This window comes from Streptomyces canus (genome assembly GCF_030815415.1).
GTDB lineage: Bacteria > Actinomycetota > Actinomycetes > Streptomycetales > Streptomycetaceae > Streptomyces > Streptomyces canus_F.
On the sequence record NZ_JAUSWW010000001.1, the window covers coordinates 2790258 to 2905600 of the forward strand.

Consider the following 115343-nt stretch of genomic DNA (forward strand, 5'->3'; position numbering starts at 1 on the left):
TTACTGATGAACTTGCGCGCGGCCCGTGCCTCTTGGCAACGGGCGCGCTCACCGTGTTTCCGTCCGGCGCCCGTCCCACAGCGGGGTGTGAAGGCGGGGCGGGCGCCGGAGGGGCTTGTACCTGCCGGGAGGGCGTGCCGGAGCAGAGGCACGCCCTCGGGGCGGTGGTTACTGCAGACCGGCCGTCTTGCACTTGGCGGCGTACTCGGCGGTGCAGATCTGCTGCACGGTGTACAGCTTGTCCTTGATCACCGTGTCCTTGATGTTGTCGACGGTGACGGAGACCGGGGTCAGCAGCTGCGACGGAACCTTGTCGCCGGAGCCGTTGGTCATGGTCTGCGTGGCGAGGGAGTCGATGCTCTTGCCCTCGAGCAGGTTGACCGCGAGCTGGGCGGCCGCGTCGGCCTCCGGCTTGAAGGCCTTGTAGACCGTGCTGGACTGCGTACCGGCGACGATGCGCTGGATACCGGCGAGCTCGGCGTCCTGGCCCGTCAGCGGGATACCGGAGATGCCGGCGCCCTTGAGGGTGGTGGCGATGCCACCGGCCATGCCGTCGTTGGCGGCGTAGACGCCGGCGATGTTCTTCTTGCCGAGCTGGGTGATCGCCGCCTTCATCTTCTGCGCGGCGACCGAGTCCTTCCACAGGCCGGACTGCTCGTAGGCGATCTTGACCTTGCCGTCGAGGACGCTGTGGGCGCCCTTCTTGAACAGCGCGGCGTTCGGGTCGGCGTCGTCACCGTTGATCATGACGACGTTGGCCTTCGGGGTCGCCTTGTCGCCGAGGGAGTCGAGGAGGGCCTGGCCCTGGAGCTGGCCGACCTTCTCGTTGTCGAAGGAGACGTACGCGGAGACCGGGCCCTGGGCCAGACGGTCGTACGCGATGACCTTGACGCCCTTCTTGACCGCGGCGTCGATCGAGGACTTGATGGCGGCCGAGTCCTGGGCGGAGACCACGATGACCTTCACGCCCTTGGTCACCATGGTGCTGACCTGCTGGGCCTGCTTCGCGGCGTCGGCGCCGGCGTTGTTGTAGGAGACCGTGCAGTCGTCGCACAGCTCCTTGACCTTGGCCTCGAAGAACGGCCGGTCGAACTGCTCGTAACGCGTGGTGACACTGTCGGGCAGGAGCAGGCCGATCGACTTTTTGTCGGAGCCGCTGCCGCCGCTGTCGTTGTCGTCGTCTCCGGCCTTGCCGCAAGCGGCGGCGGAGAGAGCAAGAGCCGAGACCAGAACGGGTACGGCCGCACGACGCATAAGCGTGTTCACTTTTGAAACCTCCCTGACGAGGCCGCGTCGTTGCGGCCGAGGTGGCTGGAAGTCAACTCGGCCGTACGTGCGACGTCAAGAAGTAAATACTTAACGGGTTGGCAACGGCGGGTTTCGTTCTCTAAGTGAAGGCAGGGGCTGCTGCATGCAGCGTGCCGTCCAAAAGGGTCGAATCGCCCATCTCGCTGAGTGCGAGAGCGAGCGCTCCGAGCACCTCCGCACGGCCCCCAAGTGCCCCCGGGAGAACGGAGAGTTGACGTGCTGCGCTAGGGATGGCGTACCGGCTCACGGACTCCCTGATGGGGCCGAGCACCAGCTCACCGGCCTCGGCGAGATCACCGCCCAGGACCACCCTGCTCGGGTTCAGGAGATTGCAGAGATTGGCTACTCCACTGCCGATGTGTCGGCCGACGTCGGCGATCACCCGACGGCAGCCCGGGTCTCCGTCCCTGGCCAGCCGCACGACGCCTTCCATCGTCAGGTCGGTGCCGTGACTGGACTGAAGGAGCGGCAGCACATAGCGCGCGGCCGCGAAGGTCTCCAGGCAGCCGCGGTTTCCACAGCGGCAGACCGGGCCGGACTCATCAAGAGTAATATGCCCGATTTCTCCCGCTGTGCCACCCGGGCCCCGGTAGATCTTGCCGCTGATGACCAGGCCGGCACCCACACCACTGGCGACCTTGATGTACGCCAGGTCCCTGGCGCCTCTGCCGGCCCCCCAGACCATCTCGCCGAGGGCGCCCAGGTTGGCGTCGTTGTCGACGTGCACGGGGACGCCCAGACGGCCTCCCAGCTCCTCGGCGGGCTTGGTGCCGATCCACCCCGGCAGGATCGCGGAGGAGCCGAGGGAACCGGACTCCAGGTCGATCGGGCCGGGGACACCGAGACCCACCCCGGCGATCTTGGAGCGGTCGACGCCGGTGGCCGCGATCAGGCGGTTGACCAGCTCTTCCGCCCGGTCGAAGCCCTGCGTCGAGGAGGCGTCCACGTCCAGCGGCTCGGACTCCTCGGCGAGCACCTGGTGGGCGAGGTTGCCGACCGCGACCCGCAGGTGCGTATGGCCGAAATCGACGCCGATCACAATGCCGGCGTCCCCGCTGAGCGAGACGCTGCGGGCCCGCCGGCCGCCCGCCGACGTGGGCGTGACCTCGACGGTTCCGCCGTCCTTGAGCTCACGGACGATATTGGAGACGGTCGCGGCGGACAGCCCGGTGGTCCGGGCGATCTCCGCCTGGGTGAGCGACCCGGCCAGCCGGACGGCCCGGACCACCCGTTCCAGGTTGGCTCGGTGCAGTGACGACTGCGACCCCGGAGTCTCCACGACGACCTCCTGCGCGCGGGACCGCTTCTATGAGGCCCCGTGAATGTCCAACTAGTGAACTCTAAGCTGAGCCGTTCGGGTCGCCTTCCGTCAAGAGGTTGAACAGTATCCGCGGCTCCGGGCACGCGTGCGTACGCCGCTCCCAGGGCGGGGAACGGCGTGCGCACGGTCGGTTCCGGAGCGCTACGCGCGCTTCACTTCAAGGTCGCGGATGTCAGGCCCGCCTGCACCTGACGCTGGAAGGACAGGTACACGACCAGCATCGGGATCATGGCGATGGTCACCCCCGCGAAGAGCACCGGAAGATCCGAGGCGTACCCCTGTTGCTGCTGGAGCTGGATGAGCCCCTGGGTGAGGACATAGCGCTCCGGATCGTCGCCGCTCTGCGGCTGCATGAGGACCGTCGGCAGGATGAACTGGTTCCACTGGCCGAGGGTGTTGAAGATGCCGACACTGAGCAGACCCGCCTTCGCCATCGGCAGCATCACCTGGAAGAACGTCCGGGTGTGCGAGGCCCCGTCCAGGATCGCCGCCTCGAAGACCGCTGTCGGCAGGGTCCGGAAGAAGGCGTGCATGAAGAAGACCGTGAACGGCATCGAGTAGGCGATGTAGACCAGGATCAGACCCTGGTAGGTGTTCAGCATGTCCAGCCGTTTGACCATGAAGAACAGCGGGACGAGGGCGAGGAACACCGGGAACATCGCGCCGGCCACGAAGAAGTAGTACAGGAATCGGTTGCCCCAGAACTCGTAGCGGGCCAGCACGTACGCCGCCATCGAGCCGAACAGCATCGTCAGCGGCACCGAGAAGACCAGCACGATGACGGTGTTGACGAAGTAGTCGCCGATGCCCTTGTCCCAGGCGCGGGAGAAGACGTCCAGCGACCAGTTCTGCGGCCAGCCGAAGGCCGACCCGCCGATCTGGGCATCGGTCCTGAAGGAGCTCAGCACCAGCCACAGCAGCGGCAGCACGATCAGCAGCGCCCACAGGGCGAGGAAGCCGTGCGAGAAGACGTTCAGTGCGAGGCCTTCACCGCGCGGGTCGCCGGGACGTGCCGGGGTCTTGCCGACCGAGGGCTGGGCGGGGACCGAACCGCCCGAGGCGGCGGTCTCCTTGAGGGGTGCGCTCATGAGGTGTCTTCTCTCCCCGCTCAGAACTCGACGCGGTCGCGGCGGGTGGCGCGCAACGTGAACACGGACACGATCAGGGTGAGAACGAGCATGACCACGCCCATGGCGCAGGCGTACCCGCTCTTGCCGTACAGCAGGAAGTTGCGCATCATCACGGTCGCCATGACCTCGCTGTGGTGGTCGGGACCGCCTCCGTAGTCGCCGGAGGTCATCGTGGAGACCAGGATGAACATGTCCATCGCCGCGATGCCGAGATAGACCCAGGCGGTCTGCACGGACTCCCAGAGCAGGGGCAGCGTGATGCGGAAGAAGGACTGCGAGCGTCCGGCGCCGTCGATGAGCGCGGCCTCGTAGATGTCCTTCGGGATGGACTGCATGGCGGCGGAGAACAGCACGAGGTAGAACCCGACGCCGTGCCACACGACCACCACGAGCAGCGCCCACAGCACGAGGTCGGGCTCGTTGAGCCACTCGATGGGACTCTGGGCGTCGACCAGGCCCAGCTTGATGAGGAGCCCGTTGAGCATGCCGCCGCCGTCACTGCGGTAGACGGCCCCGAACAGCACCGCCATGATCGCCAGCGACAGCACCTGCGGGAAGAAGTAGATGATCTTGTAGTACTTGGATCCGGCGACCCCCGCGACCCCGCCGGCCCGGCTGCGCCCGCCCACGTTGAGCATGAAGGCGAAGAACAGCGCGAGCAGAATCGTGACCAGGGGGATGAAGATCAGGAACAGGATGTTGTGCCAGATCGCCCCCATGAAGATGTCGTCCTGGAACAGCGCCTTGTAGTTGTCCAGGCCGACGAACTTGAAGGTCTGGGACTGCCCCTTCCAGTCGGTCAGCGAATATCCGAACGTCTGGATGTACGGCCAGATCACGAAGGTCACATAGAGCGCCACGGGAGCGAAAAGAAATCCCGCGACGAACCGGTACTGCCCTTTGCGCATTGGCGTTTCCTGCCCCTGGTCTCCCGGCGGTACGCCCGCGCCCCCTTGCCGGGGGCGCGGGGCACTGTGCGATCTAGTCCCGGTGGTTCTTCTTCGACTCCGGGTCCTTGGCCTGCTTGTCGACGGCGGCCTGGGCCCGCTTGAGCCACTCCGCCGGCTGGATGCGCTTGGCCATCAGCTCGTTGGACGCGTTCTCGATCGCCGTACCCATCTCGCTGTACCACTCGGTGTACAGGAAACGGAAGGTGTCGTCACCGGCCGCCTTGGACGCCTCGACCGTCGACTGGGTGCCCGGTCGCAGCTGGACCCCGGTGTCGACGCCGTCCTTGACGATGGTCAGCGAGTTCGCCTCCTTGGCGAAGGTCGTCGACCACTCCTTCGACAGCATCATCCGCACGAACTCCTTGGCCGCGGGCAGGTTCTTGGCCTTGGCCGGGATGATGAAGGGCTCGCCGGAACCGGCCCGGATCGCCTCGAAGGGCAGCTTGCTGCCGGGCAGCAGCGGCATCGGCAGGAACTTCATGTCGAAGTCGGACGGGGTCGTCTTGAGCTGCTCGTTCTCCAGCCAGGAGCCGCTGGTGATGAACACGGCCTTGTACTGGTTCCAGCGGGTCTGGGACTCGGTGTGGGTCAGGCCGTTCGTGCCGGGCATCAAATAGCCCTTCTCGACGACCTCGTAGACCGCCTCGACGGCGGCCTTCGCGGCGTCGGAGCCCACGAACGCGTTGGGCTCGAGGTTGTCGATCGCCTTCATGGCCTCCAGGCCGCCGGTCTTGGCGATCAGGTCCATGATGGCGACGTTGATGTAGTACGGGTACTTGCCCTGATGGGCGAGGCCGCCGATGCCCTGGGACTTGGCGTCCTTGCAGATGGCGAGGAACTCGTCCCAGGTCTTGGGCTCCGTCCAGCCCTTCTCCTTGAAGAGCTTGCCGGAGTACCACAGGCCCCACACCGTGTAGATGTAGTTCAGGGCGACGACCTTGCCGCCCTGCATGCCCGCGTCGAGGGTGCCGGGGATCAGCGTGTCGCGGACCTTCTTGGACGGGTCGTCGATCGACGGGGCGTCCAGGACCACGGCGAGGTCGAGCAGCTGGCCGTTCTTGTACAGCACGTCGATCGGGATCTGCTGGGCACCGGAGTCGTCCACGATGTCCGGCGGGTTGCCCGCGTTGAAGCGGGGCTGGAGCTTGCCGGTGATCTCCTGGGTGCCGGTGTGGACGGAGGTCACGCCCCACTTCTTCTTGAAGCTCGCCTCCCAGGCCTTGGCGTAGTCGTCGCCATAGCCGCCCTTGAAGATGACGACGTCGAGCTTGCTGCCGTCCTTCACGCCGAACGGGTTCGACTTGGAGGTCTTGCCCCCGGTGTCGTTGTCGGAAGTGTCGTCCCCGCCGCCGCTGGCGCAGGCGGACAGGACGCTCATGGTGGGTACGGAGATCAGACCGAGCGCGGCGGACCGCTTGATCAGATCGCGGCGGCCGACGGAGGCTTTGTTGCTGTTCTCGGCGGAAGTGGATCCCATGCTCAAGTCCTCGCCTTCTCCAGGACTCAGGCGGTGAACCGGATCCTCCCGGGCACCGCGTTCGGGTCACGCTGGGTCGTGCAGGAAATGCGGTGAATCGCCGACAGGTATAGTCCACTTCCCGCCAGCGGAGCAAGATCGAATGCAAGGTTGACCATGGGTCTTTTCCGAGTTGAGACCTCCCGGAAATATGTACGGCCTGTGTGCTCCCTGACGGAAAAATGCCCGTCATTATGCCCGAATGCCACACCCAACACCCTTGACATCGCTGACCACTTGGGTCACAACTGATCCTTGCGCATCGAAGTTGACAACGTTGTCCGCGATGGCAGGAGGGTGCTGGCACATGCGGCACAGAGCTCGGTACAGACGAGGCCCGGCGGTCGTTCTCACCACCGCCTTTGCTTTGGCCATGGGTTCCCAGGGGGCCGCGACCGCCCTGCCGGAGGCGCCCGGCGCCGACCGGGAGTTCGCGTCCTCCTTCGAGGCGGACGATCCGGTGCCGGACTGGACCGACACGGTGGAGCGCGCCTCGGGCGTCGACGGCGGCTACAGCAGCGGCATCCCGGGCAATGTGACCGACCGCGTCACGGACGTCCGCGCGAGCGCCGAGAACACCTCCGGCGGCGAGGTGAAGGAGAACCTCGTCGACGGCGAGCCGGGCACCAAATGGCTGGCGTTCCAGCCCACCGGCTGGGTGGAGTTCGACCTGGACAAACCGCGAAAGATCCTGACGTACGCCCTGGTCTCGGCCAACGACCACGCCGAGCGCGACCCCAGGGACTGGACGCTTCAGGGCTCGGCGGACGGCAAGGACTGGAAGACCCTCGACACCCGCTCCGGCCAGTCCTTCGCCGAACGCTTCCAGACGAAGTCGTACGACCTCGCGGAGCCGGCCGAGTACCAGCACTTCCGCCTCGACGTCACCGCCGACAACGGCGCCCCGGACATCCTTCAGCTCGCCGACGTGCAGTTCTCCACGGGCGGCGGCAACGGGCCCGTCCCGCCCGACATGCTCTCGCTGGTCGACCGCGGCCCGAACGGCTCCCCCACCGCGAAGGCGCGGGCCGGCTTCACCGGGAAGCGGGCGCTGCGGTACGCCGGGCGGCACACCGCGGACGGGCGGGCGTACTCGTACAACAAGGTCTACGACGTGAACGTGGCCGTCGGTCCCGACACCCGGCTGGCGTACCGCGTCTTCCCGTCGATGGCGGACGGCGACCGGGACTACGCGGCGACGAACGTGGCGGTCGACCTGGCCTTCACGGACGGCACGTATCTGAGCGGCCTCGGGGCCCGGGACCAGCACGGATTCGAGCTGTCGCCGCAGGGGCAGGGCGCCGCGAAGGCGCTGTACGTCAACCAGTGGAACGACGTGTCCTCGCGGATCGGTTCGGTCGCGGCCGGGAAGACGGTCGACCGGATCCTGGTGGCCTACGACTCCCCCGGCGGCCCGGCGAGGTTCCGCGGCTGGCTGGACGACGTACGGCTCGGGCCGGTGGCGCCCGAGAAGCCGAAGGCCCACCTCTCGGACCACGCGCTGACCACCCGCGGCACCAACTCCAGCGGGGCCTTCTCCCGCGGCAACAACTTCCCCGCGACCGCCGTGCCCCACGGCTTCAACTTCTGGACGCCGGTCACCAACGCCGGCTCGCTGAGCTGGCTGTACGACTATGCGCGGGCCAACAACGACGACAACCTGCCGACGATCCAGGCGTTCAGCGCGAGCCATGAGCCGAGCCCCTGGATGGGCGACCGGCAGACCTTCCAGGTGATGCCGTCCGTCGCCGCAGGCGTCCCGGAGACCGGCCGTGAGGCGCGGGAGCTGGCCTTCAGGCACGAGAACGAGACCGCGCGGCCGTACTACTACGGCGTGCGGTTCGAGAACGGGCTGAAGGCGGAGATGGCACCGACCGACCACGCGGCGGCGCTGCGCTTCACCTACCCCGGCGACCAGGCGAGCGTCCTCTTCGACAACGTGACGGACCAGGCGGGGCTGACGCTCGACAAGGCGGCCGGGGTGGTCACCGGGTACTCGGACGTGAAGTCCGGGCTGTCGACCGGGGCGACGCGGCTCTTCGTGTACGGGGTCTTCGACAAGCCGGTGGTCGAGGGCGACTCCAGCGGGGTCAAGGGCTATCTGCGGTTCAAGGACCGGACCGTCACCCTGCGGCTGGCGACCTCGCTCATCAGCGTCGACCAGGCCAGGGACAACCTGCGCCAGGAGATCCCGGACGGCACGTCCTTCGAGACGGTGAAGTCGCGTGCCCAGCGGCAGTGGGACCGGCTGCTCGGCAAGGTGGAGGTCGAGGGTGCCACCGAGGACCAGCTGACCACGCTGTACTCCAGTCTGTACCGGCTGTACCTGTACCCCAACTCCGGCTTCGAGAAGGTCGGTTCGACGGACAAGTACGCGTCGCCGTTCTCGCCGATGCCGGGTCCCGACACCCCGACGCACACCGGGGCGAAGATCGTCGACGGGAAGGTGTACGTCAACAACGGCTTCTGGGACACGTATCGGACGACCTGGCCGGCGTACTCGCTCCTGACGCCCTCTCAGGCCGGTGAGATGGTCGACGGGTTCGTGCAGCAGTACAAGGACGGCGGGTGGACCTCGCGCTGGTCCTCCCCCGGTTACGCGGACCTGATGACCGGCACGTCCTCGGACGTCGCCTTCGCGGACGCGTACGTCAAGGGCGTCGACTTCGACGCCAGGTCGGCGTACGAGGCGGCGCTGAAGAACGCGACGGTCGTGCCGCCCACGTCGGGCGTGGGCCGCAAGGGGATGGAGACCTCCCCGTTCCTCGGCTACACCGGCACCGAGACGCACGAGGGCCTGTCCTGGGCGCTGGAGGGCTATCTCAACGACTACGGCATCGCGCGGATGGGACAGGCGCTGTACGACGAGACGGGTGAGAAGCGGTACGCGGAGGAGTCGGAGTACTTCCTCAACCGGGCCAGGGAGTACGTCAACCTCTTCGATGCGCGGGCCGGCTTCTTCCAGGGGCGGGATCTCGCCGGTGACTGGCGGGTGGAGTCGTCGAAGTACGACCCTCGCGTCTGGGGCCACGACTACACGGAGACCAACGGCTGGGGGTATGCCTTCACCGCCCCGCAGGACAGCCGCGGGCTGGCCAACCTGTACGGCGGCCGCCGCGGGCTCGCCGAGAAGCTCGACGAGTACTTCGCCACGCCGGAGACGGCCTCGCCGGACTTCGTCGGCTCCTACGGCGGGGTCATCCACGAGATGACGGAGGCCCGGGACGTCCGCATGGGCATGTACGGGCACTCCAACCAGGTCGCCCACCATGTGAACTACATGTACGACGCGGCCGGACAGCCCTGGAAGACCCAGCGCAACGTCCGTGAGGTGCTGTCCCGGCTCTACACCGGCAGTGCGATCGGGCAGGGATACCACGGTGACGAGGACAACGGCGAGCAGTCGGCGTGGTTCCTCTTCTCCGCGCTGGGCTTCTATCCGCTGGTGATGGGCAGCGGCGAGTACGCCGTCGGGTCACCGTTGTTCACCAAGGCGACCGTGCATCTGGAGAACGGACGGGACCTCGTCGTCAAGGCGCCGAAGAACAGCACCCGCAATGTGTATGTGCGGGGTCTGAAGGTCAACGGGAAGACCTGGACGTCGACTTCGCTTCCGCACTCGCTGATCTCGAAGGGCGGCACGCTGACCTTCGACATGGGGCCGCGGCCCTCGTCCTGGGGCACGGGCAAGAACGCGGCGCCGGTGTCGATCACCAAGGACGACAAGGTGCCGACACCCCGGGCGGATGTGCTGAAGGGCGCGGGCGGGCTCTTCGACAACACGTCGGCGAGCGAAGTGGCGGTGACGGGGGCCGAGTTGCCGGTCGCCGAGGAGGTCGAGGCGGTGCAGTACACGCTCACCTCGCCCTCGGACCGCACGAAGGCGCCCAAGGGCTGGGTGCTCCAGGGGTCGGCCGACGGGACCTCGTGGGAGACGCTGGACGAGCGGTCCGGGGAATCCTTCGCCTGGGACAGACAGACACGCGCGTTCACGGTGAAGTCGCCGGGTACGTACGAGAGGTACCGCCTCGTGCTGGACGGCGAGGCGACCGTGTCCGAGGTCGAACTGCTGGCCTGAGTCACTGAGTTGGGAGTCTCGTGCCGCACCTTCCGGAAAGTGTCGACCCTGCCTGGCTGACACCCGGCGCCTTCCGGGCGATCGGCAGCCGACGGACCCTCGTCCGGGGTGGTGAGGGTCCGGTCGTGGACTCGGTGCACGAGGAAGTGGCGGAGGCCTGCGCCCGGTTCGGGGGACACGTCGAGCGCGACGCGTCCCCCGGGCCGTACGACCTGCTGCTGGACCTGACCGGCGACGACGGGTCCGAGGCGTTCACGTTCACACGGGACGACGGCCGGACGACGGTCACCGCGTCCGGCCGGCCGGGCCTGCTGTACGGCCTCTTCCACGTCGTACGGCTCGGCGAGGACGCCTTCCGGGGCGAGGCCCGCCGGGAGACGCATCGCCCGGCCCTGGGCCTGCGCATGCTCGACCACTGGGACAACGTGGCCGTGCACCCGGTGATGGGCCAGGTGGAGCGCGGGTACGCGGGCGGCTCGCTGTTCTGGGAGGACGGGCGGGCGCGCGGCAACCTGGAGCGGGTCAGGGCGTACGGCAGGCTGCTCGCCTCGTGCGGCATCAATGCCGTGGCCGTGAACAACGTCAACGTGCACCGGGCCGAGGCGCGGCTGCTGACCGACCGGATCGGCGAAGTCGCCGCGATCGCGTGCGCGTTGAGGGCGTACGGGATCCGGACCCATCTGTCCGTGAGCTTCGCCGCGCCGGTGGTGCTCGGCGGGCTCGCGACGGCCGACCCGCTCGAAGGCGGCGTGCGGGCGTGGTGGGCCGAGGCGACCGCGCGGGTGTACGAGGCGATACCGGACTTCGGCGGGTACGTGGTGAAGGCCGACTCGGAGGGGCAGCCGGGGCCGTTCGCCTACGGCCGCTCGCACGCCGAGGGGGCGAACATGCTGGCCGGCGCGCTGGAGCCGTACGGCGGGACCGTGCACTGGCGGGCGTTCGTCTACGACCACCGGCAGGACTGGCGGGACCGGACGACGGACCGGGCGCGTGCGGCATACGACCATTTCGTGCCGCTGGACGGGGAGTTCGCGTCGAACGCCGTGCTCCAGGTCAAGCACGGGCCGATGGACTTCCAGGTGCGGGAGCCGGTCTCACCGCTGATCGGCGCGATGCCCGCCACCCGGCTCGCGGTGGAGTTGCAGGCGACGCAGGAGTACACCGGGCAGCAACGGCATGTGTGCTGGCTGGGGCCGATGTGGAGCGAGGTGCTGCGGTTCCGGCCCGACGGTACGCCGGTGGCGGAGCTGGCGGATGCCCTGGTCGCCGTCTCCAACGTCGGCGACGACCGGTTCTGGACCGGGCATCCGCTGGCCCAGGCGAACCTCTACACCTTCGGCCGACTGGCCTGGCGGCCGGACGCGGACCCGCTGGAGATCCTCGACGAGTGGATCGGGCTCACCTTCGGGACGGAGCCCGCGGCGGGGGTGCGCACGGTGATGGAGGGGTCGTGGCGCACGTACGAGAAGTACACCGCGCCGCTCGGGGTCGGTTTCATGGTGCAGCCCGGTCACCACTACGGGCCGAGTGTGGACGGATACGAGTACAGCCCCTGGGGCACCTACCACTTCGCCGACCGGGACGGGATCGGCGTGGACCGCAGCGCGGCGACCGGCACGGGGTACGCGGCGCAGTACGCCAAGCCCTGGGCCGAGGTGTACGAGTCGCCCGAGACCTGCCCGGACGAGCTGCTGCTGTTCTTCCACCATGTGCCGTACGGGCATGTGCTGCACAGCGGCAGGACGGTGATCCAGCACATCTACGACACCCATTTCGAGGGCGTGGAAGAGGTGGAGGCCGCCCGGCGGGTGTGGGCCTCGCTGGTAGGTCTGGTGGACGCCGAACGCCACGCGCGGGTCACGGAACGGTTCGAGGAGCAGCTCCGCTGTGCCCGCGAGTGGCGCGACCAGATCAACAGCTACTTCTTCCGGAAGTCCGGTGTGCCCGACGCACACGGGCGCCGGATCCACTAGCCGCGTTACCCGATGCGCAGGATCGCCGTGCCCAGCGGGTCGAGGGTCAGGGGCTCGCCCTTCTCGGTCCGCGTGCCGGTGAGCAGGTCGGTGGCGGTGGTGTGGGCGGTGAGACGGGCCGGTTCGGGGGTGTGGTTGAGGAGGAAGAGGAGGCGGGTGCCGTCCGGCGCGATCCGGGTCGCGGTCTCGACGGTCGGGTGGTCGGCGTAGGGGCCGAGCAGGTCGTGGCGGGCGAGGACGCGGCGGACCACCTCGTCGACGCCGGGCTGGTCGAGGGCGGTGGCGACGTACCAGGCCTCGCCCTGGCCGAACGCGTTGCGGGTGACGGCCGGGGTGCCCGCGTAGAAGTCGGTGCCGTAGGTGGCGACCGGCTCGGCGCCGCGCGGCTGGACGATCTCGAAGACGAGGCGGGCTTCCGAACCCAGCTCGGGTATGGGCTGGGTGAACTCCGGTGGCCGGGCGTCCCATTCGTCGATCCGTATGCCCATCAGAGGCGCGAGCGGTCCTGGTACGTCGGTGAGGAACGCCCGGTCGTGCTCGTCACCGCGGCCCGAGAGGAAGGTTGTCAGGACCGTGCCGCCGCGTGCGGCGACCGCTTCCAGGCGCTCGGCGAGGTCGCCCTTGACCAGGTGCAGGACGGGGGCGAGGACCACGTCGTACGAGGTCAGGTCGGCGCTCTGCGGGACCACGTCCACATCGGCACCTGCCTCGCGGGCGGCGCGGTAGTAGGCGTGGACCACTTCCTGGTACTTGACGAGCCGGGAGGGGCCGTCGGAGATCTCCAGGGCCCACCAGCTGTCCCAGTCGAAGACCAGCGCGGTGCGAGCGGGGGTGCGGGCACCGAGCGTGGAGTCGCCCAGCGCCTCCAGTTCTCTGCCGAGCTCGGCCACTTCGCCGAAGACCCGGGTGTCGTCGCGGCCCGCGTGGCCGATGACCGCGCCATGGTACTTCTCGCAGGCGCCACGGGATGCGCGCAGCTGGAAGTAGAGGGCCGCGTCGGCGCCATGGGCGACGGCCTGGAAGGTGGCCAGCCTCAGCTCACCTGGCCGACGCAGGGGGTTGACGTCCCGGCACGCGGTCGTGGACGGCGTCTGCTCCATCAGCCAGAACGGGGCGCCGCCCTTCAGGCCGCGCATCAGGTCATGGGCCAGGGCGGGCCAGGTCGGCGGGGCGTCGAGGGGCGGGTAGCTGTCCCAGGAGGCGAAGTCGAGGTGCGGTGCCCAGCGGTGGTAGTCGAGGGGACGAAACATGCCCATGAAGTTGGTGGTGACGGGGGTCTGGCGGTCATGGGCGCGGATCACCTCCTTCTCGGCGAGGAAGCAGCCGAGGAGGGCGTCGGTGGTGAAGCGGAAGTAGGCGAGGGTGATGCCCTGGAAGGCGGTGTGGTCGGGGCCGCGCCAGTGCTCGGTGAGGGCGCTGGGGGGTTCGATCTCGTCCCAATCGGTGTAGCGGTGCGACCAGAAGGTGGTCCACCAGGCGTCGTTGAGGGCGTCGAGGGTGACGTACTCGGTCCGGAGCCACTCGCGGAACGCCTCGGCGCAGTGCTCGCAGTAACAGACGCCGCCGTACTCGTTGTTGATGTGCCAGGCGAGCAGCGCCGGGTGCTCGGCGTACCGTTCGGCCAACCGGGCGGCCATGGCCGTGGAGAGGCGGCGGTACGCCGGTGAGCTGGGGCAGAAGTTGTGGCGCTGGCCGTAGCGGTGGCGGCGGCCCTCGAAGTCGGTGCGGTTGACCTCGGGGTACTTCTTGGCGAGCCAGGGCGGGAGGGCGGCGGTGCCGGTGGCGAGGCAGACCTGGCGGCCCTCGGCGGCGGCGCGGTCCAGGATCCGGTCCAGGACGGCGAAGTCGTAGGTGTCCTCGGCGGGTTGGGTCAGGGACCAGGAGAAGACGCCGACGGTGAGGGTGTCGATGCCGGCCCGGGTGAAGAGCCGGTGGTCCTCGTCCCAGGTGGACTGCGGCCATTGCTCGGGGTTGTAGTCGCCGCCGTACCGGATCTTGCGACTCATACGGTGAAGTCCTCCTGGGTCTCGGCGATCACCGGGCGGTCGCCGTGCAGCAGGGACAGCAGCAGCGGGGCGGCCAGCAGGGCGGGCAGGGCCTCGGTGAGCAGGGAGGTTCCCGCGGCGGTCAGGACGAGCAGTGAGGCGGTGGCGAGGGTGGCGCGGCCGTGCCGGAAGAGGAAGTAGCCGGCGAGGCGCGCGGTGTCGCGGGCGCGGAAGCTGAAGAGGGAGGTCAGGACGAGCGCGTGGGCTCCCCAGAGGAGGGAGCCGAGACCGATCGCCGCGAGCAGCACCGCCCACCAGCCGGGCAGGCCGGTCGCGGAGAAGTGGGTGAGCGTGAAGGCGGTGACCGTGAGCCAGGTGAGCAGGGGCGTCCACAGTTTCAGGGCGGGGAGCGCGTTGAGCCGCCAGCCGCGCCAGTAGGTGCGGGCCGGGTGGAGGTCGGTGAGGTCGCGGTCGCGGTGGTGCAGGGCGTAGAGGGCGGCGGCGCAGGCCGGCCCGAGCGGGAGGAGGCACAGGGCGGCGAGGGGGATGTTGGAGGGGGCGGGGCCGAGCAGGAAGAGGCCGGCCAGGCCGGGGGCGGCCGCGACCAGGAGGAGGGCCTCGACGGTGACGAGGGTGTGGATGAGGGCGGCGGCCCGGGAGAGGGGGCCGATCCCGAAGGCGGTGGACGGGGTGCTCATCGCGTCTCCCTTCCGAGCAGTCTCCGCTCGTCGGTCCAGGACGGTGCCTCGTCCACGACCGCGCTGACCTCGACGAGCGTCACCTCGTGGCGGCTCAGCGTCAGATCCAGGCCCACCCGGCCGTCCTCCACCGGCAGCCGCAGATGCCGCCGGGCGGGTTCGGCCGCCTCATGGAGGACGTCGAGCTGGTCCGGCCGGGGTGAGCGGGGGCTGCCCATCCGCTGCCAGGCCGTACGCGCGTTGCCGTGCTCCTCGTCCACGGCGGACCGGCGCACGAACGCCTCCCCGGCCCCCTCCACCGGTACGGACAGGCGCAGCCGGTGCTGTGACGGCCCCGGGGTCTCGCCGCTCGCGTCGACCGGCGCCCACGCGAGGACCGTGACCCGGCCGTCCGGGTGCCGGGTGACCAGGTGATCGCTGCCGCGTCGCAGGAGCTCGTCGCCCATCCGGGCCATGAACGCGTACAGGTGGTAGGCCGGCTTCTTCACCTGTCGGTGGGTGAGCAGGCCGAAGCCTCCGTGGAAGAGCGCGGTCGGCGGGCCGGCCTCCTCGAACATGTCACTGAACGTCCAGTACGAGAAGGAGTCCACGTGGTCGCCGCCCGCCGCCAGCACGGGAGCCAGGTACGCGGCATGGAAGGCGGTGTCGTGGGCCGGGTTGTCGGGACGGTAGGAGGAGTTGAACTCCGTGATGTGGACGGGCAGTTCGGCCAGCCGGGTGCCCTTCAGCCGCTCGCGGGGCGTGGCGAACTGGTCGAGCAGGCCCTGCGCGGGACCCAGCGTCTGGTGCGTGCCGAACGGCACGTGCCGGGCAGGCCCGGAGGTGTAGGCGTGCTTCGACACGAAGTCGACGGGGACGTCGTGCCGCTCGGCGAACTCGGCGAAGCGGTCCAGCCAGTCGTCGGCACCGGGTGAGAGGGCCGGTCCCCCGACCTGGAGGGAGGCGTCCACCTCCTTCACCGCCCGGGCGGTCACCTCGTACAGCCGGTGGTACGCCTTCTCGTCGGCGCCCTCCCAGAAGTCGGGGAGGTTGGGCTCGTTCCACACCTCTATCGGCCAGGTGCGGACCTCGTGGAGGCCGTAGCGGTCGACGAGGTGGGTGAGGGTCGCTTTCACGAGCGCCGCCCACTCCTGGTGCGAGCGGGGCGGGGTGACATTGCCCCGCCACCAGAACACCGTCCGCTCCCCCGACGCCAGCCCCGCGGGCATGAAGCCGAGTTCGAGGAAGGGGCGGATGCCGAGCGCCAGGTAGGCGTCGACGACCTGGTCGACGTAGGTGAACGAGTGGTGGACGCGCCGGGCGCCCTCCCACTCGTAGGGCCGATGGACGCCCATGCCGTCGCTCAGCAGCCCGTGCCCCCGGATGTACCGGAAGCCGATCTCGTCCTGGAGGAGCTTCAGCGAGTCCTGGTAGTCCCGGCGCAGGGCGAGTTCGACGCGGCCGGTGCCGACGCAGTGGCGCCAGGCGTCGGGGAACCGGCCGGTGCCCTCGATCGGGACGCGGATCACCCGTTCTCCTTCTTGAACCGTTCGTACGCCTTGTTGTGGAGGTCGACGAGCTGCTGCATGTTCTTCGACTTCAACTCGCTGACATAGTCGTCCCATTCGGACATCGGGCGCTTGCCGAGGACGAACTGGAGGGTGTTCTGGATGACGGTGTCCTTGAGCGGGGTGTCCCACAGCGTCGCCTGTTCCTGCTCCACGGACTGCAGGGGGTGGGCGGGGTCGATGGGGAGCTCGGTGCGCTCGGACATGGCGTCCTGGAACTTCTTCTCGTCCGGGCTGAAGTTGGAGGAGACCAGGGCCCAGCTGCCGCCGTAGGTGAAGACGCCGTTGAAGAAGCCGAAGTCCTTCTGAAGGTCCTTCGGGGCGTCCGGGTCGGAGCCCATGAGGGTGATGCCGGGCTCCAGCTTGTACTGGCCGCCGGACTCCGTGTAAGTGGTGCCCTCCACGCCCCACTTGCAGAACTTCTGGCCCTCGTCGGAGTACCAGAGCCAGTCCACGAACTGCATCATCGCGACGAAGCTGTCACTCTTGAGGGCCTTGCTGGAGACCATGACGCCGTTCTCCAGGCGGGCCCCGCCGAGCACCACCGGGCCCGCCGGGCCGAGCGGCACCGGGATCATCTCGATCTTCGCGCCCTTGACCTGCTTCTCCAGGTTGTAGCGGTAGTCCTGCACCAGCACCTGCGGGTTGGTGCTGATCGCATAGGACTTCTCACCGAGCAGCTTCTGCAGGGCCTGGTCGTCCTGCTGGGTGAAGCTCTCCGGGTCGAGGAGCTTGTCGGCGACGATCTTTCTCAGGTACTCGACCATCTGACGGTAGGCGTCCCTCGCCCCGGTGAAGACGAACTTCTTCGCCTGGCTGTCGAAGGAGATGTTGTCGTAGTTCCAGCCCGCCTTGACCCCGTACGCCTGGCCGAGATAGCCGAACAACGCACCGCAGGGGAAGGGGGTGTTAGTGCTCCAACGGTCGGTCCAGGGGTACTTGTCGGGGTACTCCGCCTTGAGCGCCTTCAGGACGTCGTACACCTCGTCCCAGCTGGTGGGCAGGGTCAGGCCGTGCTGGTCGAGGATGTCGGTGCGGAAGGACAGCGAGTAGCCGGACCTGACCTTCTCGTGCAGGCCGGGCAGCAGGTAGTACTTGCCGTCGGACTGGCGTATGGAGTCCAGTTCGGGCTCCAGCCGCCATCTCTTCACCTTGTCCTGGTAGTTGGGCATCAGGTGCACGTACTCGCTGACCGGGAGGATCGCGCCGGAGGACACGAAGGCGACCTCGCCCGGGTGGTACGTCTTCGGGATCAGGAAGGGCGCGTCGCCCGCGCCGATGAGGACGCTGCGCTTCTTCTCGTAGTCCGCCAGCGGGACGTCGAGGGGCTTGATGGTGATCCCGGTGCGCCTGGTGACCTCCTTCCAGAACAGCCAGCCGCTCTTCGTCGGGTAGACCGGGTTGTTGTTGTGCAGCATCGAGAAGGACAGCGGCTTCGCGGCCTTGAACTGCTGGCCGGCGCGGTACTCCTTCATGGCGCCGTTCTGCTTCTTGGAGAGGTCCTTGCTGTCCCCGCCGTCGTCGCCGCTGCCGCAGCCGGTGAGGCCGGCGAGTCCGATGAAGCCCGCGGCCGCCAGGATCTGACGCCGCGACAGCTGCCCTTCGTTCCTCACGGATACTCCCTTGTTCCGTAGGTGAATTGAGTGAGCGTCAGCCCTTGACCGCGCCGAGCATCACGCCCGAGACGAAGTAGCGCTGGACGAACGGGTACACGCAGAGGATCGGCAGCGCGGTGAGCACGATGGTGACCGCCTGGATGTTCGCCCCGACCTGGCTGAGCTGTTCCGTGCCGGCTCCGGCGTTGGAGCCTCCGGTGGCGCCCTGGATGAGGTTGCGCAGATAGACGGTGACCGGCATCAGATCGGAGCTGTCCATGTAGAGGAACGCGCTGAACCAGGAGTTCCAGAAGGACACCGAGTAGAAGAGCACCATCGTCGCGACGACCGCCTTGGACAGCGGCAGCACGATCCTGAACAGGATGCCGTAGGTGCTCAGGCCGTCGATCTGCGCGGCCTCCTCCAGTTCGGCCGGCAGGCTCTCGAAGAAGGCCTTCATCACCAGGAGGTTGAAGACACTGATCGCGTTGGGCAGCGCGATCGCCCACACGCTGTTCTTCAGGCCGAGGCCGGTGATCAGGACGTACTGCGGGATCAGGCCGCCGGTGAAGAACATGGTGAACACCGCGACACCGACGAGCGCGGTACGCCCCTTGAGCTGCTTCTTCGACAGGACGTACGCGTAACAGGTCGTCAGGACCATGGCCACGGCGGTCGCCACGACCGTGTAGAACACGGTGTTGCCGTAGTTGCGCCAGAACATCGAGTCCTGGAACACGATCTTGTACGTGGTGAGGTTGAACCCCCTGGGCCACAGGGTGACTTCACCGGCCCGGATCTGGCGCTCCCCGCTGAAGGAGCGGGCGACGATGTTGACGAAGGGATACAGGGTCACCAGCACCACGAGGCTGAGGACCACCCCGTTGACGCCCTGGAAGACCCGGTAGGAACGGCTCGGCCTCACCACAGGCTGGTCCCCACCGTGCGGCGCGACAGCTGGTTCGCGGAGACGATCAGCACCAGGCCGGTGATCGCCTCGAACAGGCCGATGGCGGCGGCGTAGCTGAAGCTGCTGGACTCCACACCGGTCCGGTAGACGTAGGTGGAGATCACATCGGCGGTCGGATAGGTCAGCGCGTTGTAGAGCAGCAGGACCTTCTCGAAGCCGACCGCGAGGAACGTGCCGATGTTGAGGATCAGCAGCGTGATCATGGTGGGGCGGATACCGGGCAGGGTGACGTGCCAGATCTGCCGCCAGCGGTTGGCGCCGTCGATGCGCGCGGCCTCGTACAGGTCCTCGTCGATGGTGGTGAGCGCGGCCAGGTAGAGGATCGTGCCCCAGCCGGCGGTCTGCCAGATCTCGGAGCCGACGTAGATCGTGCGGAACCACCCGGGCTCCTGGATGAACCGGATCGGATCGTGGCCGAACCAGCCCAGGACGTGGTTGACCGCGCCGTCCGTGGCGAGCATCTGCATGGTGATGCCGGCGACGATCACCATCGACAGGAAGTGCGGGAGATACGACACCGACTGCACGAACCGCTTCAGGGAACGGCGGCGCACCTCGTTCAGCAGCAGGGCCAGCACGATCGGGATCGGGAAGCAGAAGACGAGGGTGAGCCCGCCGATCCACAGGGTGTTGCGGAACACCTGCCAGAAGGTGGGGTCGCTGAGGAACATCTCGACATAGCGCAGGCCCACCCACTGCTCGCCGAAGATCGAGCCGCCGGGCTGGAAGCGGCGGAACGCGATCACGTTGCCGAGCATCGGCAGATAGCGGAAGACCAGGAAGAACAGCAGCGGCAGCAGCGCCAGCGAGTACAGCTGCCAGTCGCGGCGCAGTGCCCGTCTCCAGGGGACGCGGGCGGAGGGCACAGGCGGCGGGTCGGGCTTCGGTGGGCCCTGGATGCCGGGCGGAGAGGCCGACTTGGTGGAGGTGCTCATGCTCGGTCCTCACAGGAGGGGGGAGTTGAACCGAAACTTTCGAGCTCTTACCGGTAACTTCGCGGCAACCTAAAGGCACTCGGAAAGCGCTGTCAATGGGTGCAGCAGCGGGCTTTTGAGGCAGGCGTGCGGAGTTGAAGTCTCTTCCGTGCGGGGTAGAACACGGAAAACCGGCACATTGATCTCCGCAAGTTTCCCTCTGTCGTCCGACTCCTGCGAGGTGTCCGTGCCCGCGTTCGACCTGCCGCTGACGGAACTGGTGCACCACCGCCCGCTGCCCGCAGAGCCCGCCGACTTCGACGAGTTCTGGCACGAGACCCTCAAGGAGGCGGCGCAGCCCGAGGTGTTGGTGTCGGCCCGGCCGGTGGAGACCGGTCTGCGTCTGACGCAGACCTGGGACGTGACTTTCCGGGGCTTCGCGGGCGACCCGGTGCGCGCGTGGTTCAGCAGACCGGCGGGCGCGTCCGAACCCCTGCCCGCAGTGGTCGAGTTCGCCGGTTACGGCCGCGGCCGCGGTCTCCCCCACGAGCGCCTGACCTGGGTGACCGCCGGATACGCCCATCTACTGATGGACAACCGCGGCCAGGGCGACCAGTACGGCAACGGCGGCCACACCCCCGACCCGCACGCGAAGACGCCCGGCGGCCCGGGCCCGGCGGTACGCGGTCTGCTCGCCCCGCACGACTACCACTACCGGCGCCTCATCACCGACGCGGTACGCGCGGTCACGGCGGTCCGTGAGCTGCCCGGGGTGGACGCCGGACGCGTCGCGGCCGCCGGCAACAGCCAGGGCGGCGGCCTCGCGCTGGCCGTCGCGGGGCTCGTCCCGGACCTGGCGGCCGCGCTGGTGACCGCGCCCTTCCTGTGCGGCATCCACCGCGCCCTGGATCTCACCGACGCGAGTCCCTACGGCGAGATCACCGCGTACCTCTCCGTCCACCGCGGCTCCGAGCAGGCCGCCCACCGCACGCTCGCCTACATGGAGGGCATCTCCTTCGCCCGCCGCGCCCACGCCCCGGCCCACTTCGGGGTGGGCCTGCGCGACACGGTCTGCCCGCCGAGCGGGGCGTACGCCGCCTTCAACCGCTACGCCGAGTTGTCCGGCGCCGAGCCGCGCACCGAGATCCACGCCTATCCGTACAACGGACACGAGGGCGGGGACGCGGTGCAGGTGCGCCGGCAACTGGACTGGCTGCACCGGACGTGGGAGGGCTGACGGAGGGCTGACGCCCTACGACGCGCGGGTGGAGAAGACAGTGACCGAAGGCCCCGAGCACCGGGCGGGCGACATTCTGCGCGTGACCTGCCCGTGGACCCCCGCGAAGGTGGCCAGGGTCGCGGGGCGGCACGCCTTCGTCGTCTGGCCGTGGGCCGAGATCGACCCGGACTCCCGGTACCGGCGGGACGGCCAGGTCGCCATGCCCACCGACCCGGACTCCCTCGAGTGGTGGCAGGGCGTCTTCCACACGGACCCGAAGCCCTGGGAACTGTCGGCCGGGGACACCTGCCTCGTCGGCGTGCCCGAGACCCTGCTCCGGGTCCTCGACATCCAGCGCCACGACCCGCCTGCGGACCGGGGACGGCTCAGCGTCTCGGCCGCCCCGCCCCAGGCGTGGGAGACGGAGGGCATGTAGTGATGCTTCAGGTACTTGTCCAGGGCCGCCCGGTCGGGGCAACTCCAACTCGCTTGACTTGGCCTTCCGTTGACACGGTAGAGTGAGGTTTAGACCACTAGACAACGTTGTCTGACACCGCACGGACGCGGCATCGCGGCTCCACGGCGCCGCCACAGACCAACCGACGCCCGGGCAGGGGACTCCCCCCGTTCGCCTGCCCGGCCCGCGGACCCGGTGGGGATGCCCACCGGGTCCGCACAGGCCACCTGGCGCCTGTGAATCGGGCACCGGAAGCAGGCCTCCGCGCCTAACCTGTCCGCGTGACTCGCACCGATCTCCTCCTCCGCGCCCTCCAGGACCCTGGCGACCCGCCGCTGCGCCCGCTGCCGGACCGGGCGGCGGAACTGCTGCGGGAACTCGTCGCGCCGCCTCGCCTGGCCGCCCATCTGCGGGCGGTGCACGACGTGGCGTACGAACTCGTCGAGTGGGTGTCGCGACGGCACCCGGGGCTGCCGCTCGACCGCGACGCCGTGCTGTTCGGCGCGGCCACGCACGACATCGGCAAGACGGCCCACACCGCCGAACTCTCCGGCCCGGGCTCGGCCCACGAGGACGCGGGCCGCGAGCTGCTCCTCTCCCACGGCACCGCCCCCCACCTGGCCCGCTTCGCCGCCACCCACGCCACCTGGACCCTGCCGGACCTTGGCATCGAGGATCTGCTGGTGAGCCTCGCCGACAAGATCTGGAAGAACAAGCGGGTGCCGGAGCTGGAGGACCTGGTCGTCAGGGAGCTGGCCGCGGCGAGCGGGCGGACCGTGTGGGAGGAGTTCCTGGACCTCGACGACCTGCTGGCGTCCGTGGGTGAGGGGGCGGACGCGCGGTTGGGGTTCCAGGGGACGTATCCGGTGTGAGCCGGGGCCGCCGGTCGGCCACCGGCAGGCGGTAGCCCACGTCGAAGGGGTCGCGCGTCGGCAGTTCGGCATGGCGGGTGCGCCGACGGCCGGTGGCCAGGTCGTCCGCGAGGCGGGCCAGGCCGGGCGCGATGGCGTCCTCGCCGGGCTGGGACAGCAGGGAGACGCCCGCGCGCACCCGGGCGTCGAGGCAGGCGTGGGGGCGGCGCCGGTTGACCACATCCGTGACGTACGAGGGCGGCGTGGATCTGCGTGGCGATCCGCGGATCGGGCCGCCGGGTACGGGCGTACGTCGCGCCGAGCGTGTCGCAGGTCGCCATGCCGGCCGTCACTCCCGGGATTCCCCGCGCCCCGCGATGCCCCGCGATTCCCGGCGAGGAATGGCCCGCGACCCGCTCGCCCCGTTACAACAGGCCGGTGGACTTCCCCAGTGCGCTTCGTGAACGCCGTACCCGCCGTCATCTGAGCCAGCTCGACCTGGCGCTGCGGGCGGGCACCATCTCCTTGCCGGCAGTCGCGCAGGTCGCGCGGGTCGCTTCGACCAGATCCTGCGGTGTGCCGCGGAGACCGACAATTCCCCCCAGGGAATGGGCCGGTGCGCGGGCCCGGCGGGCAGCGGCTCACGCCCGCCGGGTCCGCTTCGGCTCAACCCACCCGACAGGGGAGGGTCGTTGCCGTGTCGGCGCCGCCGCCTTCGACGACGTAGCCGAACGTGGTGCTCGCGCCTGGAGCGAGAGATCCGTTCCAGTTGGCGTTGTGAACCATCACGGCCTGGCCGGTGTACGTCGCGTTGCCGTTCCAGAGGCTGTTCACCTTCTGGCCGCCCGGCAGCGTCCAGTCGACCATCCAGCCCAGCATCGGGACGTCTCCGGAGTTGGTGACGGTCACCTCGGACTGGTAGCCGCCGCTCCAACTGCCGGTGGTCTTACGGGTCGCGGTGCAGGTGCCCGGCACCGGCTCGCTCGGGTTGCCCGGCTCGTGGATGCCGGTGACCTCGCCGTTGCCGCCGTCGAAGACGACGTCGGAGCAGGAGTAGAAGGTCTCCGCGCTGTCCGAGCGCTGCCAGACCATGTAGATGATGTGGCGGCCCGACTTGTTCGCCGGAAGCTGCCCGGACCATGAGTAGTTGGCCTCGACCGTGCCCGGGCTGCCGTTGAGCGGCGGGTGGTCGACGGAGAGGAAGGGCCGGTCCTCCATGTCGTCCCAGGTGAGGGTCTGGGTCGCGTCGAAGCCGTCCTTGGTGACGTAGACGTAGAACCAACCCGGGTGCGCGGCCCAGGCGTTGTAGGAGAAGTCGACGGTCGCGCCCGAGGTGAGATGGGTCAACGGCCAATCGCTGCGGGCGGCGTTGAAGCCGGTGAAGTTGGTGTTGCCGCCGCTGCACAGTTCACCGTCCGGCACGAAGCCGCGGGTGCGTCCGGCACCGTCCGAGCGCAGTACGGAGAACCAGTTGTAGAACGGCGTGGTGCCGCTGACCGCCTGTGCGTTCTTGCAGGCCGGGTTGACCGGTTTGATCTCGCCGGTGTCGGTCAGTCCGTCCTGCCAGCACAGGAAGGTGCGGCTGGCGGGCTTCATCGGGGTGCCGTGGGCCTCCGCCGAACCGCCGGTCGACATCACCAGCGTGATGGCCGGGATCGTGGCGAGCAGGGAGACCAGGACGAGGAAGAGGGCTCTGGCGCGGGTGGGGAGGGTTAATCGGCGACCTGGGGACGCCGCTGATCTTGTCATGATCATGACAGTCCAGTCCGTTCCTTGAGGTACGGGCCGTGCGGATGCGTGTGTGCGGATGAGCGGGGTGGGGGGCTTCCCTGGGGCAGGTTCCGGTCCGCCATGTGGGAGCGCTCCCACCCCGCCTGCTGCGGAAGTTAGCGCGAACGGGGGCGGCTGTAAACGGGTGCCGCAGAAGCGACGGTCGTCGAGGGCCTGGTGTGGAGCCGCCGCTCGACTCCGGAAGCGGAATCGGAGGCGGACCCGAAGGGCAGGGACCGGAGCGCAACCGCGTGACGGCTTCGACCACCTCACCCGGAGCAGGCGCGCGGTCTCTTGAACAGCAGTCGCTCCACGTGTCGACGACCTCACCGGTAGCGCCTGGATTTCCCGACTTCACGTCGTACACCTCGAGCGCCGTTATCGTGCGCCGAGCGCTCCTCGGCGCACCTGAAGGGGATTTCGTGCGCCCTTCGAGCTCCCTTGCTTCGATACCTCGGAACCGGAGTACGCCTCTTCGGAGCACAAACACCCGTTCCGGCGTTCCCTCCTACGTACGACCCGATCGAACGGTCGCAGCTCAAGGGACCTCATGGAGCTGACGCCGCCCCATCGACACCGCCGCGAACACGCTCGTGGCTTTTAGCTCTATCCTCTTTGCTAGAGGCATAATGAGGGGAGCTAAAAGCTAGGAACTTTCTGTGCATGGCCGATCAGGTTCAGGGTACGTGCACGGGCGAAGGAGCGGCGATGACCCCCGTGGACCCCAGTCTGAACCGGCGCAAACTACGTCTCGCCCTGCGACAGGCGCGCGAGCGCGTCGGTCTGACTCAGCGCGAGGCAGCCGAACAGGTGGAGTGGTCCCAGTCGAAACTGATCCGGGTGGAGACAGGTACGGTCAGCGTGTCCGTCAGCGATCTGCGCGCGCTGGTGACGCTCTATCGCATCACCGACCCTGCCGAGGTACACGAACTCGAGCAGGCGGCCCGGGGTAGCAAAGGGGCGAGTTGGTGGTCGAAGTACCACGACGTGGTCACTCCTCAGTTCGCCCAGTATCTGGGCTACGAGAGTGCCGCCACGTCCCTGAACACGTATCACCCCATCGTCATCCCTGGCCATCTGCAGACCCGTGCGTACGCGGAGGCACTGCTGGCCCCCCGCGGCCTCGCGCCCGAGCGGGCCGAGCGGGTCGTGGACCTCAGGATGGAACGTCAGGAGCGGATGTTCGACAGCTCCGGTAGGCCGGTCACCACGTTCGTGCTGGACGAGGCCGCGGTGCGACGCCAGATCGGCGGAAGGGAAGTTCTGGATGGGCAGTTGGATCAGTTGCTCGACTTCGGCACACGCGACGGCATTACGCTCCGCATCCTGCCGTTCGACGCCGGGGCGCACTACAGCACTCTGGGTAGCTTCGTCCTGTTGAGCTTCCCCGACGACGACGATCTGCTGTACCTGGAGCATGCCGCCGGCAGCATGACCGGCGGTGAGGACCTGGAACTGCTGGCCCGTTACCAGGAGTGCTTCCACACGATCACGGAACTGGCGCTCGGCGACACCGAGTCTCGCGACCTGATCGATCGCATCAAGCAAGACCTCGGGGCCCGCTAGATCTGCGGCGCCCATGGCTGGCGGTGAAGCCAGGGGAGGACCGACGTGGTCGTCAGGTCGATATCTCAGGGCCTACAGCAGTGGGTCACCACCCTGCTCGGCGGAGCAGCAGGACTGAACGACGAGGAGCTCAAAGCACAGGCCATCAAGAACCAGTCCGAGACGGACCGTCTGGTCCAGATCGAGAACGCCCGCGGCGCCGTGAAGCTGAAGCTTGTGACGATAGTCGGCGCGCTCGCACTGATCGCCCTCGCGATAGTGGTCGGAGCGATAGTCGTGGTCGTGCAAGCGGCCGGAGAGCTGAAACTGCCGTGGTCCCGAATAGGCACAGTCGTGGGCACTTTCCTCTGCGCCTCCGGACTCACCGGCCTGGTGGCGCGTTGGGTGACACGGTGGTTCAAGCGCCGCCGGGCGATCGGCACTCCTACCGCGGCGTCCGCGTCCCAGAACCCTCCGGGAGGCGACCCGAACCAGATGACGTCTCCATGACGTGACTGGCCTTCCACACACCCGCCCCGACGGATACACCGACTGCCACGGTCACCCACAGGATCCGCTTGGCGAGCAGGCTGTCGACGAGCAGGGAGGCGAGGGCAGCCGCCAGCGTAGCCAGCGCGCCGGCAGCGAGCGCAAAAGCCAGGGCGCCACCGATGACCGCCTCCCGTTTCCCCCTCTTCTTCCCCGAATGACGCACCGCAGATGCCTCGGCACCCATACAGGCCCCCTACCTACTGCCGATGGCTGTTCACAAACATCACGAACCCTCTAACGCCCCCTGCGTCACCGCGCGAAGGAACCGTGTCCAGACGGGAGCGGTGAACTGAACGGACGAGCGAAGGGGTTCCTTGGAGTCACGGGCGAGCACTCGGTCCTCACACACAGCGACCTCCACGCACTCGGACTCATTGCCACACCTACTGCTCCTGCGCCACAAGGGTTTCCCCCTATGCACCACCTCAGCCCCTCCTGCTCCCCCGATGCGCCTAGGCAGTGCCCGTCCATGCTAGTGGGCGGCTACGCACTGCCGCAGGCAAGTACCCCCGAACGCCAGGGCAAAGAACCACGCGCGGCACTCGCAAGACTACGCACAGCTACTACATGCCCAGCGTAAATGCTCCCGGCCCACCACAGCCATACCCGAACCTGTCGATATGCCCATACGTCATTGCGACCGCCATGTCTCACCTCAAGTGGCCGCTTCGTCGGCGTTCCCAACTGCCTTCCTCACAAACCATCTTGAGCATCTGTTGGCTCAAGTACTCACATTTCTTGGCTAGTTGACATGGCTCAGAACGCCCACGGACTCGCCTGCGAGCGGCAGCTCGATACGGAACTCCGTCCGCCCCGGTTCGCTCCGCGCATCGAGCCCTCCCCCGTGCGCCGCTGTTATCGCCGCCACGATCGCAAGGCCCAGCCCGGACCCGCCCGCCGACCCTCCACTGCGCGTCCGGGACACGTCCGCGCGCGTGAAGCGTTCGAACACGGTCGGCAGGAGAGCGGGCGCGATGCCCGGCCCGTCGTCGCGGACGCGGACGACGCAGATGTCGTCCCTCGCCTCCACGACGGCCGTCACCCGCGTCCCCGCCGGCGTGTGCACCCGCGCGTTGCCCAGCAGATTGGCGACCACCTGATGGAGCCGTGCCCCGTCGCCGACGACCAGCGCCGGTGCGTCGAGGCGCAGTTCCAGCTGCCAGTCGTGGTCGTCGCCCGCGGCGCGCGCGTCCCAGACCGCTTCGGCGACCAAGGCGGCCATGTCGACCTCGTCCGACTGCAGGGGGCGGCCCTCGTCCAGTCGGGCCAGCAGGAGCAGGTCCTCGACGAGGCCCGTCATCCGGGCCGACTCGGCGGAGACCCGGCGCCAGGCCAGTACCGGTTCGATCCGGTCCGTGCCGCGGTTCATCAGTTCCGCGTAGCCCGCGATGGAGGCGAGCGGCGTACGCAACTCATGGCTCGCGTCGGAAAGGAAGCGGCGCATGCGTTCCTCGGTGCGCCGGCGTTCCGACAGCGAGGACTCCACGTGGTCGATCATCCGGTTCAGCGCGGCGCCCACCTGGCCCGCCTCGCTGCCCGGGTCGGCGTCCCCGGCCGGGACCCGGGTGAGGGCGGTGACCTCGCCGCGGTCCAGGGGTGCGCGGGAGACCTCGACCGCGGTGGCGGCGACCCGGCCCAGGGGGCGCAGCTGGCGGCGGATGACCACGGCGCAGACGCAGCCCGCCACGGCGAGGCCCGCCGCCGCCACGGCCGCTTCGACGGCGACCAGGCCATTGATCATCTGCCGGACGTCGTCCATGGGGAGGCCGACGAGGACCCGCACCCCGTCGCTGCCGGCCGCGGTGATCCGGTAGGTCCCGAGGCCCGGCACCGTCGCGGTGTGCGTCGAGCCGTCCGTCGCGATGCCGTCGAGGGCGGTGCGCTGGGTGTCGGTCAGGGCCGTCGGCACGGCGTCCTGGCCGACCACCTCGGCGGTGAGGAGGCCGCCTTCGTCGTCGAGGCGGGCGGCGAGCATGCCGGCCGGGTGGCCGCTCTCCATGAGGAACGCGAGGCTGTTCTCCTGGTCGGGGCGGAGCCGGGCGCCGCCGAGGCTGCGCTGGGCGGCGTTGTCGACGCGGTCGTCCAAGTTGCCCAGCAGATAGGTGCGTTGGACGAGGACCGTGGTCAGCGCCATCGCCGCGCAGACGACGGCCAGGGTGACGCCGATGAAGACGAGCAGGCGGGTGCGCAGGGAGCGCAGGCGTCGGCGGGCGGTCATCTGCCGTCCTCCTCCGGGCGGATGGCGTAGCCGAGGCCGCGCACGGTGTGGATCATCGGCGCCCGGCCCTTGTCGATCTTCCGGCGGAGGTTGGAGATGTAGACCTCGACGAGGTTGCCGCCGCCGTCGAAGGAGGTGCTCCAGACGTGGTCGAGGATCTGCGCCTTGCTGAGCATCTGGCTCGGGTGGTCCAGCATCAGGCTGAGCAGGTCGAACTCCTTGGCGGTGAGCCGGAGCGGGGTCCCGGCGCGGTGCACCTCGCGGGTCTCCTCGGTCAGCACGAGGTCGCCGAGGACGCGTACGGACTCGTCGGCGCGGGCGTGTTCGGCTCCGGCCCGGCGCAGCAGTCCGCGCAGTCGCAGCACGACCTCCTCCAGGGAGAAGGGCTTGGTGACGTAGTCGTCGGCGCCCGCCTCCAGGCCGTCGAGCCGGTGTTCCAGGGCGTCGCGGGCGGTGAGCATGAGGACGGGCAGCTTCGGGGTCTCGTAGCGCAGCCGGCGCAGCACCTGGAGGCCGTCCAGGTCGGGCAGCATCCCGTCGAGGACGACGGCGTGCGGGGCGCAGCCGCGCGCGGTCCGCAGCGCGCTCTGTCCGTCCAGCGCCGGGTAGGCGCGCCAGCCCGCCTCCTCGACGGCCACGGAGAGCACGTCGGTGAGCGCGGGCTCGTCGTCGACGATGAGCACGCGGACGCGGCCGTTTCGGTACCCAGCGCTGCCAGTCATGTCCCGATTCTGTCCCTGTGGGCTGGGGGAATCCTGTATTCAGCCTGTGGGTCGGTGATGACCTGGAGCTCCGTGCGCGGGGACGGCGAAGGGCCGCACCCCCGGTGACGGGGGTGCGGCCCTCGACGGCCTTCGGCCGGCCTGCCGGTCCGCTTACTGGCGGATCAGCGAGCGCAGCACGTACTGCATGATGCCGCCGTTGCGGTAGTAGTCGGCCTCACCGGGGGTGTCGATGCGGACGACCGCGTCGAACTCGACGCCCGTGTCGGTGGTGACCTTCACCGTGCGCGGCGTGGTGCCGTTGTTGAGCTCCTCGACGCCGGTGAACGAGAAGGTCTCCTCGCCGGTCAGGCCGAGGGTCTCGGCGTTCTGGCCCTCCGGGTACTGGAGCGGCAGGACGCCCATCCCGATGAGGTTCGAGCGGTGGATGCGCTCGTACGACTCGGTGATGACGGCCTTGACGCCGAGGAGCGCGGTGCCCTTGGCGGCCCAGTCGCGGGACGAGCCGGAGCCGTACTCCTTGCCGCCCAGGATGACCAGCGGGATGCCCTGCTCGATGTAGTTGCGCGAGGCGTCGTAGATGAACGACACCGGCGCGTCAGCCTGGGTGAAGTCGCGGGTGTAGCCGCCCTCGGTGCCCGGCGCGATCTGGTTGCGCAGGCGGATGTTGGCGAACGTGCCGCGGATCATGACCTCGTGGTTGCCTCGGCGGGCGCCGTAGGAGTTGAAGTCACGACGCTCCACACCGTGCTCGGTGAGGTACTTGCCGGCCGGGGTGTCGGCCTTGATGGCACCGGCGGGCGAGATGTGGTCGGTGGTGACCGAGTCGCCGAGCTTCGCCAGGACGCGGGCGCCCGAGATGTCGGAGACCGGGGTGGTCTCCATCGTCATGCCGTCGAAGTACGGGGGCTTGCGGACGTAGGTCGACTGCGGGTCCCACTCGAAGGTGTCGCCGGTCGGGATCGACAGCGCCTGCCACTGGGCGTCGCCCGCGAAGACGTCCTGGTAGGACTTGTTGAACATGTCCTCGCCGATGGCGTTCGCCACGACGTCGTTGACCTCGGCCTCGGTCGGCCAGATGTCGGTCAGGTAGACGGGCTTGCCGTCCTGGTCGACACCGAGGGCGTCCTTGGTGATGTCCACCTTCATGGAGCCCGCGAGGGCGTACGCGACGACCAGCGGCGGGGAGGCCAGGTAGTTCATCTTGACGTCGGGGTTGATACGGCCCTCGAAGTTCCGGTTGCCGGAGAGGACCGAGGTGACCGCGAGGTCGTGGTCGTTGACGGCCTTGGAGACCTCCTCCGGCAGCGGGCCGGAGTTGCCGATGCAGGTGGTGCAGCCGTAGCCGACGAGGTTGAAGCCGACCTTGTCGAGGTAGGGGGTGAGCCCCGCCTTGTCGAAGTAGTCGGTGACGACCTTCGAGCCCGGGGCGAGGGTGGTCTTGACCCACGGCTTGCGGGTCAGGCCCTTCTCCACGGCCTTCTTCGCGACGAGCGCGGCGGCGACCATGACGTACGGGTTCGAGGTGTTGGTGCAGGAGGTGATGGCCGCGACCGTCACCGCGCCGTGGTCGATCTCGTAGGTCGAGCCGTCGGGGGCGGTCACGGTGACCGGGTTGGACGGGGCTCCGTTCGGGGCCACGGCCGGGGCGTCGGAGGCCGGGAAGGACTCCTGGCCCGCCTCGTCCACGGAGTCGACGTAGTTGCGGACGTCGACCTTGAACTGCTCGGCGGCGTTCGCGAGGACGATGCGGTCCTGCGGGCGCTTCGGTCCGGCGATCGACGGGACGACCGTCGAGAGGTCGAGCTCCAGCTTCTCGGAGAAGTCCGGCTCGGCCTGCGGGTCCAGCCAGAGACCCTGCTCCTTGGCGTACGCCTCGACGAGCGCGAGCTGCTGGGCGTCACGGCCGGTCAGCTTCAGGTACTTGATGGTCTCGCCGTCGATCGGGAAGATCGCGGCGGTGGAGCCGAACTCCGGCGACATGTTGCCGATGGTGGCGCGGTTCGCGAGGGAGGTCGCGGCGACGCCCTCGCCGTAGAACTCGACGAACTTGCCGACGACACCGTGCTTGCGGAGCATCTCGGTGATGGTCAGCACGAGGTCGGTGGCGGTGGTGCCGGGGGTGAGCTCACCGGTCAGCTTGAAGCCGACGACGCGCGGGATGAGCATCGAGACCGGCTGGCCGAGCATCGCGGCCTCGGCCTCGATGCCGCCGACGCCCCAGCCCAGCACACCGAGGCCGTTGACCATGGTGGTGTGCGAGTCGGTGCCGACGAGGGTGTCGGGGTAGGCCTGGCCGCCCCGGACCATGACCGTGCGTGCCAGGTGCTCGATGTTGACCTGGTGGACGATACCGGTGCCCGGGGGGACGACCTTGAAGTCGTCGAAGGCGGTCTGGCCCCAGCGCAGGAACTGGTAGCGCTCCTTGTTGCGGCCGTACTCCAGGTCGACGTTCTGCTTGAAGGCGTCGTTGGTGCCGAACTTGTCGGCGATGACGGAGTGGTCGATGACCATCTCGGCCGGGGAGAGCGGGTTGACCTTCGCCGGGTCACCGCCGAGCGCCTTGACGGCCTCACGCATGGTGGCGAGGTCCACGACACAGGGCACGCCGGTGAAGTCCTGCATGATCACGCGGGCGGGCGTGAACTGGATCTCCTGCGACGGCTGGGCCTGGGAGTCCCAGTTGCCGAGGGCGCGGATGTGGTCGGCGGTGATGTTCGCGCCGTCCTCGGTACGGAGCAGGTTCTCGAGCAGAACCTTGAGGCTGTACGGAAGGCGAGCCGAGCCTTCCACCTGGTCCAGCCGGAAGATCTCGTACGACTCGTCGCCCACGCTCAGCGTGGCACGGGCGTCGAAGCTGTTCGCCGACACGACAGTCTCCTTCATTGATGTGCGCGTACTCACCACGATCCTGCCGCCACGGCATCTTGGCCGATCCGCTAAGGTCAGGCTAAGTTAGGTAACCCTTACCACTGGAGTGGCGATGCGGGCGGCTGCGGTGCGCCTGGGCAGATATCTCGATGTCGAGATAACTCTAGTACACGGGCGCGGGATGGTCATGCCCCGCCTCCGTTTGTGATGTCCCCCACGGCTAGGGTCACTGAGTGATTATCCGGCCGAACCCGGCCTTCGGCGCGGGCAGGACCCTCACGACCGCGGGCGCCGCGTGAACGGGCCCGACTTCTCGTGGGACGAGGACGCATTCGCCTGGACGGCACACATCGCCCTGCCGCCGGGCACCTGGGCTGCTACACCCGGGCCCGTCCCCCTGTATTACGCCCCCGAGGGCCGCGAGGACCACCCCCTGGACCACGTCGAGCTCGCGTCGGCGACCTGGGCGGCCGAGCATCTCCCCGCCCTGCTGACCGCCGCCCGGCGCACGGTCCACGCCCATGCCGTCCGCACGCTCGAGCCGCAGGACCTGGCGGCCGCCTCCGCACTCGACGACGTCGTGCGCGTCAGCGCCGTGTACGTCCATCAGGTCTCGCGCGACCGCATCCCCTACATCGGCGTCGAGTTCTCGTGCCCGTGGGACGCGGAGCACGACCTGGGGGTACTTCTGCACGGCACCCGCGTCGTCGACATCGGCGGCGCCGACACCGCGTTCCTCCTCTGGATGGCCGAACGAGACGCCGCGAATCCCCGCACCGGCCTCGACGAAGCCCTGCTCGGCCACTGGGACACCGCCCCCTTCGCGTACGGCGTGATGGAGACGTCCGAGTTCGAGCTGCGCGCCGACGGGACGGGGTGGAGCCTGCTCGCCCATCCCGCCGGGGAGTACGTCACCCGGCTCACCTGGCAGTGCCCGGGGGCGGGGGTGCTGGAGTTGCGGGACGAGGAAGGTCTCGTGTCACGTCACCGGTACGTCGTCACCACCGCACCGGTGACGTCGGTCACCTTCGAAGAGCCCGTCGAGTTCGGCCATCAGTACGCCAAGTCGGGGTAACCGACAGGTATTCCGCGACTCAGACGGGAGGCACAGATGCCCCTCACGTTCCGCAAGAGTTTCCGGATCCTTCCCGGCGTACGACTGAACATCAACCGGCGCTCCTGGTCCATCACCACCGGCGGCGGCAGCCACGGCCCGAAGCACACCCACAGCAGCACAGGACGTCGTACGACATCGGTTGATTTGCCCGGACCTTTCGGATGGCGCCGCACCCGCAAGGCCAGGCGGCATTGACGCACCATCAGATCCGTCACCCGGACGGACCCCATCGGAATGCGCCATCTCATATCTGAGATAGCCTCGCCCCATGGCAGACGATTACCTCGTACGCATCGGCAAGCTCATCCGTGACGCCCGGCAACACCGGGGCTGGACACAGTCGCAGCTGGCAGAAGCTCTCGGTACCAGTCAGAGCGCTGTGAACCGCATCGAGCGTGGCAACCAGAACATCAGCCTTGAGATGATCGCTCGAATCGGTGAGGCCCTGGAGAGCGAGATCGTCTCCCTGGGCTACGCGGGGCCGATGCATCTGCGGGTCGTCGGCGGCCGCCGGCTCTCCGGCGCCATCGACGTCAAGACGAGCAAGAACGCGTGCGTGGCACTGCTGTGCGCCTCGCTGCTCAACAAGGGGCGCACGGTGCTGCGTCGCGTCGCCCGCATCGAGGAGGTCTACCGCCTTCTGGAGGTGCTCAACTCCATCGGGGTGCGCACCCGCTGGATCAACGACGGCGTCGACCTGGAGATCGTGCCGCCGGCCGAGCTGGACATGGGCGCCATCGACGCGGACGCGGCCCGCCGCACCCGCTCGATCATCATGTTCCTCGGCCCGCTGCTGCACCGCATGGACAGCTTCAAGCTGCCGTACGCCGGTGGCTGCGACCTCGGTACGAGGACCATCGAGCCGCACATGATCGCGCTGCGCCGGTTCGGTCTCGACATCGCCGCGACCGAGGGCCTGTACCACGCGCAGGTGGACCACTCGATCTCCCCCGACCGCCCGATCGTGCTGACCGAGCGCGGCGACACCGTGACCGAGAACGCGCTGCTGGCCGCCGCCCGCCACGACGGCGTCACCGTCATCCGCAACGCGTCCTCCAACTACATGGTCCAGGACCTCTGCTTCTTCCTGGAGGCGCTCGGCGTCAAGGTCGAGGGCATCGGCACCACCACGCTCACCGTGCACGGCATGCCGACCATCGACGTCGACGTGGACTACTCCCCCTCCGAGGACCCGGTCGAGGCGATGAGCCTGCTGGCCGCGGCGGTCGTGACGGAGTCGGAGCTGACGGTGCGCCGGGTGCCGATCGAGTTCCTGGAGATCGAGCTGGCGGTCCTGGAGGAGATGGGCCTCGACCACGACCGTACGCCCGAGTACGTCGCGGACAACGGCCGTACGCGCCTGGTGGACCTCACCGTCCGCCCCTCCAAACTGGAGGCGCCGATCGACAAGATCCACCCGATGCCGTTCCCGGGTCTGAACATCGACAACGTCCCGTTCTTCGCGGCCATCGCGGCCTCCGCGCAGGGCAAGACGCTGATCCACGACTGGGTCTACGACAACCGCGCGATCTACCTCACGGACCTCAACCGCCTCGGCGGCCGGCTCCAACTCCTTGACCCGCACCGGGTGTTGGTCGAGGGCCCGACCCGCTGGCGGGCCGCCGAGATGATGTGCCCGCCGGCCCTGCGGCCCGCCGTGGTCGTGCTGCTGGCGATGATGGCCGCGGAGGGCACGTCCGTGCTGCGCAACGTGTACGTCATCAACCGCGGTTACGAGGACCTCGCCGAGCGGCTGAACTCGGTGGGGGCGCAGATCGAGATCTTCCGGGACATCTGAGCCCGGCACCGGAACACCGCCGGGCCCCGTCCGACGTGCGAGGACGGGGCCCGGCGGTGTTTCCGACGTACCATCAAATACCCAGCACCACACGGGCGGTGAGGAAGTAGATCACCAGCCCCGTGGCGTCCACCAGGGTCGTCACCATCGGGGCCGACACCACCGCCGGATCGATGTTGAGGCGCTTGGCCAGCAGGGGCATCGCGCCGCCGACCGTCGCCGCCCAGCCGCAGATGATGACCAGGGCGACGCCGACGACGACCGCGATGTGCACGCCCACGAACAGGGTGCCCAGGACCATGGCGAGCCCGGCCAGCATCGCGCCCAGGACGAGGCCCGAGCGGCACTCGCGCCAGACGACCGCCGGCAGGTCGAAGACGCGTACCTCGCCCACGGCCAGCGCCCGTACCGCGGCGGTGGCCGCCTGTGCACCCGCGTTGCCGCCGGTGCCGATCAACAGCGGGATGAACATGGCCAGTTGGGTGACCTTGTCGAGGGTGCTCTCGAAGGCCTCCGTCACGGTCACCGTGAGGGTCGCGGCCAGCAGCAGGAACAGCAGCCAGACGATCCGGTACCGGGCCAGCTGCCACACGGTCGCCGCCATGTAGTGCCCCGTCCACGGGGCCGACCCGGACTGGCGGGCGACGTCCTCGGTGTCCGCCTCCTCGATGACCTCGACCGCGTCGTCGATGGTGAGCAGCCCCACGAGCCGCTCCTCGCTGTCGACGACGGGCAGCGCGAGCACGTTGGTCTCCCGCATCAACCGCGCCGCGTCCTCGGCGGGTTCGGCGGCGTGTACGCGCAGAGCGTCGGTGACGACGTGGTCGGCCAGGGCGTCGTCCGGGGAGCTGAGCACCAGGTCCCGCAGGGCGACCACGCCGGTCAGACGGCGTCCGCGGTCCACGACCGGGAGCGTGTAGACGGTCTCCGCGTCGGCGCCCCTGAGCCGGACCCGGTCCAGGCTCTGACCCACCGTCACATCCACTTCGAGCGGGACGACTTCGGGCGTCATACAGCGCCCCACCGAGCCCTCCGGGTAACCGAGGAGCGCGGCGGTCATACGGCGCTCGTGTGCGCTGAGCCCCGCCAGGACCCTACGGACCACCTTGGCGGGCGCCTCGCGCAGCATACGGACCCGGTCATCGGGGTCCAGGTTCTCGACCAGGTCGCGGAAGGCGGTGTCCCGCAGCCCCATCAGCATGGCCTGCTGGTCCACGGGTGCCAATTCCTCGAAGACCTCGATGGCCTGGTCCTTGCCGAGCAGCCGGAAGGCGACGACCGCGTCCACGGCGTCCATCCGGGCCAGGTCGTCGGCGATCAGGTGCGGCGGGCGCCGGCCCAGCAGATGCTGGGCGTCGCGCAGGTCGTGGCGCTCCAGGGCGTCGAGGAGCTCGGTGGGCATCTCGTCGGGCAGCTGGGTGTACGTCATGGCAAGGTCACCTCGGCGGTACGGCGGGGGCGGGGACGTTTCCTGCTCCGGGGCGCGTACCGGTGCCGTCACCGGCCGGACGAGGTGCGGCCGTGAGCCGTCACGGCGGGTCCGGGAGCGGGGCGGGGGTACGCGCGGGCGGACTCGGAGGTTCGCTCTGCACGGCACACCACCTCCTCCCTGGTCATGTACGGAATGTGCGGGCCGATGGGCCGATCCTGCTCAGGTCGTCCGGGCCGATCCTGCTCGGGCCTCCCCGGCCGGGCGAGCCACGAGGCCGACCCGGCGGGGAGAGCGGGCCCACCGGGTCGGCCGCCGTCGGTCAGGCGTGCCGGACCACGCCGAACGTCACACCCACGGGGTCCCTGAGGACGGCGACACGTCCGACGCCGGGTGCCTCGGCGGGTGCGGAGACGACGGTGCCGCCGAGCGCGGTCGCCGCCGCCACCGTCGCGTCGACGTCCTCGACGCCGAAGTGCAGGGTCCAGCCGGCCTCGCCTCCGGGCGCGCTCGTGACGGCGCCGAACTCCACGACACCGCCCACGAAGGTCAGATGGGCGGCGGCGCCTCCGGCCGGCGGCACGGCGGCGGTCCAGCCGAAGACCTGGGCGTAGAACGCCTTGGCGCCGTCGGTGTCCGGGGTGCTCAGCCCGAACCAGGACAGCGCCCCGGGCTCACGCACCAGCCCGGAGCCGGGGTGCTTGTCCGGCTCCCAGGCGCCGAACACCGCGCCGTCGGGGGCCGCGTACACCGCGGCGCTGCCGGCGACCGACACCTTCGTGGGCGGGCTCAGGACACGGCCCCCGGCCGACTCCACCGCCTTCGTCGTCGCGTTGAGGTCGTCCGACATGAAGTAGGCGCTCCAGCCGGACGAGTGCTCCTGCCCCTCTCGGAGCTCGACCGCGCCCACGATCTTCTCGCCGCGCAGCGTGAAGTTCACGTATCCGCTGGGGAGTTGGAGGCCCTCCCAGCCGAAGAGGGAGCCGTAGAAGGTGCGGGCGGAGGCGACGTCGGGGGTGTCGAGGTCCGCCCAGCACGGTGCGCCGACAGGGTGACGGGTGATCTTCATCGGTTCTCCTCGGGTCGCAACGATCGATCGTCATCCAGCGTGGGCGCGGCGCCGGGGACGGCTCCAGCCGGAGCCGCCAACTCGCGGATTCCTTCCATGCGTTGTGCCGTCCGTGGCGATTTCGTCCAGCGCGTCCAGGGCGTCCATCGCGTCCAGGACAGCTCGGGCGACCTCTTCGGGGGGACGGCCGTCCGTGGCGACCACCGCCGTGGCGATCCCCTCGTACAGGTGCCGACGGGCCTCCATCAGCTCCTGCCACCGCTCACGCGGGTTCTCGGCGAGCAGCGGGCGCGGGCGGGCGGTGTCGAGGCCGGTGCGCCGGACCGCTTCCTCGACGTCCATCGAGAGGTGGACCGTGCGCAGGGCGACCAGTGCCGTCCTGGTGTCCGCATCGAGGATCGCCCCACCGCCCAGCGCGAGGACGCCGTCGTGCTCGGCCAGCGCCCGGTGAACCGCCCGTTTCTCGATCGCCCGGAAACCCGGCTCGCCCTCGTCCCCGAAGATCTCCGCGATCGTGCGGCCCTCGACGGCCTCGACGTCGTCGTCCGTGTCCCTGAATCCGACGCCCAGCAGTCCCGCCAGCAGCCGCCCGACGGTGGACTTGCCGACGCCCATCGGGCCGACCAGCACCGCCTGTGGACCGGTCATCGGACGGTCAGATTCTCAAGGTACGACCGCACGTTGCGGCGGCTCTCTGCCACGCTGTCGCCGCCGAACTTCTCCGCCACCGCGTCCGCAAGCACCAGGGCGACCATGGCCTCGGCGACGATGCCGGCCGCCGGGACCGCGCACACGTCCGAACGCTGGTGATGGGCCTGCGCGGAGCCGCCGGTGGCGACGTCGACGGTCCGCAGCGGGCGCGGCACGGTCGCGATCGGCTTCATCGCGGCGCGCAGCCTGAGCGGCTCACCCGTGCTCAGACCGCCCTCGGTTCCGCCGGAACGGCCGGTGACCCGTCGTATCCCCGCGTCGGTCCCGACGATCTCGTCGTGCGCCAGCGACCCCGGCACCCGCGCCAACCCGAAACCGTCGCCGACCTCAACGCCCTTGATCGCCTGCACGCCCATCAGTGCACCGGCCAGCCGGGCGTCCAGTCTGCGGTCCCAGTGCACATGCGAGCCGAGGCCGACCGGCACGCCGTACGCCAGCACCTCGACCACGCCCCCGAGGGTGTCGCCGTCCTTGTGGGCCTGGTCGATCTCCGCGACCATCGCCTTCGAGGCGTCCGCGTCCAGACAGCGCACCGGGTCGGCGTCCAGCCGCTCGGTGTCCGCCGGAGTCGGGCGGATCCCGTACGGCGCCTGCGCCGCGGCCAGTTCGACGACGTGGGAGACGATCTCGATGCCCGCCGTCTCCTTCAGGTAGGAGCGGGCCACCGCACCCAGCGCCACCCGGGCGGCGGTCTCACGGGCGGAAGCGCGCTCCAGGATCGGCCGGGCCTCGTCGAAGCCGTACTTCTGCATCCCCGCCAGGTCGGCGTGACCGGGGCGCGGGCGGGTCAGCGGGGCGTTACGAGCGAGGCCGGCCAGGGTCTCCGGGTCGATGGGATCGGCCGCCATGACCTGCTCCCACTTCGGCCACTCGGTGTTGCCCACCATCACCGCGACCGGCGAACCGAGCGTCAGACCGTGCCGGACGCCGCCGAGGAACGTCACCTCGTCGCGCTCGAACCTCATCCGCGCACCGCGGCCGTAGCCGAGCCGGCGCCGGGCCAGGTGGTCGGCCACCAGCTCCGTGGTGGCCGGCACGCCGGCCGGAAGGCCCTCCAGCGTCGCCACGAGTGCGGGGCCATGGGACTCCCCCGCCGTCAGCCAGCGCAACCTGCTCAACGGTGCACCTCCGGCGGGGCGGGCAGGCGCAGGCCGCGGTGGATGTCGAGGGCGGCGGAGGACTGGTTGAGGGTGATGTAGTGCAGGCCGGGGGCGCCCTCGTCGAGGAGCTGCTGGGCGAGTTCGGTGGCGTGGTCGACGCCGATGCGGTGGGACTCGCCGGGGTGGTACTGGGCGGTGCGCAGGCGCAGGGCGAGGTCGTCGGGGAACGTCGCGTTGCTGAGGCGGGCGAAGCGGGCGATCTGTTCGTAGCGGGTGGCGGGCATGATCGCGGGGACGACCGGGGTGTCGCAGCCGGCGGCGGCGAGCCGGTCGCGCAGCCGGAGGTAGTCCTCGGCGCGGAAGAACATCTGGGTGATGGCGTAGTCGGCGCCGGCCCGGCACTTGGCGACGAAGTGGCGGATGTCGGTGTTCCAGTCGGGTGAGCGCGGGTGGCGTTCGGGGAACGCGGCGACCCCGATGCTGAACGTGCCGCACTGGCGGATGAGTTCGACGAGTTCGGCGGCGTGCCGCAGGCCGTAGGGGTGCGGAAGCCAGGGGGCCTGCGGGTCGCCGGGCGGGTCGCCGCGCAGGGCGAGGACGTCGCGGATGCCGGCGTCGGCGTAGCGTCCGATGATGCCGCGCAGTTCGGCGGCGGAGTGTCCGACGGCGGTGAGGTGGGCGACCGCGCGCAGGGTGGTGTCCTCGGCGATGCGCCGGGTGAGCTCGGTGGTGCGATCGCGGGAGGTGCCGCCCGCGCCGTAAGTCACCGATACGAAAGACGGGTTGAGGGGTTCCACTCGGCGCAGGGCGCTCCACACGACCCGCTGTCCCTCGCCGGTCCTGGGCGGGAAGAACTCGAAGGAGTACGAGCGGTGGCCGGCCGCGATCAGGGCGGCCGGGCCGCACCGGCGCGGGCCGGTGGCCACGGGTGCGGGTACGGGTACGGACGTGGGTGCCGTCATGTCGGGTCGCCTCCTGTCGCGGTGTAGGTCTGGGTGCCGATGTGGGACAGGGCGAGGGTGGCCAGGGCCGAGCCCCACTGGGCGCGGCGGGTGGTGTCGTGGCCGGCGGCGAGGGCGGCGAGGTATCCGGCGCGGAAGGCGTCGCCCACTCCGGTCGGGTCGGCGGCCTCGGCGGCCGGGACCGCGGGGACGTCCAGCGGGGGGTCGCCGGCGCGTTCGACGCGGCTGCCCTTCTCGCCGAGGGTGGTGACCCAGGTGCCGACTCGGCTCAGGACGTCGGTGTGGGTCCAGTCCGTCTTGGCGAGCAGCAGCGCGTGTTCGTACTCGTTGGTGAACAAGTGGTCGGCGCCGTCCACGAGTTCGCGGATCTGTGCGCCGTCGAGCCGGGCCAGCTGCTGGGAGGGGTCGGCGGCGAAGGGGATGCGGTAGGTGTGGCACGCGCGCGTGTGACGGAGCATCGCGGCCGGGTCGTCGGCGCCGACGAGGACGAGGTCGGCGCCGCCGTGCCGGCGCAGGACTTCGATGAGGTCGATACCGGCGGCCTCGGTCATCGCTCCCGGGTGGAAGGAGGCGATCTGGTTGCCGTCCTGGTCGGTGGTGCACAGAAAGCGGGCGGTGTGGCGGGTGCGGGAGACGTGGACGCCGGAGATGTCCACGCCGAGCGCGGCGAGGCGTTCTCCGTACGGGGTGAAGTCCGCGCCCACCGCTCCCGACAGCAGCGGGTGGTGGCCGAGTTGGGCGAGGCCGTAGGCGATGTTGGCGGCCACTCCCCCGGCCCGTACCTCCAGGGTGTCGACCAGGAAGGACAGCGAGACGTGGTCGAGGCGGTCGGCGAGGAGCTGGTCGGTGATGCGGCCGGGGAAGCTCATCAGATGGTCGGTGGCGATGGAGCCGGTGACGGCGATCCGCATCTCAGGCCCCCGCCGCGAGCCGCAGGGCGTCCACGCGGTCCGTCTTCTCCCAGGTGAACTCGGGCAGTTCGCGGCCGAAGTGGCCGTAGGCGGCGGTCCGGGCGTAGATCGGGCGGAGCAGGTCGAGGTCGCGGATGATGACGGCGGGGCGGAGGTCGAAGACCTGCCGGACGGCATGCTCGATCGCCGGGTACGGCACGGTGGCGGTGCCGAAGGTCTCGACGAACAGTCCGACCGGCTCGGCCTTGCCGATGGCGTACGCGACCTGGACCTCGCAGCGGCGGGCGAGGCCCGCGGCGACGACGTTCTTGGCGACCCAGCGCATCGCGTACGCGGCCGAACGGTCCACCTTGGAGGGATCCTTGCCGGAGAACGCGCCGCCGCCGTGGCGGGCCATGCCCCCGTACGTGTCGATGATGATCTTGCGGCCGGTCAGGCCCGCGTCGCCCATCGGGCCGCCGATCTCGAAGCGGCCGGTGGGGTTGACGAGGAGTCGGTAGCCGTCGGTGTCGAGTTTGATGCCGTCGTCGGCGAGCCGGGCCAGTTCGTGCTCGACGACGTGGGTGCGGATGTCGGGGGTGAGGAGGGTGTCCAGGTCTACGTCCGCGGCGTGTTGCGCGGAGACGACGACCGTGTCCAGGCGGGCCGCCCGGCTGCCCAGGTACTCGACGGTGACCTGGGTCTTGCCGTCCGGGCGGAGGTAGGGGACGACGCCCTCCTTGCGGACCTCGGTGAGGCGGTGCGCGAGCCGGTGGGCCAACTGGATGGGCAGCGGCATCAGTTCGGGCGTCTCGTCGCAGGCGTACCCGAACATCAGGCCCTGGTCGCCCGCGCCGCCGGTGTCGACGCCCTGCGCGATGTCCGGGGACTGGGCGCCGAGGGACACCGACACCCCGCAGGAGCGGCCGTCGAAGCCCTTCTGGGAGGAGTCGTAGCCGATGTCGAGCACGGCGTCCCGGACCAGGCCGGGGATGTCCGCGTAGGCGGTGGTGGTGACCTCGCCGGCGAGGTGGACCTGACCGGTGGTGATCAGGGTCTCCACGGCGACCCGGGAGTGCGGGTCCTCGGCGATCAGCGCGTCGAGGACGGTGTCGCTGATCCGGTCGGCGATCTTGTCGGGGTGTCCCTCGGTCACGGACTCCGAGGTGAACAGGCGGCGGGACATGGCTCTCCCTGGGTCGCAGCGGCTGCTGGCTGGTGGGGCTCGGGGCGTCGGGGCGGAGAGCTCCTCAGGGGGAGTGGGAGCTCTCCGCCCCGACCGGGGGGGGAGGGGTGGTCAGAAGGTGGCGGCGGTGAGGGCTCTGGCGAGGCGCACCACGCGGTCGGCCTGGACGCGGGCCGCGTTGCGGGTGACGTCGCCGACCGGGAGGGTGCCGCCGGCGTCGTGGTGGGCGGTGCCGTAGGGGTTGCCGTCGACGAACTTGTCGGGGTGGGTGAAGCCGGGGGCGACGACGATGCCGCCGAAGTGGTGAAAGGAGTGCATGAGGGCGAGCAGGGTGGACTCGTTGCCGCCGTGCGGGCTGCCGGTGGAGGTGAAGCCGCTGTAGACCTTGTCGGCCAGTTCGCCCTTCTTCCAGGCGCCGCCGAGAGTGTCGAGGAACTGCTTGAGCTGGGCGGCGACGTTGCCGAACCGGGTCGGCGACCCCATGAGGACGGCGTCCGCCCAGACGACGTCCTCGACGGTGGCGAGCGGCAGGTCGGCGGTCGCGGCGGCGTGGGCGGCCCAGGCGGGCTGGGACTCCACGGTCTCCCGCGGGGCCAGTTCCGCGACCCGGCGCAGCCGGACCTCGGCGCCCGCCTTCTCCGCGGTGTCGGCGAGCTCGCGGGCGATGTCGGCGACATGGCCGGTGGCGGAGTAGTAGACGACGGTGACCTTCACGTCCGTGTCCATGGCGGCCCTCACCAGTCCGCCAGGTGGAGGGAGAGGAGCGGGTCGGGCAGGTCCAGTGCGGAAGCGGGGTGGGTGAAGGTGCGGTCGTAGTGGAGGAGCGGGGTGCGGTCGTCGTCCACATACGTCTCCACGACACGGCCCACGAGGATGCTGTGGTCTCCCCCGTCGAGTACGGCGTGCAGCGCGCAGGCGACGCGGGCGCAGGCGTCCGGCGAGCCGGGCAGGCCCCCTTCGCAGGGCTCCATGTCCCCCTCGGCGAACCGGTCGACGCCGGAGCGGGCGAAGGTGCGCGCGACCTGGTGCTGGCCGTGTGCGAGGAGGTTGACCAGGAAGCGGTCCGTGGTGGTGAACGCCCGGTGGGTGCTGGCGGCCTTGTTCAGGCAGACCAGGATCAGGGGCGGGTCCAGGGACAGGGACGTGAAGGAGGTCGCGGTAAATCCCCAGCGCCGTCCGTCGGTGTCCACGGTCGTGACGACCGTCACCGGTGCGGGCACCCGGGACATGGCGTGGGTCAGGGCACTGCCGGTCGTACCTTCCATGAGCTGCTCACTCTCCGGGTCGTGGCGGATCAGGGCTGGAGGCGGCTGGTGCGCCAGCCGCGGTCGTGGCGGTCGTAGCGCAGCCTGCGGTGCAGTCGGTCCGAGTCGGCGCACCAGAACTCCACGGTGACCGGGGCGAGCAGATAGCCGACGAAGCGGGCGGGGCGCGGCAGCGCGGTGCCGGGGGCGGCGAGGCGGTCCGCCTCGGCCCGCAGGGCGGCCGTGTCCCGCAGAAGTTCGCTCTGCCGGGAGGCGGCGGACATGGAGTGCATGGGGATCGGCCGGGCGGACCAGAGGCGGTCGGAGTCGGTGTCGCTCTGCTGGGCCACGGGGCCGGAGAGGATGAGCTGTTGGCCGGTCTCACGCCAGTACAGGAGCCCGGACGCCCAGCCGGTGGCGGCGATCTCGCGGCCCTTCTGGCTGGTGGTGTGGCTGGCGAAGACCAGTCCTCGCGTGGTGATGTCGGTGACGGCGACGATGCGGTTGGAGGCCCGTCCCCGGCTGTCGGAGGTGGCGAGTGCCAGGGCGCGCGGTTCGCGTACGCCGTGGGCGGCGGCCTCGGTGATCCATTGGCGGACGAGGCCCAGCGGTTCGGCCGGCGGGTCGTCGTACTCGGGGAAGTCCAGGTCGACTTCTCCGGTGAGGCTTTCGAATCGGCTGCTGTTCACGGGAGTTCCTCGCTAGACGTAGAGGGTGCCGCGGGCGGCGACGACGCCGTGGCCGCCGACCTCGACCGAGCGGACCGTCTCGCCGGTGCCCTCGGCGGTGGCGAGCATGAGGGACGGGCGGCCCATCTCGACGCCCTGGAGGATCTCCAACTGCTGTCCATAGGCGGCGAGTCGATGGCGGGCCAGATGGATGGCGAGGGGGCCGGCGGCGGAGCCGGTCGCCGCGTCCTCGACGACGCCGTAGGCGGGCGAGAACATCCTGGTCCGCCAGTGGGTGCCCGCGCCGGCGAAGCAGTTGGCGGCCATGTCGGGGAACTCTCCGAGGGCGCGGTGGTCGGGCCGCAGCGCGGACAGCGCCGCGACGCTCCCGAGGCCGACGAGGACGTGCCGGGGGCCGTTGCGGTAGATCTCCACGGGCGCGACGGTGTCCTCGACGCCGAGTGCCGCGAGGAGTTCCGCACGGTGCTCGTACGGCTCCCAGGTGGGGATCGGCTGCCGCATCCGTACGGTCGTCACGCCGTCGTCGTCGGCGAGTTCGAACGGGACGACGCCCATGGCGGTCTCCAGCAGGAGCCGGTCCTCCTTGAGGGTCTCGCCGAGGGCCACCGCGGTGCCCAGCAGCGGATGGCCGGCGAACGGCAGCTCGTTGACAGGCGTGAAGATGCGGATACGGGCGTCCCCGCCCTGCTCCGGCGGCAGGACGAAGGTGACCTCCGAGAGGTTCATCTCCCGGGCGATGCGCTGCATCAGCTCGGCGGTCAGGTCGGCGGCGTCGAAGAAGACCGCCACGGGATTGCCTTCGAGCGGGCTGCGGGCGAAGGCGTCGACGACTAGGTATTCGTGCACGGTTCGAGGTCCCCCGGATTCGATACGGCGGTTGCGGCGGAGGTCGTGAACACAGGTCCGGTTCCGTCGAGTTGGGGCAGCACAGGGGCGCCGCCCTCGACCGCGGCCTCGACGTCGAAGCGGGTGCGGTGGGTGGGCGGGCCGCCGATGAGCTGCGCGGCCCGGTTGGGCGGCAGGTCGGCGGGGCGGTCGGTCTCCCAGAGCATCACCGCGCCCCACCGGTTGTGCTCCGGGTCGGCCATCCAGAACTTCAGGCGCAGACCCGGTACGTCGCGCCAGGCGGCGGCCGTGCCGTCGCTCAGGTGCTCCCGGAGGGAGTCGATGGTCTGTGGTGTGCCGTCCAGGTCCCACCAGGCGATGTCAACCCGCACGGCCGAGCACCTCCTGGATGGTGCGGCCCAGGATGCGCGGCCCGTCGACGGTCAGCACGGACTCGGCGTGGAACTGCATCGAGGCGAAGCCCGGTCCGCGCAGGGCGTGTACCTCGCCGGTGGCCGGGTCCCGGCTGACCTCGACGGCGCCGATCCCCGCGATGTCCTGCTTGTCCTCGTCGCTGCGGGCGGTGAACGTGTTGTAGAAGCCCACACGTTCACGGCCGCCGAACAGGTCGATCTCCCGTTGCACGCCCTGGTTCGGGACGTCCCGGCGCACCAGGTCCAGGCCGAGGCCCAGACTGAGCACCTGGTGGCTCAGGCACACGGCGAGGAAGGGCCGTTGCTCCGCCAGCAGGCAGTCGATCGCCGAGCGCAGACTGCGGATCTTGGGGTCGTCCGCCGCCCGGGGGTCCCCAGGCCCTGGGCCCATCACGATGAGGTCGTGGCCACCGAAGGCGTACGGGTCGTCGAACTGACTGACCGACACCTTCAGTCCCAGAGACCGGAGTTGCAGCCCGATCATCGCGGTGAAGGTGTCCTCCGCGTCGATGATCAGGGCGCTCAGCCCCTCCAGTCCGGTCACCGCGGCCCGCCGCCCGGTGCCCCCGTCGAGCCAGAACCGGGCGATGTCGCTGTTGCGTCGGGTGAGGGCCGCGCAGACCTCGGGGTGGGTGCCGTACCGCCGGGTGCGGCCGCTCTCCAGGGCGCCGAGGAGACCGGCGGCCTTGGCCCGGGTCTCGGCGACCTCCGAGTACGGGTCGGAGTGGCGCACCAGCGTGGCGCCGACCCCGATGCTCACCCGGCCGCCGGGGTCGATGTCGGCGGTGCGGATGAGGATGGCCGAGTCGAGGGCGCGCTCGCCGTTGCCGTCCCGGCCGATGAGGGCGGCCACCCCGCTGTAGTAACCGCGGCCCTCGGGCTCGTACTTGCGGATGATCCGCACCGCGCTCTCCAGCGGGCTGCCGGTGACGGTGGGGGCGAACAGCGTCTCGTGGAGCACCGCACGGACGTCCTGGTCGGTGCGTCCCTCGATGAAGTACTCGGTGTGGGCCAGCCGGGCCATCTCCTTGAGGTACGGGCCGAGGACCCGGCCGCCGCCCTCGCAGATCCGGGCCATCATCTTCAGTTCCTCGTCGACGACCATGTACAGCTCGTCGGTCTCCTTGCGGTCGGCGAGGAACTCGGTGACGCCGGCCAGCGTGGGACCGGCCGACGGATAGCGGTAGGTGCCGCTGATCGGGTTCATGACGGCGGCCCCGCCGTTCACCGAGATGTGCCGTTCGGGAGTGGCCCCGACGAAGGTGCGCTCCCCGGTGTGGATGACGAAGGTCCAGTACGCGCCCTGCTCCCGCTCCAGCAGCCGGCGGAAGAACACCAGCGCGTCACGGACCGAGTAGTCGCCGATGTCGGCCAGGAAGGACCGTTTGACGACGAAGTTGGCGCCCTCGCCGGTGCCGATCTCGTCCGCTACGACCCGGCGCACGGTCTCGGCGTACTGCTCGTCGTCGATGTCGAAGCCGAGGGCCGTCACGGAGGTCGGCGTGTCCGGGAGCCGCTGGAGGAGTTCGTTCAGCGGGACGCGGTCCTGGTCGGTGACGGACAGGGCGAGGAGGGGCGCGTCGTCCTCGGGGGCCGTGAAGCCGCGTTCGGTGATCTGCCGGTAGGGCACCACGACCAGGACGTCGTGCTCGGTCCCGGCGTCGCCGGGCGCGGGCGGGTCGGGGAGGGCGATGCCGGCCAGGGTCTTTGGCAGTGTGATGTCACCGACGAGGACGTCCACGGTGTCCGGGACGCCGCTCTCCGGGCGGTGCAGCAGGGCGAAGGCGGGCGCCTGGAGGTCGAGTACGCGGTCGAGCAGGTCGCCGGGGGTTCGGGGGTCCCGGCCGTGCGGCGCGTTCATATGAACACCTCCCCGGACGGCAGGACGACCGCACAGCGCTCGGCGGCGTAGTCCAGGGCCAGTCGGTGATAGGCCTCGGAGAAGTCGCCGAGGGCGTCGGCGGCGAGGAAGGTCCGGATGTCGTGGGTGAACGCCTCCAACGCGGTGGCGAGGACGCCGACATGGGCGTACACCCCGCACAGCACGAGCTGGTCGCGGCCCGCTGCCCGCATCCGCTCCAGCAGGTCGGAGCGGAAGAAGGCGCTGTAGCGCCACTTGGTGAACACCCAGTCGTCCTCGGCGGGCGCGAGTTCCGGCACCACCTCGCGGTCGGCCGGGTCGGTGCGCATACCGGGGCCCCAGAAGTCCTTGAGCAGGCCGCGCTGTTCGTCGGTCATCCGGCCGGGCTGTGCCGTGTACGCCACCGGGACGCCGAGGGCGGCGGCACGCTTGCGCAACGCGGCGGCGTTGTCGACCAGTTGGCCGCGCAGGGGGTCGGGCAGCGCCTGGAGGAAGTAGCGCTGCATGTCGTGGACGAGCAGGACGGCACGGTCCGGGTCCGGGGCCCAGTCCGCGAGGTTCTCGGGCAGGTCCTCGGCGGTGGGCAGCGGGTACGACGCGATGGGGGGCAGTCCGGGCATGGGATCGTCTCCCTTCCTGTGGGGTGGCGGCGTCGGCGGGGCGCGGTTCAGAGGGTGTTGGCCCAGGCCGTCACCAGGGACACGGCCTGCCGGGAGTTGAGGCGCGGGTCGCAGAACGTCGTGTGGCGCTCGCCGATCCGGCCGAGGGCCGAGGCGTCCGCGGCGCACTCCGTCACGTCGTCCGGGGTGGTCTCCAGATGGAGCCCGCCGGCCGTCCCGCCGGCCGCCGCGACGGCGAGGCCGAACCTCTGGACCTCGCTCGCCATGGTGGTCAGCAGCCGGGTCTTGCGGCCGCCGGGGGCGGTGATGGTGTTGCCGTGCATCGGGTCGCACAGCCAGATCACCGGGTGGCCCGCGGAGCGGACCGCCGTCACCAGGGCCGGCAGGCGCTCACCGACGGCGTCGGCGCCCATGCGGGAGATCAGGGTGAGGCGGCCGGGCTCGCGCAGCGGGTCGAGGCGCTCGCACAGCGAGGTGAGCTCCTCGGGCGTCATGCTCGGGCCGACCTTGCAGGCCACCGGGTTGACCACATCGGACAGCAAGTCCATGTGGGCGCCGTCTAGTTGACGGGTGCGCTCGCCGATCCACGGCCAGTGCGTGGAGCCCAGCCAGCGGGTGGAGTCGCCGAGGTCGCGGACCATCGGGACCTCGTAGTCCAGCAGGAGCGCCTCGTGGCTGGTCCACACCAGGGGTTCGGCACCGGGCCAGGTGCGCAGGGCGGGGGCGCGCCAGCCCAGGTGTTCCATGATGTCGCCGGCCGCCATGTATCCGGTGAGGATCCGCAGCGGGTCGGGGCGCCGGCTCTCGGGGCAGGGCACCGGGCTGTTGACCATGTGCCCGCGGTAGACGGGCAGGGCCAGGTCGCCGATCTGCTCGAAGTCGTTCGAGCGGGGCTTGGCGAACTGGCCGGCCATCCGTCCGACGCGCAGCACGGGCTTGCCGGTGAGCATCTTCAGGGTGCTGGCGAGCAGGTCGAGCACGGCGGTCTTGCGCCGCACATGGCCGGCCGTGCACTCCTGCGGGTCTTCGGCGCAGTCGCCCGACTGCACGACGAGCGCCTCCCCCGCGGCCACGGAGGCGAGCCGCGACCTCAGGGTGTGGACGTCGTCGACGCGGACCAGCGGTGGACGGGAACTGAGGATCTCCCGTACCCGCTGGACCTGGGCGGGGTCGGGCCATTCCGGCTGCTGGAGCGCCTTGGCCCGCTGGATATCGGTGAGTGCTTGTGCCACGACAGTGCCCCCGTGGAGCGGAGAGGATTTACTTTCGGGTGATGGCAGGCCGCGTGTGCGGGTCCGCACGTCAGGTGGGAATTCCCTCGCGCTCGACGCGCGGTACGTCGATTCCCAGGGCCCGGAACTGCTGGCAGGGGTTCATGAACTCGCGCTGCTGTTTTATTTTCCCGTTCTCGAAAAGGAACGAGTGCAGGAAGTGGTTGCGGTAGTACCCGTCGGGATATCCGGGAAAAAGTATCTTTCCCTCTCCGTCGCATTCGACCCAGAAGCGGTCGGGGTCCTGGGAGTCGAAGATCTCGACGTTGGTCCAGGCCCAGTCGGGGAAGCACTTGAGCGACCAGACGGCGTGCTCGCCCAGCCGGTCGCGGCCGTGGATGACGATCGGCTCGCCGCTCTCGGTGGTCCACAGACCGCCGGTGCCGTCCTCGGTGAACAGCAGGTGGCGCCGGAGCCGGTCCTCGCCGCGGGTGTTCATGTACTGCTCCACGATCGCCCGGTTGTGGGCGCGCGATTCGTCCTGGTCGGCGGGTATTCGGGGGTCAGACATGGGAGTGTCCTCTGCGGTTGGGGGGCGTTGGGGGCGGGTCGTTGGGGGCGGGTTCAGACGATGAAGCTGATCTCGCGGGGGTCGCCGCCGACGAGGGCCCGGCCGTAGACCTGTTCGGGGATGCCCATCCCGAAGCCGGCGTGCCGGCTGCCCACGTTGATGTCGCGCCAGAGCCGCTGCAGGGGGTTGGACTCGTTGAAGGCGGAGGAGCCGTGGGCGGTGAGCAGGGTGTCGACGGCCTCCCGGCACAACCGGCCCACCTGCGCGGACTCCAGCCGGTTGCGGGCGCGGACGGTGAGGTCGGCGTTGACGCCGGCCCGGGCGAGCTCGTCGACGGTGTCCGCGATCCGGCCGGCCACCAGCTTGGCCGTGTCGATCTTCGAGGTGGCGTCGGCGAGGTCGAGCTGGAAGGTCGGCGACTGGGTCTGGTCGCGGTAGGTGGAGCCGGCCACCGGGCGGGTGGGGCCCTTGTCCCGGACGAACTCCAGGGCCGCTTCGGCAGCGCCGATCAGGGCGCCGATCAGCCCGATGGCGAACAGCCCGGTCAGGCTGTTGCGGTAGGGCAGCGCCGGGTCGACGATGCCGTCGGTCTCGCCGTTGAGGACGGGCAGGTAGGGCACCAGCCGGTGCTCGGGTACGAAGATCCGGTCGGCGACGACGGTGTTGCTGCCGGTACCGCGCATGCCGGCGAAGTACCAGGTGTCCTTGACGGCGACCTCGTCGGTGGGCATCAGGGCGAAGCGCACGTCGGGGCGGCCCGCGTCGGTGGGGACGGCGATCAGGGCGCTGACCCACTGGGCGTGCAGACAGCCGGAGACATAGGCCCACTCGCCGCTGACGATCACACCGCCGTCGACCGGCTCCACGGCCGGTGAGGGCATCCCGAGGACCAGCGCGCACCGGGCGTCTGGGTCGTCGCCCCAGATCTCGTCGCCGGCCCGGGCCGGGAACAGCGCGGCCATGAAGTTGCCGGCGTTCAGGACGCCCGCGATCCAGGCGGCGGACGGGCAGCCCCTGCCGAGCGTCGTGGCGACGTCGAGGAGGGTGCGCATGTCCGTCTCGTGGCCGCCGAGCCGGCGCGGGGTCTGCAGCCGCAGCAGTCCGGCCTCGGTCATGGCGTCGACGACCCGGTCGGAAAGGCGTCGGTCGCGCTCGCACTCGACGGCCTCCGCCCACAGGAGTTCCCGCAGACCTTCGGCTCGCGTGACGAGTTCCGCACGGTCGGGAATCAGCCCTTCGCGGGTGGCCGGATCGGCGGGGACCGTATTGTTCGACATACCGGATCATTCCTTTCGTATTTCTCGGCTCGCATTTCTCGGCGGATGGCGCGCAGGGCATTCTCAAGCCACGCGGCGTCCTTTCGGGCGGCGTTCTCGGAATTCCGGTCTGTCAGTGCGACCGAATGGGGCGGCGCCTTCGCGGGTGAAGATTTCCGCGCACGACCCGGCCGAGGGTGACGGGGTTCAGGAGGATCAGGGGCGCGGAGAGCAGGGAGCTGACCTTGACGAACTCCTGGGCGACGACCGGGTCCTGCTCGGCGGCGGTGAGCACCGCCCCGAAGAAGGCGTTGCTCAGCCGCACCGGCAGCGGGCGGTCCCCCTCGACCTGGGGGAGGGCCAGGTCGCTGCCGACGGCCATCTGCCAGGCCACCTCGATCCTGCGGGCGGCAGCCCGGAAGAAGCGGTACGCCAGCCGGTCGCGTCCGTGGCCGAGACACTCCCGCAGGACGTCGGCCTGAAGCGCGGCCACCGACATGCCCTGTCCGTAGACGGGGTTGAAGCTGCAGATCGCGTCGCCGAAGACCAGCAGCCCGTCGGGGAACCGCTCCAGCCCCTCGTACCGTCGGCGCACGCTGGCCGGGTAGCGGTGGGCGACCGGGGCGTCGAGGGGTTCGGCGGCGCACAGGGCCTCGAAGACGTCGGAGGGCAGGATGGGCTTGGCGAACTCCAGGAAGTCGCCGGGGTCGGTGGGCGGGTGGTGGCCGCCGTAGCCGATCAGGGTGAGCATCCAGCGGTCCGGTTCGTGCTGGAGGAAGGTCGCGCCGGTCGGCCGGCCGGGCTCGGCGCCCACGATCACGACCTTGCGGCGGCCGAGGGCGCCCGGGGCGAGGCGCAGGGTGCGGCTGACGTACTTGATATCGACGGCGATCCGGTCCTCGCGCGGGGGTTCGTGGCCGAGGTCGGTGAGCCAGCGGGTGGTGCGGCCGCCCCGGCCGGTCGCGTCGACCACGAGGTCGGCGGTCAGCTCGCGTTCCGCCCCGCTGTCGCGGTGCACCAGCCGGACGCCGGTGACGCGGGTCCCGTCGGGGGTGCTCAGCAGTCCGGTGGCCTCGCACCGGTCGACGATCTCCACGCCGGGCAACTCCCGTACCCGGGCCCGTACTCCCCCTTCCAGTTGGGGCCGGGTCGGCTGGTAGGTGGGGGTGGGGTCGGCGTAACGCCCTTCCTGGCACAGGAGGTGGCCGCCGGGTGCGAAGTGCATCTCGGTGGGTTCGCGGACCACGGGGACGCCGGCCGCCTCGAAGTACTCGAGCAGACCGGGGAACATCTCCTGCAGTCCCCGGGTGCCGGCGGGCAGGATCGCGTGGGCGTGCCGTCCCTGTGGCACTCCGCGCCGGTTCTCGTCCGTCGTCGGCAGCGTGTCCCGGTCGACCACCGTGACTCGGGCGAACGTCTCGTACAGCACCCGGGCGGCGAAGAGGCCGGCGATGCTGCCCCCGAGCACCACGCAGTGGCCGTCGCGGGGGCGCCGCCCCTCGGGGGCGTGCGGGTGTGCGGTGTCGTCAGACATGCGAATCCTCTGCTGTCCGTGAGGCGAGTGGCGGAGCAGGTTTCCCGGATGCGCTCGTGAAATCGGAGAGCCCATGATTTCCGGGGGAATCTCACGTTCCGGGCGGCGGAACGGAAAGTTTCGGCAAATCGCGACGCCGTGGGGTCGAAATCCGGCCGGAAAATACCCGACGGATTCCCTGTGCGGCACCCTTGTCAAACCTGTGCGGCGCGGCGCGCAATTGTCCGGACCAGGCGTCCCGACTCATTGACGGGGGACAAAAGAACCGATGCCGGAATTTGGAATTCCGAATTATCGGCGGGCCCCGGAGCCGTTTCCCTCAGTGGCGTGCTCCGCTGCGCGTCGCGGTCGCCAGCCAGCAGGCCGGGAGCGGTGCCACCGTGCGCCCGTGGCCGATCCGCGGGTCGTCGCCCGCGTACACCCGGGCCGACCAGCCGTGGCCGTCGAGCCATTCCTCCAGGTCGTCGCGGGCCGAGAGCCAGCGGGCGCCCTGCTCCTCGACACGTTCACGCACGGGCCTGCCCTCCTCCTGGAGCATGGCCGCCTTGAGGTGCTCCAGCATGAGCGTGCTGCCCGGCGCGGACAGTGCGCTCAGACCGGCGAGGAGCGCCTCCCCGTCCCCGTCCGTGAGATACATGAGCAGCCCCTCGACCAGCCAGACGGTCGGCTGCCCGGGGTCGAAACCCGCAGCTCGCAGGGCGGACTGCCAGTCCTCGCGGAGGTCGGCCGCGACCCCGTGACGCTCACAGGCGAGGGGCAGCCCGGAGTGGGCGATCAAGGCGTCCTTGAACTCCGTCATCTCCGGCAGCTCGACCTCGAACCAGTGGACTCCGGCCGGCAGGTCGAGGCGTACGGTACGGCCGTCCGCGCCGGCGGCGAGGGTGACGACCTGCCGGACGCCACCCCGGACCCCGGTCAGGATCTCCTCGTCGAAGAACCTGGTCCGCACCGCGAAGTAGGTGGGGAAGCCCCGCGCGCTGTGGTGGGTCTGCCGGATCACCTCGGCCACATCGGCCAGGACCGGGTCCTCGGAGAGCGCGGAGAGCAGCGCGACGGCGAGGGGATCCCGGAACAGCGCATCCGGACGTTCACTTTCCATTTGTCGCATCCACGCGATGAACAGTGCGGTCTGCCCGACTCCGACGGAGGGCGCCTTCACTTCCATCATAAAATCCTCCCCAAGACGAGTTCAATTCAACGAAAAGACGCGGGTCCACATTGCTGGATCAGCGCGTTTTGGCGTCCGTTGAAATCCGCCCGAGCGGTGAACTGATGGAATTCTGTGCGGGATCGCGGCTGCCGCGGTAGCGCGCTCTGCGCTATCTTCAACTTTATTCCACGGAACAGGCCCCCATTGAAGGATGTGTGCATGCTGGACGACCTGGACCGCGCGCTGATCCACGCGTTGCACATCGACGGCCGGGCACCTTTCAGCCAGATCGCCGCCGCCCTCGACGTCTCACCGCAGACCGTCGCCCGTCGCTACCGCCGGCTGCGCACCGAGGCGTCCTTACGAGTCGTGGGCCTGCCGGACCCTCATCAGGCGGGTCAGACACAGTGGCTCGTCCGGCTCACCGCGGCGGCCAGCTCCGCACAGGACCTGGCCCATGCACTCGTGCGCCGGCAGGACACCTCATGGGTGAAGCTCACCTCCGGCGGCACCGAGATCGTCGCGATCATCCACACGCCGACCGACGCCGCCGCGGGCAACTCCCTGCTGCTGCGCGACATTCCGCGCACCAACCACATCACCGCGGTATCCGCGCACTGCATCCTGCACACCTACCTCGGCGGGCCGACGAACTGGCGGCGCAGCGCCGACACGCTGGACGAGGACCAGCAGCGGCTGCTGCGCGAGCACGAACCGGCCGACACCTCGTACGTGCCCGTGCCGCGCCGGCTCACCGACGCCGACACCGATCTGCTGGTCGCCCTGCAGAAGGACGGCCGGGCCACCCACGCGGAGCTGGCCCAGGCGACCGGCTGGTCCCCGGTCACCGTGGCGCGACGGCTCGCGGATCTGCAGGCGGGCGGTGCCGTCTTCTTCGACGTCGAGGTGGACACCGGGCAGTTCGGCGCCAACACCCGGGCGCTGCTGTGGATGTCGGTGAGCCCGGCGCACATCGAGAACGTGGCGACGACCCTGGCCCGCCACGACGAACTGGCGTACGTCGCCGCGACCACGGGCCCCACCAACCTGGTCGCCCAGGCCCTCTGCCGCGACCCCGCCGACCTCCACCACTACCTGGCCCGGCGCCTGGGCTCCCTGGACGCCATCCACACCCTGGAGACCAGCCCGGTCCTCCAGAACCTCAAGGCGGCGAGCCCCATCATCACGGAACGGGAACGCACGAGACGCGCCGCGACGCCGGGGCGGGTACGGAACTGACAGCGCCTGCAACGGAACTGACGGACCGTCGGGAGCCATGGACCTGCGTCATGCGCGGGAGCCTCCCGCGCATGACGAGGCGGCGACCCGAAGGCCGCCGCCCGTATCTCCACGCCTCCCCGTGAAGGGGTCCGCCTAATGACCCGCCCCGGCACCACCCGCCGCGTCCCGGTCCACCATCGACCGGCTGGTGACGAAGCTGACCACGACCAGCGCCGCGGCGACCCAGAACGCGAGCTGGACGGCGTGCAGGGCGCCCGGGGCGCCGCCGTCGCCCGCGCTGCCCAGGTACACGCTGCCGAGGATCGCCACCCCGAGCGTGGCGCCCAGTTGCTGGACCGCGTTCAGCAGACCGGCGGCCGAGCCGATCTCCTGCGGCTGGAGCGGGGCGAGGGCGATGGTGAAGAACGCCGGGCTGAACAGGCCCACGCCGACGCCGACGACCCCGAGTGCGAACAGCAGCGGCGTCGGATACCGGTGCGGGTCGGCCGCGTGGTAGACGGCGATCGCGGCGAGGGAGCCGGCCAGCAGGACGGCGAGGCCGAGGGACATCATGCGGTGGCCGTACCGCTTGACGAGGTGGGCGCCGGCCACCCAGGAGGCGACGGCGAGGCCCACCGACCACGGGGCGAGCGTCAGGCCGGACTTCAACACGTCGGTGCCCAGGCCGAGTTGGAGCTGGAGGACGATGACCATCATCAGTCCGTTGGTGACGGCGAAAAAGGCCGTGGACGTCACCAGGGCGGCCGGGAAACCGCGGTGGGCGAACAGGCTCGGCTCCACCAGCGGACTGCGCCCCGCGGCGGCCACCGCCCGCTGGTGCACCGTGAACAGGACCATCAGGCACAGCCCGGCCGCGATGGCCGCCCAGCTCCACCCGGACAGGGCGATCAGGTCGGCGCCGATCAGCGGGTAGACGACGAGCCCGATGCCGGCCATCGCCAGCAGGGTGCCGGTGACATCGAGGGTGGGCCGCTTGGGCGCCCGGTTCTCCATCAGCTTGGGCGAGATCGCCAGCACCAGCAGCGACACCGGCACGTTCACCAGGAACGCCGCGCGCCACGAGGAGCCGAACAGGTCGGCGTGGGTGAGCACCCCGCCGAGCACCGGCCCGCAGACGGCCGCGAGGCCCATCACGGGACCGATACTGCCCAGTGCCTTGGACATCTCGGGGCCGGCGAACATCGTCTTGATCAGGCCGATGGTCTGGGGGATGATCACGGCCGCCGCGGCTCCCTGTACCACCCGGAAGGCGATCAGCAGCCCCACCGAGGGCGCTGCGGCGCAGGCGGCCGACGCGACCATGAAGCCGGTGACACCGATCACGAACAGCCGCTTGCGGCCCGCGATGTCGCCCAGCCGGCCGCCGGTGATCAGCAGCACCGCGAACGGCAGGGTGTAGGCGGTCGTGAACCACTGGATGTCGGACACCGACCCGCCCAGATCGGCATGGATCCTGGGCGCGGCGACCTGCACGATCGTCGCGTCCAGCAGGTTCATGGCCTCACCGAGCAGCAGGGCGGTGAGCGCCGGCCACCGCCATCGGTACGCCGTGGGTGTCGGCGTCAGCACACGCTCAGCAGTCATCGGGAGTTCCTCTCCACCGTTGTCGACACGCCGGCCCGGCCCCGGTCGGCGGGGCGTCGGGACCGACCACGACTCAGCGTGGGCGGGAGAGAAGGGGGTGCTCCAGCCGGCGCCGGAAGATGGTGGATTCCTTCCATCGGCGCCCTGCGCGCTGTCGATTTCCGCCACGACCGCCGGGCGCGCGCACTCCGTCGGCATCGCCTTGGTCCGTGCGGGGAGCCGGGTACGCGGCGTGAGGTTCCTTCACCAGGACGCCCGCCATGGAAGAAATGCTCCAGTACACCCCCACGACTGGAGCGGCCGTACGTGATCACTTCACGCTGGAGTCCCCCGGCCGCCCTCGGTGCTCCGGGTGCTCACCCCCTTACGTTCACCCTGTTCAGGAGCGTGCATGACAGTCCTGCCCGCCACCCAGCGAGAAGTCCGCCTCCTCACCAAGCCGACCGGGCTGCCCCAGCCGGAGCACTTCGTCGTGGTCGAGAGCCCCGTCGTACCGCCCGGCGTGGGCGAGGTACTGGTGCGCAACCGGTTCTTCCATGTCTTCGCCACCCTGCGCATCCTCATCGCGGGCGCCACCCAGGACACCCCGTTCCCGGTGCTCGACGCCGGCGACACCCTGGTGGGCGCGGCGATCGGCGAGGTCGTCGAGGCCCCCGCGGGCAGCGGCCTGTCGCCGGGCGACCTGGTCTCGCACTGGCTGGGCTGGCGCGAGTACGCCGTGGTTCCGGCCGCCGAGTGCACCCGCCTGGACCCTGCGGTGCTGCCGGATCCGGTCGCCCATCTGCAGCAGGGCTGGACGGCGTACGCGGCACTGACCCGGGGCGTGGAACTGCGGCCCGGGGACACGGTGTTCGTCACCGCGGGAGGCAGCGGCATCGGTTCGATGGCCGGGCTGATCGCCCGCCGACTGGGGGCCGGACGGGTCGTCGCCAGTGCCGGTTCGCCACAGAAGGCCGAGCGGCTGCGGACCGAACTCGGTTACGACGCCGTGGTGGTGCGGGGCGCGGGCCCGCTCGCGGAGCAGCTGGCGCAGGCGGCGCCCGGCGGGATCGACGTCTGTTTCGACAATGTCGGCGGGGAGCAACTGCGCGCGGCCGTGGACGCGGCGCGGCCGGGCGCCCGGTTCGTGCTGGTCGGTGCGTTGTCCGGGCAGTTGGACGCGGCCGGCCCTGGCACCGCGGCACCCGTGGAGCTGGACTCGCTGCCGCTGATCCACAAGCGGATCGAGATGCGCGGCTTCAGCTCCGACGACTACGACGACAAGGACGAGTGGACCGAGCGGTTCGGCGCCTGGCTCAGAGCGGGGGAGATCACCTTCCCCCATGTGCGGGTCAAAGGCATCGAGAACGGCCCACGGACTCTGCTGGAGGTGATCGAGGGACGCCACATCGGCGCCGTCGTCGTCGAGCTGTGAGTCGAGCTGTGAGTCGAGCTGCGAGACGAGCTGCAAGACGAGCTGTGACACGCCAACCCCCGCACCTGTCCGTCGAGTTCATCGAGTCAGGAGTCCCCGTGCCGCGTTCCGCCACCGAGATCCTCGATCTCCCCCTCGATGTCCGGCCGGAGCCGGACGAGTTGATCCGTGCCGCGATGCAGTGGCACTTCGATCCCGACACGGGGTCGCCGTTCTGGCTGGAGCAGGCCAAGAGCCTGCCCTTCGATCCGCTCACCGACGTCCGCAACCACGCGGACCTCACGCTGTTCCCGCCGCTGACGGCCGAGCTGCGGGACGTGCCCGCACAGGACCTCGTGCCGCGCGGATACGGCCAACGCCCCGATGTCGTGGGGGTGTTCGAGAGCGGCGGCACCACCGGCGCGCCCAAACGTGTGGTCCTGCTGCGGGACTGGCTGGAGCGGATGCTCCACTGGAGCAATCTCAACCTCGACGCCCACGGCTTCCCGCGGGACGTCGACTGGCTCGGCCTTGTACCGACAGGGCCGCACATCGTCGGCGAGTACTTCCGCAGGTCCGCGGCGACCCACGGGCGGTACGGCTTCACCCTCGACCTCGACCCGCGGTGGGTGAAGAAGCTGATCGCCGCCGGGCGCCGGGCCGACGCGGACGCCTACGCCGAACACCTCGTGGACCAGGCCGCGTTCGTGCTGCGCACCCAGGACATCGGTGTCCTGACGGTCACTCCGCCGCTGCTCGAACGCATCGCCCGGCGGGACGACCTGGCCGAGCTGGTCAACGAGAAGGTACGGGCGATCCGCTGGGGCGGCACCCAGCTCGACCCCGACTCCCGGTACCTCTACAAGACCGAGGTCTTCCCCGACACCGTCCTGTGCGGAAACTACGGCAGCACCATGATCCTGGGCTTCGCGGGCGAGCGCCCCGGGCTGCCGGACGACGCGGGCTGCGTCTTCGACCCGTACAGCCCGTACGTCATGTTCTCCGTCGTCGACCCCGAGACGCTGCGCCCGGTCGGGTACGGGGACCGCGGCCGGGTCCTGGTGCACCACGTCAGCAAGTCGTTCTTCCTGCCCAACAACCTGGAGCGGGACACGGCGACCCGGATCGAGCCGCTCGACGGGCGGGCAGGGGACGCGGTGGCCGACATCGCACCCGTGGCGACCTTCGAGAACGAGGCCGTGATCGAGGGCGTGTACTGATGGCCGGGACCGGCTCCGAGGTGGTGCCGCTCGACGCCCTGGGTGCCCGGGGGGCGTACCGGGCCCGCAGCCGGCTGTCCGTGACCGATGTCGCGGGCCGGGAGAGCGCCGAACTCAGCCTCGTACCCGCGCTGTTCGTCGACCGGACGCTGAAGGCCCTGCACGGGGCCGTGTCCCCGCTGCCCGACGAGCGGATCGGCATGATCGGCCGGGCCGCCGCGCTCTTCGAGAGCGGCACGCTCGACGGCCTGACGCCCGAGGCCTACGCCCACCGGGTCAGCCGGGTCGGCGGCACGCCGATCTCCGTGGTACGGGCCACCGTCACGGCCATCGCGACGCGGCTGCGCACGGCCCACCACAGCGTGGAGCAGGCGCGGCCGACGGGCGCGGTGCACCGGTGGGACGATCCGCTGACCCGCGCCGGACGCGCGGTGTGGGTGCGGCGCGGGAACGTGTTCGCGGTGCACGCGGCGGGCAACCATCCCGGGCCGCACAGCCTGTGGCCGGAGGCGCTCGCGCTGGGCTACCGGGTCGCCGTACGCCCGTCCCGGCGCGAGCCGTTCACCCCGCACCGGCTGGTCACCGCACTGCGCGCGGCCGGCTTCGGCGACGACCAGGTGGCGCTGCTGCCGACCGACCACACGACCGCGGACGCGCTGCTGCGGGGCGCCGATCTCGGGCTGGTGTACGGCGGCGAGGACGTGGTGCGCAAGTACGCCGGGGATCCCTCCGTGCTGCCGCAGGGTCCGGGCCGGTCGAAGATCCTGCTGACCCGGGAGGTGGACTGGCGGGAGCATCTCGACACGATCGTCGCCTCGGTGAGCGGCCACGGCGGCACGGGCTGCGTCAACACGACGGCCGTGCTCGTGGAGGGCGACCCCGCCCCGCTGTGCGCCGCGCTCGCCGAACGGCTGGCGGCCGTGCCGAGCCTGCCGCCCGAGGACCCCGCCGCGGTCTTCCCCGTGCAGCCGCTCGCCACCGCCAAGGCGCTCGAAGCCCATCTGCTGCGCCGGGCGAAGGGTGCCAGGGCGTGGCTCGGCGGCGACGGCGTCCTGGACGAACTCGGCGACGGCAGCGCCGTCCTGCGGGCCGCCGTCCACCAGCTCGACGGGCCCGGCGCCCCGCAGACGGCGGTGGAGCTGCCGTTCCCCTGTGTGTGGGTCGCGCCCTGGACGCGCGAGGCCGGTGCCGGGCCGCTGCGGGACTCCCTGGTCCTCACGGCGATCACGCACGACGACCGGCTGGTGGCCGAACTCGTCGAGGAGCCCTCGATCGGCAACGTGTACGTGGGCGACCATCCGACGTACCGGATGGAGGCGGGGCTGCCGCACGACGGCCACCTCGCCGACTTCCTGATGCGCTGCAAGTCGGTGATCCGGGACTGACCGACCGCGCGTTGCCCGTGGCGGTGAACCACACCGCCGTGTCCCGCCCTGCCGCCCCAGGCTGCGTGAAGGATGGTGTGCGCATGCTCGACGAACTCGACCGCGCCCTGATCCACGCGCTGCACATCGACGGACGCGCCTCCTTCACCCAGCTGGCGGCCGTCCTGGAGGTGTCCCCGCAGACCGTCTCGCGGCGCTACGAGCGGCTGCGCGAGCAGGCGGCGCTGCGGGTCGTCGGGCTGCCCGACCCTCAGCTGACAGGGCATGAGCAGTGGCTGCTGCGGCTGACCGCCGAGCCCGAGACCGCCCTGGACCTCGCCCACGCCCTGGTGCGCCGCGCGGACACCTCGTGGGTGTATCTCACCGGCGGCGGCACCGAGATCGTCGCCGTGCTGGAGACTCCGCTGGGCATGGCGCACGGGCACTCGCTGCTGCTGCACGAACTGCCGCCCAGTGTGGGGCTCACCGCCGTCTCGGCCCATCACCTGCTCCACACCTATCTGGGCTGGCGCACCCCCTGGCGGATGAGCGCCAACGCCCTGACCGCACGGCAGCAGCGGATGCTGGTCGGGGCGAGGCCGCCCGAGCGCCACGACCAGGTGCAGCTCTCCCCCGCCGACCACGCCCTGCTGGACGCGCTACGACGGGACGGCCGGGCCGGTGTCGCCGAGCTCGCCGTCGACACGGGCTGGTCCCCGGCGACGGTCTCGCGCCGCCTTGACCATCTGCGCGCCTGCGGGACGGTCTTCTTCGACATCGAGATCGACCCGGCGCTGCTGGGCGGCAGCGTCCGGGCCCTGCTGTGGATGGCGGCCGCCCCGGCCCATCTGGACGAGGTGGCGACCGCCCTCGCCGGCCACGACGAACTCGCCTTCGTGGCCCACACCACCGGACCCACCAACCTCGTGGCACACGCCCTGTGCCCGGACACCGCGGCCCTCTACCAGTACCTCACCCACGGCCTGGGAGCGGTGAAGGCGATCCGCACCCTGGAGACGGCCCCGGTACTGCGCACCCTCAAGGCCGTCGGCCCGATCCGCCCCCCGGGACCGCCGGGTCGCCGGGGCTGAACCGGGCCGTCGGAGCTGAGCCGGACCACCGAAGCTGAATGGGACCGCCGCAGCGGAACCCAGCCGACCACCGAGCCTGAACCCGGCCACCGGGGCTGAGCGAGGCCACCGGACCTGAACCCGACCACCAAAGCTGAACGGAACCACCGCAGCGCAACCCAGCCAGCCACCGCGGCCAGACCAGGCCACCGGGGCGTCTCGAGAACAGGCAGCCGCCGAGGAAGGTGCCCTCCAGGGAGCGGTAGCCGTGGACCCCGCCGCCGAAGCCGGCGACCTCTCCGGCCGCGTACAGGCCCGGTATGGGGCAGGAGCCGCCGCGTGAGACCGGAGCCCTGCGCACCCGGCTGCTGCTCGGCGGACTGGTGCCGTCCGCCGGGGAATTGGCGCGGGCAGGTCTGCGACCGAACGCCGCGGGCCGGTACCACTGCCTCGCCGCCGACCCCGCGGACCCGCACTGCCCGCCCGCGCGGCGACGGCGGTCGTGGAGGGGCACCTGGCCGGGCTGTACCCGAGGCCGCCGCAGCAGGCGGAGATCGATCCGGGCGCCCTGGTGGTGGTCGCACCCGCCGCTCCCCCGCCCGAACTGCGCGCGCTTCACTGGCGGTGGGCGCTCACCACCTGGCCGGCGGTCAGCCCTCGGTCAGCGTGACGTCCTGTTGCCGGGACGCGTGGAACCGGGGCAGGGGCAGGCCGCCCTGCGGGGCGAGTTCCATGACGGTGGCCTCGACGTGGGCCGTGCCCGGCTCGAGCGCTCCGGGCGAGGGCGTGCCCGTGTTCTGCCGGCGGTGCTCGACGCCGTCGCAGACGGCCTGGGTGCCGCCGATGCCGTGGCGGACGGACGGGGACTTCTGCCCCACGGAGGAGCTCACGAAGACCGGGCCCGAGGTGCCGAGACAGCGGTGGGTGCCGGAGAGGGTGACCGTGCCGTCGGCGGCGATGCTGCCGGCCGGGTCGACGGTGACCGTCTCGTAGGGGTCGGCGGTGGCGGTGGGGGCCGCGGCCAGAAGGAGCAGCGCGGCGAGACGAGGGCGGGGCGTACGGGCATGGGGGTGCCTTCCGAATGAGCGGAACAGGATCCCCCACTCGCGCCGGTCAGGCGCCCGGACGGGCGTGATCGTCACTCCTTCGGTGGCGAGTCCGCAGCGGTCTTCGTGGATCGGTCCTGGTGTTGTCCGCGTGTTGTCACGGTTGGCGTCCGGCCGTTCCTATGAGTTCTCGGCGGGAGCATGGTCTATCCATAGGGACGACCGTACGGATCGTCCTCCGACCTGGAGGTGCGACATGTGTTCCCACCAGACTTCGTGCCCTTCCTCCGACACCGCCGCGTCGCACGTCGTGGCCGCCCATCCCGAGCAGGGGTGGAGCCTGTTGTGCGACGGGGCGATCGTCTTCGACGACACCGGGGAGCTGCGGCCGGACGGGAGTGCCGTGGGGCCGGTCGAGCGACTGGCCATGGCGGCCTGAATCCCGGGATCTAGGGAAGGACCGCGAAGCCGTCCAGTTCCACCAGCGCCTCCTCGTCCCACAGGCGTACGACCTGGACGACGGCCATCGCGGGATAGTTCCGGCCCGCCAACCTCCGCCAGATACCCCCGAGTTCGGCGGCTCGGGTGCGGTAATCGGCGACATCCGTGGCGTAGACGGTGACGCGGGCGAGGTCGGCGGGGGTGCCGCCGGCCGCTGTCAACGCTCCCAGCAGATTGGTGAGCGCCCTCTCGAACTGCTCCACGAGCCCCTCCCCCACGACCTTCCCGTCGGTGTCGAGGGCGGTCTGGCCGGCCAGGAAGACCACGCGGGTGCCGGTGGCGACGACGGCGTGGGAGAAGCCGGCGGGCGGGGAGAGATGGGGCGGGTTCACGCGCTCGGTACTCACCGGGGCGCCTCCGTCTCCACGTTCAACTCCTTGTACAACTCCTTGGCGATGATGCCGCGTTGGACCTCGCTCGCGCCCTCGTAGATGCGCGGGGCGCGTACCTCGCGGTAGAGATGTTCGAGGAGGTGGCCGCGTTGCAGGGCGCGGGCGCCGTGCAGTTGGACGGCGGCGTCGACGACGTACTGCGCGGTCTCGGTGGCGAGCAGCTTCGCCATCGCGGCGCGCTTGGGGACGTCGGGGGCGTTCTCGTCGTACGCCGTCGCCGCCGCGTACACCATCAGGCGGGCCGCGTCGGTGCGCAGGGCGAGCTCGGCGACCCGGTGGGCGACGGTCTGGAGGTCCTTCAACTTGCCGCCGAACGCGTCCCGTTGCGTGGTGTGGGCGAGGGTCGCGTCCAGGGCCGCCTGGGCCATGCCGACCGCGAAGGCGCCGACGCTGGGGCGGAACAGGTTGAGGGTGCCCATCGCCACCCGGAAGCCGCGGTCGGGCTCGCCGAGAATGTCGTCGGCGGTGACCGGTACGGCGTCGAAGGCAAGGGCGCCGATGGGGTGCGGGGAGAGCATGTCGATTGCGGTGCCGGTGAGTCCGGGACGGTCGGCGGGGACGAGGAAGGCGGTCACACCGCGGGCTCCGGCACCGGGGGTGGTGCGGGCGAAGACGGTGTAGAAGTCGGCCTCGGGCGCGTTGGAGATCCAGCACTTCTCACCGGTGAGACGCCAGCTGGAGGAACCGTCGGACTCGGCGCCGAGCGCTCCACCTTCCGGCCCGGCACCGACAGCCGCCTCGACGCCGGGGCCACCCGCGGGCGGCCATGCATCGGGGGCATCCGCACGCCGCCCACCGCCACCGGGAGTGCCCACACCCGACTCGCCGCCAGGCACTCCGTCCCGCTCCGCTCGCAGCGCCAGCGCCGCCGCGTCCGAGCCGGCGCCCGGCTCGCTCAGCGCGAACGCGGCCACCGCGCGGCCCTCGCCCACCGGGGTCAGCCAGCGCTCCCGTTGCGCCGGTGTCCCGTACGCGTGCACGGGATGGGCACCCAGCCCCTGTAGCGCGAGCGCGGTCTCCGCCTCGGTGCAGGCATAGGCGAGGGACTCCCTCATCAGGCACAGGTCGAGCGCACCGGAGGTGAACAGCCGCCGCACCAGGCCCAGTTGGCCGAGTTCGGCGACCAGCGGCCGGTTCACGTGCCCCGGCTCGCCCTTCTCCGCCAGCGGGCGCAGCCGCTCCGCGGCCATGGCCCGCAGCTCCGCACACCAGGCGGTTCGTACCGGATCGAGCGAGAATGCGGGCATTGCCGGTCCTCTCTCTCCACTGGACTCTATGACGATATCGCGTTCCATTGACTGTCGTCACCAAGGCGATACGCTCGTTGCGCGAGCCCACTCACCATGCCCACAAGGCAGCAGCCATCAGGCAGGGGGCGATCCGCCATGAACCTCTCGGCGCACGTCGACACCTTCGCGCGCGACCATCTCCCGCCCCCGGACCAGTGGCCCGAACTCCATTTCGAACTGCCGGAGCTGCGGTACCCCGATCGGCTGAACTGTGCCGCCGAGCTGCTGACCGGCCCGCCCGACGACAACCCGGTGTTCCACAGCCCCACCGAGGACACGTGGACGTACGGCACCCTGCGCGCCCGCGTCGACCGGCTGGCACATCTCCTCACCGGGGACCTCGGCGTCGTACCCGGCAATCGTGTGCTCCTGCGCGGGCCGACCTCGCCCTGGCTCGCGGCCTGCTGGCTGGCGGTGCTGAAGGCGGGCGCGGTCGCGGTGACCGTGCTGGCGCAGCAGCGGCCGCACGAGCTGGCGACCATGTGTGAGATCGCGCAGGTCAGGCACGCACTGTGCGACATCCGGGCGGTCGACGACCTCGCGAAGGCCGAGATACCGGGGCTCACGATCACGGCCTACGGCGGTGACGCGCCCGACGACCTGCTGAACCGGACGGCGCCGGACACGCCGTACCCCACCGTGGAGACCGCGGCCGACGACGTGGCGCTGATCGCCTTCACCTCCGGCACCACCGGGCGCCCCAAGGGGTGCATGCACTTTCACCGGGATGTGCTCGCGATAGCCGACACCTTCTCGCGGCATGTGCTGCGCCCACAGGCGGACGACGTCTTCGCGGGCAGTCCCCCGCTCGGGTTCACCTTCGGCCTCGGCGGGCTCGTCGTCTTCCCGATGCGGGCCGGAGCCAGCGCGCTGCTGCTCGAACAGGCCGGTCCCAGGCAGCTGTTGCCCGCGATCGCCGAGCACCGGGTCTCCGTCGTGTTCACCGCGCCGACCGCCTACCGCGCGATGCTCGACGAGCTGGACGCGTACGACACCACCTCCCTGCGCCGCTGTGTCTCCGCGGGCGAGAACCTTCCCGCGGCCACCTGGCGGGCCTGGCACGAGCGGACCGGGCTGCGGATCATCAACGGCATCGGCGCGACCGAGCTGCTGCACATCTTCATCTCGGCCGCCGACGAGCAGATCAGGCCGGGGACCACCGGGGTGCCCGTACCGGGCTGGCACGCGCGCGTGGTCGACGAGGACGGCCGGGACAGGCCCGACGGGGAGCCCGGGCTGCTCGCCGTGCGCGGGCCCGTCGGCTGCCGCTATCTCGCCGATCCGCGGCAGCGGGAGTATGTGCGCGGCGGCTGGAACATCACCGGGGACACATACGTCCGGGAGAGCGACGGCTACTTCCGCTATGTCGCCCGCGCGGACGACATGATCATCTCGGCCGGGTACAACATCGCGGGCCCCGAGGTCGAGGACGCGCTGCTGCGCCACCCCGACGTCGTGGAGGCCGCGGTCGTGGGGCGGGCGGACGAGGCGCGCGGGCAGGTCGTGGTGGCGTACGCCGTGGTCAAGGAGGGCGCCGAGCGGGACGCCGAGGCGCTGCGCGCGTTCGTGAAGGCGGAGTTGGCGCCGTACAAGTGTCCCCGCGAGATCGCCTTCCTGGACGCGCTGCCCCGCACGGCGACCGGCAAGCTCCAGAGGTTCAGGTTGCGCACCGGGGGTGACCAGCAGTGATGCCGACGACCTAAGATGATCAACGTGTCCGACCAGCATGCACCACGGTCTCTCATCGTCACGCTCTACGGCGCCTACGGCCGCTTCGTGCCCGGCCCGGTACCGGTCGCCGAGCTCATCCGGCTGCTCGCGGCGGTGGGCGTGGACGCCCCCTCGGTACGTTCGTCGGTGTCCAGACTCAAACGGCGCGGGCTGCTCGTGCCGGCCCGTACGACGCAGGGCGCGGCGGGATACGAACTGTCGCCGGACGCCCGCCAGTTGATGGAGGACGGCGACCGGCGCATCTACGCCGTCGAACCGCCCGAGGACGAGGGCTGGGTGCTCGCCGTGTTCTCCGTGCCGGAGTCGGAGCGGCAGAAGCGGCACGTGCTGCGCTCACGGCTGGCCGGTCTCGGCTTCGGCACCGCGGCACCGGGCGTCTGGATCGCGCCCGCGCGGCTGTACGAGGAGGCCCGGCACGTGCTCCAGCGGCTCCGCCTCGACCCGTACGTCGACTTCTTCCGCGGCGAGCACCTCGGCTACGCCCCGACCGCCGAGTCCGTGGCCCGCTGGTGGGATCTCGCGGCGATCGCCAAGGAGCACGAGGACTTCCTCGCCCGCCACGCGCGCGTGCTGCGGGACTGGGAGCAGCGCGAGGACACTCCGCCCGAGGAGGCCTACCGCGACTATCTCCTCGCCCTGGACTCCTGGCGCCACCTCCCCTACGCCGATCCCGGACTGCCCGCCCGGCTGCTCCCGGAGGACTGGCCGGGCAGCCGCTCGGCGGCGGTGTTCCGGGGGCTGCACCGGCGGCTGCGGGACGCGGGGGCGGGCTTCGCCGGGGTGTGACCTCCCGGTGGACGCGGCGCCGGCTCTGGAGACACAGGCGCCGACCCCGCAGGAGTCGGCGGCCGCGGTGTACGCGGTGCCGGCGGAGCGGGGGCTGGTGTGAGTACCGCGACCACCGAGAAGGGGGCGCCGCGGGGGCGAACGCCTTCGGTGCCAGGTGCAGCATGACGATGACGCACCCCGCTCCAGAGAGAAGGCCCGCGCCAAGGAGCGGGTAGTTCTACCTGCGGGACGAGTTCTCGCAGTGGGACCGCGCCGCCAGCGCCCCGAACTGTGGAACCTCTGCGACGGCCGCCACGCCCCCGGCGAGTTCTGCTCTAGAGCTCCTGCCTTACAAACAGGATGTCGGATGCGCTCAAGTCCCCAGCGTCAGGCGGGGCTTGGGGGCGTCCGTGCGTCCGGTCTGCGGGCGCCGGCTGCCCGCCCGGTACGGGGTCGGCCAGTCGACGCCGGGCCCTTCGTACCCCTGCTCGGCGGCGGCGTGCAGCGTCCAGTGCGGGTCGTAGAGGTGCGGGCGGGCGAGGGCGCACAGATCCGTACGCCCGGCCAGGATCAGGGAGTTGACGTCGTCCCAGGAGGAGATCGCGCCGACCGCGATCACCGGGACGCCGGTCTCATGGCGGATGCGGTCCGCGAAGGGCGTCTGGTACGACCGCCCGTACGCGGGCCGTTCGTCCGCGACGACCTGCCCGGTCGACACGTCGACCGCGTCGACGCCGTGCGCGGCGAAGGCGCGGGCGATCTCGACGGCGTCCTCGGCGGACGTACCGCCCTGCGCCCAGTCGGTGGCGGAGATCCGGACCGTCATGGGCCGTTCCTCCGGCCATACGCCCCGTATGGCGTCGAAGACTTCGAGGGGGAACCGGAGCCGCTTCGCGAGGGTGCCGCCGTAGGCGTCCGTGCGGCGGTTGGTGAGCGGGGAGAGGAATCCGGACAGCAGGTAGCCGTGCGCGCAGTGCAGTTCGAGCAGGTCGAAACCGGCCCGGGCGGCTCTCCAGGCGGCGGCGGTGAACTGTTCGCGCAGGTCGGTGAGTTGGGCGCGGGTGAGCTCGTGCGGGGTCTGGTTGCCGGGCCCGTACGGGATCGGGGAGGCGGCCACGACGGGCCAGTTGCCGTCGGGCAGCGGCTCGTCGATGCCCTCCCACATCAGCTTGGTCGAGCCCTTGCGGCCGCTGTGGCCGAGCTGGACGCCGATCGCGGTGCCGGGCGCCCGGGCGTGCACGAAGTCGGTGATCCGTTTCCAGGCCTCGGCCTGCTTGCCGGTGTAGAGGCCGGTGCAGCCCGGGGTGATACGCCCCTCCGCGCTGACACACACCATCTCGGTCATCACCAGCCCCGCACCGCCGAGCGCCCTCGCCCCCAGGTGGACGAGGTGGAAGTCGCCGGGGAGGCCGTCGGTCGCCGAGTACATGTCCATGGGTGACACCACGACCCGGTTGCGCAGGGTCAGGCCGCGCAGCCGGAACGGGGTGAACATCGGGGGCGTACCGGGCGGGCAGCCGAACTCGCGCTCCACGGCTCCGGTGAAGCGGGCGTCGCGCAGCCTCAGGTTGTCGTGGGTGACGCGGCGGCTGCGGGTGAGCAGGTTGAAGGCGAACTGGCGGGGCGGCTGGTCGAGATAGCGTCCGAGGTTCTCGAACCACTCCAGACTGGCGCGGGCGGCGCGCTGTGTGGAGGCGACGACGGGTTTGCGTTCCGTCTCGTAGGCGGCCAACGCCTGCTCCAGTGACGGCTGTTCCTCCAGACAGGCGGCCAGGGCGAGGGCGTCCTCCACCGCGAGCTTGGTGCCCGAGCCGATCGAGAAGTGCGCGGTGTGGGCGGCGTCGCCGAGGAGGACGGTGTTGCCGTGGGACCAGTGTGCGTTGACGACCGTACGGAAGGTGGTCCACGCGGACTTGTTGGAGCGCAGCGACCTGCCGCCGAGCGCGTCCGCGAAGATCTTGGCGCAGCGTTCGACCGACTCCTGTTCGCCCAGGTCCGCGAAACCGGCCGCCTGCCAGACCTCCTCACGCATCTCGATGATCACCGTCGAGGCGTCTGCCGCGTACGGGTAGCCGTGCAGCTGCATCACCCCGTGTTCCGTCTCGGCGATCTCGAAGCGGAAGGCGTCGAAGGCGAAGTCGGCGGCGAGCCAGATGTAGCGGCAGTGGTGGGTGGTCACATGGGGGCGGAACGCGTGGGCGTGGGCCTCGCGGGTGGTGCTGTTGACTCCGTCGGCGGCGATGACGAGGTCGTGGGTGGCCGCGAGGTCGGGTGGGGCCTCGGTGCGGAAGCGGAGGTCGACGCCGAGGTCGTGGCAGCGGGTGTGCAGGATGTCGAGGAGGCGTTTTCTGCCGAGGGCGGCGAAGCCGTGGCCGCCGGAGGTGTGGCGGGTGCCTCGGTGGACGATGTCGATGTCGTCCCAGCGGATGAAGTCCTGCTGGAGGGCCTCGTAGACGAAGGGGTCGGCGTGTTCGATGCCGCCCAGGGTTTCGTCGGAGAGGACCACTCCGAAGCCGAAGGTGTCGTCGGGGGCGTTGCGTTCCCAGACGGTGATCTCGCGGGCGGGGTCGAGGCGTTTCAGCAATGCCGCCGCGTAGAGGCCGCCGGGGCCGCCGCCGATGATCGCCACCTGTAGGGGGTGACTTGTGATCATCGGCGACTGCGGGTTGTCTGTGGCTGGTCGCGCAGTTCCCCGCGCCCCTGGAGTCGGCGCAGTCCCGTCGACCGAAAACACGCCCTACCTCCCCTGCCACTTCGGAGGGCGCTTCTCCGTGAACGCCGCATGGAACTCCGCGTAGTCCTCGCCGTTCATCAGCAGCGCCTGCGTCGAGGCATCCAGTTCCACACTCGCCGCCAGCGGCATGTCCAGTTCCGCTGTCAGCAGTGCCTTCGTCTGGGCGTACGCCAGTGCCGGGCCGTCGGCCAGGCGGCGGGCCAGGGTCTGGGCGGCCTCGTCCACCGCGCCCTCGTCCGTCAGTTCGCTGATCAGGCCGATGCGCTCGGCCTCGGGTGCCCGCACCGGTTCGCCGAGCATCAGCAGGCGGGTCGCATGGCCGAGGCCCACCACCCGGGGCAGCAGGTACGCCGCGCCCATGTCGCCGCCGGACAGTCCCACCCGGGTGAAGAGGAAGGCGAACCGGGCCGTGGGGTCCGCCACCCTGAAGTCCGCCGCCAGGGCCAGTACCGCCCCCGCGCCCGCCGCCACGCCGTGCACGGCCGCGATCACCGGGAACGGGCACTCCCGTACCGCCCGCACGACCTGCCCGGTCATCCGGTTGAAGTCGAGGAGCTCGGCCGTGTCCATCGACAGGGTCGCGCCGATGATCTCGTCCACGTCGCCGCCGGAGCAGAAGCCGCGGCCCTCGCCGGCCAGCACCAGGGCGCGTACCGACCGCTCCCGGGAGAGCTCGGCGAGCAGGTCGCGCAGGTCGGCGTAGGCGCCGAAGGTGAGCGCGTTGAGTTTGTCGGGGCGGGCGAGGGTCACGGTGGCGACGCCGGACGCCACCTCCACGCGCAGATGTTCCCAGCGGGTGGTGCGGGCGGCGGAGCCGGTGAAGGGACTCATGCGGTGCGGCCTCCCCAGACGAGGTGCGCTCTACCCTTCGAAACTATCACTCATCTTTGACTGCCGTCACGAGTGCGCGATAACACCTAACGGTGTGACCTGGGCCGGTCACATCTGTCACGGCTCGTCGACAGAGCCGCTACGGCGGGAGCAGCCGTGCGAGGGAGGGCGTTGTAGGGGGTAAGCCGCCCGGTAACGGGGTCGAAGGTCCCGTACGGTGCCCGTCGGATGCCTCTGCCGGGCGGCGCCGTACCATTCCTAAGGTTGAAAGCAGGACAGCCTGCTCATGAACGGAACCGCCTTGCAAGATCGCCCCTCAGCCTCCGCCTCCTGGCGCATTGCGCTGCCGCACTCGGCGGCTGCTGTGCCCGTCGCCCGCGCGCTGGTGCGCACGGCGCTGGCCGAGCTGAAGCACGGGGCCGACAGCGACACCGCTGAGCTGCTGACGGCCGAGCTGGTCGCGAACGCCGTGGAGCACACCGCCGGGGACGCCCCGATTGAGCTCGTCGTGGAGCTGCTGCCCAGCGGCTGCCAGGTCGAGGTGCACGACCCGGACCCGGCGCCGCCCGGCAACCTCACCCGTCCCGTGGACACCGAGCCGGACCCCTGGCAGGAGCACGGGCGCGGCCTGCTGCTGATCCGCGCCCTGAGCTCGTCCTGCGGGCACCGCCCGACCGAGTCCGGCAAGGCGGTGTGGTTCAGGCTGTCGGCGGTGCCACCGCAGTGGCAGCCCGCGTAGCCGTCAGGCCAGCGTCGCCACCAGTACCGCCTTGATCGTGTGCATCCGGTTCTCCGCCTCGTCGAAGACGACCGAGTGGGACGACTCGAAGACCTCGTCGGTCACCTCGAGGGACTCCAGGCCGTGGGAGTCGTATATCTCCTGGCCGACCTTCGTGCCCAGGTCATGGAAGGCCGGGAGGCAGTGCAGGAACTTGACGTCCGGGTTGCCGGTGGCGCGCAGGACGTCCATGGTCACGGCGTACGGGGCAAGAGCCGTGATCCGCTCGTCCCAGACTTCCTTGGGCTCACCCATGGAGACCCAGACGTCCGTGGCGACGAAGTCGGCGCCCACGACACCCTCCTCCAGGGACTCGGTGAGGGTGATCCTGGCCCCGCTGTCGACGGCGATCCGACGGGCCCTTTCCACGATGTCCTGGGCGGGCCAGTAGGTCTTGGGGGCGACGATCCGGACGTCCATGCCGAGCAGGGCGCCGGTGACCAGGTAGGAGTTGCCCATGTTGAAGCGGGCGTCGCCCAGGTAGGCGAAGGTGATCTCCTCGACCGGCTTGCTGCTGTGCTCGGTCATCGTCAGCACGTCGGCCAGCATCTGAGTGGGGTGCCAGTCGTCGGTGAGACCGTTGTAGACCGGCACTCCGGCGTACGCGCCGAGCGTCTCGACGGTGTCCTGGGCATCCCCGCGGAACTCGATCGCGTCGAAGAGCCGCCCCAGCACCCGTGCGGTGTCCTTCGTGGACTCCTTCTTGCCGATGTGCGAGCCCGAGGGGTCGATGTACGTCGTGGAGGCACCCTGGTCCGCCGCCGCGACCTCGAAGGAGCAGCGCGTGCGCGTCGAGGACTTCTCGAAGATCAGCGCGATGTTCCTCCCTCGCAGGTACTGCGTCTCGGTCCCCGCCTTCTTGGCCGCCTTCAGCTCGGCGGCCAGCTCGATCAGACCGAGGAACTCCGGCCCGGTGAAGTCGAGCTCCTTGAGGAAGTGGCGCCCGGCGAGGGCGGTCGGGACGGTCGCCATGGGGGCGCTCCAGAGATACGAGTGACAGGGACCTTTGGAAGTCTATACGACTCTCAGCATTTCTATGCAATCCCTTGTGCGCCTATACGGCCGCCCGTTCGACCGGGCAGCTCATGCAGCGCGGTCCGCCCCTCCCCCGCCCCAGCTCGCTGCCCGGGATCTCGATGACCTCGATGCCCTGCTTGCGCAGATGGGTGTTGGTGGTGGCGTTGCGCTCGTAGGCGACGACGACGCCCGGTTCGACGGCGAGGACGTTGCAGCCGTCGTCCCACTGCTCGCGCGCGGCGGCATGCACGTCCTGGGTCGCGGTCAGCACGCGGATCTCGCTGAGCCCGAGGGCGGCCGCGATCGCGCGGTGCATGTGCTCCGGCGGATGGTCGGTGACCTTGAGCTCCTTGTCGCCGACGCCGGGTTCGATGGTGTACGAGCGGAGCATGCCGAGCCCGGCGTACTGGGTGAAGGTGTCGCCGTCGACCATCGTCATCACGGTGTCGAGGTGCATGAAGGCCCGCCGCTTGGGCATGTCGAGCGCCACGATCGTCTGGGCGGACCCGGCGGCGAACAGCTTGTGCGCGAGCATCTCCACGGCCTGGGGCGTGGTCCGCTCGCTCATGCCGATGAGGACGGCGCCGTTGCCGATGACGAGGACGTCCCCGCCCTCGATGGTGGACGGATAGTCGGCCTGGCCCTCGCTCCACACGCGGAACGTCTCGTCGCGGAAGAGGGGGTGGTGCCGGTAGATCGCCTCGAAGTGGACCGTCTCGCGCTGCCGGGCCGGCCAGCGCATGGCGTTGACGGAGACGCCGTCGTAGATCCAGGCGGAGGTGTCCCGGGTGAAGAGGTGGTTGGGCAGGGGGGCGAGGAGGAAGTCGTCGAGGTCCATCACATGGAAGCGGACGGAGACCGGCTCCTCGTGCGCGTCCAGGAACTCCCTCTTGGTCATGCCGCCGACGAGCGCCTCGGCCAGCTCGGCCGCGGGCAGCGACGCGAAGGCGGCACGGAGGTGGTCGGTGGCCAGGACGCCGTACTCCTTCTCGTCGAAGACCCGGTCCAGGACGAGGGTGCGGGCCGCCGGGATCGCCAGGACCTCGGTGAGCAGGTCGCCGAAGAGGTGGACGGTGACCCCGCGGTCGCGCAGCACGTCCGCGAACCCGTCGTGCTCGGCGCGCGCCCGGCGCACCCACAGCACGTCGTCGAAGAGGAGTGCGTCCTTGTTGCCGGGGGTGAGCCTTTTGAGCTCGAGATCCGGCCGGTGCAGGATGACGCGGCGCAGCCGCCCGGCCTCGGAGTCGACATGGAATCCCATGAGTCCATCCTGACCACCGGCGACAGTGTTCACCCCCCGCTTGACCACTTCCCTTTCTCGTCTCCTTGACGACAATCATGTCGGAGGGTTATCGTCGCCCAGACGAAAAGAGGGTCTCGTGGCAGACATCACCCGGCGCCTGGGCTGGCGCCATCTGCGTGGCGCACCGACCGCGCATGTGCGGCACCACCGCGGCGGAAAGCTCCTGCACGACGGTCCGGGCCTGAGCTTCTGGTTCCGCGCCCTGACCGCGGCGCTCTCCGAAGTACCGGTCGACGACCGGGAGTTGGCGATGACCTTCCACGCCCGCACCTCCGACTTCCAGGACGTGGCGGTGCAGGCGACCGTGACCTACCGGATCAGCGACCCGACGCTCGCCGCGGCCCGCCTGGACTTCTCGATCGACCCGGACACGGGCGCGTGGCGCGGCACCCCGCTGGAGCAGCTGGGCACGCTGCTCACGGAGACGGCACAGCAGCACGCGCTGGATGTGCTGGCCCGTACGCCGTTGTCGGCGGCGCTGATGGACGGTGTGGCGGCGGTACGGGAGCGGGTGACGGCGGGGCTGGCGACGGAACCGCGGCTGCCGGCCACGGGGATCGAGGTGGTGGCCGTCCGGGTGGTCGCGCTGCGACCCGAGCCGGAGGTGGAGCGGGCGCTGCGCACCCCGGCCCGCGAGCAGATCCAGCAGGAGGCGGACCGGGCGACGTACGAGCGCCGGGCGGTGGCGGTCGAGCGGGAGCGGACGATCGCCGAGAACGAGCTGGCCAGCCAGATCGAACTCGCCCGGCGCGAGGAGCAGTTGGTGGAGCAGCGCGGCACGAACGCCCGGCGGGAGGCGGAGGAGCACGCGGCGGCGGACGCGGTACGGGCCGAGGCGGAGGCGGCACGATCGGTCAGGCTGGCCCACGCCGAGGCCGAGGGCGCGCAGGCGGTGGGCGCGGCACGGGCCCAGGCGCAGGCGGCGTGGCTCCAGGTGCACACGGAGGTGGACGTGGCCGTCCTGCACGCGCTCACCGCGACCCGGCTGGCGGAGAACCTCCCCCGCATCGACAGCGTGACGGTGTCGCCGGACGTCCTGACCGGGCTGCTGGCCAGGCTGGGCACGCAGGACCGGACGTGAGCCTCGCCCCGCGGGTCGTCCTCGTCCACCGCACCACGGAGTACGAGGAGTTGGTGGCCCACCACGGCACCCACGGCCAGGCCGCCTTCTTCCTCTCCTCCCGGGGCCGGGACATCGAGGAGGTGGCCGAGCGCCACCGCCGTACGCGACGCGCGCTCGCGGAGGTGACGGCGGCGATCCCTCTGACCTGGCGTCAGTCACGGGTGGAACGCGGCGACTTGGACCGCTTCCTGTTCGCCCCCGAGGACGTGGTGGTCGTGGTCGGCCAGGACGGACTGGTGGCGAACGCGGCCAAGTACCTCTCCGGGCAACCGGTGGTGGGCATCGACACCGACCCCGGCCGCAACCCGGGTGTGCTGGTGCGCCATCGCCCCCAGGACGCGGCGAGACTCCTGACGGCCGGCGCCCCTGCCGTCGATGAACTCACCATGGTCGAGGCGGTCGCCGACGACAGCCAGCGTCTGGTCGCCCTCAACGAGATCTACCTGGGCGCCCCGGGCCACCAGACCGCCCGCTACCGCCTGGGCCTCGACGGCCACGGGGGTGCCGCCGAGGCCCAGGCTTCCTCCGGAGTGCTGGTGGGCACGGGGACGGGCGCGACGGGGTGGGTGCGGTCGGTGTGGCAGGAACGGGGCAGCGGCCTGCCTCTGCCCCGCCCCACCGAGGACCGCCTGCTGTGGTTCGTCCGCGAGGCCTGGCCCTCGCCGGCCACCGGTACGTCACTGGTGGCCGGCGAACTGCCGGCGTCGGCCGCCCTGCACCTCACCGTCGAGTCCGAACGGCTGATCGCGTTCGGGGACGGGATGGAGTCGGACGCCCTGGAGCTGACCTGGGGCCAGAGCGTCCGCGTGGGTGTGTACGCGGAGCGGCTGAGGCTGGTCGGCTGACCGTCACAACCGCGGGTCCACCGGTTCCGACTCCAGTGCCAGCACCCCGAACACCGCCTCGTGCACCCGCCACAGCGGCTCGCCCTCGGCCAGGCGGTCCAGGGCCTCCAGGCCGAGCGCGTACTCGCGGATCGCGAGCGAGCGCTTGTGGTTGAGGAAGCGGCCGCGCAGCCGGGTCAGGTTGTCGGGGCGGGTGTACTCCGGGCCGTAGATGATCCGGAGGTACTCGCGGCCGCGGCACTTGATGCCGGGCTGCACCAGGCGCCCCTCCTCGGTGCGCACCACCGCACCCAGCGGCTTGACCACCATGCCCTCGCCGCCGCGGCCGGTCATCTCCAGCCACCAGTCGACGCCCGCCCGGACCGACTCGGGGTCGGCCGTGTCGACGTAGAGGCGACGGGTGGTCTGGAGCAGGCCCGTGCCGTCGTGCTCCACGAGGCGGTCCAGCAGGGCCAGTTGCTCGTCGTGGGGCAGGGACGCCAGGTTGCGGCCCTGCACGGCCAGGATCTGGAACGGGGCCAGGCGTACGCCGTCCAGGCCCTGCGTCGGCCAGCAGTAGCGCCGGTACGCCTCGGTGAACGCGGCCGCGTTCGAGGCCCGTTCCCGCTGGCGCCCCAGCAGGTCCGTGACGTCGACGCCCCGCTCCGCCGCTCCCTCCAGCGCGGCCAGCGCACCCGGGAACACCGCCCCGGACGCGGCACCGACGGCCGCGTACTGCGAGCGCAGCAGCCCCGACGCCTTCAGCGACCACGGCATCAGCTCGGCGTCCAACAGGAGCCAGTCCGTGTCGAGTTCGGCCCACAGACCGGCCTCGGTGACCGCAGCGCGCAGCCGGCCGAGGATCTCCTCCGTCACCGACTCGTCGTCGAAGAACGGGCGACCCGTGCGGGTGTACAGCGAGCCGGTCGGGCCGTCCACTCCGAACCGCTTGCGTGCCGCTTCCGCGTCCCGGCACACCAGCGCCACGGCCCGCGAGCCCATGTGCTTCTCCTCGCACACGACCCGTGCGACCCCGTCCGACGCGTACTGCGCGAAGGCCTCGACCGGGTGCTCCAGATAGCCCTCGACCTGCGAGGTCGCCGTCGGAGCCATGGTCGGCGGGAGGTACGGCAGCAGTCGCGGGTCCACCGCGAAACGGCTCATGACCTCGAGGGCCGCGGCCGCGTTCTCCTCACGGATCGCGACACGGCCCTGGTACCGGGTCTCCACCGCACGGCGGCCGTGCACGTCCGCCAGGTCCAGGGGCCGCCCGTCGTGTCCGCCCGGCGCCTCCGACTTCAGCGGCTTCACCGGCTCGTACCAGACCTTCTCCGCCGGTACGTCGACCAGCTCCCGCTCCGGCCAGCGCAGCGCCGTGAGCTTGCCGCCGAAGACGGCGCCGGTGTCCAGGCAGATGGTGTTGTTGAGCCAGGTCGCCTCCGGGACGGGGGTGTGGCCGTAGACCACGACCGCCCGGCCCCGGTAGTCCTCGGCCCACGGGTAGCGCACCGGCAGGCCGAACTCGTCGGTCTCCCCGGTGGTTTCGCCGTACAGCGCGTGCGAGCGGACCCGGCCCGAGGTGCGGCCGTGGTACTTCTCCGGCAGACCGGCGTGGCAGACGACCAGCCTGCCGCCGTCGAGGACGTAGTGGCTGACCAGTCCGTCGATGAACTCCCTCACCTCGGCGAGGAACTCCTCGGACTCCCCCTCCATCTGCTCGATGGTCTCGGCGAGCCCGTGGGTGGGCTGGACCTTGCGGCCCTTGAGGTAACGGCCGTACTTGTTCTCGTGGTTGCCGGGCACGCACAGCGCGTTCCCGGACTTCACCATCGACATCACGCGGCGCAGCACACCCGGGCTGTCCGGGCCGCGGTCGACGAGGTCGCCGACGAAGACCGCGGTGCGGCCCTCGGGGTGCATCCCGTCGACGTAGCCCAACTTGCCCAGCAGCGACTCCAGTTCGGAGCCGCAGCCGTGGATGTCGCCGACGATGTCGAACGGGCCGGTGAGGTGGGTGAGGTCGTTGAAACGCTTCTCGGTGCGGACGGTGGCGTTCTCGATGTCCTCCACGCCCCGCAGGACGTGCACCTTGCGGAACCCCTCGCGCTCCAGGTGCCGGACGGAGCGGCGGAGTTCGCGGATGTGGCGCTTGATGACCCGGATCGGCATGTCCGACCGGTCGGTGCGGGACGCGTTGCGCTCGGCGCACACGTTCTCCGGCACATCGAGGACGATGGCGATGGGCAGGACGTCGTACTGCCTGGCCAGCTCGATCAGCTGGCGCCGGGAGTCCGACTGCACGCTGGTCGCGTCCACGACCGTACGACGGCCGGCGGCGAGGCGTTTGCCCGCGATGTAGTGGAGCACGTCGAAGGCGTCCTTCGTCGCGCCCTGGTCGTTCTCGTCGTCGGAGACCAGGCCGCGGCAGAAGTCCGAGGAGATGATCTCGGTGGACGTGAAGTGCCTCCGGGCGAACGTCGACTTGCCGGAGCCGGAGGCTCCGACGAGGACGACGAGGGAGAGGTCGGTGACGGGCAGCACGCGCCCCTTGGTCTGGTTCTCGGTCATGCCGCCTTCGCCTCCTTCTCGGTCTTGTCGGTCTTGACGTCGGCTGTGCTCAGTTCGAAGACCGCCATCTGGGTCGGCGGTCCGACCTCGGGGTCGTCCGGCCCGACGGGCACGAACTCCACGCCGTACCCGTGCCGTTCGGCCACCGCCCGAGCCCAGGTCCGGAACTCCTCCCGCGTCCACTCGAAGCGGTGGTCGCCGTGCCGGACATGGCCGGCCGGGAGGGTCTCCCAGCGCACGTTGTACTCGACGTTCGGGGTCGTCACGAGGACGGTCCGCGGGCGGGCGGCGCCGAAGACCGCGTACTCCAGGGCGGGCAGCCGTGGCAGGTCGAGGTGCTCAATGACCTCGCTGAGCACGGCGGCGTCGTAGCCCTTGAGTCGCTTGTCCGTGTAAGCGAGCGACCCCTGGACGAGCTTGACGCGGGAGGCCTGCCGCTCCCCCATGCGGTCCAGCTTGAGCCGCCGGGAGGCGATGGTGAGCGCGCGCATCGACACGTCGACGCCCACGATCTCGGTGAACCGCACGTCCTTGAGCAGCGCCTGCACCAACTGGCCCTGCCCGCAGCCAAGGTCGAGCACCCGGGAGGCGCCGGACGCCTGGAGGGCGGCGAGGATCGCGTCCCGGCGCTGCACGGCGAGCGGGGTCGGCTTCTGTTCGTCCTCGGTCTCCGCCTCGACGGCGTTGTCGATCTCCTCGACCTCGCTGTCGTCGGCCTCGGCGAGCCGTACGAGCTCCAGGCGCTCCATCGCGGCGCGCGTGAGCGACCAGCGGCGCGACAGATAACGGCTGGTGATCAGCTTCTGCTCGGGGTGGTCGGGCAGCCAGCCCTCACCGGCCCGCAGCAGCTTGTCGACCTCGTCGGAGGCCACCCAGTAGTGCTTGGCGTCGTCGAGGACCGGCAACAGGACATAGAGGTGGCGCAGAGCCTGGGCGAGGGTCAGGGTCTGCGACTCCAGCACGAGCCGCACATACCGCGAGTCGCCCCACTCCGGGAACTGCGCGTCCAGCGCGACCGGTTCGACGGTGACCGCCCAGCCGAGCGGCTCGAACAGCTTCCGCACGAGGTCGGAGCCGCCCCGGGCGGGCAGCGCGGGTACCTCGATGCGCAGCGGCAGCGGCTGCGCGGCCCGCTCGGGGCGGGCGTTGCACACCCCGCGCATGGCGCTGGAGAACACCGCGCTCAGCGCGACGGCGAGCAGCGAGGACGCGGCGTAGGGCCGGTCGTTGACGTACTGCGCGAGCGCCGCGTCAGGAGCACCACCGCGGCCCTTGCCCTTGCCGCGCCGGACCAGCGCCACCGCGTCGACCTCCAGCAACAGCGCCGCCGTGCAGCGCTCGGCATCGGCCTCGGGGTAGAGGACGTGTGCCGTGCCGTAGGACGTGGAGAACGCCTGTGATTTCTCGGGATGCTTGTGGAGCAGGAAGCCGAGGTCGGTCGCGGGGCGTTCGGGTGTGCCGGTGGTACTGATCGTGAGGAACACGGTGGTTACACCTCTGGGATCCTTCTGAGCTGCGGCTTCTCGCCGTTCTGAGCTGCGGTGGGCCCGCTCAACGTACCTCGGGCCAGCCCGTACGTACTCTCGATTTATCGCCCGCCGGCATCCACCGCGCCCCGGGCCTCGCGAACCGTCGGGCTCCGGACGGCGGACGGCGATCGGAAACGTTCGCTAGCCTCCGGTCGACCGGGCGTTCGAGGGAGGATCCACGACTGTGAGCACGATCGACACCAGCAAGCCCCACTCGGCCCGCATGTACGACTACTTCCTCGGCGGGAAGGACAACTACCCGGTCGACGTGGCGGCGGCCGAGCAGGTGACCTCGCTCTTCCCCGCCGTGAGTCAGATGGCGCGGACCAATCGCGCGTTCATGCACCGGGCCTCCCGGCTGCTGGCCGAGCGGGGCGTGCGGCAGTTCCTCGACATCGGCACCGGCATCCCGACCGAGCCGAACCTCCACCAGATAGTCCAGGCGACGGCCCCCGACGCGCGGGTGGTGTACGCGGACAACGACCCGATCGTCCTCCGGCACGCCGAGGCCCTGCTGCACAGCGCGCCGGAGGGGAAGACCGCCTACGTCCAGGCCGATGTACGCGAACCGGGCAGGATCCTGGCGGTGGCCCGGGAGACCCTCGACTTCACCCAGCCGATCGCGCTGTCCCTGGTGGCCCTTCTGCACCTGGTCGGGGACGAGGACGAGCCGGTGCGGATCGTGCGGGAGCTGGTCGAATCCCTCGCGCCCGGCAGCTACTTGACGCTCTCGCACGCCACCGGGGACTTCGACCCGGAGACCTGGGAGCGGGTCGTGGAGGTGTACCGCAAGGGCGGTACGGCGGCACAGGTGCGCTCGCGCGAGGAGTTCTCCGGGTTCTTCACCGGGCTGGAGCTGGTGGACCCGGGTGTCGTGCTCGCGGCCCGGTGGCATCCCGATCTCGGCGCACGGCAGGGCGGCGAGGAGATCCCCCTGTATGTGGGGGTCGGGCACAAGTCCTGACGGACGGACGAAAGTCCTGACGGAGGACGATCCGGCGGACCGGGCCGTGCGGCGCGGTCCGCCGGTCGGTCGTTTTCCAGGGTTACGACAACTGCGACTGCACCTGCGCCGAGATGAGCTCCAGGTGTTCCAGATCGTGGAGGTCGAGGACCTGGAGGTAGATACGGCGGGAGCCGATCTCGGCGTAGCGGCCGATCTTGTCGACGACCTCGGCCGGGGACCCGGCGAGGCCGTTGCTCTTCAGCTCGGGCACCTCACGGCCGATCGCGGCGGCGCGGCGGGCGACCTCCTGGTCGTCCTTGCCGACGCAGACCACGAGGGCGTTGGAGTACGTCAGCTCCTCGCCCTTGCGGCCGGCCTCCTCGGCGGCGGCGCGCACCCGGGCGAACTGGCGCTCGCTGTCCTCGACCGAGCCGAAGGGCATGTTGAACTCGTCGGCGTACTTCGCGGCCAGCGCCGGGGTACGGGAGGGGCCGTGGCCGCCGACGAGGACGGGGATCTTCGCCTGGGCCGGCTTGGGCAGCGCGGGCGAGTCGGTGAGGTCGTAGTACTTGCCGTGGAAGTCGAAGGTGCTGCCGGCCTCGGTCGCCCAGAGCCCGGTGACGATCTCCAGCTGCTCCTCCAGGCGGCCGAACTTCTCCTTCGGGAAGGGGATGCCGTACGCCTTGTGCTCCTCCTCGAACCAGCCCGCGCCCAGGCCCAGTTCGACGCGGCCGCCGGACATCTGGTCGATCTGCGCGACCTGGATGGCGAGCACGCCGGGCAGCCGGAAGGTACCGGCGGTCATCAGCGTGCCGAGGCGGATGCGCTTGGTCTCGCGGGCCAGGCCGGCGAGGGTGATCCAGGCGTCGGTGGGGCCGGGCAGGCCGTCCGCGGAGCCCATCTTCAGATAGTGGTCCGACCGGAAGAAGGCGTCGAAGCCAAGGTCCTCGGTGGCCTTGGCGACCGTGAGAAGGGTGTCGTAGGTGGCCCCCTGCTGGGGCTCGGTGAAGATGCGAAGATCCATACCTCCATCCTGCACGCCGTCCCGCCGGTCGACCCCACCCGCCCCCGCCGTCCCTCCCCTGCCCGGTCGGGTGAAATTCCGTCAACGCGGCGCACGGGGGCTGCCCGGGCCAGTGACCCGGCGAAGGTGATGATCGTTGCTCGGGCGGAGCGGGACCGACCGGTCAGCCAAAGGGTTTGCTGCAGCAGATGGAAGAGCTGATGAGGGGAGCTGTCGCTCACCCCGGGGTCCGGATCCGCTGAGCGCTCACCCCGCCTCCCGCTCCGGTAACACCTGATCCCGGTCCGCGAGCTTGTTGAGCATCTCCAGGACGCGGTCCCGGGACTCGTCCGCCGCGTCGATCGCCTCCATGCACTGCCAGTACGTGCCCTCGTCGTCCACGGCGCAGGCGAGGCCGACGAGGGCGATGCCCACCTCGCCGAGCAGGCCGCCGAGGCAGAGCAGAACCTGGCGGGCGTCGCCCAGTTCGGTGAGCTGGGCGGCGCGCAGGTCGGCGGTGTCCAGGTCGGGACGGTCCAGAACACCGCAGCCTCTGCCCGCCAGTTCGGTCAACCCCAGTGCCTCGCCGCGGAGTCGGGGAGGGCCGGAGACCGCCAGCCTGCTGCCTATCGCCTGGGCCAGCGCCTGCGCCTGCCACACCTCCGTCAGCACCTGAGGCGCCGCGCCGCTCCCCGCGAGGGCCCGCCTGCTCGTCACTATGAGCCGCACCGCATCCATGCGCTGCCCCCGTCTGCCGCCCGAACTCCGCTATCCACTACCCAGAGTGAGGGTGAGCGGGACGAAAAGCCAGAGGAAGGCGGAAATCTGTGGACAACGAATCGATTTCGGGCCGGATTTTGACTCCGGAGAGTGAAAACGGACCGAGCTGCTCCCTGTGAACCGGAGTTGCCGCCCTTGCTACGGCGCCGGAAACCGCCGCTCGTTCCGGTCGATCTTCGCGTCCAGTGCCGCCAGCGGGTCGATGCCCAGCACCTCGCACAGTTGCAGCAGATACGCGAGCACGTCGGCGACCTCGTCCGTGACCCGGTGCGCGGTGTCGGCGTCGTCCATGACGCGGGCCGACTCCTCCGGGGTCAACCACTGGAAGATCTCGACGAGTTCGGAGGCCTCCACACTGAGCGCGGCGACGAGGTTCTTGGGGGTGTGGTACGGCTGCCAGTGGCGCGCCGCCGCGAACTCGGCCAGCCTGCGCTGCAGTTTCGCCACATCGAGAGGGTCTGTCACGGGTCCAGGTGTACCACCGTGAGCCCCTCGGTCCTCGTGGCCCAGGACGCGTCGGTCGCCGTGCCGAGCAGCCGGATGTGCCCGCGGTCGCACATCCGGGCGGCGAGCCCCAGGAGTTCGTCCCGCTGGCGCGGGTCCAGCCGCCGGTCGAGCCCGTCGGCGAGCACGGTGAGCGTCTGCATCGCCGCGGGCACCTCACCGGCGGGATCGACCTCCAGGACGCCGGGTCCGGTGAAGAGCACGAGGGCGAGCGCGAGGTACCTCAGCTCGCCGTCGCCGAGCCGTGCGAGTTCCGTACGGGCACCCTCGCCGCGGTCGAGCACGGCCCGGACCCTGCCGTCGCCGAGCAGTTCGGCGAGGACGTCCGCCACCGGGCCCGCGCATCCGGTGTGCACCGCCGCGACGAACTGCGCGTGGCGGCGGCCGCATTCGGAGCGGGTGCGCCACAGCACGTCGGCGAGGTTGTCGCAGCCGCCGAGGAGGCGCCCGGAGCCGGTGGGCACCGGGGTGCGCATCCGGTCGGGGCGGGGGTCGCAGGCGAACACGGAACGCAGGGCGACGACCATTTGTTCGGCGGCGGCGAGCACCCGGCGCTGGCCCTCGGTCTTGCCGGCCACCCTCAACGGGAGCAGTGCGGTGCCGAGCCGGTCGTCCGGGAGCGGGGCGCGGGTCACCGGCGCGGAGCCGGCCGTGTGCCAGGCGGCCTGTACGGCCCGTCGCGAGGGGTCGCGCAGCGCCGTCTCCAGCAGGACCTGTCCGCCGACGGCCAGCCGCTCCCCCACGACCCGGAGCTCGGGCTCGGCCTGCACGGCGACGTCGAGCCGGACCGGCCCCTCGGGCCCGTGCGTCGTGCACCCGATCCGAAACCCGCGCCGCCGCTGCGCGTCGGGCCGCGCCCACTCCGGCACACACGCGAGCGGATCGGGAAACACCTCCCCGAGCTCCGCCCCGGCGGCAAGCCGCGCCAGCGCCTCGTACGCCCGCAGCGCACTCGACTTGCCGGATCCGCTGGGCCCGACGAGAAGGGTGAGAGGACCCATCGGAAAGCTCGCCCGCCGGTGCGAGGCGAAGGCGGACAACCGCAGCTCGGTGAGGTGGGGGCGACTGGGGTGGTGACCGGCCGCGACACGGACGCCGGGCGAGCCGGGCAGCGGCGCCGCCGGGCCGTCCCCGGCGGACACCCTCGGGGGCCTCTCGGCGGACGACTCCGCACGTCTCGCGGCCGCCGATTCGCCGGACGCCCCTGGATGCTCCCCGTCACCCCCCGACCGCCCCTGGGACGGCACCCGCCGGTCACTGGAAGCCTCCGGAACCGCATGAGCCGCAGAACCCGCCGGCACAGAAGTCACGCACATGTCCGGACCGTAAGCCTCCGGAACAAGGCGAACCGTTCCGCCGGGCGCCGCTTCCTACGATCGGGGGACCGGGCTCAGGCGCTGGGGGCGCCCGCGGTCTCCATCAGGCCGCTGACCTCGGTGCCGGGCGGGGTCAGCAGGAAGACGTTGCGGTCCACGCGGTGCATGCCGCTGGCGAGACCGAAGACGACTCCCGTACTGAAGTCGAGGACCCGTTTGGCGACCTCGCCCTCCGCCCCGGTCAGGTCGAGCAGCACCGGAATGCCCGCCATCAGGGTCTCGGCGACCTCGCGGGCGTCGCCGAAGACATTCACCCTCAGCACGACGAAGCGGCGGCGCGGTTCCGTCACCGCTTCGGGCGGCACCCGGTGGTCCACCGCGGACGGCCAGGCGTCCCGGCCGCGCAACGGAACGACCTGGGCGAGCCCTTCCCACTGTTCATCGGTGACGTCGTACCTGCTCACCGGTTCCCCCCGGACTCGCTCGCCTTGATTGCCTGCACCGGCCAATTCTTACGCCAAGTCACCCGTTCGGCCCAACAGCGACACGGACCGCGACAGACCCGCCCCCTCACATCGCGCCACGAACGGCTGTGTGTCCGACGTAACTCCTCATGATCAAGCCATGTGACATCGGCGTAATGGGCGATTCGTACGCTCTGGGGGCAAGAACCGACCGCGGAAAGGGCCCCGTGTGACCCCCACCACTCCCACGTCCCAGGTGCGCTCGGTCTGCTCCTACTGCGGAGTGGGCTGCGGCATCCTGCTGGACGTCGGCATGGGGCCCGACGGGCGGCGTACGGTCCTGAAGGCCACCGGTGACAAAGCGCACCCGGCGAACGCGGGGCGGCTGTGCACCAAGGGCGCCACCACGGCCGAGATGCTCTCCGCGCCCGGGAGGCTGACCACGGCGCTGGTCCGGGACGACCGCGGTGCGGAGCCGGTCCCGGCGCCCATGGCCGACGCCATAGCCGAGACCGCGCGGCGGCTGCGCGCGATCATCGACGAGCACGGCCCGGACTCGGTCGCCTTCTATGTGTCCGGGCAGATGAGCCTGGAGGCCCAGTACCTCACCAACAAGCTCGCCAAGGGCTTCGTCCGCACCAATCAGATCGAGTCGAACTCCCGGCTGTGCATGGCCAGCGCCGGGGCCGGTTACAAGCTGTCGCTGGGCGCCGACGGGCCGCCCGGCTCGTACGAGGACTTCGACCGGGCCGATGCCTTCCTCGTCATCGGGTCGAACATGGCCGACTGCCATCCGATCCTCTTCCTGCGGATGATGGAGCGGGTCAAGGCGGGCGCGAAGCTGATCGTCGTCGATCCGCGGCGCACCGCGACGGCCGCCAAAGCCGATCTGTTTCTGCAGCTCAAGCCGGGTACCGACCTCGCGCTGCTGAATGGTCTGCTGCACCTTCTGGTCGAGGAGGGGCACACCGACCCCGAGTTCGTCGCCGCCCACACCGAGGGCTGGGAGGCGATGCCGGAGTTCCTCGCCGACTACGCGCCCGACGTCGTCGCCGAGATCACGGGACTGGACGAGGACGACCTTCGCGAGGCCGCCCGGCTCATTGGCTCGGCCAGTGAGTGGATGAGCCTGTGGACCATGGGCCTCAACCAGTCCACGCACGGCACCTGGAACACCAACGCCCTGGTCAACCTGCATCTGGCGACCGGCGCCATCTGCCGTCCCGGCAGCGGCCCCTTCTCCCTCACCGGCCAGCCGAACGCCATGGGCGGGCGCGAGATGGGGTACATGGGGCCCGGTCTCCCCGGTCAGCGGTCCGTCCTCGTCGACTCCGAGAGGGAGTTCGTCGAGGAGCTCTGGGAGCTGCCCGCGGGCACCGTCCGCAAGGACGGCGTCGGCAAGGGCACCGTCGAGATGTTCCAGAAGATGGCCGACGGCGAGATCAAGGCCTGCTGGATCATCTGCACCAACCCGGTCGCCTCGGTCGCCAACCGCCGTACCGTCATCGAGGGCCTGGAGGCCGCCGAGTTCGTCGTCACCCAGGACGTGTTCGGGGAGACGGAGACCAATGCCTACGCCGATGTCGTGCTCCCCGGGGCGATGTGGACCGAGGGCGAGGGCGTCTTCGTCAACAGCGAGCGCAACCTCACCCTGACCCAGCCGGTCGCCGATCCGCCGGGCGAGGCGATGGCGGACTGGCGGATCATCGCGGCGGTCGCGCGGGAGCTGGGGTACGCGAAGGGGTTCTCGTACGACAGCGCCGAGCAGGTCTTCGAGGAGATCCGGCGGGCCTGGAACCCCGTCACGGGGTGGGACCTGCGCGGGGTGACCTACGAGCGGCTGCGGGAGACCCCCGTGCAGTGGCCGGCCGCCGAGGGCGGGCCCGCCCGCAATCCGATCCGGTACGTCAGCGGCGACGAGCTGCGCTTTCCCACCGCGAGCGGCCGGGCCGTCTTCCACGCGCGGCCGCACATACCGGCCGCGGAGATGCCGGACGACGACTTCCCCTTCGTGCTGAACACGGGGCGGGTGCAGCACCAGTGGCACACGCTGACCAAGACCGGCAGGGTCGCCAAGCTCAACAAGCTGAACCCCGGGCCGTTCGTGGAACTGCACCCCGAGGACGCCGGCGCGCTGGGGATCGCCGAGGGCGACCGGGTGGAGGTGGCCTCGCGGCGCGGGCGGGCGGTGCTGCCCGCGGTGGTGACGGACCGGGTGCGGCCGGGGTGCTGTTTCGCACCGTTCCACTGGAACGACCTCTTCGGCGAGTATCTGAGCGTCAACGCCGTGACCAGCGACGCGGTGGACCCGATCTCCTTCCAGCCGGAGTTCAAGGTGTGCGCGGTGTCGCTGACCCGGGTCTCCGCCGCTCCCGCGCCCGCGCCGGTGCCCGCACCCGCGGTCATCGTCCCCACCTCCGTCACCCCCGGCGCCGACCCCTTCGGCCTCGCCCCCGCCCCGCCGCCCGTCCTGACCGCCCAGGAGCGCCTGTACCTGACCGGCTTCCTCGCGGGCATCGACTCCGGCGCCCCCGGCGTCCCGGTGCTGCCGCCGGACGCGCCGTTCAGCCCCGAGCACGCGCTGTGGGTCAACGGCGTGCTGGCCGGCATGTACTCGCGGACGGCCCAGGCGCCCCGCACGCAGCCCGGCCGTGAGGTGGTCGTGCTGTGGGCCTCGCAGACCGGGAACGCGGAGGAGTTCGCCGGTGCCGTCGCCGACCGGCTCTCCGCCAGCGGACACCGCCCCCTGCTGGTCGGCATGGACGACACCGACCCCGGCGCGCTGCCCCGGGGCGCCGACCTGCTGCTGGTCACCAGCACCTTCGGTGACGGCGACGCGCCCGACAACGGCTCCGGCTTCTGGGACCGGCTCGCCGCCGAGCAGGCTCCGCGTCTGGACGGGGTCCGCTACTCCGTCCTGGCCTTCGGCGACTCCTCGTACGACGACTTCTGCGGCCACGGGCGACGGCTCGACGACCGCCTCGACGAACTGGGCGGGGTGCGGCTGGCGCCGCGTACCGACTGCGAGCCGGACTTCGAGCCGTCCGCGGATGCCTGGCTGGACGAGGTGCTCTCCGCGCTGGGCAGCGAGACCGGTACCCCGCCCACCGCCACCACCGAGGCGCCGAAGAGGCCCGCCCGCTCCCCCAGGCCCGCCGCCACCACCGCCCGCCTCGTCGGCAACCGGCTGCTCAGCCTGCCCGGCGCGGGCAAGGAGGTCCGGCGGTTCACCTTCGACACGAGCGGGACCCCGCTGACGTACGAGGCGGGGGACGCGCTCGGCGTGCGGCCGGTCAACTCGACCGCCCTGGTGGAGGAGTGGCTGGCGGTCACCGGCGTCGACGGATCAACCCCCGTGGAACTGGACGGGGTCGGCGAGGTTCCCTTCGCCGAGGCCCTGCAGCGGCACCTCGACATCACCCGTATCACCCCCGACTTCCTCCGCTTCGTCGGTGAACGCGTCCGTGACGGGCGGGAGTTGAAGAAGCTCCTGCGGCCCGACAACAAGGACGGGCTGGCGCAGTGGAGTTGGGGACGGCAGGCGGTGGACGTGCTCGCCGAGCATCCGGTGCGGGCGGACGCGCGGGACTGGGCGGGCGTCCTCAAGAAGCTTCAGCCGCGCCTGTACTCCATATCCTCCAGTCCCCTCGTCGACGCGAACCTGGTCTCGCTGACGGTGTCCGTCGTGCGGTACGAGAACCTGCACGGCACACCGCGCGGCGGGGTCTGCTCGCCGTTCCTCGCGGACGCCGACGCGGGCACCGAGGTGCCGGTCTTCGTCCAGGCCTCCCCGCACTTCAGGCCGCCCGCCGACCCGGCGACGCCGATGGTGATGGTCGGTCCCGGCACGGGGGTCGCGCCCTTCGTGGGCTTCCTCCAGGAGCGGCGCGCGCTCGGGCACCGGGCGCCCAACTGGTTGTTCTTCGGGGAGCAGCACCGGGCCAGCGACTTCTACTACGAGGAGGAGCTGACCGAGCTGCTCGACGAGGGGACCCTGGCCCGTCTCGACACCGCCTTCTCCCGCGACCAGCGCCGGAAGGTCTACGTCCAGGACCGGATGCGCGAGCACGGCCCCGAGCTGTGGCGCTGGCTCCAGGACGGTGCCCATTTCTATGTGTGTGGGGACGCCTCCCGGATGGCCAAGGACGTGGACCGGGCACTGAAGGACATCGCGGTCGCGCACGGCGGGCTGGGCGAGCAGGAGGCGGCGGCGTACGTGAAGCAGTTGGCCGCGGCGAAAAGGTACGTGCGGGACGTCTACTGACAAACCTCGCTTTCTTACCTCTCTCCTACCGGACTCTTCACCTCCCCCACCACCTCGCTCACCGGGCGCGATTACGGTCCGGTGCCGTGCACTTGGCAGAACTGAAGCCGGTGACACCCGGCCGGCGCACGCAGTCGGCGGTGTCCTCCCCCGGTCCGGAAACACCCGCGCAGTGGCATCGCGTCCTGACGCTGCTCGCTGACATCAGCCTCCTCATCGGGACACGCGCGGTGTGGACACAGGCGGCCTCGCACCAGGTCGCCGTGGCCGCGGTCATCTCGGTCTGCTACGCCTCGATCCTGGTGTGCGGGGTGCTGGCGCTGGTGGTGCGCCGGACCCGTTCGCTGGCCCGCGTCGACCTGTGCGTGCTGGTGACGGCCGTGACCCTGACGCTGTGCGCCTGGTCGGTGCTCCACCAGGGCAGCGACGAGGCGCTCCTGACCACGCAGGCCGCCCGGGAACTGGTCGCGGGGCACCCCGTCTACGGCCGGTCGTGGCCCTGGCTCTTCGGTCACGGCGTCGCCCTGACCCCCACGGTGACCGGCGGCTACGACTTCACCTACGGCTATCCCCCGCTCGCCCCGCTGCTGACCGCGCCGCTGCTGTGGCTGGGCCACGGCGGCGCCCCGGCGACGGCGGTGAGCACGGTTGCGCTGGTCGTCGGCGCGGTGGTGCTGTGGCGGATGCTGCCGGTGCCGTGGCGACCGGCGGCGACCATGGTGTGCCTGGGCTTCGCGATGCTGCCGCAGTACGGCCGGCTCGGCTATCCCGCGATCCTCGCGCTCGCCCTGCTGGTGCCGGTGGTGGTGCGCTGGCCGCGGATCGGGCAGAGCGGGCGGCTGGGCGCCGCCGGGGTGGCGCGGGCCGTGTGCCTGGGGGCGGCGTGTGCGGCGCAGCAACTGCCGTGGTTCCTGGCGCCGTTCCTGCTGGCCGGGATCTACGCGGTGCGCCGCGGGGAGCTGGGCGGCCGGGCCGCGGCGCTGGTGGTGCTGCGGGTCGTCGGGGTCGCCGCCACCGTGTGGCTGCTGATCGACACGTACTTCCTCGTGAGCGAGCCGGGCCCCTGGCTCACCGGTGTCGCCCTGCCGCTGACCCAGGGCGCGGTGCTGCACGGTCAGGGCCTGGTGGACGTGTCCGCGTATCTCACGGGCGGCAGCGACCGGCTGGACTGGTACGGGCACGCGAGCATGCTGCTGGCGGCGGGTCTGCTGGTGCTGTTCGTGCTGTTCGTACGGCGGTTGGGGCCCGCTGCGACCGTGCTGCCGTGGTGTGCCTTCTTCCTGGCGACGCGTTCGCAGGACGGCTATTACCTGATGATGACGCCGCTGTGGCTGGCGGCGGCCGTCACCGCGCCCGCGTCGGAGTTCGCGGGCGCCTGGCAGCCGGGGCCGCGGCTGGGCTCCCGTGCGGCGCGGATCGCGGTGGCCCTGCTCGTCCTGTCGCCGGCTCTGCTCAGCGCGGCCCTGGCGGTGACGGGCACACCGCCGCTGCGGATGCAGGTCACCGGGTTGCAGCGGGCCAGGCCTGCCGACGGCTCACGGCTGACGATCCGGGTCGCCAACACGGCCGACAGCGCCCTCGTGCCCCACTTCATGCTGACCGTGGGACAGGGCATGAGCCGGTACTGGACGGTCGTCCGGGGGCCGGCGACGCTGCCCGCCCACGCCACGGCGCGCTATGAACTCCGGCCGCCCGCCGGGGGGTACGGGCTGCCCCGCGCGGGCGCGCGGATCCGGTTGCGGGCCTTCACCGCCGCACCTCAGACGCTGTCGAGCGTGTACGTCAGGCTGCCGTCCGGATGAAGCGGAGGGTGGTGGTGACCGTGGTGAGGCGGGCGATCATGCCGAGCTGGTTCCAGCCCATCCCGAACTGGTTGCGGTCCACGGAGAATTCGGCGTCCAGGGTGAGGGCGTCGGCGTCCGCGCCGGTGAGGCGGGCGGTGAAGGTCTGGGGGCGGCTGATGCCGCGCGCGGTGAGCCGGCCGACGACGTGGACCTTGTCGCCGTCGCGGAGTTCAGCGCTGCGGACCGCGAAGGTGAGCTCGGGGTGGTTGTCGGCGTCGAAGAAGTCGGGGCCCTTCAGGTGGGTGTCGCGCTTGGGGTTCTTGGTGTCCAGGGACGCGACGGTGAGAGTCAGGGTGCCGACGGCGGATCCGTCGGGGCGGACCTCGCCCTGGCCGGTGACGGCGGTGAAGGCGCCCTTCACGGTGACGAGCCCCCAGATCGACTTGTGCTTGATCGCGACGGTCGAGGCGGCGGTGTCGAGCTGCCACAGGCCGGTTTCCACGGCGACGGTCATGACGGGGTCTCCTTCGTGCTGATGCTCATGTCCAGAGGTCATCCAAATTTGAATGACCTCACGCTAGCGGGTCATCCAAATATGAACAACCCTTCCGAGTCATCTGATCCAAAATTGGACAACAGGTAGACTGGGTGTCATGGCCGATCACTCCGACTGCCCCTCCACCGCAGGTGACGGGCTCCTGCCCGCAGAGCTGCACGCCTGGATGCTGATGCTGGCCGCGACCGGAGCCGTCGAGCAGGAGCTGCGCTCCGTGGTCAAGGAGCGGCTGGACGTCTCGCACGACGAGTTCCTGGTCCTGTGCCTGCTGGCCGGGAACCCCTCGGAAGGTCTGCGCATGACGCGGATCGCCGAACTCCTCGGCCGCCCCAAGACCCGCCTCACCTACCAGATCGCCTGTCTCCAGCACGCCGGCCTCGTCACCCGCCAATCGGTCTGCGGCGACAAGCGCGGCATCGAGGTCGTCCTCACCGAGAAGGCGCGGGGCCTGCTGAAGGATGCCTCGGGGGTCCTGGCACAGACGGTCAAGGAGGCGCTGGCCCGCATCATGGGACCCACCCAGCGCCAGGCCATGGGCGCGCTGGTGCCCGACTTCGCCGAGGACTCGGCCCCGGAGTAGTCGCGGGCGCGGGGCCTGTTCGCGGATCACGAGACGGGGTCCGTCGAGGACTTCCGCTCCCGCGCCTGCCAGGACCGATGACCACCGTCCGCTGATTGCCCCGTACCGCGCCGGGTACCCGTTGCGCACCTTGTCGCGGGCCGCAGCCGAGGAGGGGATCATGGGCGGGACGGAGCTGCCCGCTCCCGTCGTACGACGAGGGGCGAGGGTCGACGCGAGGTCCCTGGAGGCCGCCCTGCGCGACCGTGTCGACGGCGAGGTCCGCTTCGACGACGGGAGCCGGGCCGCCTACTCCACCGATGCCTCCAACTTCCGGCAGACGCCGATCGGGGTGGTCGTGCCGCACACACCCGAGGCGGCGGTGGAGGCGGTCGCCGTCGCCCGGGAGCACGACGCGCCCGTGCTGTCGCGGGGCGGGGGGACCAGTCTGGCCGGGCAGTGCACCAACACGGCCGTGGTGATCGACTGGTCCAAGTACGGCAACAAGCTGGAGTCCGTGGACACCGAAGCCCGTACCTGTGTCGTCCAGCCCGGCATCGTCCTCGACGAGCTCAATCGGCAACTCGCCCCGACCGGACTGCGTTTCGGACCCGAGCCCGCGACCCACGCCAACTGCACGATCGGCGGCATGATCGGCAACAACTCCTGCGGCGCCACGGCACAGGCGTACGGCAAGGTCGTCGACGGCGTCGCCCGTCTGGAGGTGCTGCTCTACGACGGCACCCGGTTCTGGTGCGGCAGGACGAATGACGAGGAGTACGCCGAGATCGAGCGGCAAGGTGATCTGCGGGCCGCGGTACACCGGCAACTGCGTGCCCTGCGCGACGCCCACGCCGACGAGATCCGCCGCCGCTACCCCGACATCCCGCGCCGCGTCTCCGGCTACAACCTCGACTCCCTGCTCCCCGAGCACGGCTTCGACGTCGCCGGGCTCCTCGTCGGCAGCGAGTCGACGCTCGTCACCGTCCTGCGGGCGGAACTGAAACTGGTGCCGGTGGTGAAGGAACGCGCGCTGGTGGTCCTGGGGTTCCCCGGTATCGACCGGGCCGCCGACGCCGTGCCGGAGATCCTGCCGTACGAGCCGATCGCCCTGGAGGGCCTCGACTCCTACCTCCTGCACGACGAGCAGCTCAAGCACCTCAACCCGGAGGCACGCGCCCAACTCCCCGAAGGGGACGCCTACTTGATGGTGCAGTTCGGCGGTGACACCGTCGAGGACGCGGACGAGCGGGCGCACCGGATGCTGGACGCCCTCCATGAGTCCGAGCACGACCCGGAGGTCGCCTTCCTCGACGAACCCGCGCACCAGGAGGAGTTGTGGCAGGTGCGGGAGGCCGGGCTCGGGGCCACCGCCCATGTGCCCGACCGGCCGGACACCTTCGAGGGCTGGGAGGACTCGGCGGTGCCGCCCGAGCGGCTCGGTGACTACTTGCGCCGACTGCGGGGCCTGTACGAGGAGTTCGGCTACCAGAGCGACACGGGGCCGAGCCTGTACGGCCACTTCGGGCAGGGGTGCGTGCACACCCGGATCCCCTTCGACCTGTACTCCACCGACGGGGTCGCCGCCTACCGGCGGTTCATGGAACGCGCCGCCGACCTCGTCGTCGAGTTCGGCGGCTCCTTCTCCGGCGAACACGGGGACGGACAGAGCCGGGGCGAACTGCTCCCCAGGATGTTCGGGGAGCAACTGGTGGAGGCCTTCGGGCAGTTGAAGGCGGTCTTCGATCCGCTCGACCGGATGAACCCCGGGAAGGTCGTGGCCCCGTACCGGCTCGACGAGAACCTGCGCCTCGGCGGCGACTGGACCCCGTACGACCCCCACGACCTGCACTTCGGCTTCCCGGAGGACGGCGGCTCCTTCGCCGCGGCCGCCAACCGGTGCGTGGGCGTGGGCAAATGCCGCCAGCTCGAGACCAAGGGCTCCGTGATGTGCCCGTCGTACCAGGTCACCCGGGAGGAGGAGCACTCCACGCGCGGACGGGCCCGGCTGCTGTTCGAGATGCTCGACGGGCACGGCGACAGCGCGATCCAGGACGGCTGGCGCTCCGAGGCGGTACGGGACGCGCTCGACCTGTGCCTGGCCTGCAAGGGGTGCAAGAAGGACTGCCCGGCCGACGTCGACATGGCCACCTACAAGGCGGAGTTCCTGTCCCACCACTACGAGGGCCGCTGGTGGCGCAGGCCGCGCGCGCATCTGTCCATGGGCTGGCTGCCCCTCCTCGCCCAGACCGTCGGCCGCGCCCGGCTCGGACCGGTCGTCAACGCCCTCACCCACACGCCGCCGCTGTCACGGGCGGCCGTCGCCGTCGCGGGCGTGGAGAACCGGGAGGTGCCGCTGTTCGCCGGGCGGACGCTGCAGCAGTGGTTCGCGGGGCATGAGCCGTACGGCGACGGGGCGCGCGGCAGCGTCCTGCTCTGGCCGGACACCTTCACCAACCACTTCCACCCGCACGTCGGCCGGGCGGCCGTGCGGGTGCTGGAGCACGCGGGCTGGCGCGTCGAACTGCCCGAAGAGCCGCTGTGCTGCGGGCTGACCTGGCTCTCCACGGGACAACTCGGCGTCGCCGAGCGGGTGTTGGGCCGTACCGTGCGCCGGCTGGCCGGGCATCTGCGCGACGGCGGCGTCGTGGTCGGCCTGGAACCGAGCTGCACGGCCGTGTTCCGCTCGGACGCGGGCGACCTGTTCCCCGGCGACCCGGACGTACGGCGACTGCGCGCACAGACCGTCACCCTCGCCGAGCTGCTCACCGCGCACTCCCCCGGCTACGAGCCGCCCCAGGTGCCGGACCGCTCCGCGCGGGCGCTCGCCCAGGTGCACTGCCACCAGCACGCGGTCCTGGGCTGGGACGCCGACCGCGAGCTGCTGAGCCGCGCCGGGGTCGACGCCGAGCGGCTGGACTCCGGCTGCTGCGGACTCGCCGGGAACTTCGGCTTCGAGCCGGGCCATCTCGACGTCAGCGAGGCATGCGCGGAGCGGGTACTGCTGCCCCGGCTGCGGGAAGCGGACGCGGGCACGGCGGTACTGGCGGACGGGTTCAGCTGCCGCACACAGATCCACGAGTTCGACAGCGGGGGCCATGAGGCGGTCCATCTGGCGGAGCTGCTGTCCTGCGGGCTGCCCGGTGCGGACGGCAGCGCGTACGGGGTCGCCCCCGGCGCCCGGCCGACGGCCCCAGGACGCCGGGCGCAGGGCATCGCGCTCGCGGGCGTCGGGCTGGCCGCGGCAGGGGCGGCGGGACTCGTGCGCCGGTCGCGACGCTGAGGCCCGCCTTCACGCCCCGTGAGGGACCGGTCCGGAAGGTGAACGCACGGCGACACGACATGGCACAGAGTTGGAACGAATCCATTTCTTGAACCATTCGTGTTTGTGGGGGTAGGTTGGCCCCCATGACTTCACCGCAGCCTCCGACCACCGCAGGGGATCTGCGGGGGGCCGGCCTGCGGGTGACGGCCGCCCGCGTCGCGCTTCTGGAGACCGTCCGCGCCGGTGACCACCTCGGGGTCGACGCCCTCACCTCCGGGGTCCGGGACCGGGTCGGCCACGTATCAGTACAAGCCGTCTACGACGCCCTCCACGCGCTCACCGCGGCAGGACTCGTCCGCCGTATCGAGCCACCGGGCAGTCCCGCCCGGTACGAGGGCCGGGTCGGCGACAACCACCACCACCTGGTCTGCCGGGAGTGCGCGGCCGTCGTCGACGTCGACTGCGCGGTCGGGCACGCGCCCTGTCTGACCGCTTCGGACGACCGGGGCTTCGCCATCGACGAGGCCGAGGTCATCTATTGGGGCCTGTGCCCCTCCTGTTCCACCGCCCGCAAGGCTTGAGCACCAAACCCCGGAAGGAATTACCCCTCATGTCCGAGAACAGCGCCGCTGAAGGTAAATGCCCGGTCGCGCACGAGCGCGCCGCACACCCCACCCAGGGCGGCGGAAACCGTCAGTGGTGGCCGGAGCGGCTCAACCTGAAGATCCTCGCGAAGGACCCGGTCGTCGCGAACCCGCTCGGTGGGGAGTTCGACTACGCCCAGGCGTTCGGCAACCTCGACCTGGCGGCCGTCAAGCAGGACATCGCCGAGGTCCTGACCACCTCGCAGGACTGGTGGCCGGCGGACTTCGGCAACTACGGCCCGCTGATGGTCCGGATGGCGTGGCACAGCGCCGGCACCTACCGCATCAGCGACGGACGCGGCGGTGGCGGCCGTGGCCAGCAGCGCTTCGCGCCGCTGAACAGCTGGCCGGACAACGGCAACCTGGACAAGGCCCGCCGGCTGCTGTGGCCGGTCAAGAAGAAGTACGGCCAGTCCATCTCCTGGGCCGACCTCATGATCCTCACGGGCAACGTGGCGCTGGAGACGATGGGCTTCGAGACCTTCGGCTTCGCCGGCGGCCGCGCCGACGTCTGGGAGGCCGACGAGGACGTGTACTGGGGTCCCGAGACCACCTGGCTCGACGACCAGCGCTACACCGGCGACCGTGAGCTGGAGAGCCCGCTCGGCGCCGTCCAGATGGGCCTCATCTACGTCAACCCGGAGGGCCCCAACGGCAACCCGGACCCGCTCGCCGCGGCCCGCGACATCCGCGAGACGTTCCGCCGTATGGCGATGAACGACGAGGAGACCGTCGCCCTCATCGCCGGTGGTCACACCTTCGGCAAGACCCACGGCGCCGGCCCGGCGGACAACGTCGGCGCCGACCCCGAGGCCGCCCCGATCGAGGCCCAGGGCCTCGGCTGGGCCAGCACCTACGGCACCGGCAAGGCCGGCGACGCCATCACCTCCGGGCTCGAGGTCACCTGGACCACCAAGCCCACCCAGTGGAGCAACGACTTCTTCGACATCCTCTTCGGCTACGAGTGGGAGCTGACCCAGTCCCCCGCCGGCGCCAACCAGTGGGTGGCCAAGGACGCCGAGGCGATCATCCCCGACGCGCACGACCCGTCGAAGAAGCGTCTGCCCACGATGCTCACCACCGACCTCTCGCTGCGCTTCGACCCGATCTACGGCGAGATCTCGAAGCGCTTCCACGAGAACCCGGACCAGTTCGCGGACGCCTTCGCCCGCGCCTGGTACAAGCTGACCCACCGTGACCTGGGCCCGAAGTCCCTGTACCTCGGCCCGGAGGTCCCGGAGGAGACCCTGCTGTGGCAGGACCCGCTGCCGCAGGCCGAGGGCGAGACCATCGACGCCGCCGACGTCACGGCCCTCAAGTCCAAGCTCCTCGACTCGGGTCTGACCGTCTCGCAGCTGGTGTCGACCGCGTGGGCGTCCGCGTCCACCTTCCGCAGCAGCGACAAGCGCGGCGGTGCCAACGGTGCCCGCATCCGTCTGCAGCCGCAGGCCGGCTGGGAGGTCAACCAGCCCGACGAGCTGGCCCAGGTCCTGCGGGTCCTGGAGGGCGTCCAGTCCGAGTTCAACGCGGGCTCCGGCGCCAAGAAGGTCTCCCTGGCCGACCTGATCGTCCTCGGCGGTGCCGCCGCGGTCGAGAAGGCCGCCAGGGACGCCGGCCACGCCGTCGAGGTGCCCTTCACCCCGGGCCGTGTCGACGCGACCGAGGAGCACACGGACGCCGAGTCGTTCGCCGCCCTCGAGCCGACCGCGGACGGCTTCCGCAACTACCAGGGCAAGGGCAACCGCCTCCCGGCCGAGTACCTGCTGCTCGACAAGGCGAACCTGCTCGGCCTGAGCGCCCCCGAGCTGACCGTCCTCGTCGGCGGTCTGCGCGTCCTGGGCGCCAACCACGGCGGGACGTCCCTCGGTGTCCTCACCGAGACCCCCGGTGTCCTCAGCAACGACTTCTTCGTCAACCTGCTCGACCTGGGCATCGAGTGGAAGTCGACCTCCGAGGACCAGAACCACTTCGAGGCCCGTGACGCCTCGGGCGCGGTCAAGTGGACCGGTACGCGTGCCGACCTCGTCTTCGGCTCGAACTCCGAGCTCCGCGCGGTCGCCGAGGTCTACGCGAGCGACGACGCGAAGGAGAAGTTCGTGAAGGACTTCGTCGCGGCGTGGGTCAAGGTGTCGAACGCGGACCGCTTCGACCTGGTCTGAGCCCGGTCCGAGCCTGATCCGATCACCGGGACGCCCCGGCCGGCCCTCACGGGTCGGCCGGGGCGTTCCCCGTTTCTCCGCGGGTGATCTGCGTCCTCGTACCATTTGAGTCCGAACGATCAAAGGAGCGAGGAGGAGGCCTTCGTCGCCTCCCGCCTCACCGGCGAGGAACGCCGCCTGGAACTCCTCGACGGCGCGGACCCGGCACCGAGGCGGAGCGGACGGCGAGCGAAAGGCTGAGCCACTGCGCCACCCAGCCTCTCCGCCACCTCACGCCGCCGTGTACCCCAACTGCCGCCGCATATAAGGCGTCATCAGCGTCTTCGCCTTCGCCAGCACCGACGTCCGTCCTCCCAGCACCGCGCTCTCCCCGCCCGGCACCGGCAGCAGGGTCATGCCGTCGGCCGCGCCGAAGGGGACGATGAGGGGGGTGCGGTGGAGAGGCCGGTAGAAGCGGGGTTCCTTGCGGTGCTTGCCGCTCTGGAGGTGGGCGCGGATGTTGTGGAACGCCAGGTCGGCCTGGGCCAGCGCGGCGGGGGTGATCTTCAGCTCCGTGGCGTCGTTGACGTCACCGACCGCGAAGACGTCCGGGCGCCCGTCGACCCGGAGCGTGCGGTCGACCTTGACGTGTCCGGAGTGGTTCAGCCAGTCGCCGTGGCCGCCCAGTCGTAGCCAGAGCGTGTTGGGGGTGGTGCCGGTGGCCCAGAAGGAGAGGTCGGCCTCCATGACGTTGCCGTGCGCGTCGCGATAGGTGCCGAAGTCGAAGCCGGGCGACATGAAGGAGTTCAGCCGCACGTCCACGTCGTGCGCCTCCAGCCAGGCCAGCGCCTTGCGCCCGGCGCGCTCACTGCCCGTGCCGTGCAGCAGCGCCGACCCGGAGTGGGCCAGCGTGACGCGGGCGTCCGGCCGGGCCAGCCGTATCTCCGCGCTGAGCTCCACGCCGGAGGGCCCGCCGCCGACCACGAGGACGTGCCCGGCACGGGCGACCGCCTGCTGGTGCCCGGCGAAGGCCTTCACCGCCTCGTCCGGGGTGGTGCCGTTGAAGCGGGCCGGTTCGGGATAGTCGGCGCCGGTGGCGATCACCACCACGTCGTACGGCAGCCGCTCCCCCGTCGCCAGGACGACCTGCCGGGCCTCCGTGTCGATGCGCAGCGCCTTGCCCAGCACGACCTGGCCGCCGTTCAGCAGCCGGTCGTACGGGATGAACGGCGTCACCGACCACTCCGGCCGGATCCCGGCGCGCAGTGAGGCGATGCGGTGGAAGAAGACCTCCTTGCGGTCCACCAGCGTGACCCGCGCCGTGACGTCCAGCTTTTTCGCCAGGCGGACTCCCGCGTAGCCGCCGCCGATCACCACTACGTCGCCGTCGCTCACACGACTCTCCTGTGTCCGTGGGGGGAAGTGAGCAGCGCGGCGCGTGGGCTCCGTCGCCCCCACTCAACTGGCGATGAGCCTATCGCTTGAACTTTAAAGCTAACGAGTGAGGTGTGTGTGCGTTCCGTGAAGCGACGCGCTACCGCAGCGCCGCGACGAACTTCCCCAAGCGGGCGATTCCTTCGCGCAGTTCCCCGGCGGAGGCCGCGTACGACAGGCGTACGTGCGTCTCCGCCGTGCCCACCCCGAAGTCCCGGCCCGGGGTGAGCGCGACATGCACCTCCTGGAGGGCCCGGGCACAGAACTCCCACGAGGTGAGCCCGGTGCCGCTGACGTCGAAGTAGACGTAGAACGCCCCGTCGGGCGGCACGGGCACCGGCAGTCCGAGCTGTGCCAGGCCGTCGAGGACGAGCGCGCGCCGGCGTCCGAACTCGGCGCGCCGCTCCTCGCAGACGGCGAGGGAGTCAGGGGTGAAGCAGGCCAGGGCGGCGTGCTGGGCGGGGGTCGAGGCGCACAGGAAGTAGTTCTGGGCCAGGCGTTCCAGCGCCGGTACGAGGATCTCCGGGACGACGCACCAGCCGAGCCGCCAGCCGGTCATGCCGAAGTACTTCGAGAAGCTGTTGATGACGACGGCGTCGGGGTCGTACGACAGCGCGCTGCGCGGCGGCCGGTCCTGGTCGTCGTGGTCGCCGAGGTCGAGATAGATCTCGTCGACGATCCGCCACGCGTCCCGCTCCCGGGCGAGGTCGCACAGTGCGGCCAGTTCCCCCTCCGGGACCGAGGTGCCGGTCGGGTTGGAGGGGGTGGCGACCATGATCCCGCGCGTGCCGTCCGTCCAGTGCGACCGCACGGAGTCCGCGTCCAGCTGGAAGCGGGAGGCCGCGCTGGTCGGGACGAGCGTGACCCGGGCGCCGAAGCTCTCCATGATCTGCCGGTTGCAGGGGTAGGACGGGTCGCCGATGAGCACCTCGTCCCCGGCGTCGACGAGCGCGGCCGCACCCAGCACCAGGGCGGCGGAGGCCCCGGCGGTCACGACGACACGGCCCGGGTCGACGTCGACGCCGTGCCGCTCCCCGTAGAACCCCGCGATCGCCTGCCGCAGGGACGGCATCCCGAGGGCCTCGGTGTAGCTCATGGGCCGCCCGTCCATGGCCGTCCGCATCGCCTCGACGACGGCCGGGGGCGCGCCGAAGTCGGGCTCCCCGAGGCTGAGCTTGACGACGTGGTGGCCCTGGGCCTCCAGGGCGGCGGCATGCTTGCCGAACTCCATGGCGTAGAACGGGGCGACGGACTGGGCCCGCTGCGAGATCCGCATGCGGCGACCTCCGGCTCGACGAGGGACGGAACGCCCTCGACCCTAAGCGGTCACGAAAGGGGCGGGCCCGCGGGCCCGCCCCTTCACTGCCGTGCGACCGTCGGGCCCGGTGCTCAGGCCTTGGCGTACTCCCAGCCACCGCAGCTGTACGGGGTGCCGTCGGAGCCTTCCTGGAGACAGGCGCGGATCTGGAGGGTGGTGCCCTCGGCGAAGGACAGGTCCCAGTCGTGGGCGACGGCGTAGCCGGAGCCGTTGTAGTACGAGTGGGTGGCGGAGCTGGAGTTGTACCGCCACTGGGCGGCGGTGCCGTGGCCGTCCTTCGCCATGTCGAGGGCGGTGAGGATCTCACCGTCGGCGGCGAAGTACGTCTTCGCGGTCACCTGGGAGGAGATGATGGAGTTGGAGGCCTCGTAGACCTCGCCGGCGGCCTGGGCCGGGGCGATGCCGAGGGCGAGCGCCGATGCGGAGGCCGCGGCGATCCCGAGAACGGTCGTCAGTCGGCGATGGGACGTGCGCAAGACAGTGTTCCTCTCTTCGAACAACTGGTCGTGCCCGAACCTACCTGAGAACAAAGGAAGTTGATCCTGAATTTCCGTGGCACCGGGCTATGCGCCGGGCAGCGACGCCGCGAGGTGCTCCCACGCCGTGTGCACCTGCTCCCCCACGATCCCGAGCTGGGTGACGACCGCGGCGCAGCGGCCGTCGGCGTCGTCGAGTTCGAGGGCCGAGGTCGGGCCGTGGGCCGCCGTGGAGCGGACGAGCCGGCAGGCCCGGACGCCCGCCAGGTCGATCTCCACCGAGCTCTGCGCGATCGCCGCGAACACCCGCCCGCCGGTGGTCCGGTCGGTGACGTGGACCCGGCCGCCGCATGCCTGCATGGCCGAGGGGGCGAACACCGCGACGCCGATCGGCAGCCCGACGGAGCAGACGTGGTCGAGGACCGCGGGCACGACATCGACGTCGATGTCCCGGTGCTCGCCCCGGTAGCGGTCGAACGCCGCACGACGGGCGAGCCCGCCGTCCGCGAGGATCGCGTCGAGCTGGGCGAGCTGGTCGCCGTTCTCCCACGCCGGTACGTCGCGGACCGGGGAAGGCGTCGCGGCCGTCGACCCGGCGTGGACCGTGGGGGCGAGCCCGGCCAGCAGCCGGTCCCCGTCGGAGAGCAGCCGCCCCTCGTGCACGATCCGGCCCTCCGCGTCGAGCAGGCGCACGGCGACCGAGCCCTCGTCCCGCGCGACGACGGCCGTGTCGACCCCGTCCGCGTCGAGACGCAGCGCGATCTCGCCCGGGTGCACGGCGAACGCGTCGCCGCGCAGGCTCGGGACGGCGTAGCTGCCGGCCTGGTCGATGCGCGCGACCGGTCCCCCGGTGACGGCCTGGACGTACTGGAAGAGGGTCAGGCAGCGCGCCAGTTCCGGCATGCGTGGGTCGATCAGCCGCGCGCCGGCGTTCCGCCGGGGGCAGCAGCCCTCGAACGCGCAACCGTGCTGGTCCGTCATGCTCAGTACACGTCCCGTACGTAGCGCTTGGCCCGGCGCAGATCCGCGAGGTACTCCGCGGCGTCGTCGTCCCCGCGTCCGCGCTGCTCGGCGATGACGCCGAGCAGGGCCGTCTCCACGTCCTTCGCCATGCGGGAGGCGTCGCCGCAGACGTAGAGGTGCGCGCCCTCCTCCAGCCACGCGTAGAGCTCCCGTGACCGCTCCCGCATCCGCGTCTGTACGTAGATCTTCTCGGCCTGGTCGCGCGAGAAGGCGAGGTCGAGTTCGGTGAGCACGCCGCGCGTTCGGAGCTCGGTCAGCTCGTCCTCGTACACGTAGTCGGTCTCGCGGTGCTGGTCTCCGAAGAACAGCCAGTTCCGTCCGGAGGCGCCGCGCGCGGCCCGCTCGTGCAGGAAACCGCGGAAGGGGGCGATGCCGGTGCCGGGGCCGATCATGACCATCGGGGCGTCGTCGTCGGCCGGGACGCTGAAGGAGGCGTTCGGCTGGAGATAGATGCCTACCGGGGATTCACCGACCCGGTCCGCCAGGTACGTCGACGTGACACCCTCGTACCTGCCGTACCGCACCGACGCCACCGTGAGGTGGACGCTGCCCGGGTGGGCTAGCGGGCTCGACGAGATCGAGTACTGGCGTGCCTGCAACGGCCGCAGGAACGGCAGCAGTTCGGCGAGACCGGGTGCGGCCGGACCGGCGTCCCGGAGCAGGTCGAGCACGTCCCGGCCCCAGAGCCAGGAGTCGAGGTCGGACCGGTCGCCGTGGGCGACGACCGAGGCCAGCTCGCTCGCGGGCGCCCGCTCGACGAGGTCGGCGATCAACTCCTTGGAGGGGGTGCGGATCTCGCGTTCGGTGCGCAGGAGTGCGGCGCTCTCCCGGTCGCCGCTCGCGCCCAGGTGCTCCAGCAGCGCTTCGACCAGTGCGGCGTCGTTCACCGGTACGACGGCCAGCGCGTCGCCCGCCTCGTACGTGATGCCGCTGTCGCCGAGGTCAAACTCGTAGTGGCGGATCTCCTTCGCGCTGTGCGGGGCGGACAGGAGCCGGTTGGTGGCGAGCCGGGACGGGTAGGGGGTGCGCTTGTTCCACTGGGAGCGGGGCTTCTTCGGTGCCTCCGCGGCGCCCGTGCCCTCCGCGGCGCCCGTGCCCTTCGCGCCGGTCTCGGCGGCGACCAGGTCCAGGACCGCGGTCGTCCACTCCCCCGCGGGCTCCTCGAAGTCCACGTCGCAGTCCACGCGTTCGTGCAGCCGGGTCGCCCCGAGCTGCTCCAGACGTGTGTCGATGAGCTTGGCGGCCTGGCAGAAGTCGTCGTAGCCGCGGTCGCCGAGCCCGAGGACCGAGTAGCGCACGCCTTCGAGGCGCGGGGCCGTGTCGGACTGGAGCGCCTCCCAGAACAGCCCGGCGTTGTCGGGCATCTCGCCCTCGCCGTACGTCGAGGTGACGACGATGACGTGGGACATCGCGGCGAGCGCCTCGGGGGTGACGTCGTCGAGGGCGGTGGCCCGGCCGCCGAGTCCGCGGGCGCGGGCACCGGCGACGATGTCGTCGGCCACGAGTTCGGCGTTGCCGGTCTGGGTGCCGATCAGCACGTCGACGGTCGCCGCGGGCGCGTCGGCGCCGGCGCTGTCCCGGCGTCCGGCGGCCGCGATGCCGGCGATGAACCCGGCCAGCCAGGACTCCTGCTGGGCGGAGAAGGGCGCGTCGGCCGGGATGAGGGATCCGGTCGGGGGCATGACGGTCATGCGGTCACCGCCTCGGTCGGGGCCTGCGGGGCGCGGCGGGAGGCGATGTCCTCCAGCGCGGCGTTCGCGAGCAGTTCGTCGAACCGGGCGGCACGGACGCGACCGGCGTTCTTGGTGGTCTGGTGGATGATCCAGCCGTAGGTGCCGGGGGCGTCCACGCTGAGGTTGTTGCGCTGCTTGAGCGCGCGCTTGTAGTCGTCGAGGCGCTTGATCGCGATGAGGGTGGCGAGTTCGCCGTCGTCGAAGCGGTCGAGCGTGCCGCGCAGGTACTTCACCACGCGCTGCTTGACGAAGAAGTCCTCGGTGAGCACGAGGTTGCGCACGGCTTCGGCGATGCGCGGGTCCTCCGGGCCGCTCGCGCCCGGCACTCGCTGGAGCGCGAGGTCCTGCGCGACGCCGAGCACCGTGTACGAGGACAGCAGCGAGAACATGTCGTCGCTGCCCTGGTCGCCGAAGGCCGGGGCCCGGCCGTCGAGGACGGTGCGGCGGTCGCGGTAGTCGACCTTGAACGCGCGGAGCTTGTCGGTGGCGATGGAGGTCGCCAGTTCGTCGAGGAGCTGGGACCGGGTCGCCGCGGCGAGGATCTCCGTGGAGTCCTGGTAGAGCAGCAGCGCGCGGGGCATCCCGCAGTACATGTGCTGCCGCTCGGTGTCCCAGTCGTGCAGGAGCCGGGCCGCCAGCTCGGAGCCGGTGGCCTCGACATGCCAGGCCAGCAGCAGTCGTACGGCCTCCTCGTGGAAGGCACCGCGCGCGGTGTCCGTCACCGGGAACACCAGCAGCGAGTCGGCGCTCACCCGTCCGGCCAGCTCGCCCGAGGGGTCGTACTGGTACAGGAACCCGCCGCTCATGCCGTTGCCGAGGCCCTTGCCGAAACCGCCGAGGTTGAGCACGGTGCCGCCGGTCATGTATTCGCAGCCGAAGTCACCGACACCCTCGACGACCGCGGTCGCGCCGGAGTTGCGCACGGCGAACCGGTCACCGGCCTCGCCCTGCACGAACGTCCGCCCGCCGGTCGCGCCGAACAGCGCGAAGTTGCCGATGAGCACGTTGCCGCCGCGTTCGGCGCTGCCGCCGCCGGGAGCCCGGACGATGATCCGGCCGCCGCTCTGGCTCTTGCCGACGCCGTCGTTGGCGGTACCGGTGTGTTCGAGGGTGATGCCGTCGTTGCAGAACACGCCGTACGACTGACCCGCGGACCCCGTGGTGCGGATGCGGACCGCGTCGTCGACGAGACGGCGGCGGCCGCGGTCGTCGGTGGTGACGGCGGGGCCATCGGAGGCGCTCTCATGGTTGAGCAGCCGCTCGATGTCGATGCTCAGCTGTCCGCCCACCGACTTGTCGCTGTTGCCGAGGCGGATGCCCTCGACGAGCAGGGACGGCTCGCGCCGGTCGAGGAGCGCCGTCCGCACGCGCTCGATGAGGGCGTCGTCGGTGGTGAAGTCCTTCTCCAGGTACTCCGGGTCCGCCACGACCTTCTCGGGCACGCTCGCCAGCAAGCGGCGCACGTCGAGACGTCCGACGCTCGCGGGGTGGTCCAGCAGCTGGAGCAGGTCCGTGCGGCCCCGGGCCTCGCGCAGCGACCGCAGGCCGAGGCGGGCGAGGATCTGCCGTACGTCGTGGGCGATGTTGAGCAGGTACTGGGCGAGCGCGCGCGGGTCGCCCTCGAAGACCTCGGGGTTCGTGGTGAGTCCGGCGGGACACTTCACATTGCAGTTCTTCGCCATGACACAGCCGAGCATCATCAGCGCGGTCGTACCGAACTCGAAGCTGTCGGCGCCGAGGAGGGCCGAGGTGACGACGTCGCCGCCGGTCTGGTGCGCGCCGGAGCAGCGCAGGACGACCTTCTGCCGGAGCCCGTTCGCGACGAGCGCCTGGTGCACCTCGGCGACGCCGATCTCCGCCGAACGGCCCGCGTACTTGAGGCTGGTGACGGCCGCGGCGCCGGTACCGCCGGTGTTCCCGGCGACGTTGATGACGTCCGCTCCGGCCTTGGCGACACCGACCGCGATGGTGCCGATGCCCTCCGAGGACACCAGCTTGACGATGACCCGGACCCGGGCCGCCTTGCAGTCGTGGATGAGCTGCGCGAGGTCCTCGATGGAGTACGTGTCGTGGTGCGGGGGCGGGGAGATCAGCTCGATGCCGGGGGTGCCGCCGCGCGCGGCCGCGATGTCGACGGTGACCTTCGGTGCGGGCAGCTGGCCGCCCTCGCCGGGCTTCGCGCCCTGTCCGATCTTGATCTCCAGCTCTTCGAGCATCGGGTCGGCGAGATAGCCCGCCCAGATGCCGAACCGGCCGGAGGCGAACTGCTTGATCCGGGACCCTCGGATGGTGCCGTACCGGGTGTGGTGCTCGCCGCCCTCACCGCTGTTCGACATGCCGCCGACCATGTTCGTGCCGTGCGCGACGGCTTCGTGCGCGGTGGCCACGAGCGCGCCGTGGCTCATGGCGCCGGAGGCGAGCGACCGGGTGATCTCGTGCGCGGGCTGGACCTCGTCGAGCGGGACGCCGGCGGGGGCGCTGTCGCTGTCGAGGAGGGCCAGGAGACGGGCTTCGGTACCGGCGGGGGTGAGGTCGATGCCATCGGCGCCCACGGCGAGGATCTCGGCCTCGCCCAGGCGCGCGAGCGCTTCGGCGAGGGCGGTGTGGCGGTCCAGGTCCGGTGCGGCGAGGCGCAGTCGGAAGGTGCCCTGTTCCGTGCGGGACACGGCGACACCCCGGACCGTGACGCTCGCGTTCCCGTCCGTCGAGAACCGGCCCAGCTCCCGGGCGAAGTCCTCGGCCGTACGCAGTCCGGTGACGTCGGCGGGCAGTGCGAGCACGTCCCGCAGCGCGGCCGGGCGGCGCGAGCGCTCCTCGTGCGTGGTCCGCAGGAACGCGCGGTACCCGGGGGTGATCCGGAACGCGTCGATCTCGGCGTCGCTGAGCGCGTCGTACCCGGTGTTGCGGTACGCGGCGTCGGTGATGCCGAACGCGTCGTCGAGCTGGCCGAGCGTGAGCAGCCGGAGCGCGTCGGAGTCCTCGGGCTTCCCGAACTCCGGCCGCTCCTCGACCATGTCGCCGAAGCCGCGCACGGCCGTGACACCGAAGGAGTGCCCGGCGCCGTCCGAGCGCTCCTTGAACAGCCCGAGCAGCGGGATCTGCTGCTCACCCTGGACCGTACGGGCCCGCTCGTGCCAGTCCGTGGCCGCCTGCGCGATCCGGGCGAACCCGACACCGCCGACCGGGGCGTCCATGTGCGGGAACGTCCGGGCGAAGACGTCGTCGCGGGTATCGAGGTAGTTCGGTTCGAAGAACTCGCCGCCGATGTAGCTCTCGGCGGTGCACAGGCCGACCCGGCCCATGGTCTTGGCGAGGGACTTCTCGGCGGCCTTGCGGAACTTCGCCAGCGCCCGGTCGGTCGCGGTGATCTCACCGGCGGGGGCGGGTGCGCTCGGGAACTTCTCCTCGGCGCGCAGCCGTGCGCTGAGGCTGTAGACGGCGGAGGCGCCGAAGCCGAGCGCGGTCGCCACGTGGTGCGAGGAGGCCAGCTGGCCGCTCTCCGCGACGAGCGAGACGCGCAGCCGCAGCCCGGTCTCGATGAGCCGCTGGTTGACGGCGGCGACGGCGAGGATGACCGGCAGCGGCGCCCGCGCCGAGGAGACCGCACGGTCGGTGAGGAGCGCGATGCCGCCCTGCTCGGACGCGAACCGCTCGACGTCGTCGCAGAGTTGCCCGAGCGCGGTGCGCAGGGCGTCGGCGTTGGCGGGCTCGTCCCCGGCCACCGGCTCGTAGAGCATGGCGAACCGCTTCAGCGGCACGATGCGCTGGTCCCGCAGCCGGACCATGTCGAGGTGCCCGAGCACGGGCGAGGACACGACGAGCTGGCGGCCGCCGCTGTGCGGGGTCCCGTCGGGCTTGGGGCCGAGCGCGACCCGCATGCTCATGCCGTCGGCCTCGCGGATGCTGTCCAGCGGCGGGTTGGTCACCTGGGCGAAGCGCTGCGAGAAGTACTTCGCCATGCCGCCCTCGGTGTCGCTGAGCGCGTTGATGGCGTTGCCGTAGCCCATCGCCGAGATCCGCTCCGACCCGTCGGCGAGCATCGGGTCGAGCATGAACCGGAAGCTCTCCTGGTTCAGCGAGTACGCCACGTACCGCCCGGCGAGGGTGAGGTCGCCGTCGTAGCCGAGTGTCGTGGTGCCGCGGTAGTAGTCGGGGGCGGCCAAGTCGTCGAGGTTCACCCGGGCGGAGGTGAGCAGTTCGCTGTACGGGCGGCGCGCGGCGAGGGCGTCCAGCACCTCGCGGGTGCGCAGCCGGCGGCCGGTGCGGTGGTCGACGACGAGCATGCCGCCGGCCTCGATACGGCCCCGGTGCACGACCTCGTCGTCGGGGAAGGCGACCTGACCGGCCTCCGAGGCCACCATCAGGTACTCGGCGGTCTCCACGGTGCGCAGCGGGCGCAGGCCGAGCCGGTCCAGGCGGGCGCCGACGACGTCGCCGTCGCTGAAGATGAGGGCGGCGGGGCCGTCGTTCTTCTCCTCGTACAGGGAGAAGTACTCCAGCATGTCCCTGGTGGCCGCGGGCAGCGTGCGGTCGTTCTCCCAGGCGGGCGGCATGAGGGACACGACCGCCTCGACGAGGTCCAGGCCATCGTCGAACACGCGGCTCTGGAGGGTCTGGTCGAGCCGGCTGGAGTCGGACTGCCCCGGCGGGCGCACGATGCTCCGGGTCCGGGCCCGCGCGAGGGCCTCGTCGCTGAGGCGGTTCTTGCGGTCGGTGTTGAGCTCGCCGTTGTGCGCCATGAGCCGGAACGGCTGGGCCATGGTCGGGTGCGGCTCGGTGTTGGTGGAGAACCGGGTGTGGAAGTAGAGCGAGCGCACGGAGTGCCGGGGGTCGACGAGGTCGCGGAAGTACCCGATGACCTCTCCGGAGTTGAGCCGTCCCTTGAGCACCTGGGTGCGGGCGCTGAGCGACAGCACGTACAGCCCCGCGTACGTCGCCTCGTCGGCGTAGGCCACGGCCTCCACGGCGAGCAGGGCACGGTTGGCGGCCGAGTCGGTGTCGCCGCGCTCCCAGCTCTCGGGCGCCCGGAACACCCACTGCACGATGGGCAGTTGGTACTGCTCGGCGGCGGGGCAGGCGACGGTGTGGTCGACGGGCACGTCGCGGACGAGGAGTACGTCGAAGCCCTGCTCGGCGATGCTCCGGCCCACGAGGTCGATCGCGGCGGCCCGGCGTTCGCCGTCGGCCGGCACGAAGCAGTTGGCGACGCCGAAGTGCCCGGCGCGCAGTTCCTCGCCGGTGATCGCGCCGAAGAACTCCGCCGACAGGTCCACGTTCACGCCCGCGCCGTCCCCGACGCCCTCGGCGGACTTGCCGCCGCGGTGCGGGATGGCGCGGAGCGCTTCTTCGCCCTTGCGGATGACGTCGTGGCTCGGTGTCCCGTCGAGGCGGGTGATGAAGCCGACGCCGCAGTCGCTGTGGTCGAGGGCAGGGTCGTAGAGACCGAAGGTGCTGTGATTCAAGGGGGCGTCCTGGGAGCAGCGAGTTCCGGCATCGGACGGCCAGGCTGCGTCGGTGAAGCGCTCGCCGCGGGCGGGGCCGGTGTTCCGGCCAGGGCCCTGAGTGGTGCGATTGTGAACGGTAAGGCTTACCTAAATTCTGCGCAAGTGTGCATCCTGCACATATGTCGGAGCCTCGTCCCCCGATCGTATGCGAAACACCCCCGAACCCGCCGAGGCGTCCGCAGGCTGGTCCTCGACGCGTGGCAGGCGCGAGTTCTCGGGCGCCGTCCGCGCGCTTCACGGTGCCGGGCATGCCCTGCCCTGCCGACGGGATTCCGCCGGCAGGGCAGGCGCCTCATGCGTCCCTGGATCCGGCGGACCGCGTCCGTACGACGGCGAACGCGGCCGCGGCCAGCCCGAGAACGCCCACGATCAGCCCGGCGATGCCGAGCCCGCGTGCCGTCGAGTCGCTGCTGTCGGCGGCCGCCTCCTGGGTTTTCGCCGGAGTGGCAGCGTTACCACCACCGCCCTCCTTGGCGGTGAGCTTCACGACCGGGGCCGGGTTCTCCGGCTCCTCGTCGCCCTGCGCGGCCTCCTCGATCCAGCGGACGGTCTTGCCGTCGGAGTAGGTCTGCAGGGCCTTGAAGGCCAGCCGGCCGGTGTCGTCGGGCAGCTGTCCGAAGGCGACGTCGAAGTCCTCGTAGTGCCCGGCTCCGATCTTCCCTCCGGTCCAGGTGATCTCGGAGACGGCGTCGGTGATGGTGCCGTCGTCCGTCGTGACCGGCGTCTTGAGCCTGGTGTCGGTGACCTTCGCGGTCCAGCCGTCCCGCGGCGCGACGAGCACGCCGAGGAGGGGGTGGTCGGTGGGCAGGAAGATCTGGACCTTGGTCGTGGAGGCGGAGTCCTCCTCGTCGGGGACGCGGAAGGTCAGGGTGCCGTCGGTGGCTCCCCTGGCGTAGCTCTCCGGGTGGACGGTGACATGCGCGGAGGCGGCACCGGCGGCGGTGAGGACTCCGACCGCGGCGAGGGCGATGACGGCGCCGGCGCGGCGCGGGGTGGTGGACATGGCTGAGTGGATCTCCGTACTGCGGAAGGGATGTCGGGGTTCAGACGGCGTACGACATCCCGGCGGGCGGCCCGCGCCGGTGAACGGCGTAGCGCAGCCACGCCTGCCGCGGCGACCACGTCCGGTCGCCGGCCCGGCGCACGGGCTCCGGTCCGCTGGGCACGCCCCGGAAGCCATCGGCCGCCCGCCACCAGGCGGCGAGCCCCGGCACGAAGGCGACCGCCCACCGCAGCAGGGACCACAGCGCGGCCTCACCGCGCCGCAGCCACCAGGTCAGCAGGAGCGCCGCCCCGACGTGGGCGGCGGTGGCGTGGGGTGCGGACGCATGGAGGTGCGGAGCCATGCGCATGCCGGGCATGACGATCCCGGCGTGCGGCCGGGCGGCGCCGAACACGAGGTGCAGCCCGCCCTGGGCGGCCGACGTCCCGCCACCGATACCGACCAGCGACCGCTCACGCCCGCCCAGCAGCAGAGCGGCCACGAAGACCGCCAGACCCCCGGCGCCCTGCATCGACACCGGCGGCGCCACCCCCACGGCCAGCACATGTCCTCCGGTGGCCAGCAGCACACACAGCACGGCGAACACCGCCGCACGCAGGCTCCGCACCCCCGGGGACGCACTCATGCCACCCGATGCTGCCATGCGGTCGAAGCCTCCCCCACGCTGCCTACCGACAGTTCGCCCCCTGGCTCACCGTGCCGCCGCCTCGGGTTCGTCCGTCGCGGACGGGTGGACGTACCTGTCCTCGCCGAACGGGGTGAACCACGAACCGAACGCGATGGGCGCGCCGTCGAGCCCGACCCCCAGGGCGGACGCGTCGATCCCGTCCGTCGCACCGTCGTAGAGCCACTCGTGGTCCATGTCCTCGTACGCGTTCCCGGCGAACGCGTCGAGAGCCGCCGCCACCTCGTCATCGAGCAGCCCGTGCAGCTCCAGGGTCACGATGGCCTGGCTCAGGAGGAACCGCAGGGCGAGTTCCTCTGCGACACAGCTGAGCCGCTCGAAGCTCCCGTCGGTGAAGCGGGTGGTCATGGCGATCACCGTCACCAGGAAGCGGCGGGCGAAGCGGGCGTCGTACTGGAGCGCGTACCGGTCGGGCAGGCGCTCCAAGTGCCACAGGGGGCCCTCGCATTCCGCGACGGTGGTGTCCTCCTGCGTCAGGACCTGCACGTCCTCGAACAGCTCGTCCACCAGGATGTCGATCGCGTGGACCAACGCGCCGGCGGCGAGTGCGGCGCTCGCCGGCGAAACGGTGAACTCGCCGTCGCCGTCCGCCCTCCCGTCGCCTTCCTCGCCGGGCACACCGAACACGGCCGGTGGAAAGGACCGCAGTTCGGCCGCCACCCCCAGCATCCGGCTCCGCACCGCGGCGGCCTTCGCCTCACCGTCGTACGCCTCCTCGGCGCCTTCCGGCGTGGGGCCCCCGGTGTGCCGTGCCTTGCGGGTGGCGGGATCGTCGGGCGGGGCATCGGGACCTTCGGCCGCGTCGAGGCTCTTCCTCGCCAGGTCCTGGTGCAGCTCCACCTCGCATCGCTCGATCGTCCAGTCCGCCAACAGTTCGGAGCGCTCCAGCAGTTCGTCCACGAGCGCCCGCACCGAGTCCTCGGCGAACTCCAGCGCCGGAGCGTCCACGATCACCTTCAGAAGCGCGCCACCGGGGTGGACGGCCACGATGGTGTCCAGCAGCTCGACCGCCACGCCGTCGGGCCCTTCGATCGCCCGGACGGAATCGAATCCGTCCTCGACGAGCGCCACGGCTCCGGCGCGCTGAAGCGGGTCCATCTCCGGAGTGCCCTCCGGGATGCAGGTGTCCACGGTCACTACGTACGTCACAGGAGCGAGCCTTACAGGAAAGCACCGTTCGCGCGACGCATTGGGCCTGTCCACGAGGCGAACTCGGTGCGGCTGCCCGGCGAGGACCGCGACAAACCACCCGTCACACCAGCCGCCTGATCTCTCCGCGCACCCGGTAGAAGCCGCCCGCGGAGGAGTGCAGCGCGTCCACCACATACCGTGCGCCGGGCTGGCGTATCGCACGGGGGAACTGGACGTTCCAACTCGGCTCATAGCCCTCGGAGACCACATGCACCCGCACGCGGCCTCCGTGCTCGACGCACTCCACGACGACTCCGCTCCCCGCCGCGGGCACGGCGCTGACCGTGGCGACGGAGGCGGCGGTGGTCAGCGGTGCGTACGTCGGCAGGGCCGCCGCCAGTTTGACGTCCGCGGCGACCGGGACGGTGCCCGACTGGGCGGCGTTGATCGCGGCCTCGCTCGCGTCGATGCAGGCGAGCGAGCCGTCCGTGGAGACGATGTACAGCCTTTCGTCGTGGTACTGCATGGAGAGCGCCGAGCCACCACCCGTGCCGAGCTTCCACAGCCGGGCGCCGTCCGCGGTGAAGCAGTAGACCGAGGAGGCGGAGTCGCCCGCGAAGACGTACCGCCCGCCGGGGGAGGTGGCGCACGAGTACACCGCGGCATCGCACTGGTAGGTGGCCTCGACCCACCCGGAGGACTTCGCGAGCCGCTGCACGACCCGCCGCCCCGTCCCGGCGTAGACCGCGTCCTCCTCCTGCCAGCCGAAGAGCACATTGCCGCTGGTCGCGGTGTGCCAGAGCTGACCGGTGCCGTTCGCCGCGTAGGCCGTCACACCGCCGCTGTGCCCGTGGTAGACGGCGCGGTCGTCGGCCCGCACCATCCACCCCTGCTCGCCGGAGGAGTTGCGCGACCACTGGAGCTCGTCCTCGTGGTCGATGACCGTCAGACCGCCGTTGCGGTCGGAGACGTTCAGCACGCCCGCGTGGATGTCCAGCCAGAAGATGTCCACCTCGGCCGCGATCTCGTAGGCGGCGAACGGCACCTTCGCCGAGAGGTCGTACACCCGGCCGTCGTCACAGCCCGCGTAGATCCAGAAGTCGTCCGCCACCAGGCACTTCACACCGTCGGGCAGGGAGTAGTGAGCCAGCACCTCACCGTCATGGCTCAGGTTGTAGACACTGCCGTGCTGGTTGCCGACCCAGCAGCGGTCCTCGTCGACATGGATTCCGAACGCCGACGCGCCCGTACGGAACCGCCACAGCACCGGCGCGGTCGCCCGCGCCGTGGACGGGGCGGACGTCACCTGACGGCGCGTCACGGGACGGGCCGCACGCTGCCCTCGCACAGCCGGCGCGTACCCCTTGCGCACCTTCTCGGCGATCTTCTTCGCCGCCGCCGCGTTCGCCTTCCCCACCGTCGGGAACGCGGAGGTCTGACGCTGCCCGTCCACACCGATCCGCCCGTACCGCACGGAGACGGTGGTCCCCTCGACGGTCACCTCATAGAACTTGTGGGCACCGCCGCTCTCCTGAGACAGCTCCAGATACGTCGTGCTCCCCGACTGTCGTCCCTGCGCAGCGGACACAGCACACCCCTCCCCAAGACCCCGGTCGACCGCGACGGCCGATCCCCAGTGATTCCAAAATAGAGGTCACCACTGACAACGCGGCCCGCGACCGGATCCGGGGAGGGGAGGGGAGGGCTTCCAGGACTCGGTTCAGCGCCCCTTGGAGGCAGGCTCCAGAATCGCCACGCACTCCATGTGATGGGTCATCGGGAACAGATCGAACACCCGCAGCGACCGCACCCGGTACCCCCCGTCCCGGAAGTACCCCAGGTCCCGGGCCAGCGCCGCGGGATCGCACGCGACGTACGCGATCCGCCGCGCCCCCAGCGACGACATGTGCTCGACCGTCTTGCGCCCCGCCCCCGCGCGCGGCGGGTCCAGGACGATCAGATCGACCTCGGTGATCCCGGTGCGCGGGAGGACGGTCTCGACCTTGCCCTGTTCGATGCGGACGCGATCGAAGGCGGCGAGGTTGTGCCGGGCGTCCTCCACCGCGCGCTTGCCGGACTCGATGCCGAGGACGGCCCCCTTCTCACCGAGCCGGTCGGCGAGGGCGCCCGCGAACAGGCCGACGCCGCAGTACAGGTCCAGCGCCATGTCGCCCTTGCGCGGCAGCAGGCCCTGCATGACGGCCTTGACCAACGTGTCGGCGGCCATCGGGTGGACCTGCCAGAAGCCGCCGCTGCCCACCCGGTGGGTACGGCCGTCGGCCCGCTCGCGCACGAAGGCGCGGCCGTGGACCCGGTGGATGCCGCCGTCGTGCTCCTCGACGCGCATCACGGAGACGGGCTTGTCGAGCTCCACGAGGGGAAGGCGGGCACCCGGACGGGGTTCCAGGATCACCATACGGTCCTGCGAACCCGTCGCGGCGATCGCCTCGACCGACGCCATCCCGGACCAGTCACGGTCCTCGATGCCCAGCTCGCTGACGCCCGGCGCCGCGATCATGCAGTGCTCGACCGGCTCGACCTCGTGCGAGCGGTGGCGGCGTAGCCCCGCGTTGCCGTCGGCGTCCACCGCGTACTGCACCCGGGTCCGCCACTGCGGCACCTGGCCCGCCGGGAGCTTGTCGCCCTCGGCGGGCAGCAC

The 115343-nt window shown here is 70.8% G+C and carries 90 protein-coding genes and 2 pseudogenes (1 of these 92 only partly in view); 29 read left to right on the top strand and 63 right to left on the bottom strand.

Annotated elements, in window-relative coordinates:
• Window positions 1–168 precede the first annotated feature (168 nt).
• The 5 genes from QF037_RS12870 to ngcE form a co-directional block, all read right to left on the bottom strand.
• Window positions 169–1254, bottom strand: coding sequence for a sugar ABC transporter substrate-binding protein (locus tag QF037_RS12870; RefSeq protein WP_307037138.1), 1086 nt, complete (start codon window positions 1252–1254; stop codon window positions 169–171).
• Window positions 1255–1387: 133 nt separating this feature from the next.
• Entirely contained in the window at window positions 1388–2587 is a 1200-nt protein-coding gene (locus tag QF037_RS12875; RefSeq protein ID WP_307024737.1) for an ROK family transcriptional regulator, read from the bottom strand.
• Window positions 2588–2781: 194 nt separating this feature from the next.
• Complete coding sequence (locus tag QF037_RS12880; RefSeq protein WP_307024739.1) at window positions 2782–3717, bottom strand: carbohydrate ABC transporter permease; 936 nt, start codon at window positions 3715–3717, stop codon at window positions 2782–2784.
• Between the two features lie 20 nt (window positions 3718–3737).
• Window positions 3738–4667, bottom strand: coding sequence for a carbohydrate ABC transporter permease (locus tag QF037_RS12885; protein ID WP_307024741.1), 930 nt, complete (start codon window positions 4665–4667; stop codon window positions 3738–3740).
• Between the two features lie 73 nt (window positions 4668–4740).
• Window positions 4741–6186 carry an N-acetylglucosamine/diacetylchitobiose ABC transporter substrate-binding protein gene (gene ngcE / locus QF037_RS12890; RefSeq protein ID WP_307024743.1) on the bottom strand — a complete coding sequence of 482 codons (1446 nt, stop codon included), beginning with the start codon at window positions 6184–6186 and terminating at the stop codon, window positions 4741–4743.
• Window positions 6187–6532: 346 nt separating this feature from the next.
• Between ngcE and QF037_RS12895 the strand changes: the two genes are divergently transcribed.
• The gene (locus QF037_RS12895) at window positions 6533–10303 is read left to right on the top strand and encodes a GH92 family glycosyl hydrolase (protein ID WP_307024745.1); all 3771 of its coding nucleotides are present in this window, start codon (window positions 6533–6535) and stop codon (window positions 10301–10303) included.
• Between the two features lie 20 nt (window positions 10304–10323).
• Window positions 10324–12276, top strand: a complete 1953-nt coding sequence (locus tag QF037_RS12900) for an alpha-glucuronidase (protein WP_307024747.1) — start codon at window positions 10324–10326, stop codon at window positions 12274–12276.
• A gap of 5 nt (window positions 12277–12281) precedes the next feature.
• Here the strand turns inward: QF037_RS12900 and QF037_RS12905 are convergent, their stop codons facing one another.
• The 6 genes from QF037_RS12905 to QF037_RS12930 are packed head-to-tail and all read right to left on the bottom strand — an operon-like array spanning window position 12282 to window position 20006.
• On the bottom strand, window positions 12282–14282 hold the full coding sequence (locus QF037_RS12905; protein WP_307024748.1) for a beta-galactosidase: 2001 nt from the start codon (window positions 14280–14282) through the stop codon (window positions 12282–12284).
• The gene (locus tag QF037_RS12910) at window positions 14279–14959 is read right to left on the bottom strand and encodes a DUF624 domain-containing protein (RefSeq protein WP_307024750.1); all 681 of its coding nucleotides are present in this window, start codon (window positions 14957–14959) and stop codon (window positions 14279–14281) included. Before QF037_RS12910 ends, QF037_RS12905 begins: the two co-directional genes overlap by 4 nt.
• On the bottom strand, window positions 14956–16467 hold the full coding sequence (locus tag QF037_RS12915) for a GH39 family glycosyl hydrolase (protein ID WP_307024752.1): 1512 nt from the start codon (window positions 16465–16467) through the stop codon (window positions 14956–14958). Before QF037_RS12915 ends, QF037_RS12910 begins: the two co-directional genes overlap by 4 nt.
• Window positions 16464–18119, bottom strand: a complete 1656-nt coding sequence (locus QF037_RS12920; protein ID WP_307024754.1) for an ABC transporter substrate-binding protein — start codon at window positions 18117–18119, stop codon at window positions 16464–16466. Before QF037_RS12920 ends, QF037_RS12915 begins: the two co-directional genes overlap by 4 nt.
• Window positions 18120–18156: 37 nt before the next feature.
• Entirely contained in the window at window positions 18157–19029 is an 873-nt protein-coding gene (locus tag QF037_RS12925) for a carbohydrate ABC transporter permease (protein ID WP_307024756.1), read from the bottom strand.
• Window positions 19023–20006 carry an ABC transporter permease gene (locus QF037_RS12930; protein ID WP_307024758.1) on the bottom strand — a complete coding sequence of 328 codons (984 nt, stop codon included), beginning with the start codon at window positions 20004–20006 and terminating at the stop codon, window positions 19023–19025. Before QF037_RS12930 ends, QF037_RS12925 begins: the two co-directional genes overlap by 7 nt.
• A gap of 226 nt (window positions 20007–20232) precedes the next feature.
• Between QF037_RS12930 and QF037_RS12935 the strand changes: the two genes are divergently transcribed.
• The 3 genes from QF037_RS12935 (at window position 20233) to QF037_RS12945 (ending at window position 22533) form a co-directional block, all read left to right on the top strand.
• A complete protein-coding gene (locus QF037_RS12935; RefSeq protein ID WP_307024760.1) occupies window positions 20233–21222 on the top strand; it encodes an acetylxylan esterase in 990 nt (329 codons plus the stop codon).
• A 28-nt stretch (window positions 21223–21250) separates the two neighbouring features.
• Complete coding sequence (locus tag QF037_RS12940) at window positions 21251–21640, top strand: hypothetical protein (protein WP_307024762.1); 390 nt, start codon at window positions 21251–21253, stop codon at window positions 21638–21640.
• A 302-nt stretch (window positions 21641–21942) separates the two neighbouring features.
• Window positions 21943–22533 (top strand): HD domain-containing protein, encoded by a 591-nt coding sequence (locus QF037_RS12945; protein WP_307024764.1) that lies wholly within the window; start codon window positions 21943–21945, stop codon window positions 22531–22533.
• Between the two features lie 645 nt (window positions 22534–23178).
• Here the strand turns inward: QF037_RS12945 and QF037_RS12950 are convergent.
• The gene (locus QF037_RS12950) at window positions 23179–24261 is read right to left on the bottom strand and encodes a lytic polysaccharide monooxygenase auxiliary activity family 9 protein (RefSeq protein WP_373463711.1); all 1083 of its coding nucleotides are present in this window, start codon (window positions 24259–24261) and stop codon (window positions 23179–23181) included.
• Between the two features lie 729 nt (window positions 24262–24990).
• Between QF037_RS12950 and QF037_RS12955 the strand changes: the two genes are divergently transcribed.
• On the top strand, window positions 24991–25848 hold the full coding sequence (locus QF037_RS12955) for a helix-turn-helix domain-containing protein (protein ID WP_307024767.1): 858 nt from the start codon (window positions 24991–24993) through the stop codon (window positions 25846–25848).
• A 45-nt stretch (window positions 25849–25893) separates the two neighbouring features.
• Window positions 25894–26337 (top strand): hypothetical protein, encoded by a 444-nt coding sequence (locus tag QF037_RS12960; RefSeq protein WP_307024768.1) that lies wholly within the window; start codon window positions 25894–25896, stop codon window positions 26335–26337.
• Window positions 26338–26602: 265 nt separating this feature from the next.
• Here QF037_RS12960 and QF037_RS12965 read toward each other — a convergent pair whose 3' ends face one another.
• The 4 genes from QF037_RS12965 to acnA all read right to left on the bottom strand — a co-directional run bounded on the left by QF037_RS12965 (window position 26603) and on the right by acnA (window position 32190).
• Window positions 26603–26803 carry a DUF397 domain-containing protein gene (locus tag QF037_RS12965; RefSeq protein WP_307024771.1) on the bottom strand — a complete coding sequence of 67 codons (201 nt, stop codon included), beginning with the start codon at window positions 26801–26803 and terminating at the stop codon, window positions 26603–26605.
• Window positions 26804–27121: 318 nt separating this feature from the next.
• Complete coding sequence (locus QF037_RS12970) at window positions 27122–28597, bottom strand: HAMP domain-containing sensor histidine kinase (RefSeq protein WP_307024773.1); 1476 nt, start codon at window positions 28595–28597, stop codon at window positions 27122–27124.
• The gene (locus QF037_RS12975) at window positions 28594–29319 is read right to left on the bottom strand and encodes a response regulator transcription factor (protein WP_307024775.1); all 726 of its coding nucleotides are present in this window, start codon (window positions 29317–29319) and stop codon (window positions 28594–28596) included. The genes QF037_RS12970 and QF037_RS12975 overlap by 4 nt, the downstream gene beginning before the upstream one ends.
• Window positions 29320–29472: 153 nt before the next feature.
• Window positions 29473–32190 carry an aconitate hydratase AcnA gene (gene acnA / locus QF037_RS12980; protein WP_307024777.1) on the bottom strand — a complete coding sequence of 906 codons (2718 nt, stop codon included), beginning with the start codon at window positions 32188–32190 and terminating at the stop codon, window positions 29473–29475.
• Window positions 32191–32485: 295 nt separating this feature from the next.
• Here acnA and QF037_RS12985 point away from each other — a divergent pair, with 295 nt between their 5' ends.
• The 3 genes from QF037_RS12985 to QF037_RS12995 all read left to right on the top strand — a co-directional run bounded on the left by QF037_RS12985 (window position 32486) and on the right by QF037_RS12995 (window position 35105).
• Entirely contained in the window at window positions 32486–33265 is a 780-nt protein-coding gene (locus QF037_RS12985; RefSeq protein ID WP_307024780.1) for a DUF6985 domain-containing protein, read from the top strand.
• A gap of 36 nt (window positions 33266–33301) precedes the next feature.
• Entirely contained in the window at window positions 33302–33502 is a 201-nt protein-coding gene (locus QF037_RS12990) for a DUF4236 domain-containing protein (RefSeq protein WP_307024782.1), read from the top strand.
• Between the two features lie 73 nt (window positions 33503–33575).
• Window positions 33576–35105 (top strand): helix-turn-helix domain-containing protein, encoded by a 1530-nt coding sequence (locus QF037_RS12995; RefSeq protein WP_307024783.1) that lies wholly within the window; start codon window positions 33576–33578, stop codon window positions 35103–35105.
• Between the two features lie 73 nt (window positions 35106–35178).
• Here the strand turns inward: QF037_RS12995 and mgtE are convergent, their stop codons facing one another.
• The 19 genes from mgtE to QF037_RS13090 form a co-directional block, all read right to left on the bottom strand.
• On the bottom strand, window positions 35179–36534 hold the full coding sequence (gene mgtE / locus QF037_RS13000; protein ID WP_307024785.1) for a magnesium transporter: 1356 nt from the start codon (window positions 36532–36534) through the stop codon (window positions 35179–35181).
• Window positions 36535–36856: 322 nt separating this feature from the next.
• On the bottom strand, window positions 36857–37603 hold the full coding sequence (locus tag QF037_RS13005) for a VOC family protein (protein ID WP_307024787.1): 747 nt from the start codon (window positions 37601–37603) through the stop codon (window positions 36857–36859).
• Between the two features lie 30 nt (window positions 37604–37633).
• Window positions 37634–38251 carry a shikimate kinase gene (locus QF037_RS13010; protein ID WP_307024789.1) on the bottom strand — a complete coding sequence of 206 codons (618 nt, stop codon included), beginning with the start codon at window positions 38249–38251 and terminating at the stop codon, window positions 37634–37636.
• Window positions 38248–39432 carry a chorismate synthase gene (aroC, locus tag QF037_RS13015; RefSeq protein ID WP_307024792.1) on the bottom strand — a complete coding sequence of 395 codons (1185 nt, stop codon included), beginning with the start codon at window positions 39430–39432 and terminating at the stop codon, window positions 38248–38250. Before aroC ends, QF037_RS13010 begins: the two co-directional genes overlap by 4 nt.
• On the bottom strand, window positions 39429–40376 hold the full coding sequence (metF, locus tag QF037_RS13020; protein ID WP_307024794.1) for a methylenetetrahydrofolate reductase [NAD(P)H]: 948 nt from the start codon (window positions 40374–40376) through the stop codon (window positions 39429–39431). The genes aroC and metF overlap by 4 nt, the downstream gene beginning before the upstream one ends.
• The gene (locus QF037_RS13025; RefSeq protein WP_307024795.1) at window positions 40373–41287 is read right to left on the bottom strand and encodes a carbohydrate kinase family protein; all 915 of its coding nucleotides are present in this window, start codon (window positions 41285–41287) and stop codon (window positions 40373–40375) included. Before QF037_RS13025 ends, metF begins: the two co-directional genes overlap by 4 nt.
• A gap of 1 nt (window position 41288) precedes the next feature.
• Window positions 41289–42452: a methionine adenosyltransferase gene (gene metK / locus QF037_RS13030; protein ID WP_307024796.1), complete on the bottom strand. Its 1164-nt coding sequence runs from the start codon at window positions 42450–42452 to the stop codon at window positions 41289–41291.
• Between the two features lie 111 nt (window positions 42453–42563).
• Window positions 42564–43178 carry an NAD(P)H:quinone oxidoreductase gene (gene wrbA, locus QF037_RS13035; RefSeq protein ID WP_307024798.1) on the bottom strand — a complete coding sequence of 205 codons (615 nt, stop codon included), beginning with the start codon at window positions 43176–43178 and terminating at the stop codon, window positions 42564–42566.
• A gap of 8 nt (window positions 43179–43186) precedes the next feature.
• Window positions 43187–43717: a flavin reductase family protein gene (locus tag QF037_RS13040; RefSeq protein ID WP_307024800.1), complete on the bottom strand. Its 531-nt coding sequence runs from the start codon at window positions 43715–43717 to the stop codon at window positions 43187–43189.
• Between the two features lie 29 nt (window positions 43718–43746).
• Window positions 43747–44385 carry a phenazine biosynthesis FMN-dependent oxidase PhzG gene (phzG, locus tag QF037_RS13045; protein WP_307024802.1) on the bottom strand — a complete coding sequence of 213 codons (639 nt, stop codon included), beginning with the start codon at window positions 44383–44385 and terminating at the stop codon, window positions 43747–43749.
• Window positions 44386–44397: 12 nt separating this feature from the next.
• Window positions 44398–45231 (bottom strand): PhzF family phenazine biosynthesis protein, encoded by an 834-nt coding sequence (locus QF037_RS13050; RefSeq protein WP_307024805.1) that lies wholly within the window; start codon window positions 45229–45231, stop codon window positions 44398–44400.
• Entirely contained in the window at window positions 45216–45602 is a 387-nt protein-coding gene (locus tag QF037_RS13055; protein ID WP_307024806.1) for a hypothetical protein, read from the bottom strand. Before QF037_RS13055 ends, QF037_RS13050 begins: the two co-directional genes overlap by 16 nt.
• Window positions 45592–47505, bottom strand: a complete 1914-nt coding sequence (locus QF037_RS13060; protein WP_307024808.1) for an anthranilate synthase family protein — start codon at window positions 47503–47505, stop codon at window positions 45592–45594. The genes QF037_RS13055 and QF037_RS13060 overlap by 11 nt, the downstream gene beginning before the upstream one ends.
• Window positions 47502–48125 (bottom strand): isochorismatase family protein, encoded by a 624-nt coding sequence (locus QF037_RS13065; RefSeq protein ID WP_307024810.1) that lies wholly within the window; start codon window positions 48123–48125, stop codon window positions 47502–47504. Before QF037_RS13065 ends, QF037_RS13060 begins: the two co-directional genes overlap by 4 nt.
• A gap of 47 nt (window positions 48126–48172) precedes the next feature.
• Window positions 48173–49357 carry a 3-deoxy-7-phosphoheptulonate synthase gene (locus QF037_RS13070; protein WP_307024812.1) on the bottom strand — a complete coding sequence of 395 codons (1185 nt, stop codon included), beginning with the start codon at window positions 49355–49357 and terminating at the stop codon, window positions 48173–48175.
• A gap of 70 nt (window positions 49358–49427) precedes the next feature.
• Window positions 49428–49907, bottom strand: a complete 480-nt coding sequence (locus tag QF037_RS13075; protein WP_307024813.1) for a PhzA/PhzB family protein — start codon at window positions 49905–49907, stop codon at window positions 49428–49430.
• 53 nt (window positions 49908–49960) lie between these two features.
• Window positions 49961–51184: an acyl-CoA dehydrogenase family protein gene (locus QF037_RS13080; protein WP_307024814.1), complete on the bottom strand. Its 1224-nt coding sequence runs from the start codon at window positions 51182–51184 to the stop codon at window positions 49961–49963.
• Window positions 51185–51296: 112 nt separating this feature from the next.
• Window positions 51297–52697: an FAD-dependent oxidoreductase gene (locus QF037_RS13085; RefSeq protein ID WP_307024816.1), complete on the bottom strand. Its 1401-nt coding sequence runs from the start codon at window positions 52695–52697 to the stop codon at window positions 51297–51299.
• 319 nt (window positions 52698–53016) lie between these two features.
• A complete protein-coding gene (locus QF037_RS13090) occupies window positions 53017–53865 on the bottom strand; it encodes an SAM-dependent methyltransferase (protein WP_307024818.1) in 849 nt (282 codons plus the stop codon).
• A gap of 201 nt (window positions 53866–54066) precedes the next feature.
• Here QF037_RS13090 and QF037_RS13095 point away from each other — a divergent pair, with 201 nt between their 5' ends.
• The gene (locus QF037_RS13095; protein ID WP_307024819.1) at window positions 54067–55086 is read left to right on the top strand and encodes an Lrp/AsnC family transcriptional regulator; all 1020 of its coding nucleotides are present in this window, start codon (window positions 54067–54069) and stop codon (window positions 55084–55086) included.
• A gap of 135 nt (window positions 55087–55221) precedes the next feature.
• Here QF037_RS13095 and QF037_RS13100 read toward each other — a convergent pair whose 3' ends face one another.
• Window positions 55222–56673: an MFS transporter gene (locus tag QF037_RS13100; RefSeq protein ID WP_307024821.1), complete on the bottom strand. Its 1452-nt coding sequence runs from the start codon at window positions 56671–56673 to the stop codon at window positions 55222–55224.
• 391 nt (window positions 56674–57064) lie between these two features.
• Between QF037_RS13100 and QF037_RS13105 the strand changes: the two genes are divergently transcribed.
• The 4 genes from QF037_RS13105 to QF037_RS13120 all read left to right on the top strand — a co-directional run bounded on the left by QF037_RS13105 (window position 57065) and on the right by QF037_RS13120 (window position 61741).
• The gene (locus QF037_RS13105; protein ID WP_307024823.1) at window positions 57065–58087 is read left to right on the top strand and encodes an MDR family NADP-dependent oxidoreductase; all 1023 of its coding nucleotides are present in this window, start codon (window positions 57065–57067) and stop codon (window positions 58085–58087) included.
• A gap of 98 nt (window positions 58088–58185) precedes the next feature.
• A complete protein-coding gene (locus tag QF037_RS13110) occupies window positions 58186–59286 on the top strand; it encodes a phenazine antibiotic biosynthesis protein (RefSeq protein WP_307024826.1) in 1101 nt (366 codons plus the stop codon).
• Window positions 59286–60671, top strand: coding sequence for an aldehyde dehydrogenase family protein (locus QF037_RS13115; RefSeq protein ID WP_307024828.1), 1386 nt, complete (start codon window positions 59286–59288; stop codon window positions 60669–60671). Before QF037_RS13110 ends, QF037_RS13115 begins: the two co-directional genes overlap by 1 nt.
• Before the next feature lie 83 nt (window positions 60672–60754).
• On the top strand, window positions 60755–61741 hold the full coding sequence (locus QF037_RS13120; protein WP_307024830.1) for an Lrp/AsnC family transcriptional regulator: 987 nt from the start codon (window positions 60755–60757) through the stop codon (window positions 61739–61741).
• Between the two features lie 184 nt (window positions 61742–61925).
• Here the strand turns inward: QF037_RS13120 and QF037_RS50970 are convergent.
• Both QF037_RS50970 and QF037_RS13130 read right to left on the bottom strand, forming a co-directional pair.
• Window positions 61926–62108: pseudogene (locus tag QF037_RS50970) on the bottom strand (FAD-binding protein); the annotation flags it as partial.
• Between the two features lie 262 nt (window positions 62109–62370).
• The gene (locus tag QF037_RS13130; protein ID WP_373463954.1) at window positions 62371–62814 is read right to left on the bottom strand and encodes a DUF6299 family protein; all 444 of its coding nucleotides are present in this window, start codon (window positions 62812–62814) and stop codon (window positions 62371–62373) included.
• Window positions 62815–63022: 208 nt separating this feature from the next.
• On the opposite strand from QF037_RS13130, the gene QF037_RS13135 reads away from it, so the two are divergent.
• Window positions 63023–63205 (top strand): DUF5999 family protein, encoded by a 183-nt coding sequence (locus QF037_RS13135; protein WP_307024832.1) that lies wholly within the window; start codon window positions 63023–63025, stop codon window positions 63203–63205.
• A 10-nt stretch (window positions 63206–63215) separates the two neighbouring features.
• Here the strand turns inward: QF037_RS13135 and QF037_RS13140 are convergent, their stop codons facing one another.
• Both QF037_RS13140 and QF037_RS13145 read right to left on the bottom strand, forming a co-directional pair.
• Window positions 63216–63614 carry a RidA family protein gene (locus QF037_RS13140; RefSeq protein ID WP_307024834.1) on the bottom strand — a complete coding sequence of 133 codons (399 nt, stop codon included), beginning with the start codon at window positions 63612–63614 and terminating at the stop codon, window positions 63216–63218.
• Complete coding sequence (locus tag QF037_RS13145) at window positions 63611–64906, bottom strand: acyl-CoA dehydrogenase family protein (protein WP_307024836.1); 1296 nt, start codon at window positions 64904–64906, stop codon at window positions 63611–63613. The genes QF037_RS13140 and QF037_RS13145 overlap by 4 nt, the downstream gene beginning before the upstream one ends.
• A gap of 51 nt (window positions 64907–64957) precedes the next feature.
• On the opposite strand from QF037_RS13145, the gene QF037_RS13150 reads away from it, so the two are divergent.
• The 3 genes and pseudogenes from QF037_RS13150 to QF037_RS13160 all read left to right on the top strand — a co-directional run.
• Window positions 64958–66637: an AMP-binding protein gene (locus QF037_RS13150; RefSeq protein ID WP_307037142.1), complete on the top strand. Its 1680-nt coding sequence runs from the start codon at window positions 64958–64960 to the stop codon at window positions 66635–66637.
• Window positions 66638–66652: 15 nt separating this feature from the next.
• On the top strand, window positions 66653–67465 hold the full coding sequence (locus QF037_RS13155; protein WP_307024838.1) for a PaaX family transcriptional regulator: 813 nt from the start codon (window positions 66653–66655) through the stop codon (window positions 67463–67465).
• A gap of 181 nt (window positions 67466–67646) precedes the next feature.
• Window positions 67647–67775, top strand: a pseudogene (locus QF037_RS13160) (sulfate adenylyltransferase subunit CysD); the annotation flags it as partial.
• A 45-nt stretch (window positions 67776–67820) separates the two neighbouring features.
• On the opposite strand, the gene QF037_RS13165 reads toward QF037_RS13160, so the two are convergent.
• Window positions 67821–70100 carry a bifunctional salicylyl-CoA 5-hydroxylase/oxidoreductase gene (locus QF037_RS13165; RefSeq protein WP_307024839.1) on the bottom strand — a complete coding sequence of 760 codons (2280 nt, stop codon included), beginning with the start codon at window positions 70098–70100 and terminating at the stop codon, window positions 67821–67823.
• 84 nt (window positions 70101–70184) lie between these two features.
• Window positions 70185–71012 carry an enoyl-CoA hydratase family protein gene (locus tag QF037_RS13170; protein WP_307024841.1) on the bottom strand — a complete coding sequence of 276 codons (828 nt, stop codon included), beginning with the start codon at window positions 71010–71012 and terminating at the stop codon, window positions 70185–70187.
• A 286-nt stretch (window positions 71013–71298) separates the two neighbouring features.
• Between QF037_RS13170 and QF037_RS13175 the strand changes: the two genes are divergently transcribed.
• Window positions 71299–71751, top strand: a complete 453-nt coding sequence (locus tag QF037_RS13175) for an ATP-binding protein (RefSeq protein WP_307024843.1) — start codon at window positions 71299–71301, stop codon at window positions 71749–71751.
• Window positions 71752–71754: 3 nt separating this feature from the next.
• On the opposite strand, the gene argF is transcribed toward QF037_RS13175, so the two are convergent.
• Both argF and QF037_RS13185 read right to left on the bottom strand, forming a co-directional pair.
• Window positions 71755–72762, bottom strand: a complete 1008-nt coding sequence (argF, locus tag QF037_RS13180; protein WP_307024845.1) for an ornithine carbamoyltransferase — start codon at window positions 72760–72762, stop codon at window positions 71755–71757.
• An 82-nt stretch (window positions 72763–72844) separates the two neighbouring features.
• Complete coding sequence (locus QF037_RS13185) at window positions 72845–74068, bottom strand: arginine deiminase (RefSeq protein ID WP_307024847.1); 1224 nt, start codon at window positions 74066–74068, stop codon at window positions 72845–72847.
• Between the two features lie 118 nt (window positions 74069–74186).
• Here QF037_RS13185 and QF037_RS13190 point away from each other — a divergent pair, with 118 nt between their 5' ends.
• Both QF037_RS13190 and QF037_RS13195 read left to right on the top strand, forming a co-directional pair.
• A complete protein-coding gene (locus QF037_RS13190; protein WP_307024849.1) occupies window positions 74187–75191 on the top strand; it encodes an SPFH domain-containing protein in 1005 nt (334 codons plus the stop codon).
• Window positions 75188–76078, top strand: coding sequence for a hypothetical protein (locus QF037_RS13195; protein ID WP_307024851.1), 891 nt, complete (start codon window positions 75188–75190; stop codon window positions 76076–76078). Before QF037_RS13190 ends, QF037_RS13195 begins: the two co-directional genes overlap by 4 nt.
• Before the next feature lie 3 nt (window positions 76079–76081).
• Here QF037_RS13195 and QF037_RS13200 read toward each other — a convergent pair whose 3' ends face one another.
• A complete protein-coding gene (locus tag QF037_RS13200; protein ID WP_307024853.1) occupies window positions 76082–78625 on the bottom strand; it encodes a polynucleotide kinase-phosphatase in 2544 nt (847 codons plus the stop codon).
• Entirely contained in the window at window positions 78622–80109 is a 1488-nt protein-coding gene (locus QF037_RS13205; RefSeq protein WP_307024855.1) for a 3' terminal RNA ribose 2'-O-methyltransferase Hen1, read from the bottom strand. Before QF037_RS13205 ends, QF037_RS13200 begins: the two co-directional genes overlap by 4 nt.
• Window positions 80110–80338: 229 nt before the next feature.
• Here QF037_RS13205 and QF037_RS13210 point away from each other — a divergent pair, with 229 nt between their 5' ends.
• Complete coding sequence (locus QF037_RS13210; RefSeq protein ID WP_307024857.1) at window positions 80339–81118, top strand: SAM-dependent methyltransferase; 780 nt, start codon at window positions 80339–80341, stop codon at window positions 81116–81118.
• 82 nt (window positions 81119–81200) lie between these two features.
• On the opposite strand, the gene QF037_RS13215 is transcribed toward QF037_RS13210, so the two are convergent.
• The 5 genes from QF037_RS13215 to QF037_RS13235 all read right to left on the bottom strand — a co-directional run bounded on the left by QF037_RS13215 (window position 81201) and on the right by QF037_RS13235 (window position 85167).
• Entirely contained in the window at window positions 81201–82124 is a 924-nt protein-coding gene (locus QF037_RS13215; RefSeq protein WP_307024859.1) for an LLM class F420-dependent oxidoreductase, read from the bottom strand.
• A gap of 246 nt (window positions 82125–82370) precedes the next feature.
• Window positions 82371–82841 carry a DUF6099 family protein gene (locus tag QF037_RS13220; protein ID WP_307024861.1) on the bottom strand — a complete coding sequence of 157 codons (471 nt, stop codon included), beginning with the start codon at window positions 82839–82841 and terminating at the stop codon, window positions 82371–82373.
• 180 nt (window positions 82842–83021) lie between these two features.
• Window positions 83022–83348: a nucleotide pyrophosphohydrolase gene (locus tag QF037_RS13225; RefSeq protein WP_307024863.1), complete on the bottom strand. Its 327-nt coding sequence runs from the start codon at window positions 83346–83348 to the stop codon at window positions 83022–83024.
• On the bottom strand, window positions 83345–84529 hold the full coding sequence (locus tag QF037_RS13230; RefSeq protein WP_373463713.1) for an AAA family ATPase: 1185 nt from the start codon (window positions 84527–84529) through the stop codon (window positions 83345–83347). The genes QF037_RS13225 and QF037_RS13230 overlap by 4 nt, the downstream gene beginning before the upstream one ends.
• 248 nt (window positions 84530–84777) lie before the next feature.
• On the bottom strand, window positions 84778–85167 hold the full coding sequence (locus QF037_RS13235; protein WP_046263090.1) for a cell division protein SepF: 390 nt from the start codon (window positions 85165–85167) through the stop codon (window positions 84778–84780).
• A 229-nt stretch (window positions 85168–85396) separates the two neighbouring features.
• Here QF037_RS13235 and QF037_RS13240 point away from each other — a divergent pair, with 229 nt between their 5' ends.
• Complete coding sequence (locus QF037_RS13240; RefSeq protein ID WP_307024866.1) at window positions 85397–89431, top strand: bifunctional nitrate reductase/sulfite reductase flavoprotein subunit alpha; 4035 nt, start codon at window positions 85397–85399, stop codon at window positions 89429–89431.
• Window positions 89432–89541: 110 nt separating this feature from the next.
• Complete coding sequence (locus QF037_RS13245; RefSeq protein ID WP_307037147.1) at window positions 89542–91233, top strand: hypothetical protein; 1692 nt, start codon at window positions 89542–89544, stop codon at window positions 91231–91233.
• Here the strand turns inward: QF037_RS13245 and QF037_RS13250 are convergent.
• The gene (locus QF037_RS13250) at window positions 91214–91729 is read right to left on the bottom strand and encodes a YceI family protein (RefSeq protein WP_307024868.1); all 516 of its coding nucleotides are present in this window, start codon (window positions 91727–91729) and stop codon (window positions 91214–91216) included. The two genes, QF037_RS13245 and QF037_RS13250, sit on opposite strands and share 20 nt — an antisense overlap.
• 139 nt (window positions 91730–91868) lie before the next feature.
• Between QF037_RS13250 and QF037_RS13255 the strand changes: the two genes are divergently transcribed.
• The 4 genes from QF037_RS13255 (at window position 91869) to katG (ending at window position 98398) form a co-directional block, all read left to right on the top strand.
• Window positions 91869–92351, top strand: a complete 483-nt coding sequence (locus QF037_RS13255) for a MarR family winged helix-turn-helix transcriptional regulator (RefSeq protein WP_307024870.1) — start codon at window positions 91869–91871, stop codon at window positions 92349–92351.
• Between the two features lie 160 nt (window positions 92352–92511).
• Window positions 92512–95613, top strand: coding sequence for an FAD-binding and (Fe-S)-binding domain-containing protein (locus tag QF037_RS13260; RefSeq protein WP_307024871.1), 3102 nt, complete (start codon window positions 92512–92514; stop codon window positions 95611–95613).
• A gap of 125 nt (window positions 95614–95738) precedes the next feature.
• Complete coding sequence (locus QF037_RS13265) at window positions 95739–96176, top strand: Fur family transcriptional regulator (RefSeq protein ID WP_307024873.1); 438 nt, start codon at window positions 95739–95741, stop codon at window positions 96174–96176.
• Between the two features lie 29 nt (window positions 96177–96205).
• Complete coding sequence (gene katG / locus QF037_RS13270; protein ID WP_307024875.1) at window positions 96206–98398, top strand: catalase/peroxidase HPI; 2193 nt, start codon at window positions 96206–96208, stop codon at window positions 98396–98398.
• A gap of 270 nt (window positions 98399–98668) precedes the next feature.
• Here the strand turns inward: katG and QF037_RS13275 are convergent, their stop codons facing one another.
• From QF037_RS13275 to QF037_RS13325, 11 genes are all read right to left on the bottom strand, one after another.
• Complete coding sequence (locus tag QF037_RS13275; protein WP_307024877.1) at window positions 98669–99772, bottom strand: NAD(P)/FAD-dependent oxidoreductase; 1104 nt, start codon at window positions 99770–99772, stop codon at window positions 98669–98671.
• Window positions 99773–99911: 139 nt separating this feature from the next.
• Complete coding sequence (locus QF037_RS13280) at window positions 99912–101087, bottom strand: pyridoxal phosphate-dependent aminotransferase (RefSeq protein WP_307024879.1); 1176 nt, start codon at window positions 101085–101087, stop codon at window positions 99912–99914.
• Window positions 101088–101200: 113 nt separating this feature from the next.
• A complete protein-coding gene (locus tag QF037_RS13285) occupies window positions 101201–101605 on the bottom strand; it encodes a hypothetical protein (protein WP_307024880.1) in 405 nt (134 codons plus the stop codon).
• An 87-nt stretch (window positions 101606–101692) separates the two neighbouring features.
• Window positions 101693–102586 (bottom strand): hypothetical protein, encoded by an 894-nt coding sequence (locus QF037_RS13290; protein WP_307024883.1) that lies wholly within the window; start codon window positions 102584–102586, stop codon window positions 101693–101695.
• Window positions 102587–102588: 2 nt separating this feature from the next.
• A complete protein-coding gene (locus tag QF037_RS13295) occupies window positions 102589–104319 on the bottom strand; it encodes a diflavin oxidoreductase (protein ID WP_307024885.1) in 1731 nt (576 codons plus the stop codon).
• Window positions 104316–109823, bottom strand: a complete 5508-nt coding sequence (locus QF037_RS13300; RefSeq protein ID WP_307024887.1) for a glutamate synthase-related protein — start codon at window positions 109821–109823, stop codon at window positions 104316–104318. Before QF037_RS13300 ends, QF037_RS13295 begins: the two co-directional genes overlap by 4 nt.
• Before the next feature lie 334 nt (window positions 109824–110157).
• Entirely contained in the window at window positions 110158–110868 is a 711-nt protein-coding gene (locus QF037_RS13305; RefSeq protein ID WP_307024889.1) for a YcnI family copper-binding membrane protein, read from the bottom strand.
• Window positions 110869–110908: 40 nt separating this feature from the next.
• Window positions 110909–111493 (bottom strand): hypothetical protein, encoded by a 585-nt coding sequence (locus QF037_RS13310; RefSeq protein WP_307024891.1) that lies wholly within the window; start codon window positions 111491–111493, stop codon window positions 110909–110911.
• 66 nt (window positions 111494–111559) lie between these two features.
• Window positions 111560–112702 (bottom strand): hypothetical protein, encoded by a 1143-nt coding sequence (locus QF037_RS13315; RefSeq protein WP_307024893.1) that lies wholly within the window; start codon window positions 112700–112702, stop codon window positions 111560–111562.
• Between the two features lie 103 nt (window positions 112703–112805).
• Entirely contained in the window at window positions 112806–114272 is a 1467-nt protein-coding gene (locus QF037_RS13320; RefSeq protein ID WP_307024895.1) for a WGR domain-containing protein, read from the bottom strand.
• 132 nt (window positions 114273–114404) lie between these two features.
• Window positions 114405–115343, bottom strand: the 3' portion of a protein-coding gene (locus tag QF037_RS13325; protein ID WP_307024897.1) for a class I SAM-dependent RNA methyltransferase. The gene runs 390 nt beyond the window's last position; the window shows 939 of its 1329 coding nt (coding positions 391–1329); its start codon lies beyond the right edge, outside the window; its stop codon occupies window positions 114405–114407.

Coding starts and splice junctions, on each gene's coding strand:
- QF037_RS12870 (WP_307037138.1), bottom strand. CDS start 1,254: ATGCGTCGTGCGGCCGTACCCGTTCTGGTCTCGGCTCTTGCTCTCTCC.
- QF037_RS12880 (WP_307024739.1), bottom strand. CDS start 3,717: ATGAGCGCACCCCTCAAGGAGACCGCCGCCTCGGGCGGTTCGGTCCCC.
- QF037_RS12885 (WP_307024741.1), bottom strand. CDS start 4,667: ATGCGCAAAGGGCAGTACCGGTTCGTCGCGGGATTTCTTTTCGCTCCC.
- ngcE (WP_307024743.1), bottom strand. CDS start 6,186: ATGGGATCCACTTCCGCCGAGAACAGCAACAAAGCCTCCGTCGGCCGC.
- QF037_RS12895 (WP_307024745.1), top strand. CDS start 6,533: ATGCGGCACAGAGCTCGGTACAGACGAGGCCCGGCGGTCGTTCTCACC.
- QF037_RS12905 (WP_307024748.1), bottom strand. CDS start 14,282: ATGAGTCGCAAGATCCGGTACGGCGGCGACTACAACCCCGAGCAATGG.
- QF037_RS12910 (WP_307024750.1), bottom strand. CDS start 14,959: ATGAGCACCCCGTCCACCGCCTTCGGGATCGGCCCCCTCTCCCGGGCC.
- QF037_RS12930 (WP_307024758.1), bottom strand. CDS start 20,006: ATGAGCACCTCCACCAAGTCGGCCTCTCCGCCCGGCATCCAGGGCCCA.
- QF037_RS12950 (WP_373463711.1), bottom strand. CDS start 24,261: ATGACAAGATCAGCGGCGTCCCCAGGTCGCCGATTAACCCTCCCCACC.
- QF037_RS12955 (WP_307024767.1), top strand. CDS start 24,991: ATGACCCCCGTGGACCCCAGTCTGAACCGGCGCAAACTACGTCTCGCC.
- QF037_RS12970 (WP_307024773.1), bottom strand. CDS start 28,597: ATGACCGCCCGCCGACGCCTGCGCTCCCTGCGCACCCGCCTGCTCGTC.
- QF037_RS12975 (WP_307024775.1), bottom strand. CDS start 29,319: ATGACTGGCAGCGCTGGGTACCGAAACGGCCGCGTCCGCGTGCTCATC.
- QF037_RS12990 (WP_307024782.1), top strand. CDS start 33,302: ATGCCCCTCACGTTCCGCAAGAGTTTCCGGATCCTTCCCGGCGTACGA.
- QF037_RS12995 (WP_307024783.1), top strand. CDS start 33,576: ATGGCAGACGATTACCTCGTACGCATCGGCAAGCTCATCCGTGACGCC.
- mgtE (WP_307024785.1), bottom strand. CDS start 36,534: ATGACGTACACCCAGCTGCCCGACGAGATGCCCACCGAGCTCCTCGAC.
- QF037_RS13005 (WP_307024787.1), bottom strand. CDS start 37,603: ATGAAGATCACCCGTCACCCTGTCGGCGCACCGTGCTGGGCGGACCTC.
- QF037_RS13010 (WP_307024789.1), bottom strand. CDS start 38,251: ATGACCGGTCCACAGGCGGTGCTGGTCGGCCCGATGGGCGTCGGCAAG.
- metF (WP_307024794.1), bottom strand. CDS start 40,376: ATGACGGCACCCACGTCCGTACCCGTACCCGCACCCGTGGCCACCGGC.
- QF037_RS13025 (WP_307024795.1), bottom strand. CDS start 41,287: ATGCGGATCGCCGTCACCGGCTCCATCGCCACCGACCATCTGATGAGC.
- metK (WP_307024796.1), bottom strand. CDS start 42,452: ATGTCCCGCCGCCTGTTCACCTCGGAGTCCGTGACCGAGGGACACCCC.
- wrbA (WP_307024798.1), bottom strand. CDS start 43,178: ATGGACACGGACGTGAAGGTCACCGTCGTCTACTACTCCGCCACCGGC.
- QF037_RS13040 (WP_307024800.1), bottom strand. CDS start 43,717: ATGGAAGGTACGACCGGCAGTGCCCTGACCCACGCCATGTCCCGGGTG.
- QF037_RS13060 (WP_307024808.1), bottom strand. CDS start 47,505: ATGAACGCGCCGCACGGCCGGGACCCCCGAACCCCCGGCGACCTGCTC.
- QF037_RS13065 (WP_307024810.1), bottom strand. CDS start 48,125: ATGCCCGGACTGCCCCCCATCGCGTCGTACCCGCTGCCCACCGCCGAG.
- QF037_RS13075 (WP_307024813.1), bottom strand. CDS start 49,907: ATGTCTGACCCCCGAATACCCGCCGACCAGGACGAATCGCGCGCCCAC.
- QF037_RS13080 (WP_307024814.1), bottom strand. CDS start 51,184: ATGTCGAACAATACGGTCCCCGCCGATCCGGCCACCCGCGAAGGGCTG.
- QF037_RS13085 (WP_307024816.1), bottom strand. CDS start 52,697: ATGTCTGACGACACCGCACACCCGCACGCCCCCGAGGGGCGGCGCCCC.
- QF037_RS13090 (WP_307024818.1), bottom strand. CDS start 53,865: ATGATGGAAGTGAAGGCGCCCTCCGTCGGAGTCGGGCAGACCGCACTG.
- QF037_RS13095 (WP_307024819.1), top strand. CDS start 54,067: ATGCTGGACGACCTGGACCGCGCGCTGATCCACGCGTTGCACATCGAC.
- QF037_RS13100 (WP_307024821.1), bottom strand. CDS start 56,673: ATGACTGCTGAGCGTGTGCTGACGCCGACACCCACGGCGTACCGATGG.
- QF037_RS13105 (WP_307024823.1), top strand. CDS start 57,065: ATGACAGTCCTGCCCGCCACCCAGCGAGAAGTCCGCCTCCTCACCAAG.
- QF037_RS13115 (WP_307024828.1), top strand. CDS start 59,286: ATGGCCGGGACCGGCTCCGAGGTGGTGCCGCTCGACGCCCTGGGTGCC.
- QF037_RS13120 (WP_307024830.1), top strand. CDS start 60,755: ATGCTCGACGAACTCGACCGCGCCCTGATCCACGCGCTGCACATCGAC.
- QF037_RS13135 (WP_307024832.1), top strand. CDS start 63,023: ATGTGTTCCCACCAGACTTCGTGCCCTTCCTCCGACACCGCCGCGTCG.
- QF037_RS13145 (WP_307024836.1), bottom strand. CDS start 64,906: ATGCCCGCATTCTCGCTCGATCCGGTACGAACCGCCTGGTGTGCGGAG.
- QF037_RS13155 (WP_307024838.1), top strand. CDS start 66,653: ATGATCAACGTGTCCGACCAGCATGCACCACGGTCTCTCATCGTCACG.
- QF037_RS13165 (WP_307024839.1), bottom strand. CDS start 70,100: ATGATCACAAGTCACCCCCTACAGGTGGCGATCATCGGCGGCGGCCCC.
- QF037_RS13170 (WP_307024841.1), bottom strand. CDS start 71,012: ATGAGTCCCTTCACCGGCTCCGCCGCCCGCACCACCCGCTGGGAACAT.
- QF037_RS13175 (WP_307024843.1), top strand. CDS start 71,299: ATGAACGGAACCGCCTTGCAAGATCGCCCCTCAGCCTCCGCCTCCTGG.
- argF (WP_307024845.1), bottom strand. CDS start 72,762: ATGGCGACCGTCCCGACCGCCCTCGCCGGGCGCCACTTCCTCAAGGAG.
- QF037_RS13185 (WP_307024847.1), bottom strand. CDS start 74,068: ATGGGATTCCATGTCGACTCCGAGGCCGGGCGGCTGCGCCGCGTCATC.
- QF037_RS13200 (WP_307024853.1), bottom strand. CDS start 78,625: ATGACCGAGAACCAGACCAAGGGGCGCGTGCTGCCCGTCACCGACCTC.
- QF037_RS13215 (WP_307024859.1), bottom strand. CDS start 82,124: ATGGATCTTCGCATCTTCACCGAGCCCCAGCAGGGGGCCACCTACGAC.
- QF037_RS13220 (WP_307024861.1), bottom strand. CDS start 82,841: ATGGATGCGGTGCGGCTCATAGTGACGAGCAGGCGGGCCCTCGCGGGG.
- QF037_RS13250 (WP_307024868.1), bottom strand. CDS start 91,729: ATGACCGTCGCCGTGGAAACCGGCCTGTGGCAGCTCGACACCGCCGCC.
- QF037_RS13255 (WP_307024870.1), top strand. CDS start 91,869: ATGGCCGATCACTCCGACTGCCCCTCCACCGCAGGTGACGGGCTCCTG.
- QF037_RS13260 (WP_307024871.1), top strand. CDS start 92,512: ATGGGCGGGACGGAGCTGCCCGCTCCCGTCGTACGACGAGGGGCGAGG.
- QF037_RS13265 (WP_307024873.1), top strand. CDS start 95,739: ATGACTTCACCGCAGCCTCCGACCACCGCAGGGGATCTGCGGGGGGCC.
- katG (WP_307024875.1), top strand. CDS start 96,206: ATGTCCGAGAACAGCGCCGCTGAAGGTAAATGCCCGGTCGCGCACGAG.
- QF037_RS13280 (WP_307024879.1), bottom strand. CDS start 101,087: ATGCGGATCTCGCAGCGGGCCCAGTCCGTCGCCCCGTTCTACGCCATG.
- QF037_RS13290 (WP_307024883.1), bottom strand. CDS start 102,586: ATGACGGACCAGCACGGTTGCGCGTTCGAGGGCTGCTGCCCCCGGCGG.
- QF037_RS13295 (WP_307024885.1), bottom strand. CDS start 104,319: ATGACCGTCATGCCCCCGACCGGATCCCTCATCCCGGCCGACGCGCCC.
- QF037_RS13305 (WP_307024889.1), bottom strand. CDS start 110,868: ATGTCCACCACCCCGCGCCGCGCCGGCGCCGTCATCGCCCTCGCCGCG.
- QF037_RS13310 (WP_307024891.1), bottom strand. CDS start 111,493: ATGAGTGCGTCCCCGGGGGTGCGGAGCCTGCGTGCGGCGGTGTTCGCC.